The sequence below is a fragment of the Halorussus sp. AFM4 genome (genome assembly GCF_051194995.1).
Lineage (GTDB): Archaea > Halobacteriota > Halobacteria > Halobacteriales > Haladaptataceae > Halorussus.
Genome location: NZ_JBNTJT010000001.1, coordinates 714,969 through 820,566 on the forward strand (window position 1 = coordinate 714,969; position 105,598 = coordinate 820,566).

120 protein-coding genes, 2 tRNA genes and 1 pseudogene (2 of these 123 only partly in view) are annotated in these 105,598 nt (G+C 70.5%); 40 read left to right on the forward strand and 83 right to left on the reverse strand.

Annotated features, from left to right (window positions below; all coding sequences use genetic code 11):
- On the forward strand, positions 1-914 hold the 3' portion of the coding sequence (locus tag ACQUQF_RS03670) for an FAD-dependent oxidoreductase (RefSeq protein ID WP_435175824.1). Its footprint begins 592 nt before the window's first position; the window shows 914 of its 1,506 coding nt (coding positions 593-1,506); its start codon lies off the left edge, out of view; its stop codon occupies positions 912-914.
- Positions 915-1,051: 137 nt separating this feature from the next.
- On the opposite strand, the gene ACQUQF_RS03675 is transcribed toward ACQUQF_RS03670, so the two are convergent.
- Together ACQUQF_RS03675 and secY are read right to left on the reverse strand one after the other, a co-directional pair.
- Positions 1,052-4,147: an MEDS domain-containing protein gene (locus ACQUQF_RS03675; RefSeq protein ID WP_435175826.1), complete on the reverse strand. Its 3,096-nt coding sequence runs from the start codon at positions 4,145-4,147 to the stop codon at positions 1,052-1,054.
- A gap of 291 nt (positions 4,148-4,438) precedes the next feature.
- On the reverse strand, positions 4,439-5,917 hold the full coding sequence (gene secY / locus ACQUQF_RS03680; RefSeq protein WP_435175828.1) for a preprotein translocase subunit SecY: 1,479 nt from the start codon (positions 5,915-5,917) through the stop codon (positions 4,439-4,441).
- Positions 5,918-6,107: 190 nt separating this feature from the next.
- Here secY and ACQUQF_RS03685 point away from each other — a divergent pair, with 190 nt between their 5' ends.
- Positions 6,108-6,821 carry a DUF6663 family protein gene (locus ACQUQF_RS03685; protein ID WP_435175830.1) on the forward strand — a complete coding sequence of 238 codons (714 nt, stop codon included), beginning with the start codon at positions 6,108-6,110 and terminating at the stop codon, positions 6,819-6,821.
- A 325-nt stretch (positions 6,822-7,146) separates the two neighbouring features.
- Here the strand turns inward: ACQUQF_RS03685 and ACQUQF_RS03690 are convergent, their stop codons facing one another.
- The 25 genes from ACQUQF_RS03690 to ACQUQF_RS03810 form a co-directional block, all read right to left on the reverse strand.
- Complete coding sequence (locus ACQUQF_RS03690; protein ID WP_435175832.1) at positions 7,147-7,806, reverse strand: HAD family hydrolase; 660 nt, start codon at positions 7,804-7,806, stop codon at positions 7,147-7,149.
- Positions 7,807-8,178: 372 nt separating this feature from the next.
- Entirely contained in the window at positions 8,179-8,670 is a 492-nt protein-coding gene (locus ACQUQF_RS03695; protein ID WP_435175834.1) for an uL15m family ribosomal protein, read from the reverse strand.
- Between the two features lie 2 nt (positions 8,671-8,672).
- Positions 8,673-9,137, reverse strand: a complete 465-nt coding sequence (gene rpmD, locus ACQUQF_RS03700; RefSeq protein WP_435175836.1) for a 50S ribosomal protein L30 — start codon at positions 9,135-9,137, stop codon at positions 8,673-8,675.
- Positions 9,137-9,781, reverse strand: coding sequence for a 30S ribosomal protein S5 (locus ACQUQF_RS03705; protein WP_115797429.1), 645 nt, complete (start codon positions 9,779-9,781; stop codon positions 9,137-9,139). Before ACQUQF_RS03705 ends, rpmD begins: the two co-directional genes overlap by 1 nt.
- A gap of 3 nt (positions 9,782-9,784) precedes the next feature.
- The gene (locus ACQUQF_RS03710) at positions 9,785-10,336 is read right to left on the reverse strand and encodes a 50S ribosomal protein L18 (protein WP_435175838.1); all 552 of its coding nucleotides are present in this window, start codon (positions 10,334-10,336) and stop codon (positions 9,785-9,787) included.
- Positions 10,337-10,338: 2 nt separating this feature from the next.
- Entirely contained in the window at positions 10,339-10,779 is a 441-nt protein-coding gene (locus tag ACQUQF_RS03715) for a 50S ribosomal protein L19e (RefSeq protein ID WP_435175840.1), read from the reverse strand.
- Positions 10,776-11,486 carry a 50S ribosomal protein L32e gene (locus ACQUQF_RS03720; RefSeq protein ID WP_435175842.1) on the reverse strand — a complete coding sequence of 237 codons (711 nt, stop codon included), beginning with the start codon at positions 11,484-11,486 and terminating at the stop codon, positions 10,776-10,778. Before ACQUQF_RS03720 ends, ACQUQF_RS03715 begins: the two co-directional genes overlap by 4 nt.
- A gap of 3 nt (positions 11,487-11,489) precedes the next feature.
- Complete coding sequence (locus tag ACQUQF_RS03725) at positions 11,490-12,026, reverse strand: 50S ribosomal protein L6 (protein WP_435175844.1); 537 nt, start codon at positions 12,024-12,026, stop codon at positions 11,490-11,492.
- Positions 12,027-12,030: 4 nt separating this feature from the next.
- Positions 12,031-12,423 carry a 30S ribosomal protein S8 gene (locus ACQUQF_RS03730; RefSeq protein WP_435175846.1) on the reverse strand — a complete coding sequence of 131 codons (393 nt, stop codon included), beginning with the start codon at positions 12,421-12,423 and terminating at the stop codon, positions 12,031-12,033.
- A 2-nt stretch (positions 12,424-12,425) separates the two neighbouring features.
- The gene (locus ACQUQF_RS03735; protein ID WP_435175848.1) at positions 12,426-12,608 is read right to left on the reverse strand and encodes a 30S ribosomal protein S14; all 183 of its coding nucleotides are present in this window, start codon (positions 12,606-12,608) and stop codon (positions 12,426-12,428) included.
- Complete coding sequence (locus tag ACQUQF_RS03740) at positions 12,605-13,129, reverse strand: 50S ribosomal protein L5 (protein WP_435175850.1); 525 nt, start codon at positions 13,127-13,129, stop codon at positions 12,605-12,607. The genes ACQUQF_RS03735 and ACQUQF_RS03740 overlap by 4 nt, the downstream gene beginning before the upstream one ends.
- Entirely contained in the window at positions 13,126-13,860 is a 735-nt protein-coding gene (locus ACQUQF_RS03745) for a 30S ribosomal protein S4e (RefSeq protein WP_435175852.1), read from the reverse strand. Before ACQUQF_RS03745 ends, ACQUQF_RS03740 begins: the two co-directional genes overlap by 4 nt.
- Positions 13,857-14,213 carry a 50S ribosomal protein L24 gene (gene rplX / locus ACQUQF_RS03750; RefSeq protein WP_435175853.1) on the reverse strand — a complete coding sequence of 119 codons (357 nt, stop codon included), beginning with the start codon at positions 14,211-14,213 and terminating at the stop codon, positions 13,857-13,859. The genes ACQUQF_RS03745 and rplX overlap by 4 nt, the downstream gene beginning before the upstream one ends.
- On the reverse strand, positions 14,210-14,608 hold the full coding sequence (locus tag ACQUQF_RS03755) for a 50S ribosomal protein L14 (RefSeq protein WP_435175855.1): 399 nt from the start codon (positions 14,606-14,608) through the stop codon (positions 14,210-14,212). Before ACQUQF_RS03755 ends, rplX begins: the two co-directional genes overlap by 4 nt.
- A complete protein-coding gene (locus ACQUQF_RS03760; protein WP_435175857.1) occupies positions 14,608-15,072 on the reverse strand; it encodes a 30S ribosomal protein S17 in 465 nt (154 codons plus the stop codon). Before ACQUQF_RS03760 ends, ACQUQF_RS03755 begins: the two co-directional genes overlap by 1 nt.
- Positions 15,063-15,446 (reverse strand): ribonuclease P protein component 1, encoded by a 384-nt coding sequence (locus tag ACQUQF_RS03765; RefSeq protein WP_435175859.1) that lies wholly within the window; start codon positions 15,444-15,446, stop codon positions 15,063-15,065. Before ACQUQF_RS03765 ends, ACQUQF_RS03760 begins: the two co-directional genes overlap by 10 nt.
- Positions 15,447-15,453: 7 nt before the next feature.
- The gene (gene rpmC / locus ACQUQF_RS03770; RefSeq protein ID WP_276279470.1) at positions 15,454-15,675 is read right to left on the reverse strand and encodes a 50S ribosomal protein L29; all 222 of its coding nucleotides are present in this window, start codon (positions 15,673-15,675) and stop codon (positions 15,454-15,456) included.
- Entirely contained in the window at positions 15,675-16,610 is a 936-nt protein-coding gene (locus tag ACQUQF_RS03775) for a 30S ribosomal protein S3 (protein WP_435175861.1), read from the reverse strand. The genes rpmC and ACQUQF_RS03775 overlap by 1 nt, the downstream gene beginning before the upstream one ends.
- Complete coding sequence (locus ACQUQF_RS03780) at positions 16,610-17,071, reverse strand: 50S ribosomal protein L22 (protein WP_435175863.1); 462 nt, start codon at positions 17,069-17,071, stop codon at positions 16,610-16,612. The genes ACQUQF_RS03775 and ACQUQF_RS03780 overlap by 1 nt, the downstream gene beginning before the upstream one ends.
- Before the next feature lie 4 nt (positions 17,072-17,075).
- On the reverse strand, positions 17,076-17,501 hold the full coding sequence (locus ACQUQF_RS03785) for a 30S ribosomal protein S19 (protein ID WP_435175865.1): 426 nt from the start codon (positions 17,499-17,501) through the stop codon (positions 17,076-17,078).
- 1 nt (position 17,502) lies between these two features.
- Positions 17,503-18,222, reverse strand: a complete 720-nt coding sequence (locus tag ACQUQF_RS03790; protein ID WP_435175867.1) for a 50S ribosomal protein L2 — start codon at positions 18,220-18,222, stop codon at positions 17,503-17,505.
- 3 nt (positions 18,223-18,225) lie between these two features.
- The gene (locus ACQUQF_RS03795) at positions 18,226-18,480 is read right to left on the reverse strand and encodes a 50S ribosomal protein L23 (RefSeq protein ID WP_435175869.1); all 255 of its coding nucleotides are present in this window, start codon (positions 18,478-18,480) and stop codon (positions 18,226-18,228) included.
- Positions 18,477-19,223 (reverse strand): 50S ribosomal protein L4, encoded by a 747-nt coding sequence (gene rpl4p, locus ACQUQF_RS03800; RefSeq protein ID WP_435175871.1) that lies wholly within the window; start codon positions 19,221-19,223, stop codon positions 18,477-18,479. The genes ACQUQF_RS03795 and rpl4p overlap by 4 nt, the downstream gene beginning before the upstream one ends.
- A gap of 3 nt (positions 19,224-19,226) precedes the next feature.
- The gene (gene rpl3p, locus ACQUQF_RS03805; protein WP_435175873.1) at positions 19,227-20,243 is read right to left on the reverse strand and encodes a 50S ribosomal protein L3; all 1,017 of its coding nucleotides are present in this window, start codon (positions 20,241-20,243) and stop codon (positions 19,227-19,229) included.
- Positions 20,244-20,247: 4 nt separating this feature from the next.
- Positions 20,248-21,138 (reverse strand): putative RNA uridine N3 methyltransferase, encoded by an 891-nt coding sequence (locus tag ACQUQF_RS03810; protein WP_435175875.1) that lies wholly within the window; start codon positions 21,136-21,138, stop codon positions 20,248-20,250.
- A gap of 213 nt (positions 21,139-21,351) precedes the next feature.
- Between ACQUQF_RS03810 and ACQUQF_RS03815 the strand changes: the two genes are divergently transcribed.
- The 6 genes and pseudogenes from ACQUQF_RS03815 to ACQUQF_RS03840 all read left to right on the forward strand — a co-directional run.
- A tRNA-Gly gene (locus tag ACQUQF_RS03815) sits at positions 21,352-21,422 on the forward strand.
- Between the two features lie 192 nt (positions 21,423-21,614).
- Entirely contained in the window at positions 21,615-22,097 is a 483-nt protein-coding gene (locus tag ACQUQF_RS03820; protein WP_435175877.1) for an Lrp/AsnC family transcriptional regulator, read from the forward strand.
- 134 nt (positions 22,098-22,231) lie between these two features.
- Complete coding sequence (locus ACQUQF_RS03825; RefSeq protein WP_435175879.1) at positions 22,232-22,645, forward strand: DUF7344 domain-containing protein; 414 nt, start codon at positions 22,232-22,234, stop codon at positions 22,643-22,645.
- Positions 22,642-22,878, forward strand: coding sequence for a hypothetical protein (locus tag ACQUQF_RS03830; protein WP_435175881.1), 237 nt, complete (start codon positions 22,642-22,644; stop codon positions 22,876-22,878). The genes ACQUQF_RS03825 and ACQUQF_RS03830 overlap by 4 nt, the downstream gene beginning before the upstream one ends.
- A gap of 326 nt (positions 22,879-23,204) precedes the next feature.
- A complete protein-coding gene (locus tag ACQUQF_RS03835; RefSeq protein ID WP_435175883.1) occupies positions 23,205-23,600 on the forward strand; it encodes a DUF7575 domain-containing protein in 396 nt (131 codons plus the stop codon).
- A gap of 70 nt (positions 23,601-23,670) precedes the next feature.
- Positions 23,671-24,525 (forward strand): annotated as a pseudogene (locus tag ACQUQF_RS03840) (RAD55 family ATPase); the annotation flags it as partial.
- Positions 24,526-24,555: 30 nt separating this feature from the next.
- On the opposite strand, the gene ACQUQF_RS03845 reads toward ACQUQF_RS03840, so the two are convergent.
- From ACQUQF_RS03845 to ACQUQF_RS03870, 6 genes are all read right to left on the reverse strand, one after another.
- Positions 24,556-24,756, reverse strand: coding sequence for a hypothetical protein (locus ACQUQF_RS03845; RefSeq protein WP_435175885.1), 201 nt, complete (start codon positions 24,754-24,756; stop codon positions 24,556-24,558).
- A gap of 166 nt (positions 24,757-24,922) precedes the next feature.
- The gene (locus ACQUQF_RS03850) at positions 24,923-25,411 is read right to left on the reverse strand and encodes a hypothetical protein (RefSeq protein ID WP_435175887.1); all 489 of its coding nucleotides are present in this window, start codon (positions 25,409-25,411) and stop codon (positions 24,923-24,925) included.
- Between the two features lie 18 nt (positions 25,412-25,429).
- A complete protein-coding gene (gene mch, locus ACQUQF_RS03855) occupies positions 25,430-26,362 on the reverse strand; it encodes a methenyltetrahydromethanopterin cyclohydrolase (RefSeq protein WP_435175889.1) in 933 nt (310 codons plus the stop codon).
- Between the two features lie 88 nt (positions 26,363-26,450).
- Positions 26,451-26,762 (reverse strand): MTH1187 family thiamine-binding protein, encoded by a 312-nt coding sequence (locus tag ACQUQF_RS03860; RefSeq protein WP_435175891.1) that lies wholly within the window; start codon positions 26,760-26,762, stop codon positions 26,451-26,453.
- A 197-nt stretch (positions 26,763-26,959) separates the two neighbouring features.
- Positions 26,960-27,949 (reverse strand): beta-ribofuranosylaminobenzene 5'-phosphate synthase family protein, encoded by a 990-nt coding sequence (locus ACQUQF_RS03865; RefSeq protein ID WP_435175893.1) that lies wholly within the window; start codon positions 27,947-27,949, stop codon positions 26,960-26,962.
- Between the two features lie 74 nt (positions 27,950-28,023).
- The gene (locus tag ACQUQF_RS03870; RefSeq protein WP_435175895.1) at positions 28,024-28,983 is read right to left on the reverse strand and encodes a glycosyltransferase; all 960 of its coding nucleotides are present in this window, start codon (positions 28,981-28,983) and stop codon (positions 28,024-28,026) included.
- A 315-nt stretch (positions 28,984-29,298) separates the two neighbouring features.
- On the opposite strand from ACQUQF_RS03870, the gene ilvD reads away from it, so the two are divergent.
- Positions 29,299-31,011 carry a dihydroxy-acid dehydratase gene (ilvD, locus tag ACQUQF_RS03875; protein WP_435175897.1) on the forward strand — a complete coding sequence of 571 codons (1,713 nt, stop codon included), beginning with the start codon at positions 29,299-29,301 and terminating at the stop codon, positions 31,009-31,011.
- Between the two features lie 34 nt (positions 31,012-31,045).
- On the opposite strand, the gene ACQUQF_RS03880 is transcribed toward ilvD, so the two are convergent.
- Complete coding sequence (locus ACQUQF_RS03880; RefSeq protein WP_435175899.1) at positions 31,046-31,249, reverse strand: hypothetical protein; 204 nt, start codon at positions 31,247-31,249, stop codon at positions 31,046-31,048.
- A gap of 159 nt (positions 31,250-31,408) precedes the next feature.
- On the opposite strand from ACQUQF_RS03880, the gene ACQUQF_RS03885 reads away from it, so the two are divergent.
- On the forward strand, positions 31,409-31,834 hold the full coding sequence (locus ACQUQF_RS03885; protein WP_435175901.1) for an acyl-CoA thioesterase: 426 nt from the start codon (positions 31,409-31,411) through the stop codon (positions 31,832-31,834).
- A 61-nt stretch (positions 31,835-31,895) separates the two neighbouring features.
- Here the strand turns inward: ACQUQF_RS03885 and ACQUQF_RS03890 are convergent.
- The 6 genes from ACQUQF_RS03890 to ACQUQF_RS03915 all read right to left on the reverse strand — a co-directional run bounded on the left by ACQUQF_RS03890 (position 31,896) and on the right by ACQUQF_RS03915 (position 36,699).
- Positions 31,896-31,966: transfer RNA gene (locus tag ACQUQF_RS03890), tRNA-Pro, on the reverse strand.
- A 90-nt stretch (positions 31,967-32,056) separates the two neighbouring features.
- Positions 32,057-33,142 (reverse strand): succinylglutamate desuccinylase/aspartoacylase family protein, encoded by a 1,086-nt coding sequence (locus ACQUQF_RS03895; RefSeq protein ID WP_435175903.1) that lies wholly within the window; start codon positions 33,140-33,142, stop codon positions 32,057-32,059.
- Between the two features lie 50 nt (positions 33,143-33,192).
- A complete protein-coding gene (locus tag ACQUQF_RS03900) occupies positions 33,193-34,125 on the reverse strand; it encodes an RNA-guided pseudouridylation complex pseudouridine synthase subunit Cbf5 (protein ID WP_435175905.1) in 933 nt (310 codons plus the stop codon).
- 4 nt (positions 34,126-34,129) lie between these two features.
- On the reverse strand, positions 34,130-34,705 hold the full coding sequence (cmk, locus tag ACQUQF_RS03905) for a (d)CMP kinase (RefSeq protein ID WP_435175907.1): 576 nt from the start codon (positions 34,703-34,705) through the stop codon (positions 34,130-34,132).
- A gap of 171 nt (positions 34,706-34,876) precedes the next feature.
- The gene (locus ACQUQF_RS03910) at positions 34,877-35,791 is read right to left on the reverse strand and encodes a DUF106 domain-containing protein (RefSeq protein ID WP_435175909.1); all 915 of its coding nucleotides are present in this window, start codon (positions 35,789-35,791) and stop codon (positions 34,877-34,879) included.
- Positions 35,792-36,066: 275 nt separating this feature from the next.
- Entirely contained in the window at positions 36,067-36,699 is a 633-nt protein-coding gene (locus tag ACQUQF_RS03915; RefSeq protein ID WP_435175911.1) for an adenylate kinase, read from the reverse strand.
- A 239-nt stretch (positions 36,700-36,938) separates the two neighbouring features.
- Between ACQUQF_RS03915 and ACQUQF_RS03920 the strand changes: the two genes are divergently transcribed.
- Positions 36,939-37,823: a homoserine kinase gene (locus ACQUQF_RS03920; RefSeq protein WP_435175913.1), complete on the forward strand. Its 885-nt coding sequence runs from the start codon at positions 36,939-36,941 to the stop codon at positions 37,821-37,823.
- A gap of 39 nt (positions 37,824-37,862) precedes the next feature.
- Here the strand turns inward: ACQUQF_RS03920 and ACQUQF_RS03925 are convergent, their stop codons facing one another.
- Together ACQUQF_RS03925 and pdxS are read right to left on the reverse strand one after the other, a co-directional pair.
- Positions 37,863-38,513, reverse strand: a complete 651-nt coding sequence (locus tag ACQUQF_RS03925; protein WP_435175915.1) for a polysaccharide deacetylase family protein — start codon at positions 38,511-38,513, stop codon at positions 37,863-37,865.
- A gap of 51 nt (positions 38,514-38,564) precedes the next feature.
- Positions 38,565-39,473 (reverse strand): pyridoxal 5'-phosphate synthase lyase subunit PdxS, encoded by a 909-nt coding sequence (pdxS, locus tag ACQUQF_RS03930; RefSeq protein ID WP_435175917.1) that lies wholly within the window; start codon positions 39,471-39,473, stop codon positions 38,565-38,567.
- Positions 39,474-39,602: 129 nt separating this feature from the next.
- Here pdxS and ACQUQF_RS03935 point away from each other — a divergent pair, with 129 nt between their 5' ends.
- Entirely contained in the window at positions 39,603-40,349 is a 747-nt protein-coding gene (locus ACQUQF_RS03935) for a DUF1405 domain-containing protein (protein ID WP_435175918.1), read from the forward strand.
- A 34-nt stretch (positions 40,350-40,383) separates the two neighbouring features.
- Here the strand turns inward: ACQUQF_RS03935 and ACQUQF_RS03940 are convergent, their stop codons facing one another.
- Together ACQUQF_RS03940 and ACQUQF_RS03945 are read right to left on the reverse strand one after the other, a co-directional pair.
- Entirely contained in the window at positions 40,384-43,047 is a 2,664-nt protein-coding gene (locus ACQUQF_RS03940) for a valine--tRNA ligase (RefSeq protein ID WP_435175920.1), read from the reverse strand.
- A 524-nt stretch (positions 43,048-43,571) separates the two neighbouring features.
- On the reverse strand, positions 43,572-44,519 hold the full coding sequence (locus tag ACQUQF_RS03945; RefSeq protein WP_435175922.1) for an HFX_2341 family transcriptional regulator: 948 nt from the start codon (positions 44,517-44,519) through the stop codon (positions 43,572-43,574).
- Between the two features lie 385 nt (positions 44,520-44,904).
- Here ACQUQF_RS03945 and ACQUQF_RS03950 point away from each other — a divergent pair, with 385 nt between their 5' ends.
- Positions 44,905-45,354 (forward strand): DUF2240 family protein, encoded by a 450-nt coding sequence (locus ACQUQF_RS03950; RefSeq protein ID WP_435175924.1) that lies wholly within the window; start codon positions 44,905-44,907, stop codon positions 45,352-45,354.
- Positions 45,355-45,645: 291 nt separating this feature from the next.
- Positions 45,646-46,032 carry a hypothetical protein gene (locus ACQUQF_RS03955; protein WP_435175926.1) on the forward strand — a complete coding sequence of 129 codons (387 nt, stop codon included), beginning with the start codon at positions 45,646-45,648 and terminating at the stop codon, positions 46,030-46,032.
- Between the two features lie 20 nt (positions 46,033-46,052).
- On the opposite strand, the gene ACQUQF_RS03960 is transcribed toward ACQUQF_RS03955, so the two are convergent.
- Positions 46,053-46,709, reverse strand: coding sequence for an HAD family hydrolase (locus ACQUQF_RS03960; protein ID WP_435175927.1), 657 nt, complete (start codon positions 46,707-46,709; stop codon positions 46,053-46,055).
- A gap of 173 nt (positions 46,710-46,882) precedes the next feature.
- On the opposite strand from ACQUQF_RS03960, the gene pyrF reads away from it, so the two are divergent.
- A complete protein-coding gene (gene pyrF, locus ACQUQF_RS03965) occupies positions 46,883-47,785 on the forward strand; it encodes an orotidine-5'-phosphate decarboxylase (RefSeq protein ID WP_435175929.1) in 903 nt (300 codons plus the stop codon).
- 30 nt (positions 47,786-47,815) lie between these two features.
- Here the strand turns inward: pyrF and ACQUQF_RS03970 are convergent, their stop codons facing one another.
- The 4 genes from ACQUQF_RS03970 to ACQUQF_RS03985 all read right to left on the reverse strand — a co-directional run bounded on the left by ACQUQF_RS03970 (position 47,816) and on the right by ACQUQF_RS03985 (position 50,485).
- The gene (locus tag ACQUQF_RS03970) at positions 47,816-48,022 is read right to left on the reverse strand and encodes a hypothetical protein (RefSeq protein WP_435175931.1); all 207 of its coding nucleotides are present in this window, start codon (positions 48,020-48,022) and stop codon (positions 47,816-47,818) included.
- A 136-nt stretch (positions 48,023-48,158) separates the two neighbouring features.
- On the reverse strand, positions 48,159-48,410 hold the full coding sequence (locus ACQUQF_RS03975) for a hypothetical protein (protein ID WP_435175933.1): 252 nt from the start codon (positions 48,408-48,410) through the stop codon (positions 48,159-48,161).
- 246 nt (positions 48,411-48,656) lie between these two features.
- Positions 48,657-49,586 (reverse strand): GTP cyclohydrolase MptA, encoded by a 930-nt coding sequence (gene mptA / locus ACQUQF_RS03980; protein ID WP_435175935.1) that lies wholly within the window; start codon positions 49,584-49,586, stop codon positions 48,657-48,659.
- 77 nt (positions 49,587-49,663) lie between these two features.
- Positions 49,664-50,485 (reverse strand): NAD(+)/NADH kinase, encoded by an 822-nt coding sequence (locus ACQUQF_RS03985; protein WP_435175937.1) that lies wholly within the window; start codon positions 50,483-50,485, stop codon positions 49,664-49,666.
- Between the two features lie 120 nt (positions 50,486-50,605).
- Between ACQUQF_RS03985 and ACQUQF_RS03990 the strand changes: the two genes are divergently transcribed.
- A complete protein-coding gene (locus ACQUQF_RS03990; RefSeq protein ID WP_435175938.1) occupies positions 50,606-51,892 on the forward strand; it encodes a KaiC domain-containing protein in 1,287 nt (428 codons plus the stop codon).
- A gap of 207 nt (positions 51,893-52,099) precedes the next feature.
- Here ACQUQF_RS03990 and ACQUQF_RS03995 read toward each other — a convergent pair whose 3' ends face one another.
- Together ACQUQF_RS03995 and ACQUQF_RS04000 are read right to left on the reverse strand one after the other, a co-directional pair.
- Positions 52,100-52,528: a universal stress protein gene (locus tag ACQUQF_RS03995; RefSeq protein WP_435175940.1), complete on the reverse strand. Its 429-nt coding sequence runs from the start codon at positions 52,526-52,528 to the stop codon at positions 52,100-52,102.
- Positions 52,529-52,657: 129 nt separating this feature from the next.
- Positions 52,658-54,574 carry an ATP-binding protein gene (locus tag ACQUQF_RS04000; protein WP_435177595.1) on the reverse strand — a complete coding sequence of 639 codons (1,917 nt, stop codon included), beginning with the start codon at positions 54,572-54,574 and terminating at the stop codon, positions 52,658-52,660.
- Positions 54,575-54,661: 87 nt separating this feature from the next.
- Here ACQUQF_RS04000 and ACQUQF_RS04005 point away from each other — a divergent pair, with 87 nt between their 5' ends.
- Entirely contained in the window at positions 54,662-55,444 is a 783-nt protein-coding gene (locus ACQUQF_RS04005; RefSeq protein ID WP_435175942.1) for an inositol monophosphatase family protein, read from the forward strand.
- Positions 55,445-55,486: 42 nt separating this feature from the next.
- Positions 55,487-55,837, forward strand: a complete 351-nt coding sequence (locus ACQUQF_RS04010) for a DUF7113 family protein (protein ID WP_435175944.1) — start codon at positions 55,487-55,489, stop codon at positions 55,835-55,837.
- A gap of 36 nt (positions 55,838-55,873) precedes the next feature.
- Here ACQUQF_RS04010 and ACQUQF_RS04015 read toward each other — a convergent pair whose 3' ends face one another.
- The 5 genes from ACQUQF_RS04015 to ACQUQF_RS04035 all read right to left on the reverse strand — a co-directional run bounded on the left by ACQUQF_RS04015 (position 55,874) and on the right by ACQUQF_RS04035 (position 61,650).
- Positions 55,874-57,310 carry an aldehyde dehydrogenase family protein gene (locus ACQUQF_RS04015; RefSeq protein ID WP_435175946.1) on the reverse strand — a complete coding sequence of 479 codons (1,437 nt, stop codon included), beginning with the start codon at positions 57,308-57,310 and terminating at the stop codon, positions 55,874-55,876.
- 59 nt (positions 57,311-57,369) lie between these two features.
- The gene (locus ACQUQF_RS04020; protein ID WP_435175948.1) at positions 57,370-58,662 is read right to left on the reverse strand and encodes an ABC transporter substrate-binding protein; all 1,293 of its coding nucleotides are present in this window, start codon (positions 58,660-58,662) and stop codon (positions 57,370-57,372) included.
- A gap of 96 nt (positions 58,663-58,758) precedes the next feature.
- Entirely contained in the window at positions 58,759-59,727 is a 969-nt protein-coding gene (locus ACQUQF_RS04025) for an ABC transporter substrate-binding protein (protein ID WP_435175950.1), read from the reverse strand.
- Positions 59,724-60,716 (reverse strand): ABC transporter substrate-binding protein, encoded by a 993-nt coding sequence (locus ACQUQF_RS04030; protein WP_435175952.1) that lies wholly within the window; start codon positions 60,714-60,716, stop codon positions 59,724-59,726. The genes ACQUQF_RS04025 and ACQUQF_RS04030 overlap by 4 nt, the downstream gene beginning before the upstream one ends.
- Before the next feature lie 31 nt (positions 60,717-60,747).
- Positions 60,748-61,650, reverse strand: coding sequence for an ABC transporter substrate-binding protein (locus ACQUQF_RS04035; RefSeq protein ID WP_435175954.1), 903 nt, complete (start codon positions 61,648-61,650; stop codon positions 60,748-60,750).
- A 77-nt stretch (positions 61,651-61,727) separates the two neighbouring features.
- Here ACQUQF_RS04035 and ACQUQF_RS04040 point away from each other — a divergent pair, with 77 nt between their 5' ends.
- From ACQUQF_RS04040 to ACQUQF_RS04050, 3 genes are all read left to right on the forward strand, one after another.
- A complete protein-coding gene (locus tag ACQUQF_RS04040) occupies positions 61,728-62,069 on the forward strand; it encodes a cupin domain-containing protein (protein ID WP_435175956.1) in 342 nt (113 codons plus the stop codon).
- A 67-nt stretch (positions 62,070-62,136) separates the two neighbouring features.
- Complete coding sequence (locus tag ACQUQF_RS04045; RefSeq protein ID WP_435175958.1) at positions 62,137-62,565, forward strand: VOC family protein; 429 nt, start codon at positions 62,137-62,139, stop codon at positions 62,563-62,565.
- 216 nt (positions 62,566-62,781) lie between these two features.
- Positions 62,782-63,066 carry a HalOD1 output domain-containing protein gene (locus tag ACQUQF_RS04050; RefSeq protein ID WP_435175960.1) on the forward strand — a complete coding sequence of 95 codons (285 nt, stop codon included), beginning with the start codon at positions 62,782-62,784 and terminating at the stop codon, positions 63,064-63,066.
- Between the two features lie 312 nt (positions 63,067-63,378).
- Here ACQUQF_RS04050 and ACQUQF_RS04055 read toward each other — a convergent pair whose 3' ends face one another.
- On the reverse strand, positions 63,379-64,638 hold the full coding sequence (locus ACQUQF_RS04055) for a DNA double-strand break repair nuclease NurA (RefSeq protein WP_435175962.1): 1,260 nt from the start codon (positions 64,636-64,638) through the stop codon (positions 63,379-63,381).
- 78 nt (positions 64,639-64,716) lie between these two features.
- Between ACQUQF_RS04055 and ACQUQF_RS04060 the strand changes: the two genes are divergently transcribed.
- The gene (locus ACQUQF_RS04060; RefSeq protein WP_435175964.1) at positions 64,717-65,187 is read left to right on the forward strand and encodes a hypothetical protein; all 471 of its coding nucleotides are present in this window, start codon (positions 64,717-64,719) and stop codon (positions 65,185-65,187) included.
- A gap of 108 nt (positions 65,188-65,295) precedes the next feature.
- Here the strand turns inward: ACQUQF_RS04060 and ACQUQF_RS04065 are convergent, their stop codons facing one another.
- Positions 65,296-65,526, reverse strand: coding sequence for an Lrp/AsnC ligand binding domain-containing protein (locus tag ACQUQF_RS04065; RefSeq protein ID WP_435175966.1), 231 nt, complete (start codon positions 65,524-65,526; stop codon positions 65,296-65,298).
- A 192-nt stretch (positions 65,527-65,718) separates the two neighbouring features.
- Here ACQUQF_RS04065 and ACQUQF_RS04070 point away from each other — a divergent pair, with 192 nt between their 5' ends.
- A complete protein-coding gene (locus ACQUQF_RS04070) occupies positions 65,719-66,366 on the forward strand; it encodes a helix-turn-helix domain-containing protein (RefSeq protein WP_435175968.1) in 648 nt (215 codons plus the stop codon).
- 199 nt (positions 66,367-66,565) lie between these two features.
- The gene (locus ACQUQF_RS04075) at positions 66,566-67,222 is read left to right on the forward strand and encodes a bacterio-opsin activator domain-containing protein (protein ID WP_435175970.1); all 657 of its coding nucleotides are present in this window, start codon (positions 66,566-66,568) and stop codon (positions 67,220-67,222) included.
- A 132-nt stretch (positions 67,223-67,354) separates the two neighbouring features.
- Here the strand turns inward: ACQUQF_RS04075 and ACQUQF_RS04080 are convergent, their stop codons facing one another.
- From ACQUQF_RS04080 to ACQUQF_RS04105, 6 genes are all read right to left on the reverse strand, one after another.
- A complete protein-coding gene (locus tag ACQUQF_RS04080) occupies positions 67,355-68,197 on the reverse strand; it encodes a hypothetical protein (RefSeq protein ID WP_435175972.1) in 843 nt (280 codons plus the stop codon).
- Positions 68,198-68,203: 6 nt separating this feature from the next.
- Positions 68,204-68,863: a hypothetical protein gene (locus ACQUQF_RS04085; protein ID WP_435175974.1), complete on the reverse strand. Its 660-nt coding sequence runs from the start codon at positions 68,861-68,863 to the stop codon at positions 68,204-68,206.
- A gap of 250 nt (positions 68,864-69,113) precedes the next feature.
- Positions 69,114-69,926 carry a TrmB family transcriptional regulator gene (locus tag ACQUQF_RS04090; RefSeq protein ID WP_435175976.1) on the reverse strand — a complete coding sequence of 271 codons (813 nt, stop codon included), beginning with the start codon at positions 69,924-69,926 and terminating at the stop codon, positions 69,114-69,116.
- Between the two features lie 69 nt (positions 69,927-69,995).
- Positions 69,996-70,217: a helix-turn-helix transcriptional regulator gene (locus ACQUQF_RS04095; RefSeq protein ID WP_435175978.1), complete on the reverse strand. Its 222-nt coding sequence runs from the start codon at positions 70,215-70,217 to the stop codon at positions 69,996-69,998.
- A complete protein-coding gene (locus ACQUQF_RS04100) occupies positions 70,214-70,633 on the reverse strand; it encodes a DUF2178 domain-containing protein (protein WP_435175980.1) in 420 nt (139 codons plus the stop codon). Before ACQUQF_RS04100 ends, ACQUQF_RS04095 begins: the two co-directional genes overlap by 4 nt.
- A gap of 138 nt (positions 70,634-70,771) precedes the next feature.
- Entirely contained in the window at positions 70,772-72,460 is a 1,689-nt protein-coding gene (locus tag ACQUQF_RS04105) for a thioredoxin domain-containing protein (protein WP_435175982.1), read from the reverse strand.
- A gap of 153 nt (positions 72,461-72,613) precedes the next feature.
- On the opposite strand from ACQUQF_RS04105, the gene ACQUQF_RS04110 reads away from it, so the two are divergent.
- Positions 72,614-73,306, forward strand: a complete 693-nt coding sequence (locus tag ACQUQF_RS04110) for a hypothetical protein (protein WP_435175984.1) — start codon at positions 72,614-72,616, stop codon at positions 73,304-73,306.
- A gap of 50 nt (positions 73,307-73,356) precedes the next feature.
- Here ACQUQF_RS04110 and ACQUQF_RS04115 read toward each other — a convergent pair whose 3' ends face one another.
- Together ACQUQF_RS04115 and ppc are read right to left on the reverse strand one after the other, a co-directional pair.
- On the reverse strand, positions 73,357-73,998 hold the full coding sequence (locus ACQUQF_RS04115; protein WP_435175986.1) for a hypothetical protein: 642 nt from the start codon (positions 73,996-73,998) through the stop codon (positions 73,357-73,359).
- A gap of 147 nt (positions 73,999-74,145) precedes the next feature.
- Positions 74,146-76,839, reverse strand: coding sequence for a phosphoenolpyruvate carboxylase (ppc, locus tag ACQUQF_RS04120; protein ID WP_435175988.1), 2,694 nt, complete (start codon positions 76,837-76,839; stop codon positions 74,146-74,148).
- 166 nt (positions 76,840-77,005) lie between these two features.
- Between ppc and ACQUQF_RS04125 the strand changes: the two genes are divergently transcribed.
- Complete coding sequence (locus ACQUQF_RS04125; RefSeq protein WP_435175990.1) at positions 77,006-77,392, forward strand: DCC1-like thiol-disulfide oxidoreductase family protein; 387 nt, start codon at positions 77,006-77,008, stop codon at positions 77,390-77,392.
- A gap of 13 nt (positions 77,393-77,405) precedes the next feature.
- Here the strand turns inward: ACQUQF_RS04125 and ACQUQF_RS04130 are convergent, their stop codons facing one another.
- From ACQUQF_RS04130 to ACQUQF_RS04145, 4 genes are all read right to left on the reverse strand, one after another.
- Positions 77,406-78,905 (reverse strand): lipase maturation factor family protein, encoded by a 1,500-nt coding sequence (locus ACQUQF_RS04130; protein WP_435175992.1) that lies wholly within the window; start codon positions 78,903-78,905, stop codon positions 77,406-77,408.
- An 88-nt stretch (positions 78,906-78,993) separates the two neighbouring features.
- Positions 78,994-79,293, reverse strand: coding sequence for a HalOD1 output domain-containing protein (locus ACQUQF_RS04135; protein ID WP_435175994.1), 300 nt, complete (start codon positions 79,291-79,293; stop codon positions 78,994-78,996).
- Between the two features lie 78 nt (positions 79,294-79,371).
- Positions 79,372-80,040: a helix-turn-helix domain-containing protein gene (locus tag ACQUQF_RS04140; protein WP_435175996.1), complete on the reverse strand. Its 669-nt coding sequence runs from the start codon at positions 80,038-80,040 to the stop codon at positions 79,372-79,374.
- Between the two features lie 95 nt (positions 80,041-80,135).
- Complete coding sequence (locus ACQUQF_RS04145; RefSeq protein ID WP_435175998.1) at positions 80,136-80,465, reverse strand: transcription factor S; 330 nt, start codon at positions 80,463-80,465, stop codon at positions 80,136-80,138.
- Between the two features lie 144 nt (positions 80,466-80,609).
- Between ACQUQF_RS04145 and ACQUQF_RS04150 the strand changes: the two genes are divergently transcribed.
- The 6 genes from ACQUQF_RS04150 (at position 80,610) to ACQUQF_RS04175 (ending at position 86,295) form a co-directional block, all read left to right on the forward strand.
- The gene (locus ACQUQF_RS04150) at positions 80,610-81,152 is read left to right on the forward strand and encodes a DnaJ domain-containing protein (RefSeq protein ID WP_435176000.1); all 543 of its coding nucleotides are present in this window, start codon (positions 80,610-80,612) and stop codon (positions 81,150-81,152) included.
- Between the two features lie 119 nt (positions 81,153-81,271).
- Positions 81,272-82,738, forward strand: a complete 1,467-nt coding sequence (locus tag ACQUQF_RS04155; protein WP_435176002.1) for a BGTF surface domain-containing protein — start codon at positions 81,272-81,274, stop codon at positions 82,736-82,738.
- Between the two features lie 78 nt (positions 82,739-82,816).
- Positions 82,817-83,833, forward strand: coding sequence for a restriction endonuclease (locus ACQUQF_RS04160; protein ID WP_435176004.1), 1,017 nt, complete (start codon positions 82,817-82,819; stop codon positions 83,831-83,833).
- A gap of 188 nt (positions 83,834-84,021) precedes the next feature.
- Positions 84,022-85,671, forward strand: coding sequence for a GTPBP1 family GTP-binding protein (locus tag ACQUQF_RS04165; protein ID WP_435176007.1), 1,650 nt, complete (start codon positions 84,022-84,024; stop codon positions 85,669-85,671).
- A 4-nt stretch (positions 85,672-85,675) separates the two neighbouring features.
- Entirely contained in the window at positions 85,676-85,996 is a 321-nt protein-coding gene (locus tag ACQUQF_RS04170; RefSeq protein WP_435176010.1) for a hypothetical protein, read from the forward strand.
- Positions 85,997-86,109: 113 nt separating this feature from the next.
- Positions 86,110-86,295 (forward strand): hypothetical protein, encoded by a 186-nt coding sequence (locus ACQUQF_RS04175; RefSeq protein WP_435176013.1) that lies wholly within the window; start codon positions 86,110-86,112, stop codon positions 86,293-86,295.
- A gap of 24 nt (positions 86,296-86,319) precedes the next feature.
- On the opposite strand, the gene ACQUQF_RS04180 is transcribed toward ACQUQF_RS04175, so the two are convergent.
- The gene (locus tag ACQUQF_RS04180; protein ID WP_435176015.1) at positions 86,320-87,021 is read right to left on the reverse strand and encodes an HAD family hydrolase; all 702 of its coding nucleotides are present in this window, start codon (positions 87,019-87,021) and stop codon (positions 86,320-86,322) included.
- Between the two features lie 108 nt (positions 87,022-87,129).
- On the opposite strand from ACQUQF_RS04180, the gene ACQUQF_RS04185 reads away from it, so the two are divergent.
- The 4 genes from ACQUQF_RS04185 to ACQUQF_RS04200 all read left to right on the forward strand — a co-directional run bounded on the left by ACQUQF_RS04185 (position 87,130) and on the right by ACQUQF_RS04200 (position 89,962).
- Positions 87,130-88,026: a hypothetical protein gene (locus tag ACQUQF_RS04185; protein WP_435176018.1), complete on the forward strand. Its 897-nt coding sequence runs from the start codon at positions 87,130-87,132 to the stop codon at positions 88,024-88,026.
- A complete protein-coding gene (locus tag ACQUQF_RS04190; RefSeq protein ID WP_435176021.1) occupies positions 88,023-88,598 on the forward strand; it encodes a hypothetical protein in 576 nt (191 codons plus the stop codon). The genes ACQUQF_RS04185 and ACQUQF_RS04190 overlap by 4 nt, the downstream gene beginning before the upstream one ends.
- 93 nt (positions 88,599-88,691) lie before the next feature.
- Positions 88,692-89,207, forward strand: coding sequence for a DedA family protein (locus ACQUQF_RS04195; RefSeq protein WP_435176023.1), 516 nt, complete (start codon positions 88,692-88,694; stop codon positions 89,205-89,207).
- Positions 89,208-89,494: 287 nt separating this feature from the next.
- Positions 89,495-89,962: a phosphate-starvation-inducible PsiE family protein gene (locus tag ACQUQF_RS04200; protein WP_435176024.1), complete on the forward strand. Its 468-nt coding sequence runs from the start codon at positions 89,495-89,497 to the stop codon at positions 89,960-89,962.
- Positions 89,963-89,981: 19 nt separating this feature from the next.
- On the opposite strand, the gene ACQUQF_RS04205 is transcribed toward ACQUQF_RS04200, so the two are convergent.
- Positions 89,982-90,299 carry a cupin domain-containing protein gene (locus ACQUQF_RS04205; protein ID WP_435176026.1) on the reverse strand — a complete coding sequence of 106 codons (318 nt, stop codon included), beginning with the start codon at positions 90,297-90,299 and terminating at the stop codon, positions 89,982-89,984.
- A gap of 600 nt (positions 90,300-90,899) precedes the next feature.
- Complete coding sequence (locus ACQUQF_RS04210; protein WP_435176029.1) at positions 90,900-91,118, reverse strand: hypothetical protein; 219 nt, start codon at positions 91,116-91,118, stop codon at positions 90,900-90,902.
- Positions 91,119-91,262: 144 nt separating this feature from the next.
- Here ACQUQF_RS04210 and ACQUQF_RS04215 point away from each other — a divergent pair, with 144 nt between their 5' ends.
- Positions 91,263-91,958 (forward strand): MBL fold metallo-hydrolase, encoded by a 696-nt coding sequence (locus tag ACQUQF_RS04215; protein ID WP_435176031.1) that lies wholly within the window; start codon positions 91,263-91,265, stop codon positions 91,956-91,958.
- Positions 91,959-92,001: 43 nt separating this feature from the next.
- Here the strand turns inward: ACQUQF_RS04215 and ACQUQF_RS04220 are convergent, their stop codons facing one another.
- The 8 genes from ACQUQF_RS04220 to pyrG all read right to left on the reverse strand — a co-directional run bounded on the left by ACQUQF_RS04220 (position 92,002) and on the right by pyrG (position 100,011).
- The gene (locus ACQUQF_RS04220) at positions 92,002-92,709 is read right to left on the reverse strand and encodes a bacteriorhodopsin (RefSeq protein WP_435176033.1); all 708 of its coding nucleotides are present in this window, start codon (positions 92,707-92,709) and stop codon (positions 92,002-92,004) included.
- On the reverse strand, positions 92,706-92,873 hold the full coding sequence (locus ACQUQF_RS04225; protein WP_435176035.1) for a hypothetical protein: 168 nt from the start codon (positions 92,871-92,873) through the stop codon (positions 92,706-92,708). Before ACQUQF_RS04225 ends, ACQUQF_RS04220 begins: the two co-directional genes overlap by 4 nt.
- Positions 92,866-95,181, reverse strand: coding sequence for a methyl-accepting chemotaxis protein (locus ACQUQF_RS04230; RefSeq protein WP_435176037.1), 2,316 nt, complete (start codon positions 95,179-95,181; stop codon positions 92,866-92,868). Before ACQUQF_RS04230 ends, ACQUQF_RS04225 begins: the two co-directional genes overlap by 8 nt.
- Before the next feature lie 96 nt (positions 95,182-95,277).
- On the reverse strand, positions 95,278-96,303 hold the full coding sequence (locus ACQUQF_RS04235) for a Brp/Blh family beta-carotene 15,15'-dioxygenase (RefSeq protein WP_435176039.1): 1,026 nt from the start codon (positions 96,301-96,303) through the stop codon (positions 95,278-95,280).
- Positions 96,294-97,010, reverse strand: coding sequence for a lycopene cyclase domain-containing protein (locus ACQUQF_RS04240; RefSeq protein WP_435176041.1), 717 nt, complete (start codon positions 97,008-97,010; stop codon positions 96,294-96,296). The genes ACQUQF_RS04235 and ACQUQF_RS04240 overlap by 10 nt, the downstream gene beginning before the upstream one ends.
- 102 nt (positions 97,011-97,112) lie before the next feature.
- Positions 97,113-97,433: a DUF7126 family protein gene (locus ACQUQF_RS04245; RefSeq protein WP_435176043.1), complete on the reverse strand. Its 321-nt coding sequence runs from the start codon at positions 97,431-97,433 to the stop codon at positions 97,113-97,115.
- Positions 97,430-98,347, reverse strand: a complete 918-nt coding sequence (gene guaA, locus ACQUQF_RS04250) for a glutamine-hydrolyzing GMP synthase (protein WP_435176045.1) — start codon at positions 98,345-98,347, stop codon at positions 97,430-97,432. The genes ACQUQF_RS04245 and guaA overlap by 4 nt, the downstream gene beginning before the upstream one ends.
- On the reverse strand, positions 98,347-100,011 hold the full coding sequence (gene pyrG, locus ACQUQF_RS04255; protein WP_435176048.1) for a glutamine hydrolyzing CTP synthase: 1,665 nt from the start codon (positions 100,009-100,011) through the stop codon (positions 98,347-98,349). The genes guaA and pyrG overlap by 1 nt, the downstream gene beginning before the upstream one ends.
- Positions 100,012-100,371: 360 nt before the next feature.
- Between pyrG and ACQUQF_RS04260 the strand changes: the two genes are divergently transcribed.
- Both ACQUQF_RS04260 and ACQUQF_RS04265 read left to right on the forward strand, forming a co-directional pair.
- Complete coding sequence (locus tag ACQUQF_RS04260) at positions 100,372-101,499, forward strand: S1C family serine protease (RefSeq protein WP_435176050.1); 1,128 nt, start codon at positions 100,372-100,374, stop codon at positions 101,497-101,499.
- Positions 101,500-101,655: 156 nt separating this feature from the next.
- Positions 101,656-102,660: an alcohol dehydrogenase catalytic domain-containing protein gene (locus ACQUQF_RS04265; protein ID WP_435177597.1), complete on the forward strand. Its 1,005-nt coding sequence runs from the start codon at positions 101,656-101,658 to the stop codon at positions 102,658-102,660.
- Positions 102,661-102,738: 78 nt separating this feature from the next.
- Here ACQUQF_RS04265 and ACQUQF_RS04270 read toward each other — a convergent pair whose 3' ends face one another.
- Positions 102,739-103,800 carry a hypothetical protein gene (locus ACQUQF_RS04270; protein ID WP_435176053.1) on the reverse strand — a complete coding sequence of 354 codons (1,062 nt, stop codon included), beginning with the start codon at positions 103,798-103,800 and terminating at the stop codon, positions 102,739-102,741.
- A 123-nt stretch (positions 103,801-103,923) separates the two neighbouring features.
- Positions 103,924-104,541 (reverse strand): alpha/beta hydrolase, encoded by a 618-nt coding sequence (locus ACQUQF_RS04275; protein WP_435176055.1) that lies wholly within the window; start codon positions 104,539-104,541, stop codon positions 103,924-103,926.
- 385 nt (positions 104,542-104,926) lie between these two features.
- Between ACQUQF_RS04275 and ACQUQF_RS04280 the strand changes: the two genes are divergently transcribed.
- Positions 104,927-105,598 carry the 5' portion of a PspA/IM30 family protein gene (locus tag ACQUQF_RS04280; RefSeq protein WP_435176058.1) on the forward strand. The gene runs 168 nt beyond the window's last position, so the window shows 672 of its 840 coding nt (coding positions 1-672); it begins with the start codon at positions 104,927-104,929; the stop codon falls past the right edge of the window.

Genomic DNA, 105,598 nt, shown 5'->3' on the forward strand with positions numbered 1-105,598 from the left:
AGATGGAGACCGGGTCACCGCACCGGCTCCGGACCGACAGCGGCCGGGTCGAGGCCGACGACGTCGTCGTGGCGACCCACTACCCGTTCTACAAGCGGTTGCTGTACTCGATGCGGACGCTGCCCGGCCAGGAGTACATCCTCACCGGCACCGTCGACGGCGAGGTGCCGGAGGACCTCTACTTCAGCGCGGGTCCCAAGACCCACTCGTTCCGCCCGATCCCGACCGACGACGGGACGATGCTGCTCGTGGAGGGCCACAGACACCCGACCGGTACCGGCGGGGACACGGCGAGACTCGTCCGGGAGATCGAGTCGTTCGCGACCTCGCGCTTCCCGATCGAGGAGTTCACCTACCGGTGGTCGGCCCAGGACTACATGACGATGGACCGGGTCCCCTACATCGGCACCATCTCGCCGTTCTCCGACAGCGTCTACGTCGTCACCGGGTTCGGCGGCTGGGGGATGACCCACGGGACGGTCGCCGGACTCCTGCTCACCGACCTCGTCGCCGGTCGCGAGAACGAGTGGGAGCGGCTGTACGACCCCAACAGGATTCCGCCGGTGAGGTCGATGAAGCGGTTGCCGAAGGCGGGCGCGAACATGCTGAAGCAGTTCGCGAAGGGCCACCGGCCCCTCGGCGACGGAGAGAGCGTCCCGGACTTGGAGCCGGGCGACGGGAGAGTCGTGAACGTCGACGGCGAGACGCTCGGACTCTACCGGACCGAGGACGGCGAGTGGCGGGCGGTCTCGGGGACGTGCACGTACAGCGGCTGTACGCTCAAGTGGAACCCGGCGGGCGAGAGCTGGGACTGCCCCTGCGACGGCTCACGGTACACCGTCGACGGAAGGGTGTTCGACGGACCCGCACAGGAGGACCTGCGTCGGCGGGCCGTCTCGGTCCGGCGGTCGTAGCGGCAGTGTCGTCGGACTCGGGCCGCTCGCTCACTCGCCGAACAGCCCGTGCAACGGTAGCCAGGCACGGCCGCATCGCGGCCGGCTCCGGGCCGAAATCGGGACCGGACCGGACCGCGGTACCGACTCCGACCGCTTCAGCCGAGGTCGCGGAACTCGAACCGGGCGCCACCGCGTTCGCTCTCGGTGACCGACACGTCCCACTCGTACACCTCGGCGAGTTTCCGGACGAACGCCAGCCCGAGGCCGGTCCCGCCGTTGTCCGCGGTCGTCGTGTACCCCTCGTCGAACACCGCGTCGCGGTCCTCGGGCGGGATACCGTCGCCGTCGTCGGCGACGTAGAACCCGTTTTCGAGGTCGCCGACCCTGACCGTCACGTCGGGACCGCCGTGTTCCACCGCGTTCTCGAGCAGGTTCCGGAACAGGTGCCGGACGTACGTCTCGTCGGCCTCGATGGTGCGGTCGAGCTCGACGTCGAGCGCGGCATCGGGCGCCTCCACGGTGTCCCACCCCTTGCGGGCCATGTCGGCGAGGTCTACCGGAGTCCGCTCGCTGATGGCATCGCGGCCCCGCGTGAGTATCAGCAGGACGTCGACCATGTTCTCGATGCGGTCGAACGCCTCGGTGACGTACTCGACCGCCTCGGCGTCGGCATCGGCGGGGAGCTGGCGGCTGTAGATCTGGCCGATGGTGACCGGGTTCCGGAGCTCGTGGGCGAGCAGGCTCGCGAACGATTCGAGCCGGTCGTTCTTGCTCTCGAGCTGCGCTTCGCGCCGGTCGCGTTCGAGCTCGTAGCTCACGCACTGGGCCATCAGGTCGAGGAACGTGCGCTCGGCCTCGGTGAACGGCTTCTCCCGCGGCGTTTCGCTCGCGAAGCACAGCGTGCCGTACCGGTCGCCGCCGACGTGGACCGTCGCGGCGAAGTACGCCTCGAGCCCGTACTCCTCGTGGGCCGGGAGGTAGTCGAGCCCCGCGTCGGCCACGTCCGCGGCGGCGAGCGGGACGGACGAGTCGAGGTGCGTCTCGCAGAACGTCCCCGCGAGCGTGTCCACCGCGCCCGGCTCGATCATCTCGTGCGGACCGATGGCGGCGACGACCTCGAACTCGTCGTCGTCGACCCGGTTGAAGTAGCCGTTCTCGAGGCCGAATCGCTCGCGCCCCAGCTGGAGCAGCCCGTCGAGCTTCTCCTCGAACGACGCCCGCGAATCGGCGACGATGTCGTACAGCTCCCGCTGGTACCGCTCGTGCTTCTTGCGCTCTTCGATGTGCCGGACGTTCGCGAGCACGAGGTCGCGGCCGTCGAGCGTGATCGCCGACGCCGATACCTCGGCCGAGAGGTTCCGGCCGTCCCTGGTCCGGCAGTGGAGGTCCTCGCTCCACGCCGACCCCGTCTCGAGAACCTCCTCGAGGAACGCCTGGAACTGCTGGAACTCGTCCGGATGAACGTCCGAGGGGTGGAGTGACGCGAGTTCGTCACGGGTGTACCCGAGCATCTCCGCGGCCGCCGAGTTCGCGTCGACGAAGCCGTTCGCCTCGGGGTCGATCAGGAAGATGGCGTCGTTGCTCTGTTCGAACACCGTCTCGAACTTGGTCTTCGTCTGGCGGAGCTCGGCTTCCCGCTCCTTCTGTTCGGTCACGTCGCGGGTCAGCGCGACGTGGACGGTCTCGCCGTCCGGGCGTTCGAGCGGTGCGGCGTGCGATTCCATGTGGCGGCGCGTCCCGTCCAACCCGACGATGTCGAACTCCAGGGTCTCGCGTTCGCCACTGCAGACCCGCTCGTTGAACTCCCGGAACCGCTCGCGGTCCTCGGGGGCGATGAGGTCGTAGACGCTTTCGCCGGTCACGGCCGCTTCCTCGGGAGCCTCCACCATGTCCAGCCCGGCGGGGTTCATCTGGAGGAGGGTGCCGTCCGGGGCGACGGTCTTGATGCACTCGGGCGCCGTCTCGACGAGCGCACGTAGATACTCCGTCCGTTCACGGAGCTCGCGCTCGCGCTCCCGGCGCTCCAGTTCGTAGCCGACCCACTGGCCCATCAGCTCGATGTACCTGCGGTCCTGCTCGGAGAACGACGCCACGTTCCGGTCCTCGCCGGGAACGAAGGCGAGCGTGCGGTCGGCGCCGCCCTCGACCGGGACGTAGATCCCGAGATACCCCTCGACGCCGAACTCCTCGTAGACGAGGCGGTCGTCGTAGCCCTCGGCCGCGGGGTCCGCGATGCCGGCGGCCGCCTCGATGTCCGCGGCGGCCTGACAGTACGTCTCCGACAGCGGGAGCTCGGTGTCGACCTCGTAGTGTTCGTGGTCGCCGCTTGCGTACTCGACCTCAAGGCGGTCGCCGTCGGTGTCGACGCGGTTGAGGAATCCGAAGTCGACGTCGAACTGCTCGCAGCCGAGTTCGAACAGGGCGTCGAGTTTGGCCTCGAACGAGCGGTCCTGGCTCGCGGTGATCTCGTAGAGGTCCTGCAGGAACCGGTCGCGCCGCTGGAGTTCGGCCTTCGCCTCGGTCCGATCGCGGAGCGTCCGGAGCATCCGCTCGTTCTCGCGGGCGAGGTCGTCGTCGCCGAACAGTTCCTCGGGCGGGGTGTAGTAGAAGTTGTGGCAGGCCGCGCCGTCGTAGATGAGATGCGGATGGGTCCGGACGATGTTGTTGATGACCTCCGGAGCGAACAGGTCGCGGTCGTACTGGCAGATGGCGAGGACGTCCTCGGTGTCGAACAGGTCGTTGATCTTCGACTCGTACTCCATCAACTGCTCGACCGTCGTCGCGTCCTCCCTTATCCACGACATCTCGGCGACGAGCCGGAGCGCCTCGAACTCCTCGGTGGCCGCGGCGGTCGCGTCGGCGTAGAACCGGATCATCTCGTCGGGGTCGAACGACCCGTCCCGGAGGTAGGTCTCGTCGACGGTGTAGAACGTCAGCGCCCCCGAGTCGAGCGCGGCCTCGACGTCGATGCCGGCGTCTCGCAGCGTCGTCCGCACCTCGTCCTCGGTGCTCTGGTCGACGACGTACGCGATCTGCTCGCCGCGGTCGAGGCCGTGGCGAACGAACGGGACCGCAGCCTCGAACTTCTCCGCGGGCGTCTCGTAGACGTGGGCGAAGTGGTCGTTGCAGTCGTGGCCGTCTAGCTCCTCGACGGGACCGTGGAACTCGGGGCTCGACTGGAACGCCTCGAGGCCCGTCTCGAGCGTCACGGGCTCTTCCACGGGAGCGGTCGGGGACGCGTGCTCACTCACGGAAAACCCCTCCCGTTACCGTGCGACCGCAGTCCCGTGGCCCGCTTGTTCCGTCTCTCATTCTGTGTGCAGACAGTGGCCGAGCGGGCAAAAGGTTGCTGCACTCACCAACTGACAGCGGCGGTAACTACCACGCGATCCGGGTCCGCGACGCCGCTCACGGCTCTCCCAGCCGGTGGTCTGAACCGGTCCGCTCGGAGGACGAATCGCGACAGAACAGCGGAGGCGGTCGCGAGGGCCGACCGACAGCCCGGAACCGCCCGAAGGTAGCTCGCGTGTCGGCGGTCCGCCTTACCCGCCGAACATCTCGCGCATCATCGGATGCATCTCCATCAGCTGCTCCTCGGCGATCTCCTCGTAGAGCTTGTACGTGATGGAGACCGTCAGCAGCAGGCCGGTGCCGGAGACGCCGCCGATGGTGCCAAGCATGTTGGCGAGCACGGCCAGCAGCCCGACCAGCGCGCCGCCGATGACGGTGACCTGCGGGATGTACCGCTCCATCACCTTCTCGATGACGCCGGTGTTCTGGCGGAAGCCGGGGATCTGCATCCCGGAGTTCTGGATCTGCTTCGCGGTCGCCTCCGGGCCCATGTCGGTGGTCTCGACCCAGAAGATGGCGAAGATGGCGCCACCGATGACCATGAACGTCAGGTCGATGAGCACCCGGACGATGACCTGCCAGGGCTCCTGGGTGACCGCGCCGGTCCACCACATCCACTGCCCGCGGGCCTGGATGGGCGCGAGGTAGTAGAACAGCCCGCCCGTCGGCTGGGCGTTCGTCCCGTAGGTCCCCAGCCAGTCGGGCATGCCGCCCGGGCCGAGCTGGCTGTAGAGGATGCGGCCCAGGAACTGGATGTTCTGCTGGAGCGCGCGGACCAGGATCATCGGCAGGACGCTGGCGTAGATGAGCTTGACGGGGAAGCGACCCCGGGCGCCCTTCACGCGGGCGTGGCTCAGCGGGATCTCGACCCGGACGCTCTCGGCGTACACGACGATGCCGAAGATGAGCAGCGTCGTGACGAGCGCCAGCAGGTTGCCGCCGCCGATGAGCAGGTACTGGATGCCGTTACCGGTCAGCAGCGAGGGGACGTTCTGGGCGCTCCCGGTGAGGATGGCGATCCACGTCGGGAGCAGTCCGGTCTGGCCCGGGAGGCCGGGCCACGCGAACATGCCGCCCAGCAGCTTCTGGCTCACGCCGGCGATGATGAACAGCCCGATGCCGGAGCCGACGCCCCACTTGCTGATGATCTCGTCCATGAACAGGACGAGGATGCCGCCGACCGCGATCTGGGCGAAGATGAGCCACTGGACGCCCGCCGTGCCGATCCCCAGGCTCTGGACGACCTGCTGGTCGACCTGGAGGAAGCCGCCGGCGAACACCATCGGCAGACCCGTCAGGAAGATCATCACGACCACCAGCAGCTTCTGGAGGCCCTGATAGAGCACCTGGTCGCGGGGGTCGTCGGTGTCGAGGCCGAGCAGGTCCGCGCCGCCGAGCAACTGGAGGACGATGCTCGCCGTGACGATCGGACCGATGCCCAGCTGGAGGATGGTTCCCTGTCCGCCCGCGAGAATCGAGCGGAACTGCCCGAACGCGTCTCCGCCACCGCCGACGTTGATCCCGTACAGGTAGACGTTCGTGAGGAAGAAATACAGAACCAACACGCCCGCCGTCCATCCAAGCTTCCGCTTGAACGGGACGTGGCCCTCCGGACGCCTCACCGACGGCATCCGGGTGAGTACTGGTTCTGCGGCTTCTTTCCAACTCATGTATCTGCATACACCTGATGGGGGCTTGTATGTGCTTCGCTTTGAACCACGGCGTGCGTGTGAAGCGGCCCCATGCGAAGCCGCCGCCGCGTCCGGGTCGGGGCCGGACCGCCGCCCCGAGACGCCCCCGACCGACCGGCCGGCGCGGCGATGCGAGGCCTTTTCCCGCGGGTAGTCCGTAGCCGGACGCATGACCGACCCCATACCGGGAGACGTCCCCGCTGGCGAGGGGGGCGCCGACCGGGCCGGCGAGGGCGTCGACCGGCCGGGCGGCGAGTCCGCCGACGCGACCGACGGGGACGTCGACCCGGCCGGCGACGAGGCGACCCACCGCGTGCTCGCCGCGCCAGGCGACGGCCGGCTCCGACTGCTCGACCGCGAGACGTACGAGCCGGTCGTCACCGCCGACGCCGGCCACGGCGCGCCGGTCGCCGACCTCCGGCCGGGCTACCTCGTCGACGCGGAGCTCGACTGGTCGACCGCCGAACCGACGGTCCGGTCGGCGTCCGTCGTGCGCCCGACGCTGTACGCGTTCGGCGACGACGTCGACCCGATGTTCGAGGCGGCCAGGGACGCGTGGAACGACGCCCGCGCCGCGGGCGACGCCGTGAACAGTCGCGTGACCAGGAACACCGACAGCGAGGTCAACGGCGTCCTCTACGTGTTCGCCGAGGACGAGCGCAACGGGACGTTCGAGGCGTTCCGCGACGGGATCCGCCCGGTCGAGCCGCTGGTCGACAGGGTGAACGAGCGGGAGGGCCCGGCGCCCCGCGAGGTGTTCGTCCTGCGGCCCGCCGACGGGCGGTTCGTCGCCGTCACCATCGCGCTCCGGAAGGGCGGGCGGTTCGCCGACACCCTCCGGGAGACGTACGACCTGCCGCGACCGGACGAACCGCCGGCGTAGCGAGGGCTCGGCGACCCGACCGGCATCCTTGGCGGACTGAGAGGGCGAGCGTGGCCCGCGCTCGTCGTGGTCGTCTCAGCGACCCCTATCCGAGGCGAACCGGAGGTGAGCCGAGGATATGTCGCCGAGTCGTTCGAAAGACGCTTCGCGTCTTTCGTGATCACGAGAGAGCTTCGCTCTCTCGGACGACGACCGCGACCGGGCGGGGGCTTTCGGGGACACTGCTGTCGCGTTGCTTCCGGCTCTGCACGGAGCGAGGGCTTTCGGGGACCTCGCTTCGGTCGTCACTACGAATCTGAAAGCCGCCTTCCGAATGGAGTGGCTTTCAGCCGCTGCAGACCCGGTGGAGGTCGTCGAGGCACTCGATGTCCCACGTGGGCCAGACGTTCAGCTCCCAGTCGGTCCGGTGGGGCCGCCGGATGAACGCCGAGTCGATGCCGGCGTTCTCGGCCGCCCGGACGTCCGACTCGTTGTCGCCGACGAACAGCGCCGTGTCGGCGTCGAGGTCGGCCAACGCCCGGTCGATGTAGTGGGAGTCGGGCTTCCGGCGGTCGAGGCTCTCGATGGTCGCCTCGCGGCCGTAGGCGGTGTCGAAGTGGTGGCCGACGTCGAAGTGGTCGAGCAGGAAGTCGACCGTCTCCTGCTGGTTCGAGCTCACGATGCCCATCGAGACGTCGAGGTCGGCCAGGGTGTGGATGTCGTCGTAGGGGGTCTTGCGGCCCTCGCGGGCCTCCCGCTGCTGGGCCTTCGAGGCGGTGGCGTCGAGCGCCTGCCAGAACGTCTCGGCGTGGAGGTCGTACTCGTTGCAGACTTCGGCGACGCGGCCGGGGGTCGCTCCCACGGTCATGTCGTCGATGTGGTCGGGGTCCGGGTCGGTCACGCCGAACTGCGAGAACGTCTCCAGCGTAGCGTCGCGGAGGACGTCGAAGCTCGTGCGACCGACGAGGACACCGTCGTTGTCGAAGACGACGGTATCGTACGTCATACTACGTATAGCGGAGTGGGGCTGATAAACGTTTCACCCGATTTCCGCGCGCACCGGTCGCCTTGCCGGCAGTCCGGTCGAGCGACCGCGCCGGGTCCGCTCCGGTGGCCCTCCAGCGGCCTCCTGGCGGTTCGGCGTGACGATCATCTCCGGCGGCCCGGGGCGACGACCGCCGTCTGCCGGTCCGAGGCGGCGGAACCGTCCGGCGGCCGGAGGCGAACACCGTCCGGCGGCCGGAGGCGAACACCGTCCGGCGACCGACCAGAAACGAGTGACAGACCCGGGTCTGCGCCGCGGAATCGGGTCATCGTGAAAATCAGTCTGTGAGACGTCCGACGGAAGGACGGGAGAACGAACCCCGCAGCTACGTCGCTACTCCTCGTCGGCCGATTCGGCCTCGTCCTCGTCGTCCTCGGCCTCCTCGCCGCGGTCGCTGAGGACGGCGTCGCCGCCGGCCTCCTCGATGAGCTCGACCGCGCTCGCCGAGAAGGCGTCGGCGGTGACTTCGAGCTGGTTGCGGACCTGGCCGTCGCCGAGCACCTTGACGGCGTCGGCGTCCCAGCCGTCCTCGACGACGTCGCGGGCGTCGAGGCGGTAGCCGAAGTCGGTCTCCTCGGCGACGCCGTCGGCGGCCAGCAGGGCCGCGTCCTCGTCGAGCTTCTGGACCGTGACGGTCAGGACCTCCTCTTTGACCTTGTCCGGTCGCGAGAAGCCGTGCTTGCCGAGCGGTTCGTAGTTGTGGAACTCGTGTTTGGCGCGACCCGCGCGGCCGCGGCCGCCGCGGTGACCGGCGCCGCGCCGGTTCTTGTGGCTGCCGCCGCCGTGCGTGCGAGAGCCGCGCTGTCGTCGTTTCTTGTCCGTCATTGTTATCGCATCGCCTTGAGCAGCGAATCGATCTCCTCGGTCTCGTGCTTGCCGAGCTGGCCGCCCTCCTTGGTGGGGTGTTTCAGCCCGTCGTGGCCGCCGCGGGGCGGGTGGAGCCGGAGGACCGGCGAGAGGCCCTGCTCGCGCAGGGTCGTCTCCTCGTCGAGCAGCGCCCGGGCCAGGTCGGCCACGTCGTCGTAGTCGGTGTTGTCCGCGACCCACTCGTCGTCGACGTCGGCCGAGCCCTCGAGGGGCTCGCCGCGCTTGCGCAGCACCGTCTCCAGGACGTCCCGGCTGGGCTCGCCGTGCGCGGTGTAGTCGTTGACCTTCGTGATCATCCCGCGGTAGGCGTCGGTCTCGGGCACCAGCGTGCAGTGGTTCACGCGGTGGAGGTTCAGCATCTCCAGCGTGTCCTGCGTGCTGCCGTCCATGTCGACCTCGCCGCGGAGCTGGACGACCGCCTTCATCAGTCGGCCACCTCCTCGCTGAAGTCGGTCCGGCCCCGGGGACCGCGGGACTCCGCGGCGTTCTCCAGGGCGTTGTACGTCGCCTTCGCCAGGTTGAGCGTGGTCCGGGTGTTGCCGTGGCTCTTGGTCCAGGCGTTCTCGACCCCGCCAAGCTCCAGGATCTTCCGGACGGTGTCGGTCGCCGCCAGGCCGAGCCCGGTCGGCGCCGGGATCAGTTCGACCTCCACGCTGCCGGCCTTGCCGGTCGTCCGGCGGGCCAGCGAGTGGGGGCGCTCGCTGCGGTCCTCCCAGGACCCGGCGCCGCGGTTGACCCGGATCAGGTTGAGCTTCGCGATCTCGATGGCCTTCTGGATGGCGCCGCCGACCTGGTCGTCGCGGCCCTCGGCGTAGCCGACGTAGCCGTCCCGGTTGCCGATGGCGACGACGCACCGGAACTTCACGCGGCGACCGGAGTCGGTCATGCGCTGGACCATGTTGATGTCCAGCACCTCGTCCTCGAGTCCCGGCAGCAGCTGGTCGACCAGCTCGGGCTCCTTCAGCGGGAGCCCGGAGTTGAGGGCCTCCTCCATCGTGTCGATGTCGCCCTCGGCGACCTTGCGGCCGAGACGGGTCTGGGGTTCCCAGCCGTCGTGGTTAGCACACATAGGTTAGTCCTCCATGATGGTCTCGCGCACTTCGTCGAAGTGCTCGGGTAGTTCCGTGGCGTCGAACTCCCCGCTGTACAGCGGCTCGTCGAGCTGCTCGGCGTACTCGGCGATGTGCTCGCCGCGGTTGCGCGACCAGTCGGCCAGCACGCTGTCGTTGTGGGGGATGTCGAGCCCCGCGTCGATTGCGCCCTCCTGTACCGCGAACACCTTGCCGCCCGGCGTCGCGGTGTTGAGGCCGATGTCGAGCACGGCCTCGTCGAGGCCGGCGTCGAGCGCTCGCTTGCCCGCGAGCAGCCCCGTGAGGTACGCGGCCGGGAGGTTGCCCGTGGGGGCCTCCCAGCCGTAGTCCGCGAGATCGCCCGAGAAGGCGCTCGCGACTGTCTCGTCGCCCTCCGGACCCATCGTGATCAGCTGCGCCCTGACGTGCTTGTTGCTCTTGCGAGCGACCAGCCGGGGCTTGCCCGATTTCAGCAGGCGCAACCTCTGATGGTAGTCGGTCCGGACCTCGCGGCGACGGCGCATCGGCACCGTGTATCGTGGTCCTGTTGCCATGGTTAGTAGTTGTTCTCGATGTAGTTCAGCAGGTACTGGACGCTGCGGAACTCCCCGCCCTTCGCCTTGTCGTAGAGGTCGCGGTACTGCGACTGGGTGATCTCACCCTCGGCGCGGAGTTCGCGCAGCTTCCGTCGCTGCGCGCGGATCGTCTGCTGCCACTGTTCCTTCCGCTGCTGGCGGCCGCCCGACTTGCCCTTCCGGGAGCCGGGGCCGCTCTGGTGGCCGTAGTCGCGCTTGGCCTTGCGCTTGCGGGCGCGGCCGCGCGAGTTGCCCTTCTCCTCCTCGGCGCGGATCGTGCCCTCGTCGACGAGCTCGCGGATGTCCTCCCGGGTGATGGCCTCGGCGATGTCGGCCTGGGCCTCCGGGTCGAACCACACGCGGCTCTCGCCGACGTCGAGCACGTCCGAGGCGAGTCGCTTCTGTGCGCTCAGGTCAGTCATTCTTCGACCTCCACTTCGACGTAGGTCGGGTTCAGGACGCGGATCCCGTTCTCCTCGGCCTGTTCCTCGATGCGCTCGCGCTTGCGGGCGCCGACCTTCGAGGCGATGCGGACCGCCTCGCGGTCGCCGTCGACGCCGTCGAGGTCGTCGACGTTGTGGACGCGGACCTCCTCGAAGCCGCTGGGGTGCTTGCCGCGCACCTCGGTCGGGGTCCGGAAGCCGGCCTCGACCTTCGGGCCCTTGCCCTTGACGCCGCGGCGCTGCTTGCTGAGCTTGCCGCGCGGGCGGCGCCACGAGGTCGGCGTCCGCTTCTTCTTGTGGTAGTCCTGCCGGTTGAACTGCGGCTTGCCGACCCGCTTGCGCTGCTGGAGGAGCTCCTCCTCGCGCTCGGTGAGGTCGGGGGTCTTCTCGACCAGGCCGCGGGGCCGGAGCTCGGTCTCGGCCGCCTCGGCCTCCTCGGTTTCGGGCTCCTCCGGCTCTTCCTCTTCGATCTCGGCCTCGGTCTCCTCCTCGACCTCGAGCCCGCCCACGTCGGCCTTGATGCGGGCCGCCAGGGCGTTCCCGATGCCTTCGACCTCGGCGAGGTCGTCCTGCGTCGCCGCCTTCACGTCCTCGACGGACTCGTAGCCGGCGTCGCGGAGCGCGTCGGCCTTGCTCGCGCCGACGCCGCTGATGTCCTCGAGCTCCTGGGGTTCGTCGTCTGCCATGCGTTAGACACCTCCCGTCTGGGGTTTCTCGGTGATGTAGACGCCGTCCTGGAAGACGCGGGTGTCCTTGCCCTGCACGCGGGTGAGCTGCTCGATGTCGGCGGCCGTCTGGCCGACGTCCTCGATGCTCGGTCCGCTCAGGGTGAGGACCTCGTCGTCTACCTCGACGGTCGTGTCACCGTGGATGTTCGTCCGTCGCGGCGCTCGCTCGCCGAGGAAGTTCTCGATGACCACCTCGTCGCCCTCGGCGCGGACCTGCATCGGGAAGTGGGAGTAGAACACCTCCATGGTGTACTCCCAGCCCTCGGTCACGCCGTGGAACATGTTGCGAACGTGGCTCTCGAACGTGCCCACGGTCGCGTTGGTCTTGGCGTCGTCGGCGTCGGTCTCGATGACCACGTTGCCGTCCTCGACGGTGACCGAGACGTCGGGGTACCAGAGGCGTCGGGTCACCGACCCCTCCGGCCCCTCGACGGTCAGGTCGAGGTGGTCGATCTCGGCGGTCGCGTCGTCCGGAATTTCGAGTTCGATTCGTGTCATTGTTCTAGTAGACGTACGCGATGACCTGGCCACCGACGCCCTCCTCGCGGGCCTCGTAGTGGCTCATGACGCCGCGGCTGGTCGTGACGACGAGCGCCCCGTAGTCGCGGGCGGGGAGGAACCGCTTCTCCCACTTCTCGAACTCGTCGGCGCCCGCCGAGTAGCGGGGCTTGACCGAGCCGCACTCGTTGATCGCGCCCTTCAGTTCGACCTCGAACTTCCCGGCCTTGCCGTCGTCGACGAACTCGAAGCCGTCGATGTACCCGCGGTCGTAGAAGACCTCGAGCACGCTGCCGATCTCGTTCGAGGCGGGCTGTACCGTGTGGTCCAGGTGACCGACGCTCTCGGCGTTGTCGATGCCCGAGAGCGCGTTGGCCAGCGGATCGTTTCCTGCCATGATTATCGGTACTTCTTGAATCCCATGCTCCGGGCGATCTCGCGGAAGCACTGCCGGCACAGGAAGATGTCGTACTTCCCGACCAGGCCCTGCTTGCGGCCGCAGCGCTGGCACTCCTCCATCTGGCCGGTGCGCTTGGCGGCGTGCTCGCCGGTCGCCTCGGAGTCTGTTTCACTTTCGCTCATCGTTCGACCTCCACGTCGTAGTTCGCTTCGAGGTACGCGATGGCGTCCTCGGCGCTCAGCTTGTGGTTCGACGGGATCGACCGGGTCACCTTGTCGCGCTTGCTGACGCGGTAGCCCGGCCGGACGAGGTTGACCGTCACGTCGAGCCCGTAGATGCCGACGTTCGGGTCGTACTCCTGGCTCGGGAACTCGGTGTGCTCCTCGACGCCGAAGCTGAAGTTGCCGGTCTCGTCGAACTGACGTGCGGCGATGTCGGCGAGCGGGAGCGCCTTCTCGAGGAACGCCTCGGCGTCCTCGTCGCGGAGGGTCACCTTCGCGCCGATGGGGTCGCCCTCGCGGATGCCGAACTCCGGCTTGGTCGCCTTCGCGAGCGTCCGCACGCTCTGCTGGCCGGTGACGTCCTCGAGGATCTCCTCGGCGTCCGCGAGCTCGCGGCCGCCCTCGCCGACGCCCATGTGGACGACGACCTTCTCGACGGTCGGCTCGCGCATCTCGTGGAAGTCGGCGTCTGCTTCGCTCATGCGGCCTCACCTCCGTCAGCTTCGTCGGCCTCGTCGCCGCCGACGAAGTTCTCGTCGATGACGACGACGTACTCCTCGACCGTCTCGAAGGTGCCCTCGCCGTCGAGGCGCTCGACGATGACGTTGTTCGAGCCGCTGCCCGGCGTCACCTGGATCTCGGCGACCTCGCCGACGTCGCCCGCGTGGGCGCCCCGGACCGCGGTCACGAGGCTGCCCTCCTCGTAGGGGAAGTGGGCGACGACCTCGTTGTCCTCGTTGTCGACGACGATGGAGTCGCCCGAACCGTACTCGTCGTCCTCGACGAGCAGGTTCTGCCCGTCGTGGAGGTTGAGCTGGGTCCGGCCGCCGGCGACCTTGGTCTTGTCCTCGATCTTGCCGAGCTTGCTGCCCGCGGCGTCGGCGTCGATGGGGGTCAGCGCGAGCCGACCGCCCTCGTCGGGGAACACCCGGTAGTACTCCTCGCGCTCGGTGAACGCGACGATGTCGAACATCCCGATGGGCCGGTCCTCGGCGACGTTCTCGTCGCCGTTGACCAGCACGTTGCCCTGATCGAGGGCGTATCGGGCTTCCTTCCGGGACTGGACGTAGCCCAGCACGTCCCGCAGCAGGATGAGCAGCGGGACGCCCTCCTCGCCGTGGGGGCCGGCGTCGGCCTTCACGGTGAAGGTCTCGGTCTTTCGCTCGACCGGCCAGGACTTCGGAACGGAGAGTCGCTTCTGGTGTTTCGTCATTCCTCATCACCTCGGAGGCGCGCCTCGCGCCGGTCGTCCTCGAGGTCGAGGTCGACGACCCGGAGGTTGCTCGCGTCGAGCGGCCGGGGCACTTCCTCGCCGTCGGCCTTCTCGACGGTCACGTCCTCGACGCGGACGACCGCGTCGCGCAGGTCGACGTCGATGACCTCGCCCTCCTCGCCGGCGAAGTCGCCGCGCATCACCTCGACGGTGTCGCCCGCGTTGACGCGGACGCTGCGGGCGTCGAACTCCTCGCGGAGGTCGTCGGCGAGCGTCGCCTTGACCTGCTCGTGTCGCTCGTGGAGCGGGGCGCGCTCGGTCTGGTTTCGCTGTTTGCGTGGTTGCTGAGTCATACTATCATCGTAGCGGTGCTCGCGATGCTTCCGAACCGCTCGGCGACCTCCCGCGCGATGGGACCCTTGATCTCGGTCCCGCGCGGTTCCTCGACGTCGTCGATGATGACGGCCGCGTTGTCCTCGAACTTGACGCGGGTGCCGTCGGGGCGCCGGATGGGCTTGCGCTGGCGGACGATGACCGCCTCCAGCACCTGCCGTCGCATCTCGGGGGTCCCCTTGGTGACCGAGACGGTCACCTTGTCACCGATGCCCGCCTTCGGGTGGCGGTTCTTGGTGCCGGAGTAGCCCGAGACGCTGATGACCTTCACCTCGCGCGCGCCGGTGTTGTCGGCGCAGGTGAGCAGCGAGCCCTTCTCGAGCCCCTGCGTGACGTCGGCCTTCAGCGCCTCCATCAGTCGTCACCTCCGACGTCGGGCTCGTCGCCCTCGGTCTGGGTTTCGGGCTGCCGGTCGGACGCGGACCCCTCGGTCACGTTCCCGGCCGTCGTCTCGCCCGACGGTTCGCCGTGTTCGGTGCCGCCCGCGCCGAAGCTCCGCGTCGTCTCGAACTGCTCGACGACGACGTGGCTCTTGGTCTTCGACAGCGGTCGGGTCTCTGCGATACGGACCGTGTCGCCGACTTCCAGTTCCATGCAGTCCGGCGCGTGGGCCGGGACGCGGGACCGGCGCTTCATGTACCGGTCGTACTTCGGAACCGGAACGTCGTACTCGCGCTCGACGATCACGGTCTTGTCCATGTCTGTGGAGGCGACCTCTCCTTCGAGGGTCTGGCCGCGCACGGAAAGCGTTCCGTGGAACGGACAGTTCTCGTCGGAGCAGGTCCCCTCCGGCTCTGATACGTTCAGTCCTATTGCCATTGAGAGTCACCTGCCTTCTCGGTGCGCAGTGCGGGTCGTGAGAGCAGTCGCGCGCCATCCACCGTAACGTAGGCCACGCCCTCGCGAGGGCCAGACTGACCGGAGCGGACTCCGGCAGTTTCCGACCCACGTTCGGACGCGGTCCCCGATTCCCTCGCGGGAACGGCGGCTTCATCTGTGAGCGCGAACTCGAACGTCGAGCCCTGCTTTTGCACCTGTCGCACCCGGTCGGCGGACGCGACGCTCAACGTGCCCAGCGTCTCGGCGACGACCCGGCCCTCGATACCCACGAGGTCGGGGTTCGCCGCGTCGGCGACGCGGACGTGGAGTCCGTTGAGCTCGTGTCGCGTCAGCGTCTCGGGTGTGAGTGGCATGGTTGGGTTATTCTTCGTCGGTGTCTTCGAGGTCGCCTTCCTCGCGCTGGACCGTCTTGATCCGCGCGATGGTCCGGCGCAGCTCCTTGAACCGGCCGGGGTCCTCGGGGGCCCCGCCGGCCGCCTTCACGGCCTTCGCGTTGAGGAGCTCGGTCTCGAGGTCCTCGAGCTCGGACTCCCGCTCGGCGGGAGTCATGTCGCGGATCTCCTCGGTGTGCAGGATCGCCATTACTGCTCACCCTCCTCGTCGTCGCCTTCCATCTCGTCCATCAGCTCCTCGGCCTCCTGCTCGACCTCTTCCTCGAGCTCGTCGAGCTCCTCCTCGGCCGACTGGTCGGACTCCTCGTCCGCCTCGGCCTCGGATTCGGACTCGGCGGTCTCGTCCTCGATGACCTCCTCGACGACCTCCTCGTCGATCTGCTCCTCGCCGGCCTCGGCGGGCTCCTCGCCCGCGTCCTCGTCCTCGCGGAGCTCCTCGAGCTCCTCGTCGGTCGGCTCCTCGAGCAGCTCCTCGACGCCGGCCTGCTCGTTGGCCTCGACGGCCTCGGGGGCGATCTCCTCGACGTCGGCGTCCTCCGAGACCTCGAAGTCGTCGGGCAGGTCGGCGCCCGGCGGGATGATCTTCACGTCGACGCCGATGGTGCCCAGCTTGAGCACCGCGACGCCCTGGCCGTGGTCGACGATGTCCTCGGCGGGCTCGCCGTTGTGCTTGATGTACCCGCGGTTGAACTTCTCGACGCGCGAGCGGGCGCCCGTGACCTTCCCGGAGAGGACGATCTCGGCGCCGAGCGCGCCGGCGTCCATGATGCGGTCGATGGTCGTGTGGCCGGCCTTCCGGAAGTACCAGCCGCGCTCCAGCGCGTTGGCCAGCCGGTCCGCGACGATGCGGGCGTTGAGGTCCGGCTCGTCGACCTCCTGGACGTCGATCTGGGGGTCGTCGAGCTCGAACCGCTCCTCGAGCTGGCTCGTGATCTTCCGGATGTTCTTGCCGCCCTTGCCGATGACCATCCCGGGCTTCTCGGCCTTGAGCACGATCTGGGTGCCCATCGGCGTCGGGGCCATCTCCATGCCGCCGTAGCCCGCGCGGCCCAGCTCGTTCGCGAAGAACTCGTCGATCTGGGACCGCTGCAGGCCCTGGTCGATGAACTCCTGTTCGTCTGCCATTATTCTTCGACCTCCTCGAGCACGAGTTCGACGTCTACCTCGGGCGTATTCCACGCGCTCGCCCGTCCCATCGCCCGGGGCTTGCGGCCCTGGACCTCGCCGACCTTGTGGGCGGCGACGTGCATGATCTCCATCGACTCGCCGTCGAAGCCCTGCTCGTCGGCGTTGTTGACGACGTTCTCGATCAGGTCGAGGAAGGCCTCGCTGGCCTTCTCGGGGAAGCGACCGGCGTCCCAGCCGTCGATGTCGCTCCGGTGGCCGACGCCGCTGTTGTGGGACTTGAACGGCACCGACCGCTCGCCGTCGACGACCGCCTCGAGGTACTCGGTGGCCTCGGCGGCGGTCATGCCCTTGATCTCGCGGGCGATGGCTTTGCTGTGCTTGTGGCTCATGTGCCGCTCCCGGAGCATCCCCTTGGCGGTGGTGTCCGGGTCGGTCTCGACGCTGTAACTGATTCCCATGGTATCACTTGAGTGGCACGAACTTCGAGGAGCGAGTCGCGCCGATGCCGGCCTGTCCGTGTTCGACCTGCTGGCGGGTCAGCTGGAACTCCCCGAGGTAGTGGCCGAGCATCTCCGGCTCGACGTACACGCGGTCGAAGCTCTGACCGTTGTACACCGCGAACGTCAGGCCGACGAACTCGGGGAGGACCGGCATGTTCCGGAGGTGGGTTCGGATCGGGTCGTTGGCCGTCTCCTCCTCGGTGGCCTCGCGGGCCTCCGCCAGCAGCTTCTCCTGCTGGGCGGACAGGCCGCGCTCGATGGTTCGCCGCTGCCGTGCGGGAAGCAGTTCCGCGACTTCGTCCAGGCTCATGTCCTGCAGCTCGTCGAGCGTGTGACCGCGGAAGGTGAACTCACCCTCGCGGCCGGTTCGGTATTCGCCTTCGCTCATGCTAGTTGCCTCCCCGTCCCGTGCGCCGGGACGAGATGTCCCCGACCTTCCGTCCCGGCGGCGCGTTCCGCGAGACGGACTTGGGCTTGCCGGGGTGCTGGCGGCCCCCGCCGCCGAACGGGTGGTCGACGGCGTTCATCGCCACGCCGCGCACGTTCGGCCACTTGGTGCCGCGGGCCTTCATCTTGTGGTACTTGTTGCCGGCCTTCACCATCGGCTTCTCGGTCCGGCCGCCGCCGGCGACCACGCCGATGGTCGCCCGGCAGTCGGGCGAGAGCCGCTTGACCTCGCCGCTGGGCAGTTCGACGACCGCGGCGTCGCGGTCGTGGGTGACCAGGTTCGCGGCCACGCCGGAGGCGCGGGCGAACTTGCCGCCGTCGCCGGGCTGGCGCTCGACGTTGCAGACCGGGACCCCTTCCGGGATCTCGGCCAGCGGCAGGGTGTTGCCCTCCTTGATCTCGGCGCTGACGCCGACCTGGATCTCCTCGCCGACGCCGACGCCCTCGGGCACGAGGATGAGGCGCTGCTCGCCGTCCTCGAACTCGACGGCGGCGACCGGCGCGCTCCGGGCCGGGTCGTGCTCGATGTCGACGACCGTGCCGGCCACGGTGTCGACGTCTTCGGGCTTCTTGTGCGTGAGGTCCGCCTTGTATCGGTGCGACGGCGCGCGGAACGTCGGGCCGCCCCGCCCGCGTCGCTGTCCCTGGATTCGTCGTCCCATGTGTCAGAACACCCCGATTCGCGAGGCGACTTCCTGGGCGTCGTCGTCCTCGGAGAGCCGGACGGTCGCCTTCTTGTCGCCGTTCATCGTGACCATCGTGTTGATCTTCTCGATGGTGACGTCGTACTGGTCCTCGATCTCCGCCTGAATCTCGGGCTTCTCGGCGTCGAGGTCGACGATGAACTGGAGCTTGTTCTCGAAGTCCATCTCGTTCATCGCCTTCTCGGTCACCCACGGGTACTCGATGACCGACGTCATCGGTCGGCCACCTCCTCGAGGGCGCTCTCGGTCCAGACGGTGAGCCGTCCGGGGTGCGTGCCGGGCGCGAGGTCCTCGGCGTTGACCTCGTGTGCGGTCGCGACGTCCGCGCCCGCGAGGTTGCGGGCGGCCTTCGAGGGCTCGTCGCTGGTCACGAACAGGATCGACTTGGGGGTCTTGTACTTCCGACCCCGGGTCGTCCCCTTGCCGGCCCGCACCGACTTGTTCTCCTCGGCGCGCTCGACGTCGGCGTGGATCCCGACCGCTTCGAGGAACGAGACGACCTCGTTCGTCTTCAGGAGGTCCTCGAACTCGTCGCTGACGACCAGCGGCAGGTCGAGGTCCTCGTCGAAGCGGTGGCCGCGCTCGGCCACGAGGTCGGCGTCGGCCGTCGCGGCGACGGCCGACCGGACCGCCTTCTTGCGCTCCTTCGTGTTGATGTCGAGCGTCCGGTCCTTCTCTTCCTTCGGCGGGTGGGCCTTGCGACCCCCGACGGCCTGGGGCACGCGGGCCGCCTGGCCGTTCGCCCGGGGGACGTGGGCCATCCCGCGGCCGCTGCCGGGCGACTCCGCCGAGGTGCGCATCCCGGCGTAGTCGTCGGCGCCGTAGTCCTGCTTCCGGTTTGCCTGCGCGGCGAGCACGGCCCGCTTGATGAGGTCCGGCCGGACGGTCTCTTCGAAGACGTCCGGCAGGTCCACGGAGCCGTCTTCCTCGCCGTCGAGGTTTCGTACTGTAGCCTGCATAGATTATCCCTGGTTCGATTCCGTGCTCACGTACCGCACCTCGGGGTCGAGGCGCGGCTGGTCTTTCGGCCGGATGGCCGGGCGGAAGCGCAGGAGCCGCTTGTTCGGACCGGGGACCGACCCCTTGACCAGCGCGTACGAACCGTCGACCTCGCCGTAGTTGACGAAGCCGCCGTCGACGTTGACGTCGTCGCCCTCACCCAGGTCGATGAGGCGCTTGTTGAGTTCGGTGCGCTGGTGGTAGCCGGTCTGGCCCTGCTGGGGCACCGTCGAGCGGACCCGGGACGGGTTCCACGGACCGAGGTTGCCGATCCGCCGGCGCCATCCCTGGCGGGCGTGCTTGCCCTTCCGCTTCTGGACGCCCCATCGCTTGACGGGACCCTGCGTCCCCTTGCCCTTCGTGACGCCGCTGACGTCCATGTACTCGCCCGCGCGGAACACGTCGTTCATGGCGTGCTCCCCGCCGTCGGCGAGCAGGTCCAGCGCGAAGTCGACGCGGTCGCCGAGCGACCCGCCGCCGACGCGACTCTCCATCACGTCGGGCTTCTTCTTCGGCACGCTGGGGATCTCGTCAGGGACGGTGTGGGTCACGACGCGGACGTCGGCGACGTCGCCGTTCTCGACTGCCTCGCGCAGTTCGTCCTCGGCGGCGTCGGCGTCGTGGTCCTCCGGCACGTCGAGCGTGCGCGAGAGGTCGTCGTGGAACTCGTCGCCCCACACGTCCGTCAGCGGCTTCTTGCCGTACGGCGTGTCTTCGTAGGCTCGCAGGGCGACCGCCCGCATCGGCGGCGTCTCCACGATGGTGACGGGGACGGTCTCCTCCATCCCCTCGCGGGGGGAGTCGGACTCGTCGTTGACCATCACCACGTGGGTCATGCCGACCTTGTAGCCCGCGAAGCCCTGGAGCGACGGGTTGCCGTCGCCGTCGGGCCACGAGTTGAAGCGCGGCACCTCGCTGGACGCGCGCTTGCGGGGGCCGAAGCCCATCGAACCTTTGCGTGGTCTGCTTGTTTCTGGCATCGTATCACTTCTCGTTGAGGTTCAGGCAGCCGAGCGCGGCGAACATCGCCTCCTCGGTTCGCACGACGTCGCTGCCTTGATTCGGAACCGCGTTCAGCCAGAGGTCGAACCGGCCGGGTGCGCCGTGTTCGACTCCGGACTCCGCGTCCGCCCCGTCCTCCCGGTCGTCGCTCGGCCATCCGTGGTCGAGCGAGTCGGTCGGGAGGTCGAGCATCTCCGGCAGCCCGCGACCCGGTGAGCCGAACGCGACGGTCATGCCGTCGCGGTCGACGCGGCCGACCACGTCGGTCAGCCGCCGGGTCGTCAGCTCGACCCCGTGGCGGGACGTCGCGATGCGGACGCCCGCGTCGTCGCGGTCGAGTGCCGCCGGGAGGTCCGCGCGCGTCACCGACAGGCCCGGAACGGGCTCGTCTACGAGTTTCGCGCGGACCGGACTTCGCGAAGAGATCCTGACGGTAACGCGCTCCCCCTCGCCGACCGCCATTTCTGGCGGTGCGACGAGGGAGATCGGGTGTTGCAGTCCGCAATTGACCCGAACGCGCCCTTCAGGTCCGACCTCGGTCACGATTCCCTGTCTTAACGACCCCGAACCGTTCGATTCGGAGCCGGTCAGTGAGGGGGCGCGGAGCGGCGGCAGGACGCCCGCGTACTCCAGTTCGTCCCGCTTGCCGAATACCTCCTTTCGGAGGTAGGGCGGCGTCGCGGCGTACTCCAGTACGGTGCTTACGAACCCGCCACCCCACTTCCGCTCGCCGTCGCGGTCCGGAAAGACCACGAGGCGGTCGGCCCGGAAGACGATCGCCGCGCGGGCGACGTAGCCGAGCTTGCGAGTCGCCTCGCGTTTGTCCTCGGCTTCCCGGACGAGGGATGACGGAACGAGTACGCTGACGGTCATACCGTGACGCTTCGACGCCCCGTCACTAGACTGTAGCGAATCGTACCGGCTTGGTTCTTAAAAGGGTGCCGCTTTCCGTCAGGGAGTGGGAGCGGGTCACAAAGCCCGTGCCGGCGGAAATCGAAGCTTGAACCGTGCCACCGTCCCCCGATTCTCGTGCGTTTCGGAAGCCTTATTTAGTGGCCGGGCATTATCTGGAAATGCAGTCGCAGGGCGCCGGTAGTGTAGTGGTATCACGTGACCTTGCCATGGTCGCAACCTGGGTTCAAATCCCAGCCGGCGCACTTCTCCGCTTTCAGACTCCGCGTAGCCCGGTTACCGCAGTTCGCCCGTTCTTCGGAGATCCGTGCGACGCCGACACGGTTCGGGACACCGCGATGGAGCGACGAACCCGCTGGAGACGGTGTCTCGTCGACCGGAGTCGTCACCCGTCCGTCGGCCAATACTCATGGATACGGCTCTGGATAGAGTAGTACATGGTCAGAGAAGACGCCGAGACGCTCGACTATGCACTCGATGACGTCGACCGGGGCATACTGTACGCACTCCAGCGGGACGCCCGGAACAGTACCGCCCACGAAATCGCCGAGGAGGTCGAGGTCTCTGCCAGCACCGTTCGGAATCGCATCGCGAACCTCGAAGAGACCGGCGTTATCGAGGCCTACCAACCGATCATCAACTACGAGAAAGCGGGCTACCAGCTTCGCGTGATCTTCGTGGCGACTGTCTCGACCGACGAGCGGGCGCGACTGGGCGCAGACGCCCTCTCCGTCGAGGGCGTCATCGACGTCCGGGAGATGATGACCAGCCAGCGCAACCTCTTCATCGAGGTCATCGCCCGCAACACCCGCGATTTGACCGCCATCACCGAGGAGCTGAACGATCTCGGTCTCGAGATCCTCAGTTCGGAGATCGTCGTCGCGCATCACTTCCAAGCGTTCGGTGACCTCGAGTTCTAGCTAGTCGACGCCGATATTCCAAGAGTAATACTGGCAAATAAACGATATCCACACGTAGAATAGCTAAAATCCACAACCAGCTAGTTGCGGATGCAACAATCTTTATCCAGATTCTCGTGTTAGTCTCCGCCAAGGTGTCTGACGATATGTTCAGCGAACGTGGCGGTGAAACCGGGAGAGAGCTCGACCAACTGTTTCGGCTCTTGGCCGACAGACACCGACGCTATACGCTCTATTATCTCGACGCAGCCGAGTCAGACGTCGTCACACTCGACGAGATAGCCCGCTACATCGCCGAGCAAACACACACGGACGCGGGGGACCGAGAGCGGTCGAACGAGATCACGCACGAACGGCTCCGAACGCGCCTCCACCACAACCACCTGCCGAAACTGGCGGAGACCAGCCTCATCGAATACGACGCTCGCAGTCAGACCGTCCGCGACTGGGGCGAACCGTCCCCGATGAAGTGGGCACAGTACAACCAGAACGAACTACCGCTGCTCCGGTCGCTGTTCTGTACGTCAGCCACGGAGAGGAGGGTATGAAAGTCGCCGTCGCACACGAGATCAGGACGGGAAACTCCGATTGTTATCACGTCCTGAACGACGCGGCGACCGCGAGCCTCTGTGGGTCGATAAACGAAGAGAGTCGGTTCGCCTCCGACGTCGCAGAGGTGCTACCTCGGGAGTCGGCGGAACGACTGGGGTTGGCCATCTGCGGCCGGTGTTCCTACCTCGTCGACCAGCAACCGGTCGACAGGCCGGCGAACGTCGACTGACGCTCGTCTCGGCAGCGGGGTTCATCGCCTTCGGTTGGGCGAATCACAGCGTTCTACCGGGAGTCTCCGAGCGAGTCCGCCGAATCCAAATCGGTATTAGCGCTCGCTCCCTTGTAGCGTGCGATGGGGTACCTACCGCGCGTCGGCGGCCGGCGCGTCCTGCTGGCGCTCGGGGCGGTGTATCTCGGCGCCAGCGCGGTGTTTCTGCTCTCGTCGGTCGGCGGCGACCGTCGGCCGGGCGCGCGGGCGCTCTGCGGTCGTCGACGGTGTCGGCGCGGCGGAGCGCGACGAAACATTGATTCGTGACTAACTGGTCAGTTAAACACATGGGACGGACGCAATCTCGCACGCGACCCTGGCTCGCCGCGGCGCTGGGCGTGGCCGTCACGGGGCTGGGCCACCTCTACCTGCGCCGATGGCGGCGGGCGGCCGGGTGGCTGCTCGCGGTGTTCGCGACCGGCAGCCTCCTCGTGCCCGACGCGGCGCTCCAGGCGCTCGCGACCGGCGAGCAGTTCCCGCTCGTCGAACTGCTCCCCGTCGTTGCCGTCAGCACGCTCAGCGTCGTCGACGCCTACCTCCTGGCGGTGAGCGAGCGGTTCGGCGCAGAGTACGACGACGATGACCGCACGGCGTGTCCCCAGTGCGGTCGGCCCGCCGACGCCGACCTCGACTTCTGCCAGTGGTGCTCGACCCGGCTGGACGACCGGAGTACGGACGCGTAGACGGGCCGTCGGAGTCGATAACTCCCGGCATCGAGGCTGCTGAAGGCGAAAGACCCAAGCACCCCGCTCGAGACGCCTTAGGACGGACATGGACCGAGTTCCGTTCGGCGTCTCCCGGCTCGACGACATCATCGGCGGCGGCGCCCCGCCCGGCAGCGTGGTCCTGCTGGCGGGCGAGGCCGGCGCCGGCGCCCGCGAGTTCTGCTACACCGCCGCAACCATCAACGGGCTGGCCCACACCGACGCCGAGGCGTTCGACCTCCACTACGGCGAGGTCGACGACCGGGCCGCCGTGCCCGAGGACATCCACTACGTCTCGTTCACCGCCAGCGGCGACGAGCTCCGGCGCGAGATCGAGTTCACCATGAGCGAGGAGCTCGTCCGCGCCGGCGTCGAGGCCGTGGACTTCGCCGACTTCAGCCAGGAGTACTTCCAGCTCTCGGCCATCCCCCGCGAGTGGTACACCCGCAGGACCCAGACCATCACCGACCTCGGCCGGGGGAGCGACCGCCGGGGCGTGCTGGAGGCGCTCGGCGAGTACCTCACCGAGCACGCCGCGGCCAACCTGGTCGTCATCGACTCGCTGACCGACCTCGCCCGCGCGCCCAACGAGCACCTCGACTGGAGCGACATCACCCTGCTGGTCAAGGGCCTCCAGAAGGCCTCCCGGGCGTGGAACGGCCTCATCCTCGTGCTCGTGAACCGGGAGGCGATGACCGACACCCAGATGGGGAGCCTGATGGGGGCGGCCGACGGCACCATCGCCTTCGAGTGGGAGACCGGCGGCAGCGAGCGCGACCGGGTGATGTTCGTCCGGGAGTTCCGCGGCGTCCTCCCGCGGCTGGAGGCCGAGGACATCGTCCGGTTCGAGACCGAGATCCACGACGGCGGCTTCGACGTCAGCAACGTCCGGAAGATCCGGTGAGGTCGACAGGTCAGCGCTCTGCCGGGACGCTCACCCCGCGAGTCGGTGGTAGCCGTCTCGCAGGAGCTTCCCCGCGCCGACGACCGTCAGGACCGCGGCTCCGAGCACCACGCCGGAGTGGACGCCGGGAAGCAGCGGAAGCGGCGTGTAGCGCCCCAGCATCAGCAGCACGACGGCGACGAGCCACAGGGCGTACAGACCGACCGCGGTCCGCCGGAGGGCAACGAGCATACGTCCGTCCCCGTCGGAGAACCCCTTATTCCTGTCGAATCTTTAACTTGAATGGCGCAGCACGCGTCAGACGGCCGATCCGCTCGCGACCGCGCGACCGTTCCGGCCGTGCGACGCTCTGACCGCGCGACTGTACACGAATTCCGCCGTTACGAATCCGACCGGGTCACGCGGCCTCGTACTCCCCGTCGACCGCCTCGGCCAGTCCCAGCAGCACCGCCCAGTCCAGCAGGCGCTCCACTCGCTCGCCCCAGATCTCCTCCCACGAGTTCGGGTTCTTGTGGTGCTCCCACGTCGGTACCTCGTCGCGGAACCGCTCGAAGACCTCGTCCGCGGAGAGCGACTGCTCGGCGTCGGCCAGGATTTCCAGTACCGCGTCCGCCCCGAAGACGCTCTCGCGGAACCGCCCGCGGAGGAGTTCGGGGTCGGGGTCCTCTCGCGTGCGTGTGAACCCCGTCGCCCGCTCCTCGGCCAGCCCCAGCGCCCGCAGGAAGGTCAGCCACGTCCGGGCCGCGTCGCGGCTCGGCAGGTCGGTCCGGTCGAGCAGCCGGGCGCAGCAGTCGTCCTCGCTGCCGGGCACCAGCGGGACCGCCCGCTGGGCGGTGGCCACGAACTCCAGGTCCGCGGGCGGTTCGGGAACCAGTTTGAACTTCATCGCTGTCGCACCCCGAGCTCAGAGCCCGAAGCTCTCTGCCAGCAGGTCCTCGTCGCGCTCGCCGACGACGTGGGTGTCGCCCCCGATTACGTCGACGGTCGCCTGGGCCGGCGCGAAGACGCTCTCGTCGACCTCGTAGAAGTCCCAGTCGACCGACTCGAAGATGTCGGCGAAGTGGGTGCCGTACTCGTCGGTGGCGGTCGAGACGACCTCGTCGAACCGGTCGAACTCCTCGCGGACCGTGAGGTGGACCCGCCCGCCGTACGCCAGCGCGTCGTTGGTGCGGGCGATGGCGGCCTCCTCGTCGCCCGCGACTGGCGCGACCGGCGCCGACCCGGTGGCGCTCACCACGTCGAGGGGGTCGTAGCCCAGCTCCGAGAGCCGGAACACCGCCATCTCGGCCGCGCGAGCCGCGACGCTGACGCTGCCCGCGACGCTCGCCGTGGGGACCGACGCGAGGAAGACGCTGCCGGGCTCGATGCCCGTCAGGTCCGAGACGTGCTCGGCGACCGACTCGGTGGGGTAGTCGCCGCTCTCGACCGCCAGCACCGCGAACTCCGCGACGTCCTCGTAGCCGACGCGGGCGAACTCCTCCTCCTCGGCCACGAGCGCCCGGGCCGGGCCGCTGCCCAGGCCCTGGAAGTCGTCGGTCGCGACCTCCCAGCCGGCCTTCTGCGAGCAGAGCAGCGCCAGCGCGGGGTGGTCGCTCGTGAGCTCGACGTGCCGGAGCGGCGCGCCGGCCACCTCGTCGAGCCGGGTCTGGACCGTGGCGAGCCCGGCGGTCTGCAGTTCGGCCAGCAGCAGGCCGGCCTCGACGCCCCCGTCGAACTCGTGGCCGAAGTCGAGCACGGTCGCCCCGTTGTCGAGCTCCCGGGCGCCGATGTCGAGCTCCTCGGCGAAGTCGAGGGCCTCGTCGGCGAGCTCCAGCGCGTTCCGGTTCAGGCTGTCCATGGGCGTGGGTTGGGCGTCACCCCGTAAACAGTTTATCAGTCGGGGTCGGCCCGGCCTCGCCGATCGGCGGGCCGCCTCGGTGGTCCCGCTACCGCTCCCGCTTCGCCTCCCGGCCGAGCGCCTCCTCGACGGCGTCGACCTTCTCGCGGGCATGCTGCTCGCGCGTGCGCTTGTCGTCTATCTTCAGGAAGGTGCTCACCCGGTCGCCGTCGACCGCCTCGTGGGCGGCCTGCGCGGCCGCGAACAGCTCGTCGACCGAGTCGGCCTCGATGACGGTCCCCATCGGGTTGGTCTCGTACGAGACGTCGAAGTCGTCGAGCGCGGCGACGGCCTTCGCAACCTCCTCGGCCATGCTGCCCTCGACGACCGGTGCGACGCTCAGGAGCGCGATGACGGTCATGGTCACGCAGACGGACGCGGGCCGGCCCCTTTGCCGTTTTGTAAAAATTCTATCACTCCCCGAACCATGCGATCTTCTCCCGGATCCGTGCGAAGGTTCAAGTGCGAGAGCGGGACGAACCCCGGCCGGACGCCTCGCGCGGTTCCGGCCGAGAACGGCGTGCGCACCCTCCGCACGCCGCGGGACCGCCAGTCCGGCTACTCCGAGAGGACTGCGCCATCGCTCGCCTCGACCCGCGCGCCGCGGTTCCGGGGTTCGGCGACCAGCACGTCACCGTCGACGCCGACCGTCGAGAGCGCCGCCTCCGCCGCCTCGCGGGCCGCGCCGGCGCGGCGCTCGGTCGTCACGCCGTAGACCGCGGGCCCCCACGACGACTGGCCGGCGCCGGCGATCGCCGTCGCGTCGCCGAGCGCCGCGACCAGTTCGCCGACCGGCGGCCGGTAGACGCCGCCCTGCTCGTCGGCGTACCACGCGCCGTTGAGCCGGCCGACCTCGGCGACCGCCGCGCCGAACGCCTCGGCGTCGCCCGTCGCGACCGCGGGGAGGACGCGCCGAGTGACCACCGCGGCGATCTCGTCGGCGATGGTCGGGTCGGCGCGCTCGACGACCGCCCGCATGCTGGCGTCCTCGTCGTCGCCGCTCCGGCCGGGGTCGGCGTCCGGCAGGACGACCACGAACCGCCAGTCGTCGGGCACCGCGTGGCGGGCCGCGACCGCCGGGACCGCCCACTCTCCCCGCGGGGGCCGGTCGGCCGTGAACCGCTCGGTGGGATGGCCGGCGTCGAGGACGAACCCGCCGTCCTCGAAGGCGGCGACCCCGACGCCGCTCCGGCCGCCCCGACCGAGTTTCGGCGCGCGCTGGCGGACCCGTGGCTGCCGGTCGTGCGCGCGGGCGACCGCGGCGAGGACCGCGAGTGCCAGCTGGGTCCCGCTCCCGAGTCCGACGTGGCGGGGCAGCGTGCGCTCGACCGTCACGTCGGCGCCCGGCACGCCGAGCAGGTCGACCGCCCGGCGGACGTGGTCGCGGGCGCCGTCGTGGTCGCAGCGCACGCGCTCGGCGGCCTCGGCGGTCACGACGACCCGCGGCGAGTCGAGCGCGACCCCGAGCGACCCGTAGAGGCGCTCGTGGGCCAGCGAGAGGTTCTGGAAGCCGAAGTGGAGCCGCGCTCCGACCGAGACCCGTGCCATGGCGGCGAGTTCCCTCCGGAGCGGGTTGCCCGTTCCGGCAGTGGCAAAAACTGGTCACACCGCCGGCGGCCGGGTCAGGACAGGTCCGCGAGGACGTGGTCGGCCACGCGCTCGATGCCGTTCTCGTGGTCGGGCGACTCGGGCGGGTGCCGGACCGCGCGGGCCACGTGGGCGACCGAGTGCTCGACCTGGAACCCCCGGACGCCCCGGCGTTCGAGGACGCGGGTCACGCCGTGCTGCTCGTCGGTGAAGGGGTAGACCACGCAGGGCGTGCCGGCGACCGCGGCCTCCATCACGGTGGAGTAGCCCGAGCAGACCACTACGTCGGCGGCCCGGACCCACGGCAGGAGCGCGGGGACCGCCTCCCAGCCGTCGGCGCCGACGTGGGTCACGTCGTGGCCCTCGGTCCGGAGCGTCTCGGCGAGCACGTCGAAGTCGGTGGAGTAGACGCTCGGGACCACCAGCACCTCGAGGTCGTCCTCGGGCGGTCGACAGCCCGCGGGGTCGAGCGCGATGGGCGGGACGTGGGTCACGCCCGGCGGGTCGCCGTCGTCGGGCGGCCACACCGCCGGGTAGAGGAACGACTCGGCCGCCCGCAGCTGGTAGCGGTTGAGCAGCCAGGTGAACACCTGCTCGACCGCCGCGTCGTAGAAGGAGGCGGCGTTGTGGGTGACGACGTACAGCGGCGTCCCGGTCACCGACGCGGCCATCGCCGCGAACATGTCGTCGGTCACCAGCGCGGCGGGGTCGACCCGGCGGAGCCACCGGACCAGGTCGACCACCCGCTTGGCGCTGTACGGGAGGCTGCGCGTGAGGACCCGGCCGAGCGACCCCTCCTGGTAGTCGCCGATGTAGTCGACCGGGGCGGCCCGGAACACGTCGTAGCCGTTGTGCTCGATGAACCGGGAGCCGGGGCCGCCGCCGGCGAGCGCTATCTCCGCGCCCGCGTTCTCGATGGCCTGGGCGACCGCGAGCATCCGGGTCGCGTGGCCGGCGCCCTCCGGATAGTGAGCGACGGCCACCGTCTGGTCCATGGCCTCCCTTCGACGGCCGCCCGAAAAGTATGTTCTCATTCTAGGATTTCGTCGGCGTTTCGGACCGGCTGCCACGCGTTCCGGTAACACACCGTTCCGGCTTCGTTACTGTCAGACCAAACCGAAAGCTACCGGCGAACCGGGGAGATGGCGGCGATGATACATGACTGCGTGGGAGCGAACGCGACCGCCGCGAGGACCGGGCCGGTGGACCCAGTCGCGGCCGCCCGGAACCGCAGACCGAACGGGTTCGGGTCCGACAGTAACGTTTGTTCGAGCGATGGGACTTAAGCCCCTCCGGGGCTACCCCCGGGTATGTCCGAGAAACCGGCCGACCTCCCGAGCAGCGAGGTCACCGAAGGAGTCGAGCGCGCGCCCCACCGGTCGATGTTCCGCGCGATGGGCTACGACGACGAGGACCTCTCGTCGCCGATGGTCGGCGTCGCCAACCCCGCGGCCGACATCACGCCGTGCAACGTCCACCTCGACGACGTGGCCGCGTCGGCCTACGACGGCGTCGACGAGGCCGGCGGGATGCCAATCGAGTTCGGCACCATCACCATCTCCGACGCCATCTCGATGGGGACCGAGGGGATGCGGGCGTCGCTGGTCTCCCGGGAGGTCATCGCCGACTCGGTCGAACTGGTCGCGTTCGGCGAGCGGCTGGACGGGCTGGTCACGGTCGCGGGCTGCGACAAGAACCTGCCGGGGATGATGATGGCGGCCGTCCGGACCGACCTGCCCTCCGTGTTCCTGTACGGCGGCTCCATCATGCCCGGCGAGCACGAGGGCCGGGAGATAACCATCCAGCAGGTCTTCGAGGGGGTCGGTGCGGTCGCGGAGGGCGAGATGTCCGAGGACGAACTCGACGAGATCGAGCGCCAGGCCTGTCCGGGCGCGGGGTCGTGCGGCGGGATGTTCACCGCCAACACCATGGCCTCCATCTCGGAGGCGCTCGGGTTCGCTCCCCTGGGGAGCGCCAGCCCGCCCGCGGAGTTCGAAGAGCGCTACGAGGTCGCCGAGCGCGCCGGCGAACTCGCGCTGGAGTGCATCGAGAACGACCGACGCCCATCGACGTTCCTGACCCGCGAGTCGTTCGAGAACGCCATCACGCTCCAGGTGGCGACCGGCGGCTCTACCAACGCGGTGCTGCACCTGCTCGCGCTGGCCGCCGAAGCGGGCATCGACCTCGACATCGGCGATTTCGACGACATCTCCCGGCGCACCCCGAAGATCGTCGACCTCCAGCCGGGCGGCGAGCGCGTGATGAACGACCTCCACGAGATCGGCGGCATTCCCGTCGTCATCCGCCGGCTGCTGGAGGCCGGGCTGTTCCACGGCGACGCGATGACCGTGACCGGCCGGACGATCGCGGAGGAGCTGGACGAACTCGACCTGCCCGACGACGACGAGATCGACGCGGACTTCCTCTACACCGTCGACGAACCGAAGCAGGAGGAGGGAGCCATCAAGATCCTCCGGGGCAACCTCGCGCCCGACGGCGCGGTCCTGAAGGTCACCGGCGAGGACAACTTCCACCACGAGGGGCCGGCCAGGGTCTTCGAGAACGAGGAGGACGCGATGGAGTACGTCCAGGAGGGCCGCATCGAGTCGGGCGACGTCATCGTCATCCGCAACGAGGGACCGCAGGGCGGGCCCGGCATGCGCGAGATGCTGGGGGTCACCTCCGCGGTCGTCGGCGCGGGCCACGAGGACGACGTCGCGATGGTCACCGACGGTCGGTTCTCGGGCGCGACCCGCGGGCCGATGATCGGTCACGTCGCGCCGGAGTCGTTCGTGGGCGGTCCCATCGCGGCGCTGGAGGACGGCGACCGCGTCACCATCGACATCCCCGACCGGACCCTCGAGGCCGACCTCCCGGACGACGAGATCGAGTCGCGCCTCGACGCTCGCGACGAACCCGAGCTCGCGTATCAGAACGGCGTGCTGGCGAAGTACGGCGCGGCGTTCGACTCCGCCGCGAACGGTGCGGTCACGAACCCGGGCGTGCGGCGGGACGGCGAGTAAGGAGACCGGGCCGGCGAGACTGATACGGCGACGGTCACTCGGTCCCGTCTTCGGTCGACGCCGCGACCTTGGCGGCCATGTCCTCGGTGGCGCGGGCCGCCGACTCGCCCGTCCCGACGACCGGCAGGCCGGCCTGCGTGGCCTCCCACGTCCCGTCGGCACGCTTCGTCAACTGGACCACCGTCTCTCCGTAGTCGGTCACGGTTCCCTCCGCGTTCTGATTCGTCTGTTTCGACATATCCGTCGTTCCGAGAGGTTTCCACTAAGAGGCTCGCCGTCCGGACGGCGGAAGTGAAAGTGGTTGCTGCGGGGGCAGACGCGGAGCGACGGAACGGCGCGACCTCGTCAAGACGCGAGGAGAGGTGATTTCAAACCGACAGTCCGCGTCGGTGCGGACGTGACCCATCGAACCTTCACCCACGACATCGCGGTCCAGTTCCGCGACCTCGACACCCGTGCGCACGTCAACCACGTCGTCTACGCGGCCTACTTCGAGCGAGCGAAGGAGCGCCTGTTCGAGGAGGTGCTGGACGTCTCGCTGTCGGAGGCTCCGACCGTCGTGCGGTCGCTCGACGTCGACTATCGGGCACCCATCGGTGCCGACCGAACTGTCACGGCCGCGCTGGGGCCCGTCGAGACCGGCGAGACGAGCCTCACCATCGAGTACGAACTTCGGGATGGGGATGAGGTGGCGGCTACGGGGCGGACGGTGTCGGTCTATCTGGACGACGACGGGCGACCGGCGTCGCTGCCGGCGGCGTGGCGGGAGGCGCTGGCACCGTATCAAGCCGAGAGTGAAATGGAAGAATCTGAGCGGGAGTAGTCTCTCGTTGCCGGGTTACAGATCTCTACCAGGGAATTATCGGACGGAATTGAAGTTGGAATGGGACCGCCGAGATTCGAACTCAGGTCCAACGCACCCCATGCGCTGAGGATACCGCTACCCCACGGTCCCGCAGTGCACTTCGCGTGCAATTCGACAAAGGCCCGTCCCTGAGTTAAGCGCTTCGTTTCACGTCGAGCGATTTTCCCCGATCGCCAGGACTTACTCCCCGCCGTCGGACCCCTCGTCCGCATCACGCGGAACCACCAGATCGCCGTCGTCGCGGACCGCCATGCTCGCCAGCGCGTCGTTCTCGTACGCCGCCACGCCGTGCATCCGGCCGAGCACGTAGCCGTCGTGCTCGGACTCGACCGTCGCCTTCCGCTCGCCGTGGGGCGTACATATTTCGGCGACGACGTCGCCCTCGGTCACCACGTCGCCCGCGTCGACCCGGTGGCGCGCGATGCCGGGCGTGTCAGCGTGGGGATGGACCGCGCGCTTGACCGGGTAGTCGACCGGCGCCTCGGGACCGACCGCGCCGGGGTCGGGGTCGCCCGGCAGGACGTCGAGTTCGCGCATGACGTTCCGGACGCCGGCGACGCCCGCCTCGCGGACGTCCTCCTCGACGACCGCGTGACCGCCGAGTTCCGCCGTGAACGCGGGGATGCCGGCGTTGTTGAGGGCCGCACCCGCGGTCGAGCGCTGGAGGTTCTGCTCGACGTACTCCGCGGCGGCGTACTCGTTGACCACCGGCATCCCGAAGGCGTCGACCAGCGATTCGAGGTCGTCGGCGAGCTCGTGAGCTTCGTCCTCGCTTCGGTGCTCTCCAAATAGCACCCTGTCCCGGATGAGGAACGGCATCGACCCGACGTGGGCGGTGTGGAGGTCGACCAGCGCGTCGGCCGAGTCGGCGAACGCCTCGTAGACGCGCTCGTCGATCAGCTGCTGGACGCTGGGCGGGCGCGCGCTCTCGGCGTCGGGGTCCGGGAAGTAGCGGTTGGGGTCCTCGTCGTCGTAGTAGGACGTTCGGGTGTTGCGGCGGAGTCCCGCCGGATTCAGCGTCGGGATGCAGACCACGGTCCCCCGAATCTCGCTCGCCAGGTCGTCGGTCATCACGTCCTGCGCGACCGCGAGGCCCGTCACCTCGTTGCCGTGGACAGCGGCCGTGAGCCAGAGCGTCGGGCCGTCTTCCTCGCCCTCCGCGAGGACGACGGGGAGGCGTTCGGGGGTGCCGGTCGGGAGGTCGGTGACGTCGAGCCAGCCGGTGGCGAGTTCGCCGGGCGCGGATTCCGCGGTGCCGAGTTGCATGTCCGGAGGGTGGCAGGGCGCGGTGAAAAAGGTGGGTCCGCGGCGAGGCGCTACACCAGCACGCGCTCCAGTTCCACGACGACGCCCGACTCGGCGTCGGGGTCGCCGACCATCGTGCCGAGGCAGACCGCGGCCCCGTTCGGGGTGTAGCAGGCGACCAGCTGTCCCTCCTCGGCTGCCTCCGCGTCGATGACGCCCGGGGCGTACACCTGCGCGCCGTTGGCAACCTCCTCGGCCGCGCTCGGCGCGATGGTGACCGCCGGCAGGTGGTCGAGCGCGCGCTCCGCGGGGCTGAGGACCTCCCGAAGCCAGTCGTCCTCGCCGTCCGCTCGCGGGGCGTGGCTACGCTCCTCCCCGCTCGTTGATTCCGAGGCGCTTCGCGCCTCGCCCTCCCGCCACCGGGCCAGCGCGTCGGCGAGGTCCTCCATGGTCACCAGCGTCGCGTCGTCGAACGGGTCGGTCGCGGTCCGGCGGAGGTCGCCCATGTGGGCGCCGGTGCCGAGCGCCAGTCCCAGGTCGTGACAGAGTTTCCTGACGTACGTCCCGCTCTCGCACCGGATGCGCAGCAGCGCCTGGCGCTCCGTCACCTCCAGGACGTCGAGGTCGTACACCTCCCGGACGCGGAGCCGGCGGGCGACCGCGCTCTTTCGCGGGGGCTTCTGGTAGAGCGGCCCCTCGAACTCCGAGACGATGGCCTCGAGGTCGGCCGGCGGGTCGTCGTGGAGCTCCAGCACCGCGACGTACTCCTTCGCGCCCTCGAGGAACACCTGCGAGAGCCGGGTCGCGGCGCCGGTGAGCACCGGGAGACAGCCCGTGACCTTCGGGTCGAGCGTGCCGGCGTGGGCCGCCCGGTCGACGTCGGCTAAATCGCGGACCCACGCCGCGACCTGGTGGGCCGAGGGGCCCGGCGGCTTGTCGAGGTTGACGACGCCGAACGCGAGCAGTTCGTCGGGCGAACGGTCGTCCGGCGGTCCACGGAGCATGGCGTCAGAAGTCCGCGTCGAGTTCCACGGGGTACTTGCCCTCGTCGACGCCGGCGTCGTACTCCTCGACGGCGGTCACCAGCATGTCCAGCACCGCGTCGGCGTCCCACCGCGCGGTGTTAATCGAGAGGTCGTAGATCTTGAGGTTCGTGATGTCGATGCCGTAGTACTCGCGGTACCGGTCGGTCTCGCTGCTCTCGCGGGCCGCGGTCTCCTCGCGGGCGTTGTCGACCGGCTTCTCCTCGCGCTCGGCGATGCGCTCGGCCCGCACGTCGAGGGGCGCGTCGAGCCACACCCGGAAGTCGGCGTGGTCGCCGGCGAGCCAGCCGGCGAGCCGGGACTCGAGCACCAGGTCGTCCTCCTCGGCCGCGATGTCGGCGAGCCGGCGGTCGAGGTCGCGGTCGATCTGGTCGTCCTCCTCGGCGAGCTTGTTGAACTCCAGCGTCGAGTAGCCGCGCTCGGCGGCCAGTTCCCGGAAGATGTCTCCGCCGCTTTTGTGTTCGAGATCCAGCGCATCGGCCAGCTTGGAGGCCGTCGTGCTCTTCCCGCTCCCCGGCGGGCCGGAGACTGTGATCAACATATCCCTTCTCGGAGTGGCGGTCTCAAAGAGGTTTTGAACTCGGCCCGGAGGTCGGGCCGACGCGGTGCGCGAGGCCGTCACACGGGGAGGTTCGCAGGTGAAGCGGGAGCGGGATGGAGAGGATCGGGAGCCGAGAGAAGGGGAGTCGAGAGCCGAGAGCGCCGGCGCCGCCTACGTCGGCGTCGTCTGGATGTTCAGCGACTTCCGGAGGAGCTGGGTGAAGCTCATCGAGCAGAGGAAGTACCAGACGATCCAGAGCTGCATCGGGCCCAGCACCTTCGAGGTCCACCGCGCCTCGCCGATGAGCGGCGCGACGATGGTCCACTCGCCCGCGCTGACGTGGCCGTCGAGCACCATCCAGTAGATCCAGAGGAACACCGGGATGGTGACGAACATCGTCCAGACCATCGGGCGGAACTGCTCCTTGAACATGCCCATCTGGTCGCCCATCGCGTCCATCTGCTCCTCGCGGATCTCCTCGAGCGCCTCGTCGTCGCCCCGCTCCTGGGCCTGCTTGCGCTTCTCCTGGATGTCCTTCATGCGCTGCTGGTAGGCGCTCATCTTCTCCATGTCCATCAGGTTGGCCTGGAGCAGCGTGGTGAACAGCCCGGTCAGCAGCGCGACGACCAGCACGACGACGTAGAACGGGACCACCGCGTCGACCGGTCCGAGCACGACGTCGACGGTGCCGCCGACGACGTCGCGGATCGGCCGCTGGGAGTAGCCCAGGAACAGGCCGGCGGCGCCGACCGCCGCCAGCTTGTCCCACTTGGTCCACGACGACTCGTCGTCGTCGATGTCAGCGACGTCGGCGTCGGTGTCGGTCGACGTGACGGTAGGGGGCTCGTCGTCGAGCGCCGCCTCGACCGCGTCGGGGTCGGCGAGCCGGAACTCGTCGCCGACGCTCTCGAGGACGTCCTTCTCGATGAGGCGACCCCACTGACCGCTCGTGAGCGCGTCGTTCACGTCGGCCCACTCGATGCGGTCGGAGCCGCCGTCCGTGCGGTCGTAGACGACCGCCAGGGCGTCGGCCATCGCCGAGTCGTCGGCGATGAGCGACTCTATCTTGTCCGCGGTCCGTGCCATTGGAGGGATTTGGAATCCCCCGGTTAATCAACTTTCGTCTTTAGTCGACCCGTCCGGCCCGCGTAATCGGGCGTCTCGGTCGTCGTAGGCGCCCTGGACCCGGTCCGCTCGTCCGGCTGACGAGAGTCGGTTCACCGCCCGACGGGCGGGCGTGCCGCCCACAGGGGTTATGTCGCTCGCAGGAGGTCGTGTCGCTCGCAGGTGGTCGTGTCGCTCGCAGGTGGTCGCGTCGCTCCCGAAAAGCGGTGACTATCGGACGGAAACGGGAGACGGCCTCAGGCGTTCTCCTCGATGGCGGACTTCACGTCGTCCCAGACCTCGTCGGGGGTCTGCTCGCCGTCGATGCGGATGAGGTCGCCCTCCTCCTCGTAGAACTCGATGACCGGTTCGGTGTTCTCCTGGTAGACGCGGATGCGCTCGCGGACCGTCTCCTCGGTGTCGTCCTCGCGTTGGACGAGGCGCTGGCGGACCTCCTCGTCGTCGGGCATGTTGAACTCGACGTGGTAGATGTCGCCGGTCTCGGGGTCGAGCCGGCGGCCGGTGAGCCGCTCGACGAGCTCCTCCTCGTCGACGTCGAGGTAGAGCACGACGTCGAGGTCGGTCATCTCCGAGAGGGTCTCGGCCTGGTCCAAGTTCCGCGGGTAGCCGTCGAGGACGAACCCGTCGGCCTCGTCGAGGGCGGTGTCGACGATCTCGTTGACCACCTCGTCGGGGACGAGCTCGCCGCGGTCCATGTACTCGCCCGGCGTGTCGTACTCCAGCCCCAGGTGGCTGATGTCCATCTCCTTGTTCGCGCGGAGCGCGTCACCGGTCGTGACGTGCTCGACGCCGAACTCCTCGACGATGTTGTCGCTCTGGGTACCCTTGCCTGCGCCCGGCGCGCCGAGTATCAGAATGTGGGGCTCCATGGGGGTGACTGCGCCGCCCTCGCATAAAGGCTTAAAGAAAGCGGACAGTACGACGCCTCGGCGGGAGCTCGACCGGGGTTCGGCCGAACGCCCACGCTCGACCGGACTCGGCCCGGCGCACTCGACCGGGGTCGAGTCGCAGCGCGACCGGAGCAGAACGCGATTGGGCCGGAGCGCGACCGGGGCCGGGGCGAGCCCGCCCCGGCAGACTTTTGATTTGGCCCTGATAATGCACGGCCATGCTCACGGTGCGGGCGCCGGCGACGAGTGCGAACCTGGGGAGCGGCTTCGACGTGTTCGGGGTGGCGCTGACCCGTCCCGCCGACGTGGTGCGGGTCGAGCGCGCGGACGAGACCACGATCGAGGTGACCGGCGCGGGCGCGGAGTTCATCCCGACCGACCCGGCGGAGAACACCGCGGGGGTCGTCGCGCGCGAACTCGACGCGCCGGCCCGCATCCGGATCGACAAGGGCGTCCGGCCCTCCTCTGGACTGGGGTCGTCGGCCGCCAGCGCGGCGGGCGCGGCGGTCGCGCTGAACGAGCTCTACGACTGCGGGCTCTCCCGGAAGGAACTGGTCCGGGTCGCGGCCGAGGGCGAGGCGGTCGTCTCGGGCGACGCCCACGCCGACAACGTCGCACCCTCGATCCTCGGCGGGTTCACGGTCGTGACCGACGACGGCGTCACGTGCGTCGACGCCGACCTCCCCGTGGTGGTCTGCCTGCCAGAGACCGTCGTGTCGACCCGCGACGCCCGCGGGGTCGTCCCCGAGTCGGTCGCGATGGACGAGATGGTCGAGACGGTCGGCAACGCCTCGACGCTGGTCGCCGGGATGTGCCGGTCGGACCCCGACCTGGTCGGTCGGGGGCTGACCGACCCGGTGGTGACGCCGGCCCGCGCCGACCTCATCGACGGCTACGACGCGGTCGCCGAGGCCGCCGCAGAGGCCGGCGCGACCGGCGTGACCGTCTCGGGCGCCGGCCCCGGCGTGCTGGCGGTGTGTCGCCACCGGCGCCAGCGCCGGGCGGTCGCCTCGGCGATGGTCGAGGCGTTCGCCGACGCCGGCGTCGAGGCCCGCGCCTACCAGACCGAGATCGGCGGCGGTGCGGTGCGCTACCGGTCGTAGCAGGGAGCCGACGGCGGGGGAATCAGACCGGACGCCGATTCAGTCGAGCAGGTCGAGCGGGTCGCCGAAGTCGACTCCCTGATCGTCGAGGGCGTCGAGAAACGCCTCGAACAGCTCCGTGGAGTTGCCGGCGTCGTGGAAGAGGACGATGGTCGACGACTCGCCGTCGAGACGCTCGGCCGCGGAGTCGACCCGGTCCCGGAGTTCGTCGGGGGAGTCGACCTCCCAGTCCCGGAGGTCGACCGTCCAGTACCAGTCGCGGTCGCCTGCGTGGCGGTCGGCGTACCGGTCGCCGAGCCGGTCCGGGTCCGGCGGGACGAACCTCCGGTCCGCGAGTACTCGCTGGAACGCGTCGGCGTCCTCGCCGCCCTTCTCGCCGTACGGGAAGCGGAACAGCTTCGCGGGCCGGGTCGCGCCGGCCCGGTCGTAGGCGTCCCGGATCAGCGACTCGGTCCGCTCGACCTCGTCGCGGAACGCCGCGACCGAGAGGTCGGCCGCCGACGTGTGGGAGTAGGCGTGGTTGCCGAGGTGGAACCCGGCCTCGACGGCCCGGCGGGCGTGCTCGGGGTGGTCGGCCAGCCGCCGACCCTCGCAGAAGAAGAGCGCGGGGACCTCGCGGTCGGCGAGCAGGTCGAGCTTCTCGGGCAGGTCGGCCGAGGGCGCGTCGTCGACGGTGAGGTAGACGGTCATTCTCGTTGATTCAGCCGTGCGTCCGAACTGCGGGCACTGCGAGCGCGCCGCTCAGTTCCCGCGGCCCTGGAGCTGCTCTTCCTCGGGGAGGTCGGCGTTGGCCTCGCCCTTCATGCCCGCGCCGATGTCCTTGCTGATGGCGGCCAGCCGCTCGGGGTCGTCCCAGTTGTTGGTCGCCTCCACGATGGCGTCGGCCATCGCCTCGGGGTCCTCGGCGCCGAAGATGCCCGAGCCGACGAAGATGCCGTCGCAGCCGTGGTGCATCATCAGCGCGGCGTCCGCGGGCGTGGCGATGCCGCCCGCCGCGAAGTTGACGACCGGGAGCCGGCCCGCCTCGGCGGTCTCGTGGACCAGGTGGGCCGGCGCCTCGATCTCGCGGGCGAACGCCTCGCGCTCCTCCTTGGTCATCCCCTCGATCTCGCGGATCGCGCCCTTGATGTTGCGCTGGTGGTGGACCGCCTGGTTGACGTCGCCGGTGCCGGCCTCGCCCTTGGTCCGGATCATCGCCGCGCCCTCCTCGATGCGCCGGAGCGCCTCGCCGAGGTTCCGCGCGCCGCAGACGAACGGCGAGGTGAACTCGCGCTTGTCGATGTGGTAGCGGTCGTCGGCGGGCGTCAGCACCTCCGACTCGTCGATCATGTCGACGCCGACCGCCTCCAGGATCTGGGCCTCCTTCGTGTGGCCGATGCGGGCCTTGCCCATCACCGGGATCGACACCTCGTCGATGATCTCCTCGACGTCGGCGGGGTCGGCCATCCGGGCGACCCCGCCGCGCTTGCGGATGTCGGCCGGGACGGCCTCGAGCGCCATCACCGCGACGGCGCCCGCGTCCTCGGCGATGCGGGCCTGCTCGCGGTTCACCACGTCCATGATGACCCCGCCCTTCTGCATCCGCGCGAAGCCGCGCTTGACGAGTTCGCTGCCGCGCTTGAGCTCCTCGATGTCTGTCTCGTCGGCCATGCGAGTGAGTTGCGAGCCGAGCGGTTAATGGCTACCGATTACCACTGCCGCCTGCCGGGACTCCGGTAGCCCACCGCCCCGCCGCCCGAGACCGCCAGAGCTTTGCGCCGGAGGTGAGACGACACCGGTATGCTCCCCGACCGGGACGGCCGCTCGCGGCTCCCCGACCGCGACCGTCTCCCGCGGTACCTCGCCCCGCTGCCCGAGCGGCTGGAGGACGTCGCCCTGCGGTACGCGTGGGTCATCGTCGCGGTCAACCTCCTCGGCACCGCGTTCGGCTTCTGGTACTACGGCTTCCACCCGCTCCCGCTGTCGGACCCCCTGATAACCCTGCAGTTCGGCCTCGAACCGCCGGTGATGTGGCCGTTCGTCCCCGACAGCCCGGTGGCGACCCTGTTCATCGCGGCCAGCCTGGCGCTCTGGAAGCTGGGCCGCAGCTCCGAGGTGGTCAACGCCCTCGCGTTCTTCGGCTGCCTCAAGCTCGGACTCTGGACGCCGTTCGTCCTGCTGGCGTTCATGGAGGGGTTCTCGTACAACTCGGTCTGGATGTACAACTTCCTGTTCTGGAGCCACCTCGGCATGGTCGCCGAGGCGTTCCTGATCCACCGGTACAGCGACTTCCCGGTCGGCGCGGTGCTCGTCGCGGTGGTCTGGTACGGCCTCAACGACGTCGTCGACTACTTCGTCCCCGTCGTCGGGTCGGCCCACCACACCCTGCTGCCGGGCCAGGGGCTCGGCCCGGACGGGTTCGCGACCCACCCGTCGCCGACCCACGAGATCGCGGCCGCCGGGGCGGTCGTGATCACGATCGCCGCCACGTTCCTGGCGCTCGCGACCCGGGTGAAGAAGCTGGAAGCCCGGATTCCGGACGCGTAATCACCGGGGTCCGCCGTAGCGGATTCCGCCGGCCCTACTCCCGAACGACGACCAGTGCAGACTCCGTCGCCAGCATCCCGCCCTCGCCGGCGTAGGTGCGCTCGCGCTCGACAGCGAACTCCCCGGGCTCCAGCGTCTCGCCCGCGGCCCGGAGCCGGTCGCCGTCCAGTTCGAAGTCGCCCGCCTCGACGGCGGCCTCGATGTCGCCGACCGCCTCGCCGTACTTCGGGCCGACCGTCTCGTAGTCGAGGCTCACGTCGCTAATCTCGGTCGTCGTCTCGGGCTCACCCGCCGTCACGTCGAGGTCCCGGACGTGTGCGACCTCCCGGATCGCGTCCTCGAACCCCGCGACGTCGCCGTAGACGGTCACCGAGTCGAGTTCGGCGTTGAGCGGGAGCTGGTGCTCGGTCTTGTACTTCCGGAGCGCCGAGACGACCGCCATCGCGGTCTCGCCCGCCGCGAGGTCGGCCTCGTAGCCCGCGGGGTCGGGCCAGTCGGTGGTGTGGACGCTCTCGTCGCCGTGCATCGTCCGCCACAGCTCCTCCGTGACGTGGGGCAGCAGCGGCGCGAACAGCTGCAGGAAGGTCCGGTGGGCGCTCGCCAGCGCGAAGTCCCGCGACGGGGAGGCCGCGCGCTGCTTGGCGATCTCGAGGTAGTCGTCGCAGAACGTGTTCCAGAAGAAGCTCCGGAGCCGGTCGCGGGCCTTCGAGAACTCGTAGGCGTCCATGTGCTCGGTGACGTCTGCGACGACCGCGTCGAGTTCGGCCAGCAGCCACCGGTCGATCGCCGCGAGGTCGTCCGGTTCCTCGGGGCTGTCGTGGTCCTCGTCGGGAGTCAGGTCGGCGACCAGCTTCGAGGCGTTCCAGAGCTTCGTGAGCAGCCGGTCGCCCGTCCGGAGGTCCTTCTCGCTGTAGGGAAAGTCGTCGCCGACCGCGGTGCCGGCCGCCCAGTACCGGACCGCGTCGACGGGGTACTCGGCGAGCGCCTCCTCGGGCGCGACCACGTTGCCCTTCGAGGAGGACATCTTCTCGCGGTTCTCGTCGAGGACGTGGCCGTTTATCAGCACCGCGTCGAACGGGGGCTCGCCGGTGTGTTCGAGGCACTTGACGACCGTGTGGAACAGCCAGAACGAGATGATGTCGTGGCCCTGCGGCCGGAGGTCGAACCGGTAGAGCTCCGGGTTGGCCATCTCGGTCTCGCCGGTCTCCTCGTCGTAGTCCCAGCCGGCGTTGATCAGGGGCGTCAGCGACGAGGTGGCCCAGGTGTCGAAGACGTCCTCCTCGGGGACGAACTCGTCGTGGCCGCAGTCGGGGCAGGTCTCGACCGGCGGGTCGTCGGCGAGGGGGTCGACCGGCAGGTCGGCGCGGTCCGCGACGACCTCGCTCCCGCAGTCCCCGCAGTACCAGACCGGGAACGGGATGCCCGAGTCGCGCTGGCGGGAGATGCACCAGTCCCACTCCAGGCCCTCGATCCAGTGCTCGTACCGGGTGAACATCTTCTCGGGGTACCAGTCCATCTCGCGGCCGGCCTCCAGGTACGCCTCCTTGCGGTCGAGCAGCTTCACGTACCACTGCTCGGTGACGAGGAACTCGACGTCGGTGCCGCAGCGCTCGTGGACGTTGACGGTGTGGGTGACTGGCCGGCGGTCGCGCAGGTACCCCTCCGCCTCCAGGTCGTCCACGATTGCCTCGCGGGCCTGCTCGGTGGACATCCCCTCGTAGGGGCCCGCGAGGTCGGTCATCGTGCCCGACTCGTCGACGCCGACCCGGAGCGGCAGGTCGTGGGCCCGGTACCACTCGATGTCGGTCCGGTCGCCGAACGTACACGACATCACCGCGCCGGTCCCGGTCTCCAGGTCGACCCGCTCGTCGGCGATGATGGGCACCTCGTGGCCGAACAGCGGGACCTCGGCGGTCTCGCCCGCGAGGTGGGCGTGCTCCTCGTCGTCGGGGTGGACGAACATCGCGACGCACGCCGGGACGAGCTCCGGGCGCGTCGTCGAGACGACGAGCTCCCCGTCGGTGCTCGCGAGCGGGAACGCGACGTCGTTGAAGCGGGCGTCGCGCTCGGCGTCCTCGGTCTCGACCTGCGAGATGGCGGTCTCGCACTCCGGACACCAGATGGCCGGCGCCTCCTGGCGGTACTCTCGGCCGTCCTCGTACAGCTCGACGAACGAGAGCTGTGAGACGCGCTGGACGCGGGGCTCGATGGTCTTGTACGTCCGCGACCAGTCGATGGAGACCCCGAGCCCCTGCATCTTCTCGGTGAAGTCGGCCTCGTACTTTCGGCAGACCTCCCGGCACTTCTCCTGGAACTCCCGGCGCGAGAAGTCCTGGTGGCGGATGCCCAGGTCGCGCTCGGTCAGGCGCTCGGAGGCGATGCCGTTGTCGTCGTAGCCGAAGGGGAAGAACACCTCTGACCGGCGCATCCGGCGGAACCGGGCGGCGAAGTCCTGGAGGGTGTGGCCGTAGAGGTGGCCCATGTGGAGGTCGCCCGAGACGGTCGGCGGCGGCGTGTCGATGGAGAAGACGGTACTGGGGTCGGTCTCGGGATCGCCCTCGTAGGCGTAGGTCTCCCGCTCGACCCAGTACTGTTGCCACTTCTGTTCCACCGCTCGGGGGTCGTACTCGCCGGTCGGTTTCGATGCGGTCGTCTGCGATCGGCTGTCGTCGGTCGTCTGAGATTGCTCGGCTGTCATGGCTGTCGCGTGGACTGGTCGGTTGTCGCGGCTGTCGCGCGAGGCGGTCGGCCACACTGGCCGTCGTACGGAAACATCACGGGCGTCGTCCGGACTGGCCGGTGGCCTACGCGCTCGAAAGGCGGTGCGTCGGGACGTGAGAGGAGAGAGCGGGGGCTAGCGGCCCCCTACCGTAACGGCCGGGGCTACCGCGAGGGCCCGCGCCTGGCGGTCGTCGGCCGCAGTCATCACTCCGGAGTTATCTGCTCGCGGTCATAATTCTTGCGCAGTCGCGAGACCTCCTCGCTGTCCGGTCACCGCTCGCCATCCGAGCCGCGGGACGGCTCGCCGCCTCACGGCGTCGCCGTTCGACACTCGGAGACGCTCACTCCGTTCGGGGCTCCCCGTTCGCGGGTCGACCCTCCCCGCTCACCTCACGAGGCCGCCACTACGTTCCGGCCTCGCCGCGCTCGCGGTTTCGCCGAAAGACTCGCTTTACTCGTCTTTCGAGCCTTCCTTCGCTCCGCTCAGGAAGACACCGCTCGCTATTCGGAGCCGCGAGGCGGCTCCCCGTTCGCGTGGGAGCGGACCCACAGCTCCCCGATGCGCGACAGCCGCGTCCGATAGGACTTGCCGTGCTCCTCCTGCTCGATGTACCCCTTCCCGCCCGGCCCGAGCCGGTCGACGTTGTAGATGACCTTCGACCGGAAGCTATCGGTGTACTCCTCGTCGAGTTCGCTGGCCAGCGCCTCCGCCAGCTCCGAGACCGACTCGAACTCGCCCTCCTCGCCGAGCTTGAACAGGATGACCTCCTCGAAGGGCTTGACGTTCGAGAACGAGGCGACCGGAATCTCGGCGATGTGGCCGTCGCCGACCCGCTTCGCCCCGATGGTGGTGCCCCGCTCGTCGAACTCCGAGAGCAGCTCCCGGGCGCTGTCGAGGCGCTCGGCGATGCGGTCGCCGTGGGCCTGCGCGGCCGACGGCCCGTCGTCGGAGTCGCCGTCTTCGACGGCCTCCCGGAGGTCCGCCAGCAGGTCGACCTGCCGGCGGAGCTCCTCGGCGAGCTCGGTCTCGAGGTACTTCTCCGGGGCGGTGTAGTAGGTGTGGATGCTCTCGCGGTCCTCCTCGCGCTCGACCATCACCGAGTGGGCCGCCGTCGCGAAGGCGAAGCTGACGGTCCGGGGCATCGCCGAGATGTTGACCCAGACCTCCCGGCCCGCGTCGAGTTCGTCGTTGATGAGGTGGTAGGCCTGCTCGAACGCGGCGTCGTAGTCGTACACGTCCTCGACCACGACGCGCTCGGTGGTCGCCCCCAGCAGGTTCCGGAAGTCCTGCTCCAGCTTCTGCGAGAGGTTCCGGGAGTACTCGACGTTGGCCTCGCTGCCGACCGCGCCCTCCAGCAGGATGACGCGGTCGACGTCCAGCTGGTCGCGCACCAGCGGCGCGATGAGCCGGTCGTAGTCGAACCCGACCGGGACGATGTGGGTCTGCATACGCCTCCGTAGCGCCGAAGGGGGGTTAAACCCCAAGCTTTCGCCGTACTCCGCGAACGCACGAGTCGCCTCGACTGACCATTCCACCGAGAACGCGCTGGCCGACCGGACCACCGGTAGCGACTGGTCGACGGTCACCCGCGTCCGGGCGGACTGAAAGGGGCCGCCCGGTCGCGTGGAGTTTAGTCACCTCCGCGGGCCACTATTTCCGCGCGGGCGGTGCGGAGAGCGCGGAAATATCCCGCGGAGCGACCGCGAGCGGGCGGGGGCTTTCGAGGACATCGCTACCACGTTTCTGTCACCGACAATCCCGGAGTTGCCGACAGAATATCCCCGTCCAAGAACCGCCACCTTTACGCGCCACTCCGTCACCACTCATACCGAGATGAGTCTCCGGAGTGCGGTCGCCGCCCCGTTCCAGCAGAAGGGCACGGAGTCGATGGCCGAGAGCGAGTTCGTGGTCGCGCTGTCGCTCGACCGCGACTGGTTCTCGCCCGACCAGGCCGAGCGCCTCATCGACGTGGCCAGCGGGCAGGGGCTGCTCGCCCGCGAGGACGACGAGGTCGTGACCGAGTTCGACCCGAGCGAGATCGAGATCCCCGAGGGGTTCGTCCCCGACGAGTCCATCCTCCAGGAGCAGTCGACCTTCGAGAGGCTGCTGGACAAGGTGGTCTCGGCCGGGACCGAGAAGCAGACCGCGGTGGCCGAGATCAACGACCTCCAGAACCGCCTCGGCGTGACCATCGAGGCCGCCGCGGTGGTGTACGCCCGGCGGCGGGGCGTGGACGTCGCCCGCGAGGCCGCCGAGGCCCGCGAGGAACTGAAAGCCGACTAGGGGAGAGAGCGAGATTCTGTACCGGAACACGAGCGATTTTGGTCTCGAAAGCACCCGGCCGGTCGCGGTCGTTGCACGACATATCTGCGCCTCTCCGCACCGCCCGGCGCAGATAGGGGTCGTGCAAGCGACCACGTGAACGCGACCGGCCGGCCCCTTTCAGTCCACCCAGACAGGTAGTATTGGCACCGAGCGCATCCGGAGGGACTGGACAGTCAATCTCGGCTTTTCGGAGGAACCCGAGCGACCGAAAGCCGAAGGCTGATTCGGCCCCGCCGCGATTCTTCACCCATGGTCGAGGAGCGAACCACCGACGGCAAGCGCATCGCCCAGCTGCTCTCCTCGGAGGTGTCGGGCCGCGAGGACTCCGGACTCGACGCCCTCGACGTCGTCAACGCCGACCCGGACGTGGAGCCGTCGGCCGACGGCGAACTCGCGTACGAAATCGGCAGAACGGACGGCGACGCGGACGATACCGAAATCCTCGCGGCGGTCTACGTCCAGGATGACCGCGCCCGAATCGAGTTCCGCGAGGCGGTCGACGCCGCGGCGGAGGCCGCCGAAGAGGCGGACCTTCGCGTGCGACCGAAGGCGGTCCGGCCCCCGCAGACGCTGGTGTTCGTCGAGGACGGCGCGGAGGTCAAGCGCGCGACCGACGTCCTCGTCGCAGTGCTATAGTCGCCGAGAGACACCGCTACCTACAGCTGGCGAACGACGTCCGGGAGCTCCGTCGCCAGCGCGTCGCGGTCGACGTGGGCGTCGGCGTCCGGGTGCGGCTCCGGGCCGTCCGGGTAGAGGACCTGCACCGCGCGCATCCCGGCCTTCTTCGCGCCCTCGACGTCCGCCTCGGGGTCGTCGCCGACGTACACGGCCTCGCCGGGCTCGACGCCGAGCTCGTCGAGGACCGCCCGGAACGCGCGCTCGTCGGGCTTGCCGGCCTCGAGGTGGCCGGTGATGACGACCACGTCGAACTCGTCGACCCAGTCGAACCGGTCGAGCTTGCTCTGCTGGGCGTCGGCCGGCCCGTTCGTGAGCAGGCCGAGCGCGTACTCCTCGCGGAGGTCCGCGAGCAGACCGGCCACGCCCTCGACCGACCGGAGCGAGTCGGCGACCTTCTCGCGGTAGGCGTCGGCCAGGGCCGCCGGGTCGACGTCGCTGTCCGCCGGCAGGAGTTCGGCGAAGATGGGAACCCGGGTGTCGCTGTCGAGGTGCCGGGAGTGGGCCTCGAGGTACGCCTCCCGGCTCATCCGTGGCGCGCCGACCGCGTCGGTGGCCTCGTCGAGCACCTCCTGGCGCGGGCGGTCGGGGACGGTCAGCGTGTAATCGAAGTCGAAGACGACGGCTGAGACGGTCACGGGTCGGTGTTGGCGGGACGACCCCTTGATACCTGCGGGAGCGGGGCTCGGGTCCGCGGGTCGTCCGAGCGAGTCCGACGGGAGGCCCGGGACCGTCGCAGCCGGACCGGCCGCGGAACGCGGGGTAATCGACGGACAGCAAGAGCCTTGACCGACCCGTCGCAATCCCGGGTATGACGTTCTTCGACCGCCTGCGCGAGCGGATCCGGACGACGGGCGGCGTCCTCGCGGTCGGCCTGAACCCCGACCGCGCCCGCCTCCCCGACGACTGCCGGGAGTTCGACTACCCGCGGCGGGCGTTCAACCGGCGCGTCGTCGACGCGACGCACGAGCACGCCGCGGCCTACGCGGTGAACCCCGCGTTCTACGCCGACGCGGACGGGTGGGTCGCGCTGGCCGAGACCGTCGCCTACGCCCGCGGCAAGGGCGTCCCGGTCGTCGTCGACGGGAAGTGGAGCGACGTCCCGAACCCGAACGCCGACCTGCTCGACGCCGCGGACGCCGCGACGGTCTCGCCGTACTGCGGCCGGGGCGCGCTCGGAGCCCTGTTCGATTCGGACCTGGGCGTCTTCGTGACCTGCCGGACGCCGAACGCCGGCGCGGCGGACCTCCAGGACCGCGAACTCGCCGAGGGGACCGACGCGCCGGTCGCGGTCGGAGCGAAGTCGACCGAGCCCGAGGACCAGACGGGAGACGGCGACGCCGACGACGAGGACGACTCACCGACGGTAGCGGAGGGCGCGGCCGGCATCGCGGCCTCCTGGGCCGAGGGCGCCGCGGCGGACGTGGGCCTGCTCGTCGGCGGTGACGCCGCGACGGTCGAGACACTCCGGGAACGTGCGCCCGAACTTCCCTTTCTCACAGTCGGCGGCGCCCGGAACGACCCGGAGGTGGCGGCCCACGCTGCGCCCGAACACGGCCCGAGCGAAGGGGTGGGGCTCGTCGCGGCCTCGCGGGAGGTACTCTACGCCGGCGAGACCGCCGGCCGCGGGCGGCGGCGCGGACAGGACGACTACGCCGCCGCGGCCCGCCAGTCGGCGAAACGGCTGAAGCAGCAGCTGAACAGGCACCGCTGACCTGGTCCCGGGAGGGACTGGTGACCGTCCTCAGAACCGCATCACTTCGTCGTCGTCGAGGTCCTCGGGCCGGACCGTCCCCCCGTCGCGGCCGCCGCGGTCGACCGCGGCGGCGCACTTCGCGCAGAGACCGGTCGCCTCGTCCCAGTGCTCCTCGCAGGCCAGGGTCCCGCAGTTGGGACACGAGTGCTCGGCTTCGTTCTGCTCGCAGATCTGGCAGAGACCAGTGACACTCATTGGCGTTTCACTCGATTCAGGTAGGGCGTCGACGCGTATGAGTGTGTGGGAGGAAGGGGCACGGTCGGTCCAGCAGGCAATTCAATACTGATGGTCCGGTTGGTTCCGGCACCGGTCGACCTCTCGGTCGGTCGCGTTACCTTCGGTTGTACCGGGCGAGCAGGCTCGAAAGGCTGTAGAGAACACCGATTGCGAGCGAGACGGCCACCGTGATTCGCGCCTCCGGCGCGTCGACGACCAGCGGGGGAACCGCGAGCACGACGGCGGTCGTCACGGCGAACGCGAGCAGTTGCTGGAGGGCCGACAGCGATTCGAACTGCCGGTCGTACTTCGTCTTCGGGAGCGCGTTACACAGGCGACGGAGCCGCGGAAACGATCTCGATGTCATGGGTTGGACGGCGGTCGGCGCCCGGACGTAAAGGACACCTTCCGTAAAGGATGTTTTACACCACGGGCCATAAAGATGGCGACTGGATTACATGACTGGCCGAGCTCGTCGGCTGTGACGCCGCCTTTCCGCTACCGCCGACAGAGTACGGAGTTCGGTGTCTCGCGTCCGTCCCGGCGATAGCAGGGCAGCCGTCGCTCGGTTCGCGGAGGTCAGAAGTGTGGAGTGAGAGCCCGACAGTCCTCGTCAGTCGTCGGCCAGTTCCTCGCGGAGCGTCCCCATCTCGGCGACGCGCTCGGCGTGGGCGTTGTGCTGGTGGATCGACTCGTCGTTGCTCTGCTTCATCGTCACCACGGCCTCGTCCGGGAGGTCGGGGAACTCACTGAGGACGCCCTCGGCCATGTCGCGCACGCAGTCCTCGACGAACTTGGCGTTGGCGTGGGCCTCGAAGGTCATGTGGTCCTCGTCGGGGCGCTTGGCGAGGTTGTAGATGCGGGCGCTCATCGAGTCGCGGGCGACCTCGATGATGTCCCGGAGGTCGGCCTCGGGCGCGCCGTCGCTCTCGATGGTGAGGGTGGCGTGGCCCCGCTGGGAGTGGCCCGCCTGCGGGACCTCCTGGAGGAACTCCTTGACCTCCTCGTCGCCGACGCCGAGGTCCTCGAGCTTCTCGCGGGCGGTCTGGCTCATCATCCCCTGCGAGCAGGGGCAGACCGTCATGCCCGTGACGCGGGCGCCGATCTCCTGGCGGACGCCGTCCTCGGTCGCGGTCGCGCTGGCGACGATGTCGGCGGTGGCCTGGGTCGGCCGGTCGCTCTCGGGGGTGCGGTCCTTCACCATGTACTCGGCCTCCATCCGGACCTCGGCCTTCGAGGTGTAGTCGTGCTTGCCGAGTAGCCGCTGGGCCACCTCGCCGCAGAGGTCCTCGACCGAGTAGGTCGGCTCGCTCACGGCGTCCTCGAGGATCTCGTCGACGACCTCCATGTTGCGGCTCATGTCGGCGCCCTTCCGCCAGCCCGGCAGGTCGACCAGCACCTCGAACTCGGCGGTCAGCACGATGGGCCGCTTGTCGGGCCGGGCGAGTTTGACCAGCTTGGTGACGCCGGTGACGCCGACGCGGTTGAGCCCCACGGTCACGTCGGGTTCGGAGGCTTGCACGTCCGGCAGTTGCTCTTCCATTACCCGAGCGTAGCGAACCCGCGGGATTAGGGCTTTCCCTTTCGGCAGAATCGCGAACCGAGGTGCGGCCGACCCGCTCACTCCAGCTTCCCGAGCGCCTGGAAGAAGTCGCTGGACGGCTCGGCGATGCGGGTGGGCTCCGGGTCGGCCCGTATCGTGACCGACTCGGGCATCTCGAACCGCTCGCGCGTGCTGTCGCTGCTGACGTAGCCGTACGCCGGGCCCTCGGCCCGGATCTCGACCTCGCTGTCGCCCGGCACGACCAGCGGGGGCATCGACTCGGCGGCGCACATCTCGGTGATCACGAAGGCGTCGACGTCCGGGTGGACCAGCGGGCCGCCCTCGCTCAGGTTGTAGGCGGTGCTCCCGGTCGCGGTCGACACCAGCACGCCGTCGCCGCTCCCCGCGGTGAAGATGCGGTCGTCGACACGGACCGCGTAGTCGAGCCCCTGGCCGTGGCCGCGCTGGGGCCCCTGGACGACGATCTCGTTGAGCGCGGGGTGGACCGACCAGTCGCCATCGCCGGTCGCCCGGAGCCGGGGCACCTCGCGGGACGGGATGGTGTCGGTCTCGCGGGAGCCGGCGACCACGGCCTCGACCGTCTCGACGGCGTCGTCGGGCGCGACCCCGTTGAGGAAGCCGACCTCGCCGAGGTTAACGCCCAGGATCGGCGTCGGACCGGCGCCCCGGGCCGCGAAGAGGAACGTGCCGTCGCCGCCGATCGAGACCACCAGGTCGCAGGCGTCCATCTCCTCGACGGGGTAGCCCTCGCGGTCGAGCCGCTCGGCGGTCGCGGCGTCCAGTCGAACCTCCACCTCCTCGGGCAGGGTGTCGCGGATCCGGCCCGCCAGCACGGACGCCCGCGAGTTGCCCTTCTGGGCGACGATGCCGACTCTCATCGTCGGCTATTCTCGCCCGCCCGTCAAAAGTCCGCCGACGCGGCGGCGAGAAACATTCAAATGCGGTCGGTCCGACGTGGCCGGTATGTCCCGCGCTCGACCGCCGCGGAGGTGGCCGCCGTGACCGAGGACGACGACTGGTTCGAGCGCGCGCTCCGCGAGGACGACGCGGACGAGAACGGTCCGGACGAGAACGGCGCAGAGGGGTCGAGCGACCCCGACGGCGCGGATTCGGGATTCGCCGACGACGCCGACTCGGCCGGCGGTGCGTTCGACGGCGACGCGACCACGGGGGCGGGGGAGTCCGACGGCCTCGCGGACGCCCCGGAGCCGGGCGGAGCGCCGTTCGGCGACGACGAGGCCGAGGACTTCGGAGCGGGCGACTCGGGCTCCGAATCGTCGGACGCCGGCTTCGGATCGGCCGACGATCCGGGACGGGACGCTCCGTCGGGCGGCTTCGCGGACGCCGACCCGTACGACCCCGACGACGCGGACGGCGGGGACGACCTCTTCGAGGAGGACTTCGCCACCGCGTTCGAGAACGCGCCCGGCGGCGGGGCTCCGGGGGCCGGCCCCGGCGGCGAGAGCGCGGGCGGCGGGTTCGGCTCCGGGAGCGGAGGCGGCTTCGGCATGGACGCCGGCGAGGGGTTCGGCGGCGGCGAACCGTTCGAGGACGAGGCGTTCGACGACGAGGAGTTCGAGTCCGACATCCCCCGCATCGACCTCGGCATCGACGGCCTGGACGACATGATCCAGGGCGGGGTCCCGGAGCGGTCGCTCATCACCACGGTCGGGTCGGCCGGAACCGGCAAGACCACCTTCGGGCTCCAGTTCCTCCACGAGGCGCTGGCGGCCGGCGAGAGCGCGGTGTTCATCACCTTAGAGGAGAGCCACGACCGCATCCTCAACACCGCCGGCGAGAAGGGGTGGGACTTCGAGGCGTACGAGGACGAGGGCAGCCTCGCGGTCATCGACCTCGATCCCATCGAGATGGCCAACAGCCTCACCTCCATCCGCAACGACCTGCCCCGGCTGGTCGAGGACTTCGGCGCGACCCGGCTGGTGCTGGACTCGGTGTCGCTGCTGGAGATGATGTACGACGACCAGGCGACCCGCCGCAACGAGGTGTACGACTTCACCCGGAGCCTGAAGGACGCCGGCGTGACGACGATGCTCACTAGCGAGGCCAGCGAGGACAACGCCTACGCCTCCCGGCACGGCATCATCGAGTACCTGGTCGACGCGGTGTTCGTCCTGCGGTACATCCGGTCGAGCGACGACTTCCGCGAGACGCGGCTGGCGGTCGAGATCCAGAAGATCCGGGACGCCAACCACTCCCGGGAGATCAAGCCCTACGCCATCACCAACGACGGCATCAGCGTCTACCGGCAGGCGAATATCTTCTGAAGCGACCTTTCTTCTTCGTCGGGTGTCGGCTCCCACCTTTTTGCGCCGAGTGGTGCCCGCAGCGAGCGAAGCGAGCGAGGACACCCGAGGCGCAAAATTCTGGACCAAAAAGAGCCGCCCGCTCACTCGCTTCGCTCGTTCGCTCGCGGTAGAATTGCTTGTACTCGACCGAGGGAGGAAACACGCGCGCCCCGTGGACTCGCCTGTTCAGCGTACTACCGTCACCGGCATCGTCGCGCGCCGGACCACCGTCTCGGCGACGCTGCCCAGCAGGATGCGCGAGACGCCCTCGCGGCCGTGGCTCCCCATCACGATGTGGTCGAACCCCTCGTCGTCGGCGAACTCCACGATGGTCCGGGCGGGCCGGCCGAGTTCGGTGGCCGAGTCGAGGGTGACGCCGTACTCGTCGGCGACGTCCTGGGCCTCCTCGAACAGCGCCTCGCCCTCCTCCTTGGCGCTCTCGTACCACTCCTCGGACCCGCCGGGGATGGCGACCGGCGAGCTGTACCCCGCGTCGACCGGGTCGATGACGTGGAACACCGTGATGTCGTCGTCGCCGAACTCCTCGAGGGCGTGTTCGAGCGCGTCGTCGGACTGGGTCGACCCGTCGATGGGGACGAGGACTTTCTTGGTCATACCCGAAGCTACGGCGGGTAATCGTTTAAGCATTCAGGCAATTCCCGGCGAGTGAGAACTCCGGGTCGCGACAGTTCGGGGCGCGTCCGGTCGGGGGACGACCCCGCCGGACGCGAGAGGGCTTCGGGGCTACTCCCGGCCGTGCTTCGTCACGCACTTCGAGAGGCCGACGATCTCGACCGGCTCGGAGTTGTCGGGCGAGTAGACCACCATCTGTCCCTTCTCCATGTAGGGCACCTTCCCCTCCAGCTCCGCGGGGATGTTGACGCTCTTGATGGCGTCCTCGTCGCCCAGGTTGAGGACGACCGTGGTGTTGACCTGCTTGAACACGGGCTCGGCGATGTCCTGGGGGTCCTGGGTGATGAGGAACAGGCCGAGCCGCTCCTTGCGGCCCTGCTTGGCGGCCTCGGTGAACTTCCCGATGACCTTCCGGGCCTGGACGCTCTCGGCGTCGGTCAGGAAGTTGTGGGCCTCGTCCATCCCGACCACCAGCGGCGTCTCCTTGATGCGGGGGTAGTGGGGCGAGTTCGACAGCTTCTCGTCGACCAGCAGGCTCGACAGCGCCAGCACCACGACCTCGGTCGCCCGCGAGTTGTTGAGGTGGTAGGTCGGGACCACGCTGAGCTGGCCGGGCTTGACGAACTGCTTGATCTGGTCGGTGATGGGCCGGGCGTCCCGGTCGAACACCTGGCGGAACGCCCAGTTGTCGGTCTTGCGCCGGACCGCGTCGAAGGTGGCCTCGTGGACCCGACCGCTCTCGTCGAGCTCCTCGCGCAGCGCCGGGTCGTCCACGAAGTCGAGGAACTGGGCGTACGTCGTGGTCTCGTACTCCGAGAAGAACCGCCGGAGGAGGTACTCCAGGGCGTTGTACTGGTTGTCGTTGAGGCTCGCGCCCGCGATGAGCCACGGCCGCGACCGGACCATCGAGAACGGGATGGTGAACGCCACCTGCTCGGCGCGGTGGTGGTCGGCGGCGTACCCGCCCTCGCCGACCTTCGGGACGAACGCCTTGGTCTCGTCGTGGCCGCCGTGGGCGACGCCCTCGGCCTCCCACCGGCGCTCGTCCTCGCGGGTCACGTCGGGGTTGTCGTCGTGCATCTGGGCGTACTCGTCCTGGGGGTCGAACTGGACCACCGCGGCCCGGCGGGCCGCGCCGTCCGCCATCTCGTACCGGCGCTCGTCGGCCAGGAACTGCCGGAGGATGTTCTTCGCGCCGTGGGTCTTCCCGGAGCCGGTGCCGCCCGCGACGAGGGTGTGCCGGAAGACCAGGGGGTCGCCGTCGGTGTAGTCGTCCTTGAGCCGGTAGTCGATGGTCGGCGGCTGCGCGGCGGTCCGGACCTTCTCCCCGCCGACCGAGAGGTGGCCGAGGAACACGCCGTCGGCGGGCATCTTGAGCCCGGTCTTGATCTCGGGCTTGTCGCTGGCCTCCCGGACCACCGACTTGGGCTTGGGAACCCGGTCGGTCATCCGGCGCTTCAGTTCCCCGCCGTCCTCGTACAGGACCGCCACCGGCTCGAGGTCGGCCATGAGCTTGTAGTCGGTCTCCTCGATGTCGTCGCGGCGCATCGCGCGCTTCGAGTGGATCTCGGTCGCGTCGTCGACCCGGTACTCCTGGCGGTACTCCAGGGCGCAGACCCGGCAGAACAGCTTCTCGCCGTCGGGGTAGCCCACGAGCAGGTACTTGCCGACCCGCACTTCCTCGCGGTTGTCGGCGGTGACGTACGCCTGGAGGTGGGTCTCGTCCTCGGCCTCGCCGATGCGGAGCCCCTCGGCCGCCGACAGGATGCCGATGCCGCGGTCCGAACCCGCGGGGTCGGTCGCCATCGCGTCGAAGCGGTCGTCGCCCCGCGTCCCGGAGCCCGTCGTCCCGGTCTCGAAGTCGCCCACGTCGCCGAGGTCCGCGGTGGCGCCGTCGGACGTGTCCGCGTCGAAGTCGGAGGACTCCGACCCGGAGCCGTCCGCGTCGAACTCGCCGGTCGCGGAGTCGGACCCGGAGCCGCCCGAGTCGTCTCCGCCGGAGGTGCTGAAGTCGCCGAGGTCGGTCATCGTTCCGCCCATTGCGAGGCACCCCCTTGTCACTTTTCCTCCGGGCGCTCCGACGGACTCTTGTCACCGCGGGGAGACGACTCCCGCATGTCCGACCTCGACGCGATGGAGAACGCCGCGGTCCGGGCCTGCCGCGACGGCGGCGCGTACCTCAGGGAGGCGTTCCGGGCCGGCGACCGCGACGGCGAGTTCACGGCCCGCGACGTGAAGGCCGCGGCCGACCGCGAGTCCGAGCGCCGGATGCTCGACGTGATACTCCCGTCGTTCCCCGACCACCGGGTCTACGCCGAGGAGTCGGGCGACCACCCCGGCGACGCCGACTCGCCCTACCGGTGGGTCGTCGACCCGCTCGACGGGACCAACAACTTCGCGGTCGGCATGCCGTCGTTCGCCACCTCGGTCGCGGTGCTGGAGCGGGGCGACCCCGTCCTCGCGGCCGTCTACGTCCCGATGCTCGACGACTGCTACGTCGCGCGCCGCGGCGAGGGCGTCCGGTACGACGGCGAGCGCGTGACCGCCGGGAGCGACCGCGACCTCGACAGCGCGACTGTGGGGTTCGTCATCGGGCACGACGTGAAACTGGAAGACGACGTGCTGGCGACCTCGAAGGCGATCCGTGATCGCCTCGAAGACCGGTGCAAGCGCGTCGTCGACAGCTGGTCGCCCTGCGTCCACTGGGGACTGCTGGCCCGCGGCCTCGTCGACGGGATGGTGACGTTCCGCGCCGACGAGGAGGAGCAGTGGACCGGCGAACTGTTCGCCGACGAGGCCGGCGTCGCCTCGCGGTCGCGGGACGGCTGTTACGTCGGCGTCGGGACCGACGACGCGCTCGCGGACCTCTGGGCGACGGTCGAACCCGCCCTGGGCTGACGGGCGCGCCCCTTTTACCTCCCCGCGACGTACGTGCCATTCATGCTACTCATCCGTGGCGAAGCGGGGGGGACGACGCTGACCGGCACGCTGTACGAGCGGGGTGAGCGCGCGCCGCGGTTCAAGGGTGCGCCCGACGAGGACGCTCCCTACGTCTGGGTCTGCGACGAGTTCTACCAGGTCGAGAGCGGCGGGACGGTCCAGAAGGTCGACGGCGAGGAGGTCAACGTCGCCTTCGAGTCGCCGATGCCCCGCGGGTTCGACACCCGCGAGCAGGCCACCGAGGCGGCCCGCGAGCACATCCGCACCCAGTTCGCGCGCATCGGCATCGACCCGGCGGACGTCGAGATCACGGTCGAGAAGCAGGCGCCCGAGACCGCCGAACCCCGGTGAGGCGATCGGCCTCCGGCGTCCGACCGGACCGCCGACCTACTCGTCCAGCGAGATCGCGACGTTCTTCGTCTGGGTGTACTCCCGGACCGCCTGCGTGCCCTTCTCGCGGCCGATGCCCGACTCCTTGTAGCCGCCGAACGGCGCCTGCGGCGCCGTCACCGGGAACTCGTTGACGGAGACGCTGCCGGCGTCGAGCCGGCGGGCGACCCGGTGGGCGCGCGAGACGTCCCGGGTCCAGACCGCGGCGTACAGCCCGTAGCGCGTGTCGTTGGCCCGCCTGACGGCCTCGTCATCGTCGGAAAACTCGTACAGCGTGAACACCGGGCCGAACACCTCGTCGCACGACAGCGGCGCGTCGTCGGGCACGTCCTCGACGACGGTCGGCGCGTAGAAGTTGCCCTCCTCCCGGGGTATCTCGCCGCCCGCCAGGACTCGACCCGGCCCGTCGTCGACCGCCTCCGACACGTACTCGGCGACCCGGTCGCGGGCCTCGCGAGTGATGAGCGGGCCGACGTCCGGGTTCTCGGTGCCAGGCCCGACGGTCAGCTCTTCGGTCGCGGCCGCGACGCGCTCGGCGAACTCGTCGTAGACGTCCTCGTGGACGAAGACGCGGGTCGTCGCGAAGCAGACCTGCCCGGCCATCGTGAACACGCCCAGGGTGTCCTCGACCGCCGCGTCGAGGTCGGCGTCCGGGAAGACCAGGCTCGGGCTCTTCCCGCCGGTCTCCAGGCCGACCGGGGTCAGGTGGTCCGCGGCGGACTTCATGACGGTCCTGGCGGTCTCGACCGACCCCGTGAACACGACCTTGTCGACCCGGTCGGACCCGGTCAGCGCCGCGCCGGTCGTCGCGCCGTCGCCGGGGACGACGTTCCAGACGCCGTCGGGGAGGCCGGCCTCGCCGGCGATGCGGGCGATCTCGGTGGCGACCAGCGGCGCCTCCGGCGCGGGCTTGGCGACGACCGCGTTCCCGCAGGCCAGCGCCGGCGCGATGCCCCGGAGCGAGAGCAGCGCGGGCGCGTTCCACGGGAGTATCTGGCCGGTGATCCCCAGCGGTTCGCGCCGGGTGTAGTCGAGGTCCCCCTCGCCGAGGGGGACCGACTCGCCCTCGATCTTGTCGGTCAGCCCGGCGTAGTAGTCGAGGTACTCCGCCCCGTTCCGGACGAACAGCCGGGACTCGCGCAGGGGCCGGCCGGTCTCGGCGGTCCCCAGTTCGGCGAGGTCGTCGGCGCTGTCCCTGATGGCGTCGGCGACGTCGCGCAGCAGGTCGCCGCGCTCGCCCGGGTCCGTCGCCCGCCACTCCGGCAGCGCGTCCTCAGCCGCGGAGAGCGCCGCGTCGATGCCCTCCCGACCGCCCTCGGCTGCGGTGGCGACGGGGTCGTTCGTCGACGGGTTCAGCACCGCGACCCCGTCCTCGACCGGCCGCTCCGTGCCCCCGACGTAGCTCCCGTACTCGCCGTGCGACTCCTGTGACATGGACACGCCGTTCGGCGGCCACGCGGATAAGTCTACCAGCGCTCGCGGCACCTACCGGGCTACCCGCCGGCGTCGAGGTCCGCCACCGACAGCGCGGTCTCGAGCCGGTCCCAGGTCTCGCGGTCCTGCCACCCCCAGCCGTGCTCGCGGACCGCGTCGTTGACGCCGAACTCCGCGACCGCGAGCTCGAAGGTCCGGCGCTCGTCGTCCCCGAGGATGGTCCCGCTACCGGTCGACACCTCGTACGGCCGCCGGGTGGCGGCGGCCCACCCCGCCGCGGTCGCGGCGAGGAACTCAGCGAGCAGGTCCCGTCGCTCCCGCAGCGTCTCCTCGGTCGCGACCAGCGAGGGGCCGCAGATGGGGAACTGGTCGGCGACCCGCAGCGAGTCGGTCCGGACGCCCCGCTCGCGGAGCTCCCGCGGGTCGGAGAACGACCCCGTGACCGCGTCGGCCTCGCCCGACCGGAGCGCGGCCAGCTCCTCCCCGGCGACGTCCACGAGCTCGACGTCCGAGAGCACGCCCGACTGGGCGAGGAAGAGCCGGCCCAGCAGCCCCGCCTCCGACTCGACGGGCGTCCCGACCCGCCGGCCGCGCAGCTGCTCGACGCTCTCCAGGCCGCCCTCGAACCGGTCGCGCTCGGCGTAGAGCACCGTCATCGCCCGCTGGAACAGCAGCGCGAGCGGGACGACCGGCTCGCCCCGCCGGCGGGCCTCGACCAGCGACACCGCGCCGGCCACGCCCACGTCGGCGTCGCCCGACGCCACCGCCGCGAGCGAGGCCGACGAGCCCCGGTGCTCGGCGAACTCGACCGACAGTCCGCGGTCGGCGTACTCGCCGCGGCCCGCGGCCGCGAACAGCGGGAGGTGGAGCCCGTTCGGCGTCCAGTTCAGCCCGACCGCGAGCTCGCGGTCGGCGTCGGCGGCGTCGCTGGTAGCGGTGTCATTCGGGGCGGCGTCATCGTCGGCCGGACTGCCGACGTCGAACGCGGTCCGCGCCCGGTCGAGCAGCCGGTCGGCGTGGCGGTCGTACACCCGGCCGGGCGCGGCCGACGGGCCGTACGGCACCTCCCAGGCCTGGGGCGGGCGCCCCCGGGTCTCGTCCCGCACGGTCGTCGCGGTCACGAGGCCGCGGTCCTCGAGCGCCGAGAGCGCGTCGGTGGCGGCGCTCCGGCTCAGGTCCGTGCCGACCCGGACGCTGAGCAGCGTGGCGGGCTCGTCGCCGACGTCGTCGAGTTCGCCCCGGAGAAGGAGGTAGGCGAGGACGCGGGCCGGCCGGTCGCCGAGCCCGGCCCCGAGCCGGTCGACGAACGGCTCGTCGTCCTCGGAGAGCGCCGGGAACGTGCGGACCTCCATGGGTCGGTAGGTGGACCACGGCGACGAGCAAAAGTGCTCCGGCGGTCGCCGGGCTGCCGGGCCTCCCTGCTCAGCGACCGACCGGGTCGGCGCGCGTCACCGCTCCACCTGTTCCGCGTACGCCCCGACGGCGTCGGCGTCCGCGTCGAGGTACTCGTTGGTCCAGGCCGCGTCGGGGTCGACGTCGCCGTCGAGCAGGTCGGTCTCCGCGAGGGTCTCGCTCAAGGTCTGCCACCGGTCGGCGTCGTGGTGGCCCCAGCCGGCCGCCCGGAGGCGGTCGGTCCACTGGAGTTCGTCGGCCGCGACGCCGAACTTCCGGCGCTCGACGTCGCGGGTCCGTTCGAGCGTGGCGTTGCGCTCGACCAGCACGTCGATCGCCGCCTCGGGGTCCTCGGTGGCGGCGACCCAGCCCCGGGCGGTCGCCCGGAGGAACGACCTGACGGTCTCGGGGTTATCGGCGGCGAATTCGGGGTCGGTCACGATGGTCATCCCGTAGACGTCGAGGTAGTCGCCGATGCGGAGCTCGTCGGCGGTCCGGTCGTGCTCCTGCTGGAGCTCGTAGCCGTTGGTGACCACGCCGACCGCGGCGTCGACCTCGCCGTCGACCAGCTTGTGCTGGACCCGGTGGTGGGTGTGCTCGTCGACGGGCAGCAGGTCGACCTCGTCGCGGACACCCTCGTCTTCGAGCAGCTGGGCCGCGAGGATGCGGGTCTTGGTGGCAGAGGGGGCGATGGTACGGCCGGCGAGCCGGTCGGGGGAGTCGAGCTCCTCGCCGAACGCGTCCCGGAAGGTGTACACCGCGGCGGGCGTCTTCTGGGTGACCGCGGCCACGGCGAGGGGTTCGACGCCCCGGCTCCGGACCGACAGCACCGCGCTCCCGCCGGCCAGCGCGAACTCGCGGCGGCCCTTCCCGGCCTGCTCGGCCGCGAAGGGGGAGCCGTGGCCCTCGACGAACCGGACGTCGAGGTCCTCCTCGTCGTAGAAGCCCCGCTCGCGCGCCAGGAAGTACGGCGCCTGGAACCCGTTGGGCTCCCAGTTGAGCTGGAAGTCGACCTCGGTCGTCATCGGCCGGCCTCCGGGGCGAACGCGCCGTCGGGGATGCGCTCGACGCCGAGCGCGTCGGCGCCCGCGACGTCGCGGAGGTGGTCGAACAGCTGTTCCATCCCGGCGACGGTCTCGCGGTCCCAGTCGGCGACGACCATCTCGCGCCAGCCGTCGCGGATGGCCCGCCAGGCCCGCTCGTCGTCGGTGTCCATCAGTCGGTCGCCGATCTCGTCCCAGAGCTCGTCGTCCTCGCGGAGCCGGGCGACCGCGTCGCGGTAGGCGTCCCGGAACGCGCCCACGGTCTCGGGGTGGGCGTCGAGGTACGACTCGCTGGTGAGGAACGTCGAGACCGGCAGCCGGTCGTCGGTGCCCGAGAGCCGCTGGACCAGGTCGGCCATCGGGACGACCTCCCGGCAGTCGCCGGCCTCGGTCAGCTCGGGGACGATCTGCCAGAACTGGAGGCCGGCGTCGACCTCGCCCTCGCGGAGCAGCCGCGAGAGCTCGACCTTCGAGCCGGCCTCGACCGCGGTGGCGGTGTCGGCGGGGTCGAAGTCGTGGTACTTCCGGCAGGCCGCGCGGGTGAGGATCCAGTTCTTGTCGAGCCGCCGGACGACCCCGACGTCGACGTCGCGGAGGTCGTCGAGCCCCCGGACGTCCGAGTCGGGCGCGGCGACCAGCGACCCCACGGTCCGGCCGTAGGGGTGGAAGCCGACGATGGGCGCGCCCTCGGCCCGCTCCCGGGCGGTCGAGATGTAGTCGATGTCGATGAGGTCGGCGTCGCCCTCCTGGAGCTTGGCCTCGACGGTCTCCAGGCCGTCCTCGGTCTCGTCGGAGACCAGTTCCACGTCGAGGTGGAAGCCGTGGTCGCGGTCGAGGTTGAGGCGCTTGATGGTGTACAGCAGGTAGCGCGGGCTCCCGTTGTGCTCGAACCGGGCGCGCATCACCGGCCGGTCGCCGGGGTCGCCGTGCTGGGCGTCGAGCGCGGCCTGCTTCTCGGCGATGCTGGTCACGGCTGGTCCCCCCGACTCGCGACAGACCGGGTCACGGCCGGCCTCCAGGCGCGACGATGGAACGGATCTCGGCGTCCGCGTCCACCAGGTCGCGCTCCTTCATCCAGTCGAGGTGCTCGCGGAGCTCGTCGTAGTCGGCGAGTTCGGGCGTCTCGTACTCCGGTACCGTTATCTGCTCGCGGACGGCGTCCATGTCGACGTCCTCGAACAGGTCGGGCGCGACCGCCTCGTCCTTGCCGAGCATGTCGAGGTAGTCGTCACGGAACTCGGCCGGGTTCTCGTTGATGGCCTCGACCGCGCGCCGGTAGCCGGCCACGAACTTCCGGAGCGCCTCCCCCGTCAGCCGCTCGCCGCCGACGACGCCCATGTGGTTCTCGAACTCCATGACGCGCTCGAAGCCCAGCTCCTCGGCCAGCGTGCTGTGGGGCTCCAGCAGCGTCGCGGCGTCGACCTCGCCGTCCCGGAGCGCCCGCAGCCGGTCGGTCGGCATCCCGTGGTGTTCGATGGTCACGTCCCCGGGCGGGAGGTGGGCCTCCAGCGCCCGGATGGCGGTGTACTCCTGGCCGGTCCGGCGGTTGACCCCCACGGGCACCCCCGCGAGGTCGGCCGGCTCCTCGACGTCGGTGTCGGGCCGCGTGAAGACGGCGTAGGGCTGGTCGGCGAACGTCCCCTTGGCCACCACCTTCCCGTCGTGCATCTCCCAGGTGCGCTTGAGGCTCTCCCACTTACAGATGGGATACAGGTCCACGTCGTAGTCGCCGGTCAGCGTCTCCTCGGCCGGGATGTACTTGCGCTCGACCGCCTCCCGGTCGCGCTCGACGAGCTCGACCCGTAACCCCTCGTCCCCGAAGTACCCCCGCTCGCTCGCCACCCGCTGGGGCAGCATGAACGAGAACGGCAGGTGAAAGAGCCGAACGGTAGTCTGTTCGGACATCGCAACCAGCTAACGGGAACTTCCCACTTAGGGTTTTTCGCAATTCCTTTAAGTGCGTTCGTGTGATACGGCGTGCCATGGAACTGGTCAATCTGACCGCCAGGGAGACCGAGGAGGCCGTCGACGGCGTGCACTTCACCCAGCTTGCCGCGGGGGAGAACATGAGCATCCAGCACTTCCGCATCGACCCGGGGGCGACGATTCCGGAGCACACCCACGACCACGAGCAGCTGGGGTACATGACCAGCGGGGAGCTGGTGGCCACGGTGAACGGCGAGGAGCGGGTCTTCGGCCCGGACGACTCCTACTGCTTCCTCAGCCGGGAGCCCCACGCCTGCGAGAACCGGGGCGACGAGCCCGCGGTCGGCATCGGCGTCTACAGCCCGCCGCGCCGCGAGGCCGAGTGGAAGGACCGATGAGCGCGCGGAGATCGACGGATCGCGCACCACCGACGGGAAGGCGGAGGACGCAGGGGGAGCGGGGTCGATGCGGGGCGTAGACCACATCAACGTCGACGTCGACGACCTGGACGCCTGCCTCCAGTTCTACCGCGACACGCTCGACCTCGACCTGATTCGGCCGCCCGAGGACTTCCAGGGCGCCCACGCCATGTTCGAGGCCGGCGACACGGTGGTGACGCTGGCCGAGACCGGCCGCGCCGAGGGGTGGGACGACCGGGGGCTGGACCACCCGCTCGACAAGGCCCACGTCGCGTTCGAGACCGACCGGGAGCAGTACGAGGCGGCGATGGACGACCTCGGCGACCAGTTCCCGAAGCAGGGCCCCTACGACTGGGGCGAGTTCGAGGGGTTCTACTTCCTCGACCCGGACGGGAACCTCCTGGAGGTCGTCACGTACGAGTCGCCGGAGGGTGAGCGGGACCGTCCGCTGCTGACCCACGACGACGTGGAGTGAGCGCGGATCGGCCGGACGAGGTGTCGCAGCAGCCGGTAGTGCGGTTTCCGTGTTCAGTCGGTGGCCCGGACCGGCTCGCGGTTTCGCTCAGGCCCGTACCTATCACTCGTTCTCGGCGTCCATCCCATTAAATAGTGTACAAGTTGGTATCGTGGCACTACCTGGCGTGCAAATATGAGCCGAGATTTATACCCATTTGCTCCCTACGGTATCGGTATGAGTTGTGGGAGAGAGGAACGAGTGGCGTGCCGGTGTCCGATCGACGGGGAGAAACCGCTCAGTCTCGCAGTCGTCGAGTGCATCTCGAAGGCGGACGGAGCCGATCCGGAGACCCTCCCGCCGCTACACGAGGCGATAGACCCGGAGGCCCTCGACGATCTGTTCCGCGATCGCACCCCTGGAGAAGTAACGTTCACGTACCTGGATTACGAGATAACCGTCGGTAGCGACGCCGTAATCTCGACCCGACAGCTCGAGGACCAGCCGGCGACCGCGGACTGAAACCGATTCGTCGGTTCCGTCCCGGCCAGTGACCCCGTACCGGAAATCGAAGCGACAAGGGCACGATCCACTCGAAAATAGTTTACCGGGCAAATAGAAGAACAGTACCGACAGCAACTGGTAGTGGAATCAGGCGGGTCGACCAGACGGGAAGCCAAGTGGGGTCCGACAACGCTACGCCGAGCGGAGCGAGGCGTTTCGCCGACCGCGAGGCCGCCGGCCGAGCGGTCGGGACGTTTTCATCGACGTTTTTGGTGGAGGGGTTCCCGCAGCGCCGGAGGCGCGAGGAAACCCCTCCTCGAAAAGGTCGGTTCAGTAGTCGCGTCCCCACCGGACCGCGTTGTAGTTCTCGTCGAGGTCGGTGTCGAGCGAGCGCTCGAACGCCCGGACCAGCGACCCGGCGCTGTTGCGGTCGATGGCCGCGAGGTCGTCGGCCTTCGCCACGGCCTGGGGCGGGCCGCGCCGGACCGCGACCTCGCTCAGCACCTGGCGCTCGATGCGCTCGCGGGTCTCGCGGTTCCGGGTGAACACCAGCGGGGCCTCGACCTTGAAGATCAGGTCGCGGCGGGGGTCGTAGACGACGCAGAACGTGACCCGGTAGTCCTCGGGGTCGAGCCCGCGGTCGAGGTGCGGGCTGTCGGGCTCGGCGAAGAACGCGTCCATCCCGCCGGTCGAGACGAACCAGTTGGTGAGCGTCAGCTCGTCGGTCAGGCGCTCGAACTCGCCGTCCACGAGTTCGCGCCGCTCCAGGAGGTGGGCGAACAGCCCCGCGTCGTGGGCCCACGGCACCGGCCCGAAGTCGGTCTCGCGCTTGAGGGTCCGGACGACCGCCTTCGAGGAGACGTTCTTGACGAACCCCGCCAGCGGGACCCCGCGGTCGGCGAACGCCTCGACCAGGTCGACGTAGTTGTCGAGGATCCGGCCGACGTGGGGCGACTCCTCGAACAGGTCGGTCAGCACCGAGCTCCGGTAGTACCACCGCAGGAGGCCCTTCGGGTAGATGGGACCGTCGAGCAGCAGGAACTCCGAGACCCGGTCGGCGTGCTCCAGCGCGTGGGTGCTCTCGGCGAGGTAGAGCGCGAGCGCGTGGACCACGTCCTCCTCGTACTGGTTCTCGGGGAGGTGGGTGTGGACGATCTTCCGGCGGCTCCCGCCGTCGTAGGCCTCCCACTCGGTCCCGAAGTCCTTCGACGTGTCGTTGGAGTGGAGCGCCTTCACCACGGTCCGGCTGTCGTGGAGGTCGAGGTCCGAGGGCGCGGCGCTCATGGCGGCGTGGGCCACGTCGAGCACCAGCCCGTTCTTGAACGGTTTGGGGTTGAGCGTCCCGGCGTCGAGGCCGTGGGTCGTCCCGAACGGCTCGTCCTCCAGGGCGATCTCCTCGGCGTCGACCCGGCGGCGCGCGAGCTCGTCGATCGGTTCGAGAACCTCGTTCCCGTCGCCGTCCCGGAGCGGGTCGAGGAAGTGCTCCCAGACGGTCTCGGCCGAGTCCCGGTGGTCCTCGTCCTCGGCGTCGTAGTCGATGCGGTCGGCCAACCCCGCGATGCCGTCGAAGTGCACCGGGTCCAGCGTCATACCGTCGGGATGCGGACCCACCGCCAAAAAGCCGCCGTTCGGACGGGGTTTTTGAGGGCCGGCCCCGTAGCGCCGCCCGTGACCAGATTCGACGCCGCGACGCCCGCGGAGCGCCGGAAGCTCTTCGCCGAGGCCATCGCGGCCCACCGCGAGCGCGGCAGCCCGTTCGCCACCTTCGAGGCCGACGCCGACGCGTCGGCGCTCGCGACCGGGGACGGTAGTGACGGAAGCGAGGCGGAAACCGGGGCGAGCGACCGCGACGACGCCGAGGCCGACGACCCGGAGGAGCTCCCGCCGTGGATCCAGTTCGGCGACGGCGTCCTCAACCTCGACTGCACCGAGTCGGAACTCGACGACCTCAAGTCGGTGCTCGGGGAGTTCCCGGCGTTCAAGATCGACGACATCACCCGGCCCGAGGAGGCCGAGGGCGTCAACGTCCGGGTGTCGGCGCTGGCCGACCCCAACCGCGTCGCCCAGTGCGTCGACCGGGTCTTCCGCGAGGTGTACGGCCAGCACGAGTCGTTCCGGGCGTGGGTCGCCGCGGTCTGACGCGACGGGGCCGCCCCGGCGGCGCGACCGCGGGCCGACGGACCGCCGGGCAGTCGGTCCGGCGGGCGGTCAGTCCGTGACGCGAACGGTCCGACGGGCGCCAGACGCCTAGTCCAGGTGGACGTACGTCCGGGTCGTCCCGACGCCCTCGACCCCGTGGACGCCGCCGGTGACCGTCTTCTGGAGGTCCCGGACCGTCTCGCCCTCGATCTCGGCGATGATATCGTAGTCGCCCGAGACCACGTGGGCCGACGACACCCCCGGCAGGTCGCGGATGGCGGTCGCGACGTCGGCCGAGGCCCCGGCGCCCGTAATTATCGCCACGTAGGCACGAACCATAGACCCGATACGCCGGGCGCCCTCAAAGCCTTACTGCCGGTCCCCGGCGACCGTACTGCCGGTTCGGCCCACTGCCGGTGCGCCGTCTGGACCGCCGACCTGTCGACCGGGCTCGCCGACCGCACCGCCGACCGGACGGTTCCGCCGCCGGTCCGCCACACGAGGTTTCCGTCGGGGGCGCCAACGATAGGCATGAGCCTCGTCGCGGAGTTCTCGGTGCCGGCCGACGAGTTCGCGCTCTCGCACGCGCTCGAGGCGGTTCCCGCGGTGCGCGTCGAGATAGAACGCCTCGCCACCCACAGCACGCAGTGGGTGATGCCGTTCCTCTGGGCGACCGGGGGCGACCTCGACGCGTTCGAGGTCGCCGTGGCGGACGACCCGACGGTCGCGCACGCGGAGGTGCTCGACCGACTCGAGGGGACCGCCCTGTACAAGGTCGAGTGGGAGGAATCGGTCGAGCGCCTCGTCAACGCGATGGTCGACGAGCACGCCGTCGTCCAGGAGGCGGTCGCGGACGACGAGTGGTTCCTCAGGGTCCGGTTCGCCGACGCCGACGAGCTCTCGTCGTTCCGCGAGACCTTCGAGTCGAACTTCGAGCTGGTCCGCAAGCAGCGGACCCGCGAGCCGCACCACGCCGAGTTCGGGCTCACGCCCGAGCAGCGCGAAGTGCTCGTCGTGGCGGCCCGACTGGGCTACTTCGAGGTGCCCCGCGGGGCCACCGTCGAGGACATCGCCGACCGGCTCGACATCTCGACCAACTCGGTCTCCCAGCGGCTCCGCCGGGCCCACGACGCGCTGATCCGCAACACGCTGCTGATCGAGGGTCGCCACCGGGGGTGACCGTCGACGCCGGGACGGACCGCCGACTGCGGTCGCCGGGAGCGATCGCCGAGAATCGACGCCGGGAACGCGACGGCATTAATATCGAGGCCGAGGCCTTATGCTACCGTTCTGGTAATCGTCGCACGATGAGAGCGATGCCAGTAGTCACGCCGCGGGCGTCGAGTCGTCGCGCGACGGGTGGAGGACGCGCCGACGGATGGGGGTAGCGACCGCCTTCGAGATCGAGGTGCCGGCGTCGGCGCTCGCGCTCGGCGAGACGTTCGAGCGCGCGCCCGGCGCGACGGTCCGACTCGAGCGCACGGTGGGCCAGTCGAACGACCGGACCGTTCCGTTCGCGTGGGTGTCGGACGTCGACTTCGACCGGCTCCCCGACCTGCTCGCGGCCGACCCGTCGGTCGTCGAGGCCCGGCGACTCGGCGCGGACGGCGACGCGGAGCTGTTCGAGATCGAGTTCGACGCCGGCATCTGCCGGTTCGTCGAGGCCGTCTTCGACCGCGACGGCGCGGTGCTCCGGGCGACCGCGACCGGCGGCGTCTGGACGCTCCAGCTCCGGTTCGCCGACCACGACGACGTCAGCGAGGTGTTCGACGACGAGTTCCGCCGGGAGTTCGACGCGACCATCACCCGGCTCCACCGGGCCACCGACGCGCCCGCGGTCGGGACCGGCGTGACCGACAAGCAGCGCGACGCCCTAGAGACCGCCTTCGAGGGCGGCTACTACGACGTGCCCCGGAACATCGACCTGGAGGGCGTCGGCGAGCGACTCGGCATCTCCCGGCAGGCGGTCTCCGAGCGCCTCCGGCGGGGCCACGAACTGCTGGTCGCGGACTTCCTCGGGAAGCGCGAGAACTGACGGCGTCCCGCCGCCGGCGTCGCCTGCCGGGGTCGTCGCCCCCGAGTCTGCGACGCCGGCGCGAGCGATTCTACGATCTCCGGAGGGCCGAGGAGCGCAGCGGAAACCGACCGTCGGCCGCCGACCCGGCGGTCAGCCCGACCCGGCGCCGGGCGGCAGCGCCCGGTCGACCCGCTTGGCGACCGAGACCGGGAACCGGGTCGTCGTTCCGCCGACCGCGAGGTTGTCGTAGTAGACGTCGAGCGTGGCGGGGTTGACCGCGTCGCCGTGACCAACGCCGACCCGGACGAGCCGGGCGTCGGCGCCGAACCGCGAGACGACGTCGTCGAAGGTCCGGCCCTCGTACCCCTGCTCGGTCTCGGTGTACTCGAACCAGCCGCTCGTCCCGGCGGTGTCGCCCCGCATCCGGGCGAGGACGTCGAACGTCCGCCACTCCCGGGTGGGCTCGTCGCCGCCCCCGCCGTAGGTGAGGTACATCCCGTGGCGGCCGTCGTCGTTCTCGACGACGAGGAACGTCTGGTCGGGCGCGAGCGCCCCCGAGCCGTCCGGGTTGACGTTGTTCGCCCCCTCGTAGTAGTCGTAGGCGAGGCGGTCGAGCTCGCCCAGCGTGGTCCCGGCGCTCGGTTCGGCGATCGAGGCGGCGTAGTCGACCGTCGAGTTCCCGCCCGAGGTGACGTGGATCGGCCGCGGGTGGGCCTCGTCGCGCATCGCCTCGGGCGCCGCCTCGACCCTCGCGGTGTAGGTGCCGTCGCCGTTGAGGTCGAACAGCGTGACGCCCGGCGGGAGCGACGTGTCGATCTGCTGGCGTGCGAGTCCGGCGCGGGCGCCGTCGCGGTTGCGCACCGCCGTCCGCTCGTCGTCCGCCCGCCGCACCGCACTCTCGCCGGCAGCCGCGCCGCTGGCGCCGGCGACGCCCGTCAGGGCGGCCAGGCCGCGCAGCACCGCGCGCCGCGTCCGGTTGGTGGTCGGCGACACGTCTCGTCAGTCCGGGTTGATGTCGAGGGTCACCGTCAGCGGGCCGTCGGCCTCGGCGAACGCGATGGCGCCCGAGTAGCGGTAGTCGTCGACGGGGTCCTCGTTGCCGTCGACGGTCCCGCCGACCGTGCCCCGGACGACGTTGCCGTCGATGGTGTCGACGCCCAGGGTGCCGGCCTCCGGCCCCTTCTCGACCTCGCCGGAGACGCGGAACTTGTACTCCACCTTCTCGCCCTCGGCCTCGATGGTGACCGTGTTCGAGAGCTTCTGGTCGTCGCTGTCGTCCTTCGTGGTATCTTTGAGGAGGTCGCCGTCGACGTACACCTTCCCGGGTCCGCTCAGCTTGAGTTCCTCGATCTCTCCCGTGAACATGAAACTGTCACACCGCTCCTGGCTGGTCGCGCCCTCGGCGAACACGTCGCCGACGGCGTCGTACTCGTCGCTCTCGTACTTCCCGCCGCGCTCGAGGCTGCCCGAGACGCGGACGAAGTAGTCGAACGTGTCGTCGCCGGCCGCGCAGAACCGGATCTCCTTCTCGTCGCCGTCCGCGCCGGCGGTCCCGGCCAGCGCGGTGCCGGCGAGGCCGGCGGCCGCCGTGCCTTTCAGGACGGACCGCCTGTCGACGCGTCCGTCGGTCGATTCTCCGTCTCCCTCGGTGTCGGTCATTGCTTCCACACCCCGTCTCCCCGTGCGGTCGCCGTCGGTTTCAACCCCGGCGCCCCTCAACCCCGATTTCGGCGCCTTTCGGCCGACTTAATCCGGATTCAGTCTCGAAACGCCGCGTTACGCGAGTCAAGCCCGGATGGAACCGGCTCGGGCGGCGTTTCGGCCGGCCTATGGTCGGCGGACCGACTGATTTCCGGGCCCGTTCTATCGCGGTCAGTTCCGTCCGCGACCCGTGCGGTCCCCGGCGCGGTCACGACCCGCCGAACGAGAGCGGCTCGGCCTCCTCCCACCGCGGCACGAACGCCTCGCGGACGTCGGCCGCGAACTCGGGGTCCTTCATGTCGATCATGGCGAACGCCTCGCCCGGGCTCAGGGGGTTGGCCACCTCGATGCACACCTCCACGTCGTCGATGAGGTTGAACGCGCCGTCGAGGTTCTCGGTGGTCCGGACCGCGAACTCGGGGTGGTCGGCCATCGTGTCGAGGTAGCGCTCGCCGACGCTCGGCGGCAGCGTCTCGACGAGTTCGGGCGTCATGAGCAGCGAGACGTTCACGCCCCGGTCGAGCGCCTCCTCGAGGTGGCGGGCCACCAGGTCGCCCACGTCGCCGATGTCGAACTGGGCAGAGGAGTCGCCCGCGACCATCACGATGCGGTCGTCGGCGGCGTCGAGGCGCTCGACCAGCAGGTCGACCGACTCCTCGGAGCCGACCGCGGCGGTCCAGAACCCCTCCTCGACCGGCTCGGCCGCGTCGAGCTCGTCGGTGAGGTCGTCGACGATGTCCTCGTACTGCTCGGCCCGCTCCTCGAGCTCCGCGAGCTTGTCGTCGAGCAGCCGGTTGAGCGCGGTGTCGGGCTCGACCGCGACGTACTTCTTGGGCCGGCTCGCGCTCTGGGAGCGCGCGAGGTTGTGGGTCTCCAGGCTGCTCAGCACGTCGTAGATGCGACCCATCGGCACGTCGCTGGCGCGGGACAGCTCCTTGGCGGTGGTCGGCCCCGCGTCCAGCAGCGCCTGGTACGCCCGGGCCTCGTACTCCGAGAGGCCGAGGTCTCGTAGGCTCGCCATGTCGGACACCAGACGCCCCGACCCTATAAACTCTCGTGTCGTTTCAAGTTTATAGTCGGTGCGCGGAGTTCACGCCCGGTCGCCCGACCCGTCGTCCTCCAGCTCCGGGTCGAACAGGTCCTCGATGCGGCAGTCGAAGTACCGGGCCAGCTTGAACGCGAGTTCGATGGAGGGGTCGTACCGGTCGCGCTCGATGGCGTTGATGGTCTGGCGACTGACGTCGACCGCGGCGGCGAGGTCGGCCTGGCTGATGCCCTCCGCGTCGCGGTAGGAGCTTACCTCGTTCTTCATGAACGGTACCGCAGTCCGACGTAGACGACGGCGAACAGCGCGTAGACGCCGACGAAGCCGTACAGCGCGGGCCAGACCGCGTCCGGCAGCGCGTGGTCGCTGACCCTCGGCAGGACGCGACCGACCGACGCGGTGACGGCGAGAATCGGGGCGAGCAGCGTGAGCGTCCACTTGCTCGCCCGCTCCTCGAGCGCCCGGTCGCGTTCGTCGAAGAGCGTCTCCGAGGAACCGAACGCGACCGCGAGGAAGCCGAGGACGCCGAGCCAGTAGACGACCTCGCTGACCAGCGGGTAGCCCAGCACCTCCCGGAGCAGGAGTCCGAGGCCGACGCCGCCGGCCAGCAGTCCCCACATCAGTCGCCGGTGCGTGCGTCGCTTCGCGAGCGGATTCGGCCCGGAGGTCGATGTCCGTGTCATGGATGAGACGGGCGCGCCGTAAAGCGCGCTTTACAGTAAAGTGTTCTTTACACCGCGACTTAGTTCTACCGGTGGGCGGCTCCCGGCCGGCGGCGCCCGCCACCCGGAAACCGCCGGGAAGTACCCGACAGCGACCGGCTACTCGGTCAGCTCGGCGACGCGCTCGCTCAGCTCCTCGGGCGTTGTCACGGGCCCCGAGCGCTCGCCGTCGACGACCACGTAGGCCGCCCCGGGCTCGTACCCGTCGCCCTCGACCCCCGGGGCCACGACCTTCTCGTGGTCTGCGATCCGGAGGGCCGCGCGGTGGAGGTCCGAGCCGGCCTCGTCGGCGACCTCGACGACCAGCGGGTCACGGCAGAGCCGGGCCGCCGCGGTGGCGTACGACGCGACCTGGACGCCGAAGCGGTCGGCCGCGTCGGCGAACGCCGCAATCGCGCCCTCGGCGGCCTCCCGGTAGCGGTCCTCGCCGGTCAGCAGCGCGAGGTCGGTCAGCGCGTCGGCCAGCTCGGCGTTGTGGTCGAGCGGGCGGAGCGGCCGGTCGAGCAGCCCCGGGCCATCGCGGGGCCCGTCGACGAAGGCGCCGGAGTCGTCGCCGTCCTCGCGGAGCTCGTCGAGCGCGTAGTCGGCGACCTCGCGGGCCGCGTCGAGGTACTCCTCGTCGCCCGTGACCTGCCGGGCCGTGGCGAGCGCGCCGGCCAGGTGGGCGTGGTCGGCGAGGAGGCCGGACTCGCTGGTCTCGGCGCCGGCGAGGCCGCTCGCGTCGAAGTGGGTGACCTCGCCGTCGTCGACGAGTTCGGTCAGCACGTAGTCGAGAGCGCGCTCGGCGTACGCGCGTGCGCGGTCGTCGTCGGTGTAGGCGTGGAAGGTCAGCAGCGCGTCGGCCGCCATCGCGTTCACGTCGGCGTAGGCGGTCGGGTCGACCGCCGGCGGGTCGGCGGCCTCCCGGTCGGTCGCCGACAGCCCGTAGTACTCGCTGACGTCCGGGTCGTCGTCGCTCGCGCCGGGGGCCTGGCTGCCGGCGAACGCCTCGCCGGTCCAGAGGGTCGTGGTCAGGTACTCGACGGTGCGCTCGGCCGGGTCGCGGTAGGTCTCGTCGCCGGTGTAGAGGTAGGCGTTGGCGTACGCCCGGACCAGCGCGGCGTTGGTCGAGCCCAGCTTCTCGTGGTGGACCTCGGTCCAGTCCCGGCCCTCGGCGAACCGGAAGAAGCCGCCGTCGTAGTCGTCGTAGAGGTGCTGGCTGATCGCCGAGAGGGTGCCCAGCGCCTGGTCGCGCTCGCGCTTCAGCGCGAACTCCACGGTCCGGGGCAGCGGGAACTTCTCGCTGTCGCCCCAGCCGCCGTAGCCGTCGTCGAACTTGTCGCCGAGCTGGCCGGCGACCAGCCGCTCGATCTCGGGCGACAGCTCGCCGGCGGGCGGGTCCTCCCGGAGGCTGCGGGGGATGCGGGCGGCGTCCTCGCCCTTGTGGGTCCAGAGGTCCCGGACGCGCTGGACCACCTGGCGCATCCCGTCGACGCCGAGGTAGGTCGCGCCGGTCAGCAGGTCGCCGTCGGGCGTGCAGAACACCGTCGAGGGGAACCCGCCGACGTTGTACCGCTCGCGGACCCGCGGCTGGCGGTCGACGTCGACCCGGACCGGGACGAACGAGTCGTTGACGTTCGCCGCGACCATGGGGTTGCTGTACGCCTCGCGGTCCATCTCGTGGCACCACGCGCACCACGTCGCCGACAGCGAGAGCAGGACCGGCTTGTCGGCCTCCCGGGCCTCGGCGAAGGCGTCCTCGCCCCACTCGCGCCACTCGACCTTGGTCTCCTCGGCGCTGTCGTTCATGGCCGGGCGTTGGCGGCGGGCCGGGATGGGTCTTGCTATGTCGGCACCGCGCGCTGGTTCGGGCGGCCTCCCGCCGGCGACCCGTCGGTGTCGTCGAGCGACCGACGGCGCGGCGACAACCGTTATTGACGTGGCGATGCTGTGTCCTGTGACATGGACGACGACCGAACGGTCGACAGGCGCTCGTTCCTCCGCGGCGCGAGCGCGGCTGGACTGGTGGGTGTCTCGGGTATCGGGAGTCTGCGGTCGGCCGCCGGGCGGGGAGACGGCGGCCGGGACGACGCCGGTGACGACCGCGAACCGGGCGCCATCGGACAACAGCAGGGGGCCGTCGACTACATGCAGGCGGTGCTGCCGGCGGGGCGCATCCTGGACGCGGACCTGGTCTACCGCATCCTCGTGGTCGGCGGGCCGATACAACCGCACGAGCGGCCGCCGCCGCTGTGCTTCCCGGAGGGCGAGGAGCAGTGGCGCGCCCGCAACGCGCTGGTGATCAAGCCCACCGAGACGACGGGCATCTTCGGCGCGGAGGACATCGGCGGTATCAACACTTCGCGGGCGTACCTCGAGCGACCGGTCGAACCCGGGTCGGTGTGGCGCATCGCCGGCGGTCGGTACTGCGACGGCCACGCGCTGGTGACGATACACGAGCTCCCGCCGGAGCTCAGCGAGTACTTCAGCAAGGAGATGATCGACACCATCGACCAGTTCACGGAGAATCAGACCGCCGGAAACGCGACCGAGGACGACGACATCTTCGGGAACAACACCCTCGGCAACGAGACGGCCGGGAACGAGACGGTCGGTAACGAGTCGACCGGAGACGCGACCGACGTCAGAGAGTAGTCCCGGCCCGGCGTCGGCCGAGCGACCGGCTGACGAAAACGCACGGCGCGTCAGAACTGCTCGGTCAGGTCGTTCGTGGCCTCGCCCGTGCTCTCGCCGGGCCCGGTGATGACCCGGATCCCGGGGACCTTCCGCGCCTCCACGCCGACGAGGTCGCCGGGGCACCTGTCCACGCTGCTGACGACGAACGTCGTGCCGAGCGGGATGTCCGAGGGCTGTTCCTCCACGAAGATGGTGTTGCGCTCGACCAGTTGTTCGGCCCGCACGGTCGGGTTCGCGCCGAAGAACCCGACCATCCGGCCGGCGTTCTGCCAGTCGACGATGATGCCCTCCCAGACGTTGAGCTGCTGGGGCGGCCAGCCGCCGCTGAAGTTGCACTCGCTGACCGCGTCGACGTTCACGTCCTGCAGCGAGTCGGGACGCGTGTCCTTCTGGTCGGTCATGATGATTATCTTCTGGCGGAGGTCCCCCTCGAGGCGCTCGGGGTACGGGAACACCATCCGCCGGACGTAGAACGGTCGCTCGCCCTCGCTGTCGCCGTCCTGACCGTTCCCGCCGTCCTGTCCGTCGCCGCCCTCCTGGAGCGCCGTCCGGGTCGAACCGTCGCCGGCGGCCAGCGGGGCGAGGCCGAACGCCCCCACCGCGCTCTGCTTCAGGAAGCTCCGTCGGTCGATGTCGTTCTCGTCGGTCATTTCCCCATCCCATTCGGGGAAAGACGCCGACGTCCGTAACCGTTGTTGCCGTCGGGACACCGCCCCGGACGCCGTCGGGGCGTCCCGAGAGAACGCCGACCGACCGCGGCCCGGGGGTCCCGGCCGACCGCCGCGCCAGCGCGGGGACTACCCCGTGTTCTTCATCCCGGCCGCGATGCCCTTGACGGTCAGCCGGAGGGTGCGCTCCTCCTCGGGGGTGAGGTGGGACTGGCCGAGCAGCTGGGTCTGGAGCAGGTTCAGCGGGTCGACGTAGGGGTTGCGCCGGGCCAGGCTCTCCTCGAGCCACTCGCGCCGGAGCAGGCCGTCTCGGCCCGTGACGGCGGTCACGAGCTCGACCGCCCGGTCGTACTCGGCCTCGATGCGGGGGAAGAACCGGTCGCGGCGGTCGGCGGGCGCGAGGGCGGCGTACTCGGCCGCGATCTCGAGGTCGGTCCGGGCCAGCGCGAGCGCGGCGTTGTCGAGCGTCGTCCGGAAGAACGGCCACTCCTGGTACATCTCCCGGAGCGTGTCGAGGTCGCCGCCTCCGTCGAGGTACGAGTCCAGCCCCTCGGCGAGTGCGTACCAGCCGGGCAGGATGCACCGGGCCTGGGTCCACGAGAACACCCACGGGATGGCCCGGAGGTCCTCGACCGTGCGCTCGCCCGACCGGGAGGCCGGCCGCGACCCCATGTTGAGCTCCTCGATGACCTCGATGGGGGTCGCGTCCTCGAAGTACGAGACGAACCCGTCGGTCTCCAGCAGGTCGCGGTAGGCCTCGCGGGCGGCGTCGGCCGCGGTCTCCATCGCGTCGTACCACTCGTCGGGCACCTCCTCGACGGGCTCGCGGATCGCCTCGTGGCGGGCCCGGAGCTGGGCGTCGAGCATCTGCTCGAGGTTGCGCTCGGCGATGCGGGGGTTGGCGTACTTCTCGGCGATGGCCTCGCCCTGCTCGGTGAACTTGACCTGGCCGGTGACCGTCTCGTTCGGGAGCGCGAGCAGCGCGTCGTTCATCGGGCCGCCGCCCCGCGAGATCGAGCCCCCGCGGCCGTGGAACAGCCGGAGGGTCACGTCGTAGTCGTCGCAGATGGCCGCCAGCCGCTTCTGGTTGCGGTAGAGGCTCCAGTTGGCCGCCAGGAAGCCGTTCTCCTTGTTGGAGTCCGAGTAGCCCAGCATGATCTCCTGGGTGTCTCCGCGGGCCTCCACCGCGGCCGCGTAGGCCTCGTTCTCGAAGAGGGTGCCCATGATGCGCCGGGCGCCCGAGAGCGCCGACTCGGTCTCCAGCAGCGGGACCACGTCGATGCCGGCGTAGCCCGGCAGGTCGACGACGCCGGCCTGGTCGGCGAGGAACAGCACCTCGAGCACGTGGCTGGGCTCCTCGGTCATGCTGATGCAGTAGGTGTCGATGGCCTCGACGCCGTACTCGGCCTGCCAGTCGGCGGTCCGGTCGAACAGCGTGAGCACCCGGGCCGCGGTGTCCGAGAGGTCCTCGGTGTCGGTCACGTCCACCACGGGGTCGTCCTCTAGGATGGCCTCGGTCAGCACCGCGACGCGCTCGTCCTCGTCCATCGCCTCGTAGTCGATGCCCTCGCGGGCCAGCGCCTCGCCGACCGCCCGGGTGTGGTTCGCCCGGTGGTCCCGGAGGTCGAGGCTCGCCAGCGAGAGGCCGAAGGTGGCGACCCGGCGCCGGAACGGGTCGACCTTGGCCTCGGCGACCGTCTCGGCGCCGTTGGCCCGCAAGCTGTCGGCGATGGCGTCGACGTCGGCCAGCAGCTCGTCCTCGCTCTCGTAGCCGCCGGGCCGGACCCCGCCGACCCGGTCGAGGCGCTCGCGCATCAGCTTCAGCTTCTGGCGGTAGGGCTCGTCGGGGTAGCGCTCCTCGGCCTCGGCGGCGACGCCGGGCATGCGCTCGCGGTCGGTCTCGAGGCGCTCGCGGAACGCCTCGCCGACGTCGACGCTCCGGTCGTCCTGGCTCAGCACGCCCGAGAGCCGCTTGCACTCCTCGCGGTAGCGCTCGACCACGACGGCGCGCTGGCGCTCCAGCGTCTCGGCGGTCACCTCGGGGGTGACGTAGGGGTTGCCGTCCCGGTCGCTGCCGGCCCACGACCGGAACTCGAACAGCTTCGGGATGTCGAGCGAACCGAACTCCTCGCCGAGCTCGCGCTCGAGCTCGTCGTACACCTGACCCACCACGTCGTAGAGGGTGTTCTCGAGGTACCACTGGACGTTGAGCGCCTCGTCGGTGACCTCCGGCCGGCGCTCGCGGACCTGCGGGGTCTGCCAGAGGCTGGTGACCTCCGCCTCCAGGTCGCGCTCGACCGCCGCCTCCTCGCGGTCGGTCAGCCGGCGCTCGTCGAGGGTCTCGATGTCGTCGGCGACCGCCCGGAGCTTGGCCTTCACCGTCTTGCGCCGGGCCTCGGTCGGGTGGGCCGTGAACGTGGGCTCGACCAGCACGTCGTCGAGCACCCGCTGGACCGTCTCGGGGTCGGCGCCCGCGTCGGCCAGCACCTCGGCGGTCTCGGCGACGCTGTCGGCCAGGGTCCCCTCCTGGGAGGCCTCGCGGACCGCCCGGACCCGCTCGCGCTCCTCGGCGAGGTTGATGAGCTCGAAGTAGGTGGCGAACGCCCGGGCCACGACGCCGGCCCGCTCGGGCGAGAGGTCGGCGAGCTCGGCCCGGAGGTGGTCGCGGCTGTCGGCGTCGCCCCGCCGGTAGTCGATGGCCCCGGTCCGGACCGACTCGACCACCTCGAACGCCGCCGGCGATGCCTGCTCCTCCAGGACGTCCCCGAGCAGCGCTCCGAGTTCGCGGACGTCCCGTCGCACGTCTCTGGCGTGGAGTGACATAGCACACCATTCGGGACGGCGGGGCTAAAACGTCCGGAAGCCGGAAAAATTGCCACTCGGTTCCGAGTAAACTCTCGCAGCTCTCCGGCATCCGGTCCCGGTTGCGCAGGGCCTCCGCCCGGACTGTTCCAGTAGCGATTAGTTGCCGACGCCCGTCCGTCCGGGCATGAGCCAGGTCACGCTCGTCTACGACGACGACTGCGGCTTCTGCACGTGGTGGGCCGACTTCTTCGAGCGCCGGTCGGACTTCCGGGTCGTCGGCTTCGCGGAGCTCACGGACGAGACGCGCGAGCGGCTCCCGGACGACTACGAGGAGTGCTCGCACCTGCTGGTCGACGGCGAGGTGTACTCCTGCGGCGAGTCGCTGGAGCAGGCGCTCGTCCGGTCGGACGTCGGGGCGGAGGCGGGACCGGTGGTCCGGTTCCTCCGGAACTTCGAGGACTACGAGCGGTTCCGCGAGAGCGCCTACCGGGCGGTCGCGGACAACCGCGACCTGTTCGGGAAGGTCGTCTCGAAGGCGCCGCCGGCGCGGAACGACGAGCGCCGCGAGTAATCCGGGTCGGCTACTACTGCCGTCGTCGCGCCCGACCTCGGGCCCGGCGGCCCGCCCCGAGGTCGTCCAGCGACACCGGCCGGACGTAGCTCCCGACGCGCTCGCGGGACCACCACCGGCCGGTCTCGCGGCGCTCCTCCGGCGCGGTGAACTCGTAGCGGTACCGGACCGCCCGGACGTGGGTCGGCGGTTCGTCGGGGAAGGGGTTGGTCCGGAGCAGGCCCAGCACCGCCTCGTCGCCCTCCAGGAGCTTCTCCAGCAGGCGGCCGAACCACCGGTGGCGGCCGGGCGAGGGCGACATCGCGGCGAACCAGAGCTGCCAGTCGAGCCGCAGGTGGTAGGGCGCGACCTGGGGCGGCCGGCGCTCGGGGTCGGTCGGCTTCCCCTCGAAGGCGTAGGCCTCCCACTCGGTGTCGGGCGTGATCTCCTCGTCGCGGGTGCCCTCGACGACGATTTCGAAGCGCCGGCGGGTGATGGAGCCGAACGCGCCGTAGGTGTTGACCAGGTGGAGCGGGTCGAACGCGGTGTTCATCACCTGCTCGGAGGAGACCATGTTGAGCGTCGGCCGGACGCTGAGCGCCAGCACGAGGGCGGTCACGCCGCCGACCGCGACCCAGAACCAGAGGGGCAGCGCGACGGTCGCCGGCGCCGCGACCGGGGGCCCGAGCGCGCCGACCGCCCCGGTCAGCACCGAGTCGCCGAACGTCGGGATCGCGAGCACGACCGTCAGCGCGTTGAGCCACGAGAAGTTGCCCGTCAGCATCAGCCAGCCCTGGAACAGGATGGTCGCGACGCCCGCCAGCGCGGCGACTGGCTGGGGCGCGAAGTAGAGGAACGGCACCGCGAGTTCGACGACGTGGTTGACGACGACCGCGGCGCGGTGGACCGACGCCGGCAGGTGGTGGACGTACCAGCTGGTCGGGTTCGGCATCGGCTGGGTCTCGTAGTGGTACTCCATGCAGGTCAGGTCGCGCCAGCACTCGTCGCCCCGGATCTTGATGAGGCCGGCGCCGAACATGTTGCGGAACAGCACCCACCGCAGCAGCCAGACCACCGGCCACGCGACCGCGAACGGGCCGGCGCCGAGGAAGATGGCCAGGAACCCGGTCTCCAGCAACATGGACTCCCAGCCGAAGCCGTAGAACACTCGGCCGGCGTTGACGAACGAGAGGTAGAGCCCCCACAGCGCGGTCCAGAGCGCCATCGACGCCGGGAGGACGAACTCCCGGGGGAGCCACGAGGGCGCGCCGACCAGCGCGAGCGCCGACAGGCCGACGCCGGCCCACGCCGCGAGCCCGATGGCGCGGTCGGAGGGGAAGACGTAGAAGAGGCTCGGCCGCTCCCGGAACTCCGCGTGCTCGACGTACTCGTCGAGGGGCAACAGCCCGTCCTCGCCGGCGAGCGCCCGGAACTGGTTCGCCGCGACGAGGAACGCCAGCAGGTAGATGACCGCGAGCCCCCGATGGAAGAGCAGCCTGACGAGCCAGTAGCTCTCGGGTCCCCAGAGGGGCATGTGTGTCGGTGAACGCCCGGACGCTCAAAGGCGTAACGAGACGGCGGAGGCGGATATCCGACTGGGGTTACGGGGCCGGCGTGCGCCCCTACTCGGTGACCGTCACCAGCCCGGTGCTGTCGACCGTCACCTCGTAGCCGCAGTACGCGAACTCGACCGCGCCCGTCTGCGAGTCGTCGGCGTGGCGGAACAGCGCGTCGAGCGCGTCGGGGTCGACCGAGTCGTAGAGCGGGTCGAGCGCCTCGCGGGGGTCGCCGGCGGAGCTCCGGTCGGAGACCGCCGCGACCGCGCGGACGACCGCCGCCGAGAGCGACTCGTCGTCCGCAGCGCGGTAGTAGTACGCGTCCCCGGTCCGCCACCCGTCCCCGGCGTCACTGGTCGATGTCACGGTATCGAGTAGGGCGGCGGCGACCGAACACCCCCGGGTTCACCCAGTTATCGGTTTAAGGTTCACCCAGTTATCGGTTTAAGTGTCCGTCGCGAGCGCGAGGGTGTTGCGGAGCAGGTTGCGCTGCCCGCGGCGGAGCCGCCGGGAGAGCGCGGTGGTCGAGACGCCGAGGTCGTCGGCGATCTCGGCCATCTTCGCGCCCCGCGGGACGTCGAAGTAGCCGGCCGCCAGCGCGGCCAGCAGCGCCTCGCGCTGGGGCTCGGTCACCCCGTAGCGGCTCTCGACGCCGCCGTCGTTCACGACCGCCTCCTCGTCGTAGAGCTGGTCGAGGTGGAACGACAGGCCGCGCTCGCGGCAGGCCTCGCGCAACGCGGCCAGCGACTCGCGCGAGGGGAACCGGGCCAGGACCGCCAGCCGGTCGGCCGTCAGGGTGAGGTCGATGATCGTGATGTCCTCCTCGACCACGACGGGGTGGAGCATCTGCTCGCCGGCCTCCGCGGCGAGGGTGACCCGGTAGAGCCGGCGGTCCGGCAGCGCGGTGAGCAGTTCCCAGTCGGCGACGGCGGGGTCGTCGGTCATCGCGTCCTCGTAGACGTCGAAGTCGTCCCCAGAGGCCCAGAAGATGACCCGCCACGACTCCTCGGGGTCCGGCCGGACGTCCTCGAGGCGGGCCACCATGTCGGGGACCGCCGACAGCGCCGCCTGGCCGGGCTGGGAGTCGGTCTCGACCCTGCCGATGAGGCCCATGCGTTTTCGTTAGGGTTCTGTCGGGGAGAGTATTTCGCCGAATCCGCGAGAAGTGAGCGGTCGCCCGTCCCGGCAGGCCCCGAAGCGGTCGCGGCCTAGTTGTACTCGCGCCACCGGTAACCGCACTCCTGGCACTTGAAGAACCGGGTCGGCGGTTCGTCGGCGGCGCCGGTCTGCTTGATGGTGTACCACGCCTTGCCGTGGCCGCACTCCTCGCAGGTCACGTCCTCGGCGGTGGGCTTGCCCTCGAAGTTGGCCTCCTCGGAGGTCTCGATGACGTCGTCGTCGGACTGGGCCTCGGTCGAGACGAACTCGGCGGCCAGGTCCTCGTCCTTGGCGTCGGTGTGCTGGCAGTCGTCGTTCGAACAGACCATCTTCGACCCCATTGACTTCATCATGGAGCCGCACTCGTCGCAGAATTGCATACCCGTGCGTAGCGGTCCGCTCCTGATAAGCGCCACGCTCGCCGCCGTTTCGACGCAGAAGCGGACCCTGCCGTCCCAGGAGTCGGCCCGCCCGCGCCAGGGCCATGCGGGACGCTTACGGTGCCGGGCCACGAAGGGCAGGTCGTGCAGGAAGACCGGCTCTTGTTCGGGCTGGCGGCGGTCCTCGCGGGCATCGCCACCCTGGAGTTCGTCCTGGCGTTCGTCTACACGCCCGCGCTGTTCGCCGTCGCCGTCCCGTTCGGGGTGGCCGCCTACCTGGTGTGGTACCACGCCAGCGGCCGGCTCCGCGAGCGGGTCGAGCGCGGCCGGGCCGGCAGCTACCGCCGGGCCGAGACCGAGACCGGCGGCTTCGGCGCCGGCCCGCGCGAGTCGTTCACCGGGCGCCGCGGATTCGACGGCGACGCCCGGGCGCGGCAGGCCGGCGGGCGACGGGCCGCGGGCGCTCGCGCCGGCCGGGCCGGCGGGGCGCGGACGGTCAGAGACTCCGGGCCGAGCGCGGCCGAGGCGTACCGCGTGCTGGGGCTCGACCCCGACGCCGACGACGAGGCGGTCCGGCGGGCCTACCGCGAGCGGGTCAAGACGGTCCACCCCGACCGGGAGTCGGGCGACGAGGAGGAGTTCAAGCGCGTGAAGGAGGCCTACGAGCGCCTCCGGGACCGCAACTGAGCCCGGGCTCGGCCCCCGGATCACGGCTCGGCCCCGACATCGCCGCCGGCGGGCGCGGCGTATCAACAATCGGATTTATTACGGATGGGTCATAACTCGTCGCTTACTTTCACCCCGCCATGTCAGCGAGACTTCCCCGACTCCGCGCCGCCGGCCTCGTGACGCTGCTGCTCGCGGCCGCCGTCGCGCCGGCGGTCGGCGCGAGTTCGGCCGCGGCCGGCGCGGGCTCGACCGCGGCGTCCGCCGGAGCGAGCGCCTCGTTCTCGCCGACGGTCACCTACGGGGTGCAGGGCGACATCACCACCATCACCGTCGAGACCTCCGACGGCGGCGTCGTCAACATCGGGTCGCAGTCCGAGGCGTTCTGGATGCAGGTGCGGGTCGGCAACGGGAAGACCGAACTCACGCTGAACACCTACCTGGCGGGCGTCGCCGACACCGAGGCCGAGATGAAGCGGGCGCTGTCGGGCGGGACGGTGGTCCGCGCCACGCCGACCCCGGTCGACAAACCGCTGGAGGCGGCCATCTACGACCTCAACGTCACCCGGGACGGCCGCGAGCTCGCGCTCGGGAAGCTCGTCCTGAACGAGCGGGCGACCAACGGCATCGACGTCCGCATCGCGCCGGCGTCGCTGAAGGTGTCGGAACTCGACACGGAGAAGAAGATCGTCGGCGCGACGCGGGCGCCGTGGGGGAACAACTCGGTCGCCCGCGGCGACTGGCTGGCGGTCCACGTCAACGCGACCGGGCTGGCGGGGCTGTTCGCGAACGGGGGCGTCGGCGGCGCGAACGGCGTCGACCTCCGGTTCGCGCAGGTCGACGGCGACATGAACGCCGACAGGAACGAGTTCGACGGCGGCGACGTCGAGCGGTTCGTCTCCGTCGAGCAGGGGTTCTACGTCTTCGTCGACACCGGCGAACACGACATCGAGGCGGGCGACCGGTACAACGTCAGCTTCACGATCGAGGCCGACACCGGGCTCGCGAAGCGGAAACAGGTCGTCACCACGTCGTTCCGGGTCGCACCGCGCAAGGTCCACATCGAGCGCAACGGGCCGGGCGACAGGGTCGTCGTGGAGGGCAAGGCGACCATCTCCGGGACCACGACGCTGACCCCCGGCTCGACCATCAACATCACCGTCCGGGACGACGGGATGCCCCCGTTCCACCAGTCCCGGACCGTGCGGGTCACGGCCGAGCGGACGTTCGAGACCACCGTCGACTTCTCGGACCTCCGGCCGGGCCGGACGTTCGACATCAGGCTCGTCGACCAGGGCCGGACCGTCCCCGGGATGGTGAAGCCCGAGGAGACCACGACCGCGGCCCCCAACACGACCACCGCGACGACGACAACGACGACGGTACCGACGACCACGACCACCGCGACCGCGACGACGACTACCACCGCGACGATAACGGCCGAGGGCCTCACGCAGGCGGCCGCGCCGGGCGGCGAGCGCCCCCTGCGCCAGCAGGCGGTGCGCGAGACCGGGGAGAGCAGCGGCGGTCCCGTCCCGGGGTTCGGCCCGGCAGCGGGCGTCGTCGCGGTGGTGGCGGCCACCCTGCTGGCGGCCCGGAGGCGCTGAGGGGGGATGATTTTTATACGAGGCCTGAGGAGATGAGCGCGAACACGGTTCCCGCGCGGTGAAATCATGTTGCAGGGTTTGGACCAGTCCGAGTTCGGTCAGTTCGTTGCGGCCCTCTGGGAGCGGCAGGGCTGGCAGACGCAGGTCAAGCGCGACGACGGCAGGGTGTTCGTCGCGGTCCAACGACCCTCCACCGGCGAAGAGGGCCTGCTGTGGGCGTACGCCGGCGACGGCGAGGTCGGCGGCCAGCAGGTCCAGCAGTTCGCCAAGCTCTGCCAGCAGTACGAGGTCGGGGAGTCGGCCATCGTCACCACGGGCCGCGTCTCGGACCACGCCCGGAAGGTCTCGGAGGGGACCGGCGTCGACCTGCTCGACAGCGAGGGCATCGCGACGGTCCTCGAGCGCAAGGGGTGGACCGACCTCGCCGAGCAGTACGGCGGCGACGGCGGGGGCGCCGACTCGTCGGGCGGTAGCGGCGGCGGGGACGGCGACTCCCCGGTCGACCGACTGCGAGCGCTCGCCGGGCGGGCCAAGGCGACGGTCGGCGGCGCGCTCGGCGGGAGCGTCCCGACGAAGCCCGCGCTCGCAGTCGCGGTGGTCGCCGCGGTGCTGGCCGCGGGCGTGCTGGCCGGTGTCCCGCTGCCCTTCCTCGGGGGCGGCGGGGCCGTCTCGGCCGAGAGCGTCTCGCCGCCGAACAGCACCTCCACCCTCCGGGTCTCGTGGAACGCCGAGGTCGTCGACGAGATCGACCCCAACCGCAGCGACGGCCGGGCCTACTACCCGCCGGACGGCGAGCAGTTCGTCCTGGTCGCGATGCGCGTCAACAACACCGGCGAGGCCGCAGCGCCGGTGAAGGAGGAGGGATTCAGACTCCGGGTCGACGGCGAGACCTACGCGCACCAGCCGCTGCGCGACCACGACGGGTTCATGGACTTCACCATGTCGCCGGGCACCTTCTACGCCGGCTGGACCGTCTTCTCGGTGCCCGAGGGGGCCGGGGGTACGCTGACGTACGATCCCAACGTCAGCGACACGCCGGTCGCGGTCGAGTTCGTGCACGACTCGACCATCCCGGTGAACGAGACCGAGCTGTAGTCGCTCGACGGCGGTGCGACCGCCTTCCGCTGATGCCGGCCCCATCGGCCGCGATTCGACGGCCCCGGCAGCGACCGGCGGCGGTCGGTCGTCGCCGTCCGGAAACGGAGGCGTACGACCCGGTACGGTCGGATACGGAGCCCTATATTCGGGCAAGGCTTTTGACGGCTCCTCACTAACCCGGTCGTATGTGCCCTGACCGGGCCGTACTGCGAAGCGCCCTCGAACGCGGCGAACAGGAGGGCGGCAGCGTCGAGTTCAAAGAGCGGCTCACCAAGGACCTCCACCTCGCCGACGGCCGGATGGAGAGCCTGGCGGCCCAGCTCCGACACCGCGTGCTGTCGGGCGACGGCGAGGCGACCTACGTCGTCGGGGTGACCGACGACGGCGGCATCGCCGGGATCGACCACGACGACTTCTCGGAGTCGATGGACGTGCTGAGCCTGCTGGCCGAGGAGGCGGGCGCCCACATCGAGGACGTCCGGACGTGGGGCATCACCGACGGTACCGTCTCGGCCGAGGGCGAGGCCGACGGCCTCGTCGGGGTGGCGACGATCCGCGAGGGCGCGATGCTCGACACCGACAGCCAGCACATCGTGGTCGGGACCGCGGGCCACGTCGACCACGGCAAGTCGACGCTGGTCGGGTCGCTGGTGACCGGTCAGGCCGACGACGGCGAGGGCGGCACTCGCGGGTTCCTCGACGTCCAGCCCCACGAGGTCGAGCGGGGGCTGTCGGCCGACCTCTCGTACGCGGTCTACGGCTTCGACGGCGAGGGCCCGGTCCGGATGGACAACCCCCACCGGAAGTCCGACCGGGCCCGGGTGGTCGAGGAGAGCGACCGGCTGGTATCGTTCGTCGACACCGTGGGCCACGAGCCGTGGCTCCGGACCACCATCCGCGGGCTGGTGGGCCAGAAGCTCGACTACGGCCTGCTGACGGTCGCGGCCGACGACGGGCCGACCAAGACGACCCGCGAGCACCTCGGGGTGCTGCTCGCGACCGAGCTCCCGACCATCGTGGCCATCACGAAGGCCGACGCGGTCGACGACGACCGGATCGCGGAGGTCGAACGCGAGGTCGAGCGCCTGCTCCGGGGCGCGGACAAGACCCCGCTCAGGGTCGAGCGCCACGGGATCGACGCGGCGGTCGAGGAGATCGGCGAGAGCGTCGTGCCGGTCGTCACGACCAGCGCGGTCACCAAGGAGGGGCTCGACGACCTCGACGAGCTGTTCGAGCGCCTCCCGAAGACGACCGCCGACTCGGGCGACTTCCGGATGTACATCGACCGGACCTACTCGGTGACCGGGGTCGGCGCGGTCGCCTCCGGCACCATCATGTCGGGCGAGGTCGAGGCCGGCGACGAGCTGCTGCTCGGCCCGATGGCCGACGGGGCGTTCCGGGAGGTCGAGGTCCGGTCGATCGAGATGCACTACCACCGGGTCGACAAGGCCAAGGCGGGCCGCATCGTCGGCATCGCCCTGAAGGGCGTCCGGGAGGCCGACGTCGAGCGCGGGATGGTGCTGCTGCCCGGCGACGCCGACCCGGACCCGGTCCGGGAGTTCGAGGCCGAGGTCGTGGTGCTGAACCACCCGACCCGCATCGGCGACGGCTACGAGCCGGTCATCCACCTCGAGACCGTCAGCGAGGCCGCCGAGTTCCACCCGGAGGGCGGCCAGCTGCTGCCCGGCGACTCGGGGGCCACCCGGGTCCGGTTCAAGTTCCGGCCGTACCTGGTCGAGGAGGGCCAGCGGTTCGTCTTCCGCGAGGGCCAGAGCAAGGGCGTCGGCACCGTGACCGACGTGAACCCGGGCGACGCCGCGGCCGCGGACGACTAGAGCCGTGATCCGGACCCCGGCGGTCGAGCTGGCCGCGAAGGGGCTGGCCGGCGTCCTGTTCGCGCTGAGCCTGCTCGGCCTCGCCGCCGCGGTGCAGCGGGGCGACGGCGTCGTCACCGCGCTGTTCGGGGTGTACCTGACGGGGCTGCTGCTCGCTGGCGTGCTGCGCGACGCCACCAACACCCGCGAGTGGCAGCTCGCGTTCTTCGGCGGCGTCGCGGTCTGGAGCGGCTGGGAGTACGCGACCAGCGGCGACCTCGTCTCGCTCCTGCTCGCCGCGATGGGGGTCGTGATGGTCGCGGCGAACCTGCTCGACGTCCGGTAGTGTGAGAAAACCGACTTTTTTTCCTGGTCGCGCTGGCGGCCGCAGTCACGTCGATCCGGGAGCGCGGCCCGGCCGCACCCGCGGACGTCGGGGCCTCGCTCTACATCACGGGCGTGCTCGCGGTCGGCGTCCTGCTGGACGCCATCGACACCCGCGGCTGGCGGCTCGCGTTCTTCGGCGGCCTCGTCGCCGTCGGACTCGGTCGGTACCTCGCGTCGAGCGATCCCTACAGCCTGCTACTGGTCGTCGCGGGCGCGGCGATGCTCGTCGGCGTCGCGCTCGACGTCTGGTCCGGCTGATCTCCCGACCGACGTCGAGGCGGCTCACCCCTGCCAGGGCGGACGCCCACTCCCGGCCAACCGCTCCAGCGACGGCAGCGCGTGGTGGGGCTCGGGGTCAGGGTCGACCCCGTCCTCGGCCGGGACCCAGACCGACCGGAGGCCGGCGGCGTGGGCGCCCGCCACGTCCGAGGAGAGGGAGTTGCCGACGTGGACCGCCCGGTCGGCCGCCGCGCCGAGGTCGGCCAGCGCGGCCTCGAACGGCTCGGGGTCGGGCTTGGTCGCGGCGTCGTGGCCCGCGAACACCACCGTCTCGAAGCGGTCGGCGAGCCCCGCCGCCGCCAGCTTCTCGGTCTGCATCCCGGGCGGGCCGTTGGTCACGACGCCGAGCGCGTGGTCGGCGGCGAGCGCCTCGACGGCCGCGGCCGCGCCGGGCAGGCACTCGACCCGGGAGTGGTCGCGCTCCGCGGCGAAGGCGTCGGCGACCCGGCGTCCCAGATCGGGGTCGCGGCCGCAGTCGCCGGCGATTTCCGCGAAGCAGTTCGCCCGGCCCTCGCGGATGGAGACGCCGGGGCCGAGGTGGTCGTCGAACCGGTCGAAGTACTCGGCCGCGTCGAAGAACGGGTCGACCCCGGCCGACTCGAAGGCGAGGTCGAGCAGTTGCGCGGGCGACCGCTCGTACTCCACGAGCGTGCCGTCGAGGTCGAACAGGACGGCGTCCACGTCGGCGGTTCGGTCGTCGGACATGTCGTCGGTCGGAGGTCCGACCCCGGGGCGGAAAGTCGTGTCGGTGCGGGGGCAGGAACCGGTAGCGAGGGCCAACCATTAAGTCGGGGGTGTGATAACTCGAACTGAATGGCTGGCGAAGACGTCGGCGGGTCGGCGGACGCGGCCGCCGACCCCCTGGAGGGGTGGCTCGACGCGAAGGCCGAGGAGCTGGGCGTGAGCCGGACGGAGCTGCTCGCGCGCCTCCGGGACGGCGACGCCCCCGAGGACGCCGAGGCGTTCGCCGACCTCCGGCGGGAGTTCGGCGCGGAGCTCTCGGAGCTGCGCGAGGAGCTCGAGGCCCAGCTGGCCGAGGTCGAGGCCGACCTCGCCGACGCCGAGGACGACTTCGACGAGAAGATCGACGACGTGCGCGACCGGGTGATCCAGGTCAAGCGCGAGACCGACGCGAAGGCGCCCGCCGACCACGGCCACGACGACCTCCGCCAGCGGACCGACAGCGTGGCCGACCGGGCCGACCGGCTCGCCGACGAGCTCGACGCGCTCGCCGAGACGGTGGCCGAACTCGACGACCGGGTCGAGGCCGGGTTCGAGAACTACGAGGATGTCCTGGAGTACCTGACCGACGCGACCGACGACCTCGAGTCCCGGCTCTCGACGCTGGCCGAGGTGACCGTCGAGCTCCGGGACCGGACCCGGACGCTGACCGCGCGCCACGCCGCCCGCGCGGCGGCCGACGAGCTCGCGCACCTCGCCAACCGCCGGGGCGTCGACAGCGCCGACTGCGGCCACTGCGGCGAGACGGTCCACGTCGGGCTGCTCGCCGAGCCTAGGTGCCCCCACTGCGCGAGCACCTTCAACGACGTCGAACCCAAGCGGGGGCTGTTCGGGTCGGCCCGCCTCGTCGTCGGCGATCCGCCCGCGCTGGAGGGCGAGCGGGCCGACTGGGACCTCGGCGCCGCGGTCGAGGGCGACCCGGCGGTCGGCGAGGACCTCGACGACATCGTCGGGGAGAACGACGGATGAGCGACGACCGCGGGGACACCGAAAAGTCGCCGCGCGACGCGACCGACGGCGAGTCCGGCCACCGCGACCGGCCCGACGAGCCGCTCGGCGACCTGGCCGCGGAGATCCGGAGGCGCACCGGCCGGCGCCCCGACGAGCGCGACGCGGCCGGGCGGGCCACGGACGACCGGTCCGACAGGGAGGGGCCGCTGGCCGACGTCGCCGCGGCGGTCGACGAGCGGCGGCGCGAGCGCGACGGTACCGACCCCTTCGACGCCGTCGACGTCGGCGAACTCGACGGGGAAGCGCTCTGGGAGCGGCTCGCCGAGGACGAGGACGCGCCCGCGGTGACCCCGCCCGCCGAGGCGGACGACGTCGAGTGGTCGGACGGCCGCGACGTGCACACGATTCCGAAGGCGACGTGCCACGGCTGTCCCCACTTCGGCGAGCCGCCGGCGCTCGCCTGCACCCACGAGGGGACCGACATCCTCGCGATGCCCGACGCCGAGCACTTCCGGGTGGCCGGCTGTCCGATGGTCGGCGACGACGAGGCCGACATCGGCGACATCGCCGAGTCCGAACCCGACGGGTGAGCGCCGGCGGGCCCGTGGCCGGCGGGTCGCTGACCGACCGGCGCCGCCGCTCGCGGCCGACCGGACTTTCTTGTTCGAGCGCGAAGTCGACCCGTGTTCCAGAACCTCGGCGAGGCGGCGCTGCGGCTGGTCGAGCAGTACGGCTACCTCGCTGTCGCGGCGTTCACGTTCCTCGAGGCCTCGCTGCTGTTCCCGCTCCTGCCCAGCGAGGTGGTCGTGCCCGGCGCGGCCGCGCTGCTGATCGGCGGGCCCGCGACGTTCGGGCTGTTCGTCGCGTCCGTGGTCGTCGGCACGACGGCCGGCAGCCTGTTCGCGTACCACGTGTTCGGCGAGCGCGGCCGGTCGGCGTTGGCCGACCGCGGCGGCCGGCTCCGGCTCTCGGAGGACCGGCTGGAGCGGGCGACCGGGTGGTTCCGCCGGTGGGGCGAGAGCTCGGTGCTCTGGGGCCGGCTGCTGCCGGTCCTCCGGTCGCTGGTCTCGGTGCCCGCGGGGCTGGCCGGGATGGCCCGCTGGAAGTTCACGCTCTACTCGGCGACGGGCGCGCTCGCGTTCGGCGCGCTGGTAGCCGGGGCGGTCGAGACCGGGCTGAACCTCGTCGGTATCGCGTGAGGGGCGTCGACCGGCGCCGTGGCAGTCGCTCCGTCGGGGACGGCGCGGCCGTCTCCGGTTAGTCGGACTGACGGTCGCCGGCCCGCCCCGACCGAGTTCGGCGTCGGCGCCGGGCGACCGCGCGAGGCGTCCGGGCGGAACTCGTCCCGGCTTCGCACTTGAACCTTCGCGCGGGACAGCACTGCCCCGGAAGGTCGTCCGCTACGGCCTCGGGGCGTCGCCGGGCGAGAACGCCGGGTCCGGGGCAGAACGCACTTCCGCCGGCGCGTCGAGAGTTCGACACTACGATGGACCGAATCGAGGCCTCCCGCTTCACCAGTTGGCTCGAGAGCGGCGTCACCGTCCTCCAGTCGGCTATCGCCGCGTTCCTGGTCGTCCTGCTGCTGCTCGGCGTCGTCACGCTCGCCATCACCATCGGAGAGGCGGTCCTGGCCCGCGACATCACGAACGTGACGGCCACGCTGTCGCTCGTCCGGTCTGCCATCGACATCGTGCTCTACCTGTTCGTCATCGTGGAGCTCTACCACACGGTCGTCGCCTACGTCGAGGCCCAGAGCGTCGTGCTGGCGGTGATCCACGCCGGCCTCATCGCGGTCGTGCGCCAGATCATCACCTTCAAGCCCGACGACTACGGGCCGACCGAGGCCATCACCATCGCGGGCGTCTACGTCCTGCTGCTCGTGGGGCTCCTGCTCGGCTTCTGGGTGGTCCACCGGCAGATAGAGGAGGATGACGCCGAGAGCGAACTCGCGTGACAGGAGGCAGCGGCTCGTCTCAGGACGGCAGCGGACAGAGGCTCGCGGTCAGCACGGCAGTCTCGTCGGTCTCGTTGCGCGCGCCGTGGACCTGACCGCGCTCGTGGAGCACCACGCCCGGCGCCTCGACGACCTCCTCGTCGTCGCCCTGTACCACGGTCACTGCGCCTTCGAGCACGTGGAAGACGTTCGTCGCGTCGGGGTGGTCGTGGGGCGACAGCTCGGCGCCGGGGCCGAGCGCGAACGCCTTCACGAGCACGTCGTCGGTCGCGGCCAGTTCCTCGTCGAGCACCTCGCCCTCGTCCGGGTCGAGGTCCGGGTAACGGTCGAGTCCCATGTATCGGTAGACGGCGCGGCGGGCCTTAAAATCGGGCAGGCGGTACGCGGTCGGCCTCGAAATCGGATCCGTTCGAGACGAGTGCGGCCGAGGTCGGGTCGTCCCCGGCCGGCGGCCGCCCCGAGAAAAGCGGGGCGGCCGGTTCGCAAGGGATAGCGGAGCGGCGGTCGATGGGTGCGGACTGTGCCTCTGGCGGTAGGAACGACGAGCGACGCCGAGGCGGTCGGCTGTCGCGCTGACGGAAACCGGGCCGGTGGGCGGGTCCGACCCGGCCGGGTGTGTGCGTCGTCGCTCGTCGCGCCGGGATGTGCGGTTGCGGTCGGACGCGCGCTGCCGGGAGCGGGACGACAGCGCGCCGGTCGCAACGACCGCATCGAACCGTAGGAGCGCCGCCCACTTCAACCGGGGCGACCGTCCAGATGGTTCAGCCCCGTTCACCCTCGATTGAACGGTCGTGAACAGTTCAACTTCCGCGTAGGCGACGCGGTGCGCACTCAAGCACGGAGTAAGTGCACGCGAGGAGAGAGGCGTCGAGGCCGGCCGGACCCGGCGACGACGGCCGGTGGTCGGGATTACGCCCGGCCGAAGGTCACCGCCGGACTACGTCCGGTGGTCGCCGACGAAGCCGGACGAGAACGCGATCCAGGCGAGGACGCTCACGAACAGGATGGGCGGCAGGATGGCGAACCCCCAGAGGGGGTCGACGCCCCACCCGAGCAGTAACACCACGTCGAGCAGCCCCAGCGTCAGGAACGGCAGGACGGCCAGCGCCGCCTTCCGTCGGTCTCGCGACCCCGAGTCCGGGAAACGGTTCTCCATACCCGAACCACCGGCCCGGACGGACAAAAAGTGTCCGTTCGTCCCCGGCCCGCGCCGGTCGGCCGGACGCGTCGCGGCGGGCCGCTCTCGGCGGTGCGGACCCCGGGGAACAGGGATTTGGTGACCGGCGACGTACCCCCGGACATGGCGACGACGACCAGACTCCACGCCGACTCGGACGCCGACAGCGGGATCTGGTGGCTCGACCTCGGCGGCGTCAACGCGTACCTCGCCGACGACCACGGGGACCTCGTGCTGGTCGACGCCGGCACGCCCCGCGACGCCGGCGACGTCCGGGACGCAGTCCGGGAGACCGGCCACCGGGTCGCCGACGTGGACCGGGTGCTGGTCACCCACTACGACCTCGACCACGTCGGCGCGCTGTCCAAGCTCGACCTCGACGCGCCGGTGTACGTCGGCCGTGCCGACGCCGAGGTGCTGGTCGGCCGGCGCAAACCCGACTGGCGCAACCGCAAGGGACTGCTCCAGCGCGTCAGCGACCTGTTCGTCTCGGCGCCCGACCTGCCGATCCGGCCGGTCGAGGACGGCGACCGGATCGGGAGCTTCACCGCCTACCACACCCCGGGCCACTCGCCGGGCCACACCGTCTACGTCGCCGAGGACCCGAGCGTGGCGTTCCTGGGCGACCTGGTCCGGGAGTCCGACGGCCGGCTCGAGCCCTCGCCGTGGGCGATGAGCTACGACACCGACGAGGTCGGCCGGAGCCTCCGGCGGCTGGTCCGTGAGGCGCCCGACTTCGAGGTGGCCGCGATGGGCCACGGCACGCCCATCATGCGGCACGGAAGCGACCGCCTCCGGGAGGCGGCCAACCGGCCGTAGGGCCGTCGACCCTGGCGGCGCGCGGCGCGGAGGGGCGGCGCCGTCAGTCGGCGGCCGAGCGCTCGACGGGTACCGCGGCGTCGTCGGCCAGCGAGTCCAGGGCGTCGCGACCGTTGACGGCGATGACCACGAACCCGACCTTGCTGATGAGGTCGAGGTAGGTGACGACCAGCACCTCGGTCCCGACGTCGAGCAGTCCCAGCCCGAGCGGGCTGAGTATCCACACGACCGGATACAGCGTCCAGAGGACGACGGTCAGGTTCCGGAGCTTGGTGAAGACGGCGTCGACCCTGTCGCTGTAGCCGGTCGCGGCGCGGGGGAGCGTCCGGAGCAGCAGCCACAGCAGCCCGAGGTACGCGACCGACCCGGCGAGGTACATCGCGTACTTCGCCGTCCCGTCGAGGAGCCCGGCGACGACGCCCGACCCCATCACGAACACGTCCACGGCGACCAGCGCGGCGTACACCCGCCGACTAGGCCGGCAGAGCAGGCCGAGGTACAGCACCAGCAGCGGCGTGGTCAGCAGCCAGTCGACGTACCGCGGCAGGTACAGCACCGTGCCGCCGACGTCGATACCGCCGATACCGAGGGCCATGGTCGCGTACGCGACCGTCGCGATGCCCGTTATCAGCGCCAGGACCGCGTAGTGGGCCCGGTGTCGCCGCTCGGTCGCGAGCCGCCACGCCGGCGCGACCGTCCCGGCCGCCATGCCGATCGCGCCGATCCAGAACCAGCTCGTCGCCGCACTCACGCGTGCTCACCTCGGTTCGTATCGGCCGCACGTCCGGCGGCGTCCGGGCCTGTCGCCCGTCCGCGGTCGTTCGCCTCGGCTTTCCGTCCGCGGTCGTCGGCGCCTGTCGTCCGTCCGCGGTCGTCCGGTTCTGTCGTGCGTTCGGTGTGGTTCCTGTCAGTCATCGTCGCTCACCACCGTCGGGTCGGCGTCGCGACCGGTCGTCCCGGTCTCGCCGTGGACCTCGAAGTCCTCGAGGAGCTCCCTGAGCTCGGCCGCCCTGTCGGCGAGGTCCGTCGCGTTCGCGCCGACCCGTTGCATCGTGGTCGTCTGCTGTTCGGCCGCGGCCGCGACGCCGTCGGCCTCGTTGGCCGTCTGTTCGCTGATGCTCGCGACCTCGCCCAGCATGTCGACCACGGTCTGGGTCGACTCGGCCTGGTTCTCGGTCGCGTCGTTGATCTCCTGGATGCTCCCGTTCGTCTCCTCGACGTGGTCGACGATCCGTTCGAGCGCGTCTATCGCCTCCTCGACGGTCTCGACACCGGTCGAGATCCGCTGGCTGGTCGCCTGCATGCCCTCGACCGTGTCGGCGGTCTGGGCCTGGATGCGCTCGATCCGCTGCTCGATCTCCGCGGCCGACTCCTTGCTGTCCTCCGCCAGGCTCTTTATCTCCTCGGCCACGACGGCGAACCCGTCGCCGTCCTGTCCGGTCCGGGCGGCCTCGATGGAGGCGTTGAGCGCGAGCAGGTTAGTCTGCTCGGCGATCTCGGTGATGACCTCGACGATGTCGCCGATGGCCGCCATCTCGGCCTCGAGCGCCTCGATCTGCTCGACGGTGTGCTCGGTCTCCTCCTCGACCGCGTCCATCTCCGCGATGGCCTCCTCGGCCGCGCCGCGCCCGTCCTCGCCCGCCTCGGCGGCCCGCTGGGACGTCTCGGCCAGGCTGTCGACGGTCGACGCGACCTGCTCGGCGCTCGCCGAGAGGTTGTTCATCTCGCCGGACACCTCCTGGAGGTTCTCGGTCTGTCGGTGCGCGCCCTCGGAGATCTCCTGCACGGCCTCGTTGACGTCGGCGCTTGCCGACATCACCTCGTCGGCGCTGCCGTCGACCTCCGTGGCGGCCGCGGAGACGTGGTCGGCGAACTCCTTGACGTTCGCCACGGTCTGCTCGATCTCGCCCATCATGTCGTTGAACGCCCGGCCGATGGCCGTCATCGCGTCGCTCCTGCTCTCGGAGTCGACCCGCTCGGTGAGGTCGCCCTCGGCGCAGGCCACCATCACGTTCTGGTAGTGCTCGGCCTTTTGTTCGAGGTGTCGGGTCATCGCCTCGGCCTCCTGCTTGGCCGCCTCGGCGCGCTCCTTGGCGGTCTCGGCCTCCTCGCGGGCCTGCTCGGACTCCCGGATCCGGCGCCGGAGCGAGTCGCGCATGTCGCCGAACGACGCGTACAGCGTGCCGATCTCGTCGACCCGCTTCGTCTCGAGGTCCACGTCCAGGCTCCCGTCGGCCATCTCGTCGGCCTTGGCCGAGAGCTGTCGGAGCGAGATCACCGTGTTACTCCCGACGGTGACGCCGATGAGCGCGAGGCTGATGACCGCCATCAGGATGAGCCCCAGCACGTTGGACGTCACCTGCGAGCGGAGCGCGTAGGCGTTCGACTTGGGCGCGTGGACCATCACGACCCAGTCGGCGGACTCCATCGGCGCGTACGCCATCAGCTGGTTCCCGCCCATCTCCATGAACCCGGACTCGCCGGCGGTCCCCCGCTTCACCGCGGGGTTGTCGGCACCGCCGTGGTGCTGCTGTCCGATCATCGTCGTGTTCGGGTGCGCCACGAACAGCCCGTTCCCGTCGACGACGGCCGTGTACCCCCCGTCGACCGACTGTTCGAGCGCGGCGACCTGCTTCCTGATGTTCACCATGTAGACGACCGCCCGGTTCGGCCGGTCCGGGACGGGCGAGATGACCGCGACGACGGGGAAGTCCGCGACCGACACCGTGAACGGCCGGGTGACGTAGGTGTCCTCCGGCCCGTCGAACGATGGCGGGTCGGTCGCGAACGGCGCCCCCTGCTCGCGCGGACTCACGCCCACCATGCCGGACGACGAACTGGTGACGAACGTCATCCGCTCGGTGTCGAGGTAGTGGACCGCGACCACCCCGCGCGGTACCTGCCCGTCCTCGACGAGGCCGGACAGGTGCTCCCGTATCCGGTCGGGGTCGCCCGACGCGAGCGCCGGATGCTCCGACGTCGTGCGGGCCTGCCGCTCGACGTTCGAGAGCCACCGGTCGAGTTCGTTCGCCTGTGCCTTCGAGAGCGTCGTCAGGTCCTGCTGGGCGTCGGCCTGGACCGTCTCGGCGGTCCGGAAGTGAACCAGCGTCCCGAACGCCACCGTGATCGCGATGACCGCGAGCAACGCGATAGCCAGTTTTGCGGCGTAGCTCCGCCTGATTCGTCCCAGTGAGGGAATCCGACTCCCCGGTGAACCGTTCATCAGGCGGACGCTGGGAGTGTCGCTCAATAAGGTTTGGTCGGATTACCAGAGCTGATAACGAGTAGCGGCAATCCCGGCCTCGACACCCGGGTTCGCTCACGGTCTGCGCGCGGGCCGCCACGTCCGCTGCTCCCGGTCGAGCAGCGAGACGACCGCCACGTGCGGGACCGTCAGCACCGAGAGGACGACGAGGTAGACCGCCGCTATCGTCGGTACTGCCGGGTCGCCGCGCGCCACGACGGCGTACGTCCCCGCGGCGAGCGCGAGTCCGCCGAGCGTGAACGGCGCGGCGTCGCGCGCGAACCCGACGGCGGCCCGACCGGACGCGCCGTCGTCGAGCGCCGCGCTGGTCCCGCCGTCGAGCCGCGCCACCCTGACGACGTGCCTGAGCGAGTGCCAGAGGGTGAAGTAGAGCCCGACGGCCACCACCGGCGGGACCGCCGCGAAGAACGCCGACAGGAGGCCCGTCTCCGCGAGGTCGACCCGCCAGGCCGCGTCGCCGCCGGTGCGCCGGTACCCCAGCCAGAGCGACGCCGCGGCGAGCGTCGCGAGCCCGCCGCCGAGCGCCAGCCGGACGTCGGTCCGGAACAGCCAGTCTAGGGTTCGCGCGGCGCCGGAGTCGAACAGCGTCACGACGTCGACGGCGACCGACCGATAGACGCCGGGGAACGCGACCAGCGGGACGACCATCGGCAGGCCGCCCCGGACCGCCGCGGTCAGCGCCCGCTCGACCCGGGTCGTCGGATGGCGGCCGGGCGTCCAGGCCGCCAGCGCGTGGACGTCGCCCTGTCCCCAGTGGAACCACGTGAGGCCGACGAACGCCGGGAACGCGACCGCCGGCGCGACGAACCAGACCGCGAGGAACGCCCCGGCCGCGAGGAGATACCACAGGCAGAAGGCCGCCAGCGACCGCGGCGTGACGCGTTCGCCCCGGGCCCGGGGCAGCGTCAGGTGGTCGACGGCGCCGTGGGGGACGCCGAGGACCAGCGCGCTCGCGAGCAGCGGGACGTACCGCCACCGGCCGGCGACGGCCACCCCGGCGAGCGACGCGAGAGCGGTCGCGCCCAGCGCCAGCCAGACCGGGACGAACAGGAACCGCTCCGGGCCGTCGCTCACGCCCATCCGTCGACCACCCGGTCGAACAGCAACAGCCCCTGGACGACGAGCAGGTTGGTGAGGAGGAAGAAGACCGCCTCCTCGACCGGCAGGCCCGCCGCGGACAGCCCGGTCGTGTGCGTCGGCGAGATGTGCCACAGTCCGGCGTCGAGGGCGACGCCGTCGGCGAACCAGAGGTAGCCCGTCGGGACCGCGACGGCGGTCGCCCACGCCCGGCGCGCGGCCCAGAGGTGGCCGCCGCCGTAGCCCCACTGGAACGCCAGGACGGGTGCGGCCCACGCGAGCGTCGCGCCGAGGTAGAACGTCGAGGGGCGCCCGAGCAGTCCGACGCCGACCGCCGCGACGAGCAGCCAGCCGACCGCGCCGACCGGGTTGGCGACCGACCGCCGGTCGGCCGACCGGCGGCCGAACGCCGCGTCACACCGGTAGAACCAGAGCCCGGTCAGCACCGTCTGGAGGACGAAGAAGAGGTACTCCTCGGCCGGCACGTCGCCGATCCGGTACGCCACCACGCCGGCGCCGTAGCGCCAGACGCCCCGTCGGATGAGGTGGGCGTCCCACGGGGCGGTGTACGCGACCGCCATCGCGACGAGCAGCCCCAGGCCGACCGCGTCGCGTCGTCGGGGGGACGACCGCACCGCGGCGGCCGAGAGCAGGAGTATCGGCGGCAGGAGGAAGACGCCGTGGAACGAGAGGTAGGTGAGTCCGGCCATCCGAATCGCGTCTCTGGCCCGGACCTGACAACCCCGCCACTTAGCGTTTTCGCGTGCGGTCGAACCGCCGACCGGACGCCGGCGGTCGGCTCGACGGGCGTCTCAGGCCGCCAGCTCCTCGGCCACAGCGTCGGCCGACAGCAGCGCGGGGTCGAGGATGAGGTCGGCCTGGCCCCGGGCGAAGTCCGGCAGGTCGGCGTCGGTGTAGACGACCACCCGCAGGTCGTCGTTGAGGTCCTTCGCGACCGGGATGGCGGTCGCGGCACCGGTGTCGGTCAGCACCAGCGCGTCGGCGCCGGTGACGCCGGCCTCCTCCAGCGCCGGCCGGGTGGCAACCTCGGGTATCCGCGTCACGTCGACCCCCTCGGCCTCGAGGGCGTCGCCCAGTCCGTCGTCGTCGGGACCGATCAGGATGGCCTTCATTCGTACTCGATGGTCGCCGGCGGCTTGTGGGTCACGTCGTACACCACCCGCGAGACGTTGTCGTTCTGCCCGGTGATACGGCTCTGGATGCGCTGGAGGGTCTCCCAGTCGATCTCCTGGGCGCGGGCGGTCATCCCGTCGCGGCTCTCGACCGACCGGACCGAGACCACGTGGCCGTGGACCCGGTTGTCGCCCTTCACGCCGGTGGCCTTGCCGAGGACCGCGGCGAACGCCTGCCACGGGTCGTACTCCTCGAGCTCGTCCTCGACGACGTGGGTCGCCTCGCGGGCGACCTCGAGCTTCTCCTCGGTGACCTCCCCGAGGATGCGGACCGCCAGGCCCGGCCCGGGGAACGGCATGCGCTCGGCGATGATCTCCTCCAGGTCGAGCGCCCGGGCGACCTCCCGGACCTCGTCCTTGTAGAGGTCCCGCATCGGCTCGACGATGCCCTCGAAGTCGACGACCTCGGGGAGGCCGCCGACGTTGTGGTGGGACTTGATGGTGCCCTCGCTCTCGATCCGGTCGGGGTAGATGGTGCCCTGCACCAGGTAGTCGGCGCCGGTCTCCTCGGCGACGGTCTCGAACTCCCGGATGAACTGCTCGCCGATGACGTGGCGCTTCTCCTCGGGGTCGGTGACGCCCGCGAGGGCGTCGAGGAACCGGTCCTTGGCGTCGACGATCCGGAGGCTGTCCATGTAGGCGAACGTCTCGCGGATCTCGTCGGTCTCGCCCTTCCGCATCAGGCCGGTGTCGACGTAGACCGGGGTGAGCTGGTCGCCGACCGCCTCGTAGGCCAGCGCGGCCGCGGTCGAGGAGTCGACCCCGCCCGACAGCGCGATGACCGCCTGGGCGTCGCCGATCTCCTCGCGGATCTCGGCGACCTTCTCCTCGACGAACTCGTCGGTGTCGACCATCAGGCCTCGACCTCCTCGGGGGTCTCCGCCTCGGTGTTCCCGTCCGAATCGGACAGGACGGCCTCGAGCAGCCCCACGAACGGCGGGCTCGCCCGGGTGGGTCGCGACCGGAACTCGGGGTGGAACTGGGTGCCGAGGAAGTACGGGTGGTCGGCCAGCTCCAGGATCTCCATCCGGTTGCCCGACTGCCCCGAGAACACCAGCCCGGAGTCCTCGAACGCGTCGAAGAACTCGGGGTTGACCTCGTAGCGGTGGCGGTGGCGCTCGGTGCAGGCGGTGTCGCCGTACACCTCGGCCGCCAGCGTGCCGGGCTCGATGTCGGTCTCGTGGGCGCCCAGCCGCATCGTGCCGCCCAGGTCCTCCAGGTCGTACTGCTCGGGCAGCAGGTCGATGACCGGGTAGGGCGTGTCCTCGTCGAGCTCGGTGGAGTGGGCGCCCTCCAGGCCGAGCACGTTGCGGGCGTACTCCACGACCGCGAGCTGGAAGCCGAGACACAGCCCCAGGTACGGGACGCCGTTCTCGCGGGCGTACCGGATGGCCTCGATCTTCCCGCGGGTCCCGCGGGAGCCGAACCCGCCGGGGACGACGATGCCGTCGGCCTCGTAGAGCCGCTCCTCGTGGTCCTCGGCCATCTTCTCGGAGTCGACCCACTGCACGTTGACGTCGACGTTCTTCTCGAGGCCGGCGTGCTTGAGCGCCTCGTTGACCGACATGTAGGCGTCCTCGAGGTCGTACTTGCCGACCAGCGCGACGTCGACCTCGCCGTGGGTCTCCTGGGTCACGAGCTCGCGCCACCTGTTGTCGCGCTCGCCCTTCGGGATCGCCTCGTCGGTCAGGTCGAACTGCTCCATCACGTACTCGTCGAGGCCCTCCTCCTCGACCATCAGCGGGACGTGGTAGATGTCCTCGACGTCGGGGTTCGAGAAGACCGCGTCGGTGGGCACGTCGCAGAACAGCGCGATCTTCTCCTTGGTCGAGGGCTCGAGCTCGTCCTCGCAGCGCCCGACCAGGATGTCGGGCTGGAGGCCGATCGAGCGCAGTTCCTTGACCGAGTGCTGGGTCGGCTTGGTCTTCTGCTCGCCGTTCTTCGAGTAGGGGACCAGCGTGACGTGGGTCAGCAGGAAGTCCTCCTCCTCTTCCTCGTGGGCGAACTGCCGGAGCGCCTCGAGGAACGGCATCCCCTCGATGTCGCCGACCGTGCCGCCGACCTCGACGATGCAGACGTCGTGGCCCTCGGCGGCCTCCCGGACGCGGCGCTTGATGTCGTCCGTGATGTGGGGGATGATCTGGACGGTCTTCCCGAGGTAGTCGCCGGCCCGCTCCTTCTCGATGACGTGCTGGTAGGTCTTGCCCGTGGTGACGTTGTGGTCGAACGTCATGTCCACGTCGAGGAAGCGCTCGTAGTTGCCGAGGTCGAGGTCGACCTCGCCGCCGTCCTTCAGCACGTACACCTCGCCGTGTTGGAACGGGTTCATCGTCCCCGCGTCGACGTTGAGGTACGGGTCGATCTTGACCGCGGTCACGTCGAACCCGGCGTTGGCGAGGAGGCGGCCGGTGCTGGCGGCCGTGATGCCCTTGCCGAGTCCCGACATGACGCCCCCGGTGACGAAGATGAACTTGTTGCCGAGGGAGGGGTCGTAATCGGTTTCCGGTTCTGTCGGCATACTGGGTTTCGGCGGGCGCTGTTCAAAACCATTTCGGAGCGCGAGTTGGCCCCGGTAGCAGGGCTCGAACCGCCCGCCTGCGAGGGGGTCACGGCTGCCCCACCGCTGCCCCGACCAGCCACCGTCGGCGCGACCTCGTCGCGCCGCCAGCGCCGGCAGTCCCGGTGGTCCCTCCGTTATCGGCGCGCTGTCCCGTTCCCGGCCCATCCCGCCAGCAGACGGGACCCGGTCGACGCCCGCGGCCAGCGGGCCGTCCCCGGCCGACGCCCGCGGCCAGCGGACCGCGCCCGAATCGACGCCCGCAACCGGGGACGTCGCCGCTTCCCAATCTTCTTTACGCGACGGTCGAACCCTCGAACGATGCCATCCGAGCCAACGCGCCGCGACGTCCTCGGCGCGCTCGCCGCCGCGACCGCAGGCAGTCTCGCCGGGTGCTCGTCGGACTCGCCGCCCGCCGAGAACGGCACAGCCGGCGCCGCGACGGGCGATGGGTCCGGCGCCGCAACCGCGAACGCGCCCGTCCGAGACGCGTCGGCGTCGACCGCCGCGGACCGGGCGAGCGTCTACACCCAGGTGTACCGCCGGACGTCCGACGGGGTCGCGCTGCTCCGCACCCCGTCGGGCTCACAGGGGTCGGGGTTCCTCTACGACGACACGCACCTGGTCACCAACTACCACGTCGTCGGCGACGCCGACCGGATGAGCGTCCAGTTCGACGAGGAGACCTCCCGGGTCGGCCGGGTCGCGGGCCGCGACCCGCGCAGCGACCTCGCGGTCGTCGAGGTCTCGGCCCCCGACAGTGCCGAACCGCTCTCGCTCGTGCAGTCCGAGCCGGCCATCGGGACCCGGGTCGCGGTCGTCGGCAGCCCGTACGGCCTCCGGGGGTCGCTCACCTCGGGCATCGTGAGCGGCGTCGACCGCCAGGTGCCGAGCCCGGTCGGCGACTACCTGATCCCGAACGCCGTCCAGACCGACGCGCCCGTCAACCCCGGCAACTCCGGCGGCCCGCTGGTGAACCTCTCGGGCAAGGTGCTGGGCGTGGTCAACTCCGGTGGCGGCGACAACATCGCGTTCGCCATCTCGGCCGCGCTGGTTCGGCGGGTGGTGCCGGCGCTCATCGAGAGCGGCGAGTACGACCACCCCTACCTCGGCGCCGACACCGCGACCGTGACGGAACTCATCGCGCGCGCGAACGGCTTCCCCAACGCGGAGGGCGTCCTGGTCGTCTCGGTGCCGGACGGCGTCCCGGCGAACGGACAGCTCCGGCCCTGCACGGGCGTCGAGCGCGTCGAGGGGTTCCGCGTCCCGGTCGGCGGCGACGCCGTCCTCGCGGTCGAGGGCGAGCAGATCCAGACCCCCAGCGACCTCCACGCCCACCTGGCGCTCGAGGCCAGCCCCGGCGACGAGCTCTCGATGCGGGTGCGCCGCGACGACGAGGTGAAGACGCTCTCCGTGACGGTCGGCGAGCGACCCGAACTGGTCGTCTGAGACGGCGACTGGGAGCGCCGACCGCGCCCCGGAACCGGGAACTGCGTCCCGGCGACCGGACGCCGGCCGACCCGGAGCCGTCAGACCCCGCCGCGGGCGGACGACAGCGTTTTCCCGGGTCCGTCCGACCGAACGGCCATGAGCGAGACCGAGACCATGCGGGCGGCGGTGGTCCCCGAGCCGGGCGCCGACTTCGAGCTCGTCGAGCGCGAACTCCCCGACCCCGGCCCCGACGAGGTCCGGATCGCGGTGGCGGCCTGCGGGGTCTGCCACGGCGACGGGACGGTCAAGGAGGGCCGCAACCCGGCCGTCGAGTTCCCGCGGGTCCCCGGTCACGAGATCGTCGGCCGCGTCGACGCGGTCGGCTCCGACGTCGCCGAGTGGGAGGCCGGCGACCGGGTCGGCGTCGGCTGGCACGGCGGCCACTGCTTCACCTGCGAGGACTGCCGGCGGGGCAACTTCCTCCAGTGCGACGACGCGGAGGTGACGGGGCTCTCCCGTGACGGCGGCTACGCAGAGTACACGCTCGCTCGCCGCGAGGCGCTGGCGGCGGTCCCGGCGTCGCTCGACGGCGCCGACGCCGCGCCGCTGCTCTGCGCGGGCCTCACGACGTTCAACGCGCTCCGGCACGCCGACGCCGACGTCGGCGATCTGGTCGCGGTGCTCGGCGTGGGCGGACTCGGCCACCTCGGCGTCCAGTATGCCCGCGCGGCGGGGTTCGAGACGGTCGCGATCTCCCGCGGCCCGGGGAAGGAGGCGGCGGCCCGCGAGTTCGGCGCGGACCACTACGTCGACAGCGAGGCCGAGGACCCCGCCGCGGCGCTCGCCGACCTCGGGGGCGCCGACCTCGTGCTCTCGACCGTGCCGGCCAGCGACCCCGTCGCGGCCGTGGTCGACGGCCTCGACACGAACGGCGACGTCGTCGCGGTCGGCATCCCGGAGGAGCCGGTGCCGGTCGACGTGCTCGAGCTCGTCGACCCCCGGCGCGGCGTTCGGGGCTGGTCGTCGGGCCACGCCCGCGACTCCCAGGACGCCCTGGAGTTCAGCGCGCTTCGGGACGTCACGCCCGAGGTCGAGACGTTCGACCTCGCGGACGCCGACGCCGCCTACGAGGCGATGCGCGACGGCGACGTGCGGTTCCGCGCGGTCATCGAGCCGTGAGCGTCCGGACCCGGCAACGACCGGAGACGAGCGCGCCACCGCTCCGGGGACCGGTCGAGTCGCCGGACGACCGGTCGGTCACTCGCCCGGCTCGCCGGACCGGGCCGTCGAGACGGTGAACGGCGAGGTGGGCGTCGTGCGCCGGGATATCGTCGCGACCCGGACGACGTAGGTGAACAGCACGACGACCGGGGTGAACAGTACCGTCGTGAGCACCGGGAGCAGCACGTGGAGTTGGCCGGTCGTGAGCAGCCGCCGCGCCGGAACGTCCATCTCCACCGCGATGGACAGCAGCGCCATCGTGGAGATCACCTCGGCCGGGATGCCCACGTAGAGCAGCGCCTTCGAGAGGTACGCCAGCTCCTCCTGGACGTACACCGTCTTGAAGTACTGCTGGGCGATCTCGATCTGCCGGAGGCGCTGGACGAGGCCGTCCATCGTGTCCTTGGTCTCCTCGGAGAGCGACGCCTCGTGGCGCTCGCGCAGTCGCGACAGCTCGTGGGTCTGGGTCGAGTAGTCGACGGCGATGGACGCCGAGAGCGCGTCGATCAGGTCGACGTCGTCGCGATCGAGGGTCCGCTCGATGGCGCCGATCCGGTCGAGGAACCGGTCGGTGAACGCGGCCACGTCTGACGCCGGCCGCGCGTCGTCGGCCCCGGAGACTCGGCCGCGCAGCTCCTCGGCCTGCGTGCGGGCGTTCCGGTAGACGAACGCGAGGAAGTCGCCGGGCAACACCGGTGCCGTCGCCTCGCCGACGTCCTTCTCCACGCGACGGCGGTAGTCGATGGCGTCCTCGAGCCGTTCCTCCAGATCCGACACCGACCCGAGTTCCCGCGACAGCACCAGCTGGTTGATCGAGAGGACGACGGTGACCAGGGTGAGGTTGCCCGTGAGCAGGCCGCTGAAGAGGTAGAGGTACGGGTCCGACAGCGTTATCGGTAGCAGGCCGGCGACGTCGAGCGCGACGAACGCCGCGAGGATGACCGCGAGCAGCCCGGCGCTCACCGCCCACCGGTTACCGTCGATGAGGAGCCACCTGCTCACGCCCGTCTCGCGGGGGTCGTCGCGCGGAGTCGGCGCGTCGCCCGCCCGTTCGCCGGACGGGGCCGTCGCTCGTCGCGTCGCTTTGGAATCCCCCATCACGCCGGCGTAGGGATTCCGGACTGAATAACCGTTCGACCGCGGTCCGCGGTCTGCCCGGTGGCCCTTCCGCCGGAGGCGCGACCCACCGCGGGCCGCGACGACCGCGGGTACGGTCGACGCTCAGGCGTCGGCCCGGAGGTGCTCGACCAGGAACCCGCTCACGCGGTCGGCCACCTTGCCGTGCTGGCCGACGAAGAAGTGGTCGGCGCTCATCTCCACGACCTCGCAGTCGAGTTCCCGGGCGCGCTCGACCAGCGGCCGCCAGTCGGCGGTGTCGTCGCGCGTCCCGTAGACGACCTGCACCGGCGCCTCGACGTCCGTCAGCGCCGCGGCCGCGTCGAGGTCGTCGGCCAGCCGCGACGCCGGCGCGAGCAGCGAGACCGCGTCCGGCTGGGGGTCGACCGTCGCGGCCGCGAGCGCCGCGATCGCGCCGCCGAAACTGAAGCCGAAGATGCCCGCCCGGTCGTACCGGTCGCGGGCCCACCGGAGCGCGTTGCGGGCGTCCTCGCGCTCGCCGTACCCCTCGTCCCAGTCGCCGTAGTCGAACCGGAGGCAGGCGACTCCCTCGGCCGCAAGCGCCTCGCTCACGGCGGTCAGCCGCTTGTCGCCGCGGTGGCCGCGGTGCTGCGGGTGGGGCGGGCACGCGACCACTACCGCGTCGGGGTCGGCGCCCTCGGGAGCGTCGAGGGTCGCGCGCACGTCCCGGCCGCCGGGGATCGGCAGGTCCTCGGAGTGCATGGGCGTTGGTAGTGCGAGCGGTCGGATAAGGGTTGTACTCCGGGTTCGGGCTGATGCTCCTCTCGTCTGTCAACACGATGCCGCAATACGAACGCCGAACGCTCAGAAAGCCCCCGCTCGCTCGCGGTCGCTCGCCGACATATCCGACGGACGTCGTTGCGTCGGATAGGGGTCGCCGAGACGACCAGGTAAACGCGAGCGAGCGGCCCCTTTCAGTCCACCCAAACCCCCGTTGTGTCACCGAGCGTCCGCGGATGGTTCGCGTCACCGAGCGCGCCCGGATTCGGCGCCGGCCGACCGCCCGCCGAGCCCCGATGTCGAACGCCCGTCTGACGACTGTTGGAGAGGTGAGGATTTTAAGGGTCAGGTCACGAAAGAGGGTGATATGGGAGTGCTTTCACGCATGTCGTACGTCGTCCGGTCGAAGATAAACGCGATCCTCAACCGGGCCGAGGACCCGTCGGAGACGCTCGACTACTCCTACGAGCAGATGCGCGACGAGCTCCAGGAGGTCAAGCAGGGCATCGCGGACCTGACCACCCAGAAGAAGCGCCTCGAGATGCAGAAGCGCCGGCTCGAGGAGAACATCGAGAAGCACAACCAGCAGGCCCGCGAGGCGGTCAACCAGGACCGCGAGGACCTCGCCCGGCGCGCGCTGGAGAAGAAGAAGCAGAAGATGAACCAGATCGAGGACCTCGAGGGCCAGATCGCCAGCCTCCAGGAGACCCAGGACAACCTCGTCGAGAAGAAGGACGAGCTCCAGAACCGCATCGAGGAGTTCCGGACCAAGAAGGAGAGCATGAAGGCCCGCTACGAGGCCGCCGAGGCCCAGAGCCGCGTGTCGGAGGCGATGACCGGCGCCGGCGAGGAGATGGAGGACGTCGGCCGGGCCATCGAGCGCGCCGAGGAGCGCACCGAGGACATGGAGGCCCGCGCCGAGGCGATGGACGAGCTCCAGGAGTCGGGCGTCTTCGAGGACGCGCTCTCGGACAAGGACAGCCTCGACCGCGAGCTCGAGGAGGTCCGGACCTCCGGCGAGGTCGACGCCGAGCTCGAG

What these genes read in the sequence shown, in the direction of transcription:
- ACQUQF_RS04005 (WP_435175942.1), top strand. Translation starts at nt 54,662, where the DNA reads ATGTCCGACCTCGACGCGATGGAGAACGCCGCGGTCCGGGCCTGCCGC.
- ACQUQF_RS04180 (WP_435176015.1), bottom strand. Translation starts at nt 87,021, where the DNA reads ATGTCCGACGACCGAACCGCCGACGTGGACGCCGTCCTGTTCGACCTC.
- ACQUQF_RS04240 (WP_435176041.1), bottom strand. Translation starts at nt 97,010, where the DNA reads ATGGCCGGACTCACCTACCTCTCGTTCCACGGCGTCTTCCTCCTGCCG.
- pdxS (WP_435175917.1), bottom strand. Translation starts at nt 39,473, where the DNA reads ATGGCCGACGAGACAGACATCGAGGAGCTCAAGCGCGGCAGCGAACTC.
- ACQUQF_RS03830 (WP_435175881.1), top strand. Translation starts at nt 22,642, where the DNA reads ATGAAAGTCGCCGTCGCACACGAGATCAGGACGGGAAACTCCGATTGT.
- ACQUQF_RS03925 (WP_435175915.1), bottom strand. Translation starts at nt 38,513, where the DNA reads ATGACCGTCTACCTCACCGTCGACGACGCGCCCTCGGCCGACCTGCCC.
- rplX (WP_435175853.1), bottom strand. Translation starts at nt 14,213, where the DNA reads ATGACTCAGCAACCACGCAAACAGCGAAACCAGACCGAGCGCGCCCCG.
- ACQUQF_RS03705 (WP_115797429.1), bottom strand. Translation starts at nt 9,781, where the DNA reads ATGTGTGCTAACCACGACGGCTGGGAACCCCAGACCCGTCTCGGCCGC.
- ACQUQF_RS04115 (WP_435175986.1), bottom strand. Translation starts at nt 73,998, where the DNA reads ATGACCGACGAGAACGACATCGACCGACGGAGCTTCCTGAAGCAGAGC.
- ACQUQF_RS03730 (WP_435175846.1), bottom strand. Translation starts at nt 12,423, where the DNA reads ATGGCAGGAAACGATCCGCTGGCCAACGCGCTCTCGGGCATCGACAAC.
- ACQUQF_RS04210 (WP_435176029.1), bottom strand. Translation starts at nt 91,118, where the DNA reads ATGGAGAACCGTTTCCCGGACTCGGGGTCGCGAGACCGACGGAAGGCG.
- ACQUQF_RS03820 (WP_435175877.1), top strand. Translation starts at nt 21,615, where the DNA reads ATGGTCAGAGAAGACGCCGAGACGCTCGACTATGCACTCGATGACGTC.
- ACQUQF_RS03845 (WP_435175885.1), bottom strand. Translation starts at nt 24,756, where the DNA reads ATGCTCGTTGCCCTCCGGCGGACCGCGGTCGGTCTGTACGCCCTGTGG.
- ACQUQF_RS03900 (WP_435175905.1), bottom strand. Translation starts at nt 34,125, where the DNA reads ATGCTCCGTGGACCGCCGGACGACCGTTCGCCCGACGAACTGCTCGCG.
- cmk (WP_435175907.1), bottom strand. Translation starts at nt 34,705, where the DNA reads ATGTTGATCACAGTCTCCGGCCCGCCGGGGAGCGGGAAGAGCACGACG.
- ACQUQF_RS03685 (WP_435175830.1), top strand. Translation starts at nt 6,108, where the DNA reads ATGACCGACCCCATACCGGGAGACGTCCCCGCTGGCGAGGGGGGCGCC.
- ACQUQF_RS03810 (WP_435175875.1), bottom strand. Translation starts at nt 21,138, where the DNA reads ATGACCGTCAGCGTACTCGTTCCGTCATCCCTCGTCCGGGAAGCCGAG.
- mptA (WP_435175935.1), bottom strand. Translation starts at nt 49,586, where the DNA reads ATGGAAGAGCAACTGCCGGACGTGCAAGCCTCCGAACCCGACGTGACC.
- ACQUQF_RS04040 (WP_435175956.1), top strand. Translation starts at nt 61,728, where the DNA reads ATGGAACTGGTCAATCTGACCGCCAGGGAGACCGAGGAGGCCGTCGAC.
- ACQUQF_RS04015 (WP_435175946.1), bottom strand. Translation starts at nt 57,310, where the DNA reads ATGTCACAGGAGTCGCACGGCGAGTACGGGAGCTACGTCGGGGGCACG.
- ACQUQF_RS03850 (WP_435175887.1), bottom strand. Translation starts at nt 25,411, where the DNA reads ATGAAGTTCAAACTGGTTCCCGAACCGCCCGCGGACCTGGAGTTCGTG.
- ACQUQF_RS03910 (WP_435175909.1), bottom strand. Translation starts at nt 35,791, where the DNA reads ATGGCACGGACCGCGGACAAGATAGAGTCGCTCATCGCCGACGACTCG.
- rpmD (WP_435175836.1), bottom strand. Translation starts at nt 9,137, where the DNA reads ATGAAGGCGGTCGTCCAGCTCCGCGGCGAGGTCGACATGGACGGCAGC.
- ACQUQF_RS04085 (WP_435175974.1), bottom strand. Translation starts at nt 68,863, where the DNA reads ATGACCGACACCGAGGGAGACGGAGAATCGACCGACGGACGCGTCGAC.
- ACQUQF_RS03720 (WP_435175842.1), bottom strand. Translation starts at nt 11,486, where the DNA reads ATGGCAGACGACGAACCCCAGGAGCTCGAGGACATCAGCGGCGTCGGC.
- ACQUQF_RS03785 (WP_435175865.1), bottom strand. Translation starts at nt 17,501, where the DNA reads ATGAGCGAAGGCGAATACCGAACCGGCCGCGAGGGTGAGTTCACCTTC.
- ACQUQF_RS04225 (WP_435176035.1), bottom strand. Translation starts at nt 92,873, where the DNA reads ATGACTGACAGGAACCACACCGAACGCACGACAGAACCGGACGACCGC.
- ACQUQF_RS04265 (WP_435177597.1), top strand. Translation starts at nt 101,656, where the DNA reads ATGCGGGCGGCGGTGGTCCCCGAGCCGGGCGCCGACTTCGAGCTCGTC.
- ACQUQF_RS04110 (WP_435175984.1), top strand. Translation starts at nt 72,614, where the DNA reads ATGGACGACGACCGAACGGTCGACAGGCGCTCGTTCCTCCGCGGCGCG.
- ACQUQF_RS04245 (WP_435176043.1), bottom strand. Translation starts at nt 97,433, where the DNA reads ATGAAGGCCATCCTGATCGGTCCCGACGACGACGGACTGGGCGACGCC.
- ACQUQF_RS03865 (WP_435175893.1), bottom strand. Translation starts at nt 27,949, where the DNA reads ATGGCACGGGTCTCGGTCGGAGCGCGGCTCCACTTCGGCTTCCAGAAC.
- ACQUQF_RS04235 (WP_435176039.1), bottom strand. Translation starts at nt 96,303, where the DNA reads ATGGGCGTGAGCGACGGCCCGGAGCGGTTCCTGTTCGTCCCGGTCTGG.
- ACQUQF_RS03870 (WP_435175895.1), bottom strand. Translation starts at nt 28,983, where the DNA reads ATGGACCAGACGGTGGCCGTCGCTCACTATCCGGAGGGCGCCGGCCAC.
- ACQUQF_RS03710 (WP_435175838.1), bottom strand. Translation starts at nt 10,336, where the DNA reads ATGGCAACAGGACCACGATACACGGTGCCGATGCGCCGTCGCCGCGAG.
- mch (WP_435175889.1), bottom strand. Translation starts at nt 26,362, where the DNA reads ATGGACAGCCTGAACCGGAACGCGCTGGAGCTCGCCGACGAGGCCCTC.
- ACQUQF_RS04125 (WP_435175990.1), top strand. Translation starts at nt 77,006, where the DNA reads ATGAGCCAGGTCACGCTCGTCTACGACGACGACTGCGGCTTCTGCACG.
- ACQUQF_RS04025 (WP_435175950.1), bottom strand. Translation starts at nt 59,727, where the DNA reads ATGACGACCGAGGTCGACTTCCAGCTCAACTGGGAGCCCAACGGGTTC.
- ACQUQF_RS03695 (WP_435175834.1), bottom strand. Translation starts at nt 8,670, where the DNA reads ATGACGGACAAGAAACGACGACAGCGCGGCTCTCGCACGCACGGCGGC.
- ACQUQF_RS04045 (WP_435175958.1), top strand. Translation starts at nt 62,137, where the DNA reads ATGCGGGGCGTAGACCACATCAACGTCGACGTCGACGACCTGGACGCC.
- ACQUQF_RS03760 (WP_435175857.1), bottom strand. Translation starts at nt 15,072, where the DNA reads ATGGCAATAGGACTGAACGTATCAGAGCCGGAGGGGACCTGCTCCGAC.
- ACQUQF_RS04105 (WP_435175982.1), bottom strand. Translation starts at nt 72,460, where the DNA reads ATGAACGACAGCGCCGAGGAGACCAAGGTCGAGTGGCGCGAGTGGGGC.
- ilvD (WP_435175897.1), top strand. Translation starts at nt 29,299, where the DNA reads ATGTCCGAGAAACCGGCCGACCTCCCGAGCAGCGAGGTCACCGAAGGA.
- rpl4p (WP_435175871.1), bottom strand. Translation starts at nt 19,223, where the DNA reads ATGCAGGCTACAGTACGAAACCTCGACGGCGAGGAAGACGGCTCCGTG.
- ACQUQF_RS04230 (WP_435176037.1), bottom strand. Translation starts at nt 95,181, where the DNA reads ATGAACGGTTCACCGGGGAGTCGGATTCCCTCACTGGGACGAATCAGG.
- ACQUQF_RS04190 (WP_435176021.1), top strand. Translation starts at nt 88,023, where the DNA reads ATGAGCGACGACCGCGGGGACACCGAAAAGTCGCCGCGCGACGCGACC.
- ACQUQF_RS04275 (WP_435176055.1), bottom strand. Translation starts at nt 104,541, where the DNA reads ATGCACTCCGAGGACCTGCCGATCCCCGGCGGCCGGGACGTGCGCGCG.
- ACQUQF_RS03775 (WP_435175861.1), bottom strand. Translation starts at nt 16,610, where the DNA reads ATGGCAGACGAACAGGAGTTCATCGACCAGGGCCTGCAGCGGTCCCAG.
- ACQUQF_RS04165 (WP_435176007.1), top strand. Translation starts at nt 84,022, where the DNA reads ATGTGCCCTGACCGGGCCGTACTGCGAAGCGCCCTCGAACGCGGCGAA.
- ACQUQF_RS04205 (WP_435176026.1), bottom strand. Translation starts at nt 90,299, where the DNA reads ATGGGACTCGACCGTTACCCGGACCTCGACCCGGACGAGGGCGAGGTG.
- ACQUQF_RS03715 (WP_435175840.1), bottom strand. Translation starts at nt 10,779, where the DNA reads ATGACTGACCTGAGCGCACAGAAGCGACTCGCCTCGGACGTGCTCGAC.
- ACQUQF_RS04075 (WP_435175970.1), top strand. Translation starts at nt 66,566, where the DNA reads ATGGGGGTAGCGACCGCCTTCGAGATCGAGGTGCCGGCGTCGGCGCTC.
- ACQUQF_RS03765 (WP_435175859.1), bottom strand. Translation starts at nt 15,446, where the DNA reads ATGCCACTCACACCCGAGACGCTGACGCGACACGAGCTCAACGGACTC.
- ACQUQF_RS03920 (WP_435175913.1), top strand. Translation starts at nt 36,939, where the DNA reads ATGCTCACGGTGCGGGCGCCGGCGACGAGTGCGAACCTGGGGAGCGGC.
- ACQUQF_RS04020 (WP_435175948.1), bottom strand. Translation starts at nt 58,662, where the DNA reads ATGGAGGTCCGCACGTTCCCGGCGCTCTCCGAGGACGACGAGCCGTTC.
- ACQUQF_RS03860 (WP_435175891.1), bottom strand. Translation starts at nt 26,762, where the DNA reads ATGACCGTCATCGCGCTCCTGAGCGTCGCACCGGTCGTCGAGGGCAGC.
- ACQUQF_RS04260 (WP_435176050.1), top strand. Translation starts at nt 100,372, where the DNA reads ATGCCATCCGAGCCAACGCGCCGCGACGTCCTCGGCGCGCTCGCCGCC.
- ppc (WP_435175988.1), bottom strand. Translation starts at nt 76,839, where the DNA reads ATGTCACTCCACGCCAGAGACGTGCGACGGGACGTCCGCGAACTCGGA.
- ACQUQF_RS03740 (WP_435175850.1), bottom strand. Translation starts at nt 13,129, where the DNA reads ATGAGCGAAGCAGACGCCGACTTCCACGAGATGCGCGAGCCGACCGTC.
- ACQUQF_RS04215 (WP_435176031.1), top strand. Translation starts at nt 91,263, where the DNA reads ATGGCGACGACGACCAGACTCCACGCCGACTCGGACGCCGACAGCGGG.
- ACQUQF_RS03975 (WP_435175933.1), bottom strand. Translation starts at nt 48,410, where the DNA reads ATGACATCGAGATCGTTTCCGCGGCTCCGTCGCCTGTGTAACGCGCTC.
- guaA (WP_435176045.1), bottom strand. Translation starts at nt 98,347, where the DNA reads ATGGTCGACACCGACGAGTTCGTCGAGGAGAAGGTCGCCGAGATCCGC.
- ACQUQF_RS03880 (WP_435175899.1), bottom strand. Translation starts at nt 31,249, where the DNA reads ATGTCGAAACAGACGAATCAGAACGCGGAGGGAACCGTGACCGACTAC.
- secY (WP_435175828.1), bottom strand. Translation starts at nt 5,917, where the DNA reads ATGAGTTGGAAAGAAGCCGCAGAACCAGTACTCACCCGGATGCCGTCG.
- ACQUQF_RS04200 (WP_435176024.1), top strand. Translation starts at nt 89,495, where the DNA reads ATGGACCGAATCGAGGCCTCCCGCTTCACCAGTTGGCTCGAGAGCGGC.
- ACQUQF_RS03915 (WP_435175911.1), bottom strand. Translation starts at nt 36,699, where the DNA reads ATGGAGCCCCACATTCTGATACTCGGCGCGCCGGGCGCAGGCAAGGGT.
- ACQUQF_RS03780 (WP_435175863.1), bottom strand. Translation starts at nt 17,071, where the DNA reads ATGGGAATCAGTTACAGCGTCGAGACCGACCCGGACACCACCGCCAAG.
- ACQUQF_RS04070 (WP_435175968.1), top strand. Translation starts at nt 65,719, where the DNA reads ATGAGCCTCGTCGCGGAGTTCTCGGTGCCGGCCGACGAGTTCGCGCTC.
- ACQUQF_RS04065 (WP_435175966.1), bottom strand. Translation starts at nt 65,526, where the DNA reads ATGGTTCGTGCCTACGTGGCGATAATTACGGGCGCCGGGGCCTCGGCC.
- pyrF (WP_435175929.1), top strand. Translation starts at nt 46,883, where the DNA reads ATGACGTTCTTCGACCGCCTGCGCGAGCGGATCCGGACGACGGGCGGC.
- ACQUQF_RS03940 (WP_435175920.1), bottom strand. Translation starts at nt 43,047, where the DNA reads ATGACAGCCGAGCAATCTCAGACGACCGACGACAGCCGATCGCAGACG.
- rpmC (WP_276279470.1), bottom strand. Translation starts at nt 15,675, where the DNA reads ATGGCGATCCTGCACACCGAGGAGATCCGCGACATGACTCCCGCCGAG.
- ACQUQF_RS03945 (WP_435175922.1), bottom strand. Translation starts at nt 44,519, where the DNA reads ATGCAGACCCACATCGTCCCGGTCGGGTTCGACTACGACCGGCTCATC.
- ACQUQF_RS04270 (WP_435176053.1), bottom strand. Translation starts at nt 103,800, where the DNA reads ATGGGGGATTCCAAAGCGACGCGACGAGCGACGGCCCCGTCCGGCGAA.
- ACQUQF_RS04090 (WP_435175976.1), bottom strand. Translation starts at nt 69,926, where the DNA reads ATGGCGAGCCTACGAGACCTCGGCCTCTCGGAGTACGAGGCCCGGGCG.
- ACQUQF_RS03970 (WP_435175931.1), bottom strand. Translation starts at nt 48,022, where the DNA reads ATGAGTGTCACTGGTCTCTGCCAGATCTGCGAGCAGAACGAAGCCGAG.
- ACQUQF_RS03950 (WP_435175924.1), top strand. Translation starts at nt 44,905, where the DNA reads ATGAGTCTCCGGAGTGCGGTCGCCGCCCCGTTCCAGCAGAAGGGCACG.
- ACQUQF_RS03955 (WP_435175926.1), top strand. Translation starts at nt 45,646, where the DNA reads ATGGTCGAGGAGCGAACCACCGACGGCAAGCGCATCGCCCAGCTGCTC.
- ACQUQF_RS04185 (WP_435176018.1), top strand. Translation starts at nt 87,130, where the DNA reads ATGGCTGGCGAAGACGTCGGCGGGTCGGCGGACGCGGCCGCCGACCCC.
- ACQUQF_RS03790 (WP_435175867.1), bottom strand. Translation starts at nt 18,222, where the DNA reads ATGGGACGACGAATCCAGGGACAGCGACGCGGGCGGGGCGGCCCGACG.
- ACQUQF_RS04130 (WP_435175992.1), bottom strand. Translation starts at nt 78,905, where the DNA reads ATGCCCCTCTGGGGACCCGAGAGCTACTGGCTCGTCAGGCTGCTCTTC.
- ACQUQF_RS04000 (WP_435177595.1), bottom strand. Translation starts at nt 54,574, where the DNA reads ATGACCGACCTCGGCGACTTCAGCACCTCCGGCGGAGACGACTCGGGC.
- ACQUQF_RS03745 (WP_435175852.1), bottom strand. Translation starts at nt 13,860, where the DNA reads ATGACGAAACACCAGAAGCGACTCTCCGTTCCGAAGTCCTGGCCGGTC.
- ACQUQF_RS04145 (WP_435175998.1), bottom strand. Translation starts at nt 80,465, where the DNA reads ATGCAATTCTGCGACGAGTGCGGCTCCATGATGAAGTCAATGGGGTCG.
- ACQUQF_RS03690 (WP_435175832.1), bottom strand. Translation starts at nt 7,806, where the DNA reads ATGACGTACGATACCGTCGTCTTCGACAACGACGGTGTCCTCGTCGGT.
- ACQUQF_RS03755 (WP_435175855.1), bottom strand. Translation starts at nt 14,608, where the DNA reads ATGGAGGCGCTGAAGGCCGACGTCACGCAGGGGCTCGAGAAGGGCTCG.
- ACQUQF_RS04140 (WP_435175996.1), bottom strand. Translation starts at nt 80,040, where the DNA reads ATGGGCCTCATCGGCAGGGTCGAGACCGACTCCCAGCCCGGCCAGGCG.
- ACQUQF_RS03935 (WP_435175918.1), top strand. Translation starts at nt 39,603, where the DNA reads ATGCTCCCCGACCGGGACGGCCGCTCGCGGCTCCCCGACCGCGACCGT.
- ACQUQF_RS04100 (WP_435175980.1), bottom strand. Translation starts at nt 70,633, where the DNA reads ATGACACGGACATCGACCTCCGGGCCGAATCCGCTCGCGAAGCGACGC.
- ACQUQF_RS03995 (WP_435175940.1), bottom strand. Translation starts at nt 52,528, where the DNA reads ATGACCAAGAAAGTCCTCGTCCCCATCGACGGGTCGACCCAGTCCGAC.
- ACQUQF_RS03795 (WP_435175869.1), bottom strand. Translation starts at nt 18,480, where the DNA reads ATGACGTCGGTCATCGAGTACCCGTGGGTGACCGAGAAGGCGATGAAC.
- ACQUQF_RS04035 (WP_435175954.1), bottom strand. Translation starts at nt 61,650, where the DNA reads ATGTCCGAACAGACTACCGTTCGGCTCTTTCACCTGCCGTTCTCGTTC.
- ACQUQF_RS04050 (WP_435175960.1), top strand. Translation starts at nt 62,782, where the DNA reads ATGAGTTGTGGGAGAGAGGAACGAGTGGCGTGCCGGTGTCCGATCGAC.
- pyrG (WP_435176048.1), bottom strand. Translation starts at nt 100,011, where the DNA reads ATGCCGACAGAACCGGAAACCGATTACGACCCCTCCCTCGGCAACAAG.
- ACQUQF_RS04155 (WP_435176002.1), top strand. Translation starts at nt 81,272, where the DNA reads ATGTCAGCGAGACTTCCCCGACTCCGCGCCGCCGGCCTCGTGACGCTG.
- ACQUQF_RS03735 (WP_435175848.1), bottom strand. Translation starts at nt 12,608, where the DNA reads ATGAGCGAAAGTGAAACAGACTCCGAGGCGACCGGCGAGCACGCCGCC.
- ACQUQF_RS04010 (WP_435175944.1), top strand. Translation starts at nt 55,487, where the DNA reads ATGCTACTCATCCGTGGCGAAGCGGGGGGGACGACGCTGACCGGCACG.
- ACQUQF_RS03725 (WP_435175844.1), bottom strand. Translation starts at nt 12,026, where the DNA reads ATGACACGAATCGAACTCGAAATTCCGGACGACGCGACCGCCGAGATC.
- ACQUQF_RS03895 (WP_435175903.1), bottom strand. Translation starts at nt 33,142, where the DNA reads ATGCAACTCGGCACCGCGGAATCCGCGCCCGGCGAACTCGCCACCGGC.
- rpl3p (WP_435175873.1), bottom strand. Translation starts at nt 20,243, where the DNA reads ATGCCAGAAACAAGCAGACCACGCAAAGGTTCGATGGGCTTCGGCCCC.
- ACQUQF_RS04095 (WP_435175978.1), bottom strand. Translation starts at nt 70,217, where the DNA reads ATGAAGAACGAGGTAAGCTCCTACCGCGACGCGGAGGGCATCAGCCAG.
- ACQUQF_RS04055 (WP_435175962.1), bottom strand. Translation starts at nt 64,638, where the DNA reads ATGACGCTGGACCCGGTGCACTTCGACGGCATCGCGGGGTTGGCCGAC.
- ACQUQF_RS03835 (WP_435175883.1), top strand. Translation starts at nt 23,205, where the DNA reads ATGGGACGGACGCAATCTCGCACGCGACCCTGGCTCGCCGCGGCGCTG.
- ACQUQF_RS03985 (WP_435175937.1), bottom strand. Translation starts at nt 50,485, where the DNA reads ATGAGAGTCGGCATCGTCGCCCAGAAGGGCAACTCGCGGGCGTCCGTG.